This window comes from Pedobacter sp. UYP30, from assembly GCF_040547165.1.
Lineage (GTDB): Bacteria > Bacteroidota > Bacteroidia > Sphingobacteriales > Sphingobacteriaceae > Pedobacter.
On sequence record NZ_JBEPPD010000014.1, the window covers coordinates 1 to 112,635 of the forward strand.

The 112,635-nt window shown below is 37.0% G+C and carries 92 protein-coding genes; 54 read left to right on the plus strand and 38 right to left on the minus strand.

The annotated features are described in order from the left end of the window. From ABIB40_RS14690 to ABIB40_RS14745, 12 genes are all read left to right on the plus strand, one after another. The coding region (locus ABIB40_RS14690) for a transposase (protein ID WP_354360139.1) at window positions 1-300 on the plus strand (300 nt) is incomplete at its 5' end. Between the two features lie 18 nt (window positions 301-318). Then, window positions 319-912: a hypothetical protein gene (locus ABIB40_RS14695; protein ID WP_354360140.1), complete on the plus strand. Its 594-nt coding sequence runs from the start codon at window positions 319-321 to the stop codon at window positions 910-912. Window positions 913-1,165: 253 nt separating this feature from the next. Continuing rightward, complete coding sequence (locus ABIB40_RS14700) at window positions 1,166-1,813, plus strand: toxin-antitoxin system YwqK family antitoxin (protein WP_354360141.1); 648 nt, start codon at window positions 1,166-1,168, stop codon at window positions 1,811-1,813. After that, window positions 1,803-2,306, plus strand: coding sequence for a hypothetical protein (locus ABIB40_RS14705; RefSeq protein WP_354360142.1), 504 nt, complete (start codon window positions 1,803-1,805; stop codon window positions 2,304-2,306). The genes ABIB40_RS14700 and ABIB40_RS14705 overlap by 11 nt, the downstream gene beginning before the upstream one ends. Before the next feature lie 179 nt (window positions 2,307-2,485). Next, window positions 2,486-3,400 (plus strand): hypothetical protein, encoded by a 915-nt coding sequence (locus tag ABIB40_RS14710; protein WP_354360143.1) that lies wholly within the window; start codon window positions 2,486-2,488, stop codon window positions 3,398-3,400. A gap of 6 nt (window positions 3,401-3,406) precedes the next feature. Next, window positions 3,407-3,850: a DUF4280 domain-containing protein gene (locus ABIB40_RS14715; RefSeq protein WP_354360144.1), complete on the plus strand. Its 444-nt coding sequence runs from the start codon at window positions 3,407-3,409 to the stop codon at window positions 3,848-3,850. Window positions 3,851-3,941: 91 nt separating this feature from the next. Beyond that, the gene (locus ABIB40_RS14720) at window positions 3,942-4,943 is read left to right on the plus strand and encodes a DUF2931 family protein (RefSeq protein WP_354360145.1); all 1,002 of its coding nucleotides are present in this window, start codon (window positions 3,942-3,944) and stop codon (window positions 4,941-4,943) included. A 3-nt stretch (window positions 4,944-4,946) separates the two neighbouring features. Then, window positions 4,947-5,072, plus strand: coding sequence for a hypothetical protein (locus tag ABIB40_RS14725; protein ID WP_354360146.1), 126 nt, complete (start codon window positions 4,947-4,949; stop codon window positions 5,070-5,072). A gap of 91 nt (window positions 5,073-5,163) precedes the next feature. Further along, a complete protein-coding gene (locus tag ABIB40_RS14730) occupies window positions 5,164-6,162 on the plus strand; it encodes a DUF2931 family protein (RefSeq protein ID WP_354360147.1) in 999 nt (332 codons plus the stop codon). Window positions 6,163-6,168: 6 nt separating this feature from the next. Then, window positions 6,169-7,821 (plus strand): phospholipase effector Tle1 domain-containing protein, encoded by a 1,653-nt coding sequence (locus ABIB40_RS14735; protein WP_354360148.1) that lies wholly within the window; start codon window positions 6,169-6,171, stop codon window positions 7,819-7,821. A gap of 170 nt (window positions 7,822-7,991) precedes the next feature. Beyond that, the gene (locus ABIB40_RS14740; protein ID WP_354360149.1) at window positions 7,992-8,168 is read left to right on the plus strand and encodes a phage baseplate assembly protein V; all 177 of its coding nucleotides are present in this window, start codon (window positions 7,992-7,994) and stop codon (window positions 8,166-8,168) included. A 173-nt stretch (window positions 8,169-8,341) separates the two neighbouring features. Then, a complete protein-coding gene (locus ABIB40_RS14745) occupies window positions 8,342-8,824 on the plus strand; it encodes a hypothetical protein (protein ID WP_354360150.1) in 483 nt (160 codons plus the stop codon). Window positions 8,825-9,090: 266 nt separating this feature from the next. Here the strand turns inward: ABIB40_RS14745 and eno are convergent, their stop codons facing one another. Both eno and ABIB40_RS14755 read right to left on the minus strand, forming a co-directional pair. After that, window positions 9,091-10,386: a phosphopyruvate hydratase gene (gene eno / locus ABIB40_RS14750; RefSeq protein ID WP_354360151.1), complete on the minus strand. Its 1,296-nt coding sequence runs from the start codon at window positions 10,384-10,386 to the stop codon at window positions 9,091-9,093. A 328-nt stretch (window positions 10,387-10,714) separates the two neighbouring features. After that, entirely contained in the window at window positions 10,715-10,837 is a 123-nt protein-coding gene (locus tag ABIB40_RS14755) for a hypothetical protein (RefSeq protein ID WP_354360152.1), read from the minus strand. A 187-nt stretch (window positions 10,838-11,024) separates the two neighbouring features. Here ABIB40_RS14755 and ABIB40_RS14760 point away from each other — a divergent pair, with 187 nt between their 5' ends. After that, window positions 11,025-13,409 (plus strand): mechanosensitive ion channel family protein, encoded by a 2,385-nt coding sequence (locus tag ABIB40_RS14760; RefSeq protein ID WP_354360153.1) that lies wholly within the window; start codon window positions 11,025-11,027, stop codon window positions 13,407-13,409. 170 nt (window positions 13,410-13,579) lie between these two features. Here the strand turns inward: ABIB40_RS14760 and ABIB40_RS14765 are convergent, their stop codons facing one another. Continuing rightward, window positions 13,580-14,095, minus strand: a complete 516-nt coding sequence (locus tag ABIB40_RS14765) for a GNAT family N-acetyltransferase (protein ID WP_354360154.1) — start codon at window positions 14,093-14,095, stop codon at window positions 13,580-13,582. Between the two features lie 71 nt (window positions 14,096-14,166). Between ABIB40_RS14765 and ABIB40_RS14770 the strand changes: the two genes are divergently transcribed. Beyond that, entirely contained in the window at window positions 14,167-14,799 is a 633-nt protein-coding gene (locus ABIB40_RS14770; RefSeq protein ID WP_354360155.1) for an ABC transporter ATP-binding protein, read from the plus strand. A gap of 1,131 nt (window positions 14,800-15,930) precedes the next feature. Here ABIB40_RS14770 and dacB read toward each other — a convergent pair. From dacB to ABIB40_RS14785, 3 genes are all read right to left on the minus strand, one after another. Beyond that, entirely contained in the window at window positions 15,931-17,337 is a 1,407-nt protein-coding gene (gene dacB / locus ABIB40_RS14775) for a D-alanyl-D-alanine carboxypeptidase/D-alanyl-D-alanine endopeptidase (RefSeq protein ID WP_354360156.1), read from the minus strand. Window positions 17,338-17,473: 136 nt separating this feature from the next. Then, window positions 17,474-18,601, minus strand: coding sequence for an ATP-binding protein (locus ABIB40_RS14780; RefSeq protein ID WP_354360157.1), 1,128 nt, complete (start codon window positions 18,599-18,601; stop codon window positions 17,474-17,476). 213 nt (window positions 18,602-18,814) lie between these two features. Then, on the minus strand, window positions 18,815-19,804 hold the full coding sequence (locus tag ABIB40_RS14785) for an aspartate-semialdehyde dehydrogenase (RefSeq protein ID WP_354360158.1): 990 nt from the start codon (window positions 19,802-19,804) through the stop codon (window positions 18,815-18,817). Window positions 19,805-19,848: 44 nt separating this feature from the next. On the opposite strand from ABIB40_RS14785, the gene ABIB40_RS14790 reads away from it, so the two are divergent. After that, window positions 19,849-22,458 carry a lamin tail domain-containing protein gene (locus ABIB40_RS14790; RefSeq protein WP_354360159.1) on the plus strand — a complete coding sequence of 870 codons (2,610 nt, stop codon included), beginning with the start codon at window positions 19,849-19,851 and terminating at the stop codon, window positions 22,456-22,458. 77 nt (window positions 22,459-22,535) lie between these two features. On the opposite strand, the gene ABIB40_RS14795 is transcribed toward ABIB40_RS14790, so the two are convergent. From ABIB40_RS14795 to ABIB40_RS14830, 8 genes are all read right to left on the minus strand, one after another. Further along, window positions 22,536-23,402 (minus strand): sugar phosphate isomerase/epimerase family protein, encoded by an 867-nt coding sequence (locus ABIB40_RS14795; protein ID WP_354360160.1) that lies wholly within the window; start codon window positions 23,400-23,402, stop codon window positions 22,536-22,538. Between the two features lie 9 nt (window positions 23,403-23,411). Next, window positions 23,412-24,284, minus strand: a complete 873-nt coding sequence (locus ABIB40_RS14800; RefSeq protein WP_354360161.1) for a sugar phosphate isomerase/epimerase family protein — start codon at window positions 24,282-24,284, stop codon at window positions 23,412-23,414. Between the two features lie 37 nt (window positions 24,285-24,321). Then, the gene (locus ABIB40_RS14805) at window positions 24,322-25,566 is read right to left on the minus strand and encodes a nucleoside permease (protein WP_354360162.1); all 1,245 of its coding nucleotides are present in this window, start codon (window positions 25,564-25,566) and stop codon (window positions 24,322-24,324) included. Between the two features lie 86 nt (window positions 25,567-25,652). After that, window positions 25,653-26,327, minus strand: a complete 675-nt coding sequence (locus ABIB40_RS14810; protein ID WP_354360163.1) for a 3-keto-disaccharide hydrolase — start codon at window positions 26,325-26,327, stop codon at window positions 25,653-25,655. Between the two features lie 70 nt (window positions 26,328-26,397). Then, window positions 26,398-27,855, minus strand: a complete 1,458-nt coding sequence (locus tag ABIB40_RS14815) for a Gfo/Idh/MocA family oxidoreductase (protein ID WP_354360164.1) — start codon at window positions 27,853-27,855, stop codon at window positions 26,398-26,400. Window positions 27,856-27,871: 16 nt separating this feature from the next. Beyond that, a complete protein-coding gene (locus ABIB40_RS14820; RefSeq protein ID WP_354360165.1) occupies window positions 27,872-28,399 on the minus strand; it encodes a c-type cytochrome in 528 nt (175 codons plus the stop codon). Between the two features lie 25 nt (window positions 28,400-28,424). Continuing rightward, window positions 28,425-29,477, minus strand: a complete 1,053-nt coding sequence (locus ABIB40_RS14825) for a sugar phosphate isomerase/epimerase family protein (RefSeq protein WP_354360166.1) — start codon at window positions 29,475-29,477, stop codon at window positions 28,425-28,427. A gap of 4 nt (window positions 29,478-29,481) precedes the next feature. Continuing rightward, on the minus strand, window positions 29,482-30,639 hold the full coding sequence (locus ABIB40_RS14830; RefSeq protein ID WP_354360167.1) for a Gfo/Idh/MocA family protein: 1,158 nt from the start codon (window positions 30,637-30,639) through the stop codon (window positions 29,482-29,484). A 445-nt stretch (window positions 30,640-31,084) separates the two neighbouring features. On the opposite strand from ABIB40_RS14830, the gene ABIB40_RS14835 reads away from it, so the two are divergent. Together ABIB40_RS14835 and ABIB40_RS14840 are read left to right on the plus strand one after the other, a co-directional pair. After that, window positions 31,085-32,029: an NAD-dependent epimerase/dehydratase family protein gene (locus ABIB40_RS14835; RefSeq protein ID WP_354360168.1), complete on the plus strand. Its 945-nt coding sequence runs from the start codon at window positions 31,085-31,087 to the stop codon at window positions 32,027-32,029. Window positions 32,030-32,097: 68 nt separating this feature from the next. Continuing rightward, entirely contained in the window at window positions 32,098-32,826 is a 729-nt protein-coding gene (locus ABIB40_RS14840) for a YebC/PmpR family DNA-binding transcriptional regulator (protein ID WP_354360169.1), read from the plus strand. 526 nt (window positions 32,827-33,352) lie between these two features. On the opposite strand, the gene ABIB40_RS14845 is transcribed toward ABIB40_RS14840, so the two are convergent. The 3 genes from ABIB40_RS14845 to ABIB40_RS14855 form a co-directional block, all read right to left on the minus strand. Beyond that, window positions 33,353-33,994 (minus strand): response regulator, encoded by a 642-nt coding sequence (locus ABIB40_RS14845; protein WP_354360170.1) that lies wholly within the window; start codon window positions 33,992-33,994, stop codon window positions 33,353-33,355. Then, on the minus strand, window positions 33,995-34,804 hold the full coding sequence (locus ABIB40_RS14850) for a sensor histidine kinase (RefSeq protein WP_354360171.1): 810 nt from the start codon (window positions 34,802-34,804) through the stop codon (window positions 33,995-33,997). It abuts the gene before it with no gap. Window positions 34,805-35,402: 598 nt separating this feature from the next. Continuing rightward, entirely contained in the window at window positions 35,403-35,792 is a 390-nt protein-coding gene (locus ABIB40_RS14855; RefSeq protein ID WP_354360172.1) for a hypothetical protein, read from the minus strand. Window positions 35,793-36,043: 251 nt separating this feature from the next. Here ABIB40_RS14855 and ABIB40_RS14860 point away from each other — a divergent pair, with 251 nt between their 5' ends. Continuing rightward, window positions 36,044-36,271 carry a response regulator transcription factor gene (locus tag ABIB40_RS14860; protein ID WP_354360173.1) on the plus strand — a complete coding sequence of 76 codons (228 nt, stop codon included), beginning with the start codon at window positions 36,044-36,046 and terminating at the stop codon, window positions 36,269-36,271. Window positions 36,272-36,392: 121 nt separating this feature from the next. Here the strand turns inward: ABIB40_RS14860 and ABIB40_RS14865 are convergent, their stop codons facing one another. Further along, the gene (locus ABIB40_RS14865) at window positions 36,393-36,569 is read right to left on the minus strand and encodes a hypothetical protein (protein ID WP_354360174.1); all 177 of its coding nucleotides are present in this window, start codon (window positions 36,567-36,569) and stop codon (window positions 36,393-36,395) included. Window positions 36,570-36,810: 241 nt separating this feature from the next. Here ABIB40_RS14865 and ABIB40_RS14870 point away from each other — a divergent pair, with 241 nt between their 5' ends. Both ABIB40_RS14870 and ABIB40_RS14875 read left to right on the plus strand, forming a co-directional pair. Beyond that, window positions 36,811-37,842: a sensor histidine kinase gene (locus ABIB40_RS14870; protein ID WP_354360175.1), complete on the plus strand. Its 1,032-nt coding sequence runs from the start codon at window positions 36,811-36,813 to the stop codon at window positions 37,840-37,842. 34 nt (window positions 37,843-37,876) lie between these two features. Further along, the gene (locus tag ABIB40_RS14875; RefSeq protein ID WP_354360176.1) at window positions 37,877-38,626 is read left to right on the plus strand and encodes a LytR/AlgR family response regulator transcription factor; all 750 of its coding nucleotides are present in this window, start codon (window positions 37,877-37,879) and stop codon (window positions 38,624-38,626) included. Window positions 38,627-38,631: 5 nt separating this feature from the next. Here ABIB40_RS14875 and ABIB40_RS14880 read toward each other — a convergent pair whose 3' ends face one another. After that, the gene (locus tag ABIB40_RS14880) at window positions 38,632-39,366 is read right to left on the minus strand and encodes a lysophospholipid acyltransferase family protein (RefSeq protein ID WP_354360177.1); all 735 of its coding nucleotides are present in this window, start codon (window positions 39,364-39,366) and stop codon (window positions 38,632-38,634) included. A gap of 183 nt (window positions 39,367-39,549) precedes the next feature. On the opposite strand from ABIB40_RS14880, the gene ABIB40_RS14885 reads away from it, so the two are divergent. The 11 genes from ABIB40_RS14885 to ABIB40_RS14935 all read left to right on the plus strand — a co-directional run bounded on the left by ABIB40_RS14885 (window position 39,550) and on the right by ABIB40_RS14935 (window position 50,381). Beyond that, entirely contained in the window at window positions 39,550-39,987 is a 438-nt protein-coding gene (locus ABIB40_RS14885; protein ID WP_354360178.1) for an SPOR domain-containing protein, read from the plus strand. Beyond that, window positions 39,980-41,164, plus strand: coding sequence for a M20 metallopeptidase family protein (locus ABIB40_RS14890; RefSeq protein ID WP_354360179.1), 1,185 nt, complete (start codon window positions 39,980-39,982; stop codon window positions 41,162-41,164). The genes ABIB40_RS14885 and ABIB40_RS14890 overlap by 8 nt, the downstream gene beginning before the upstream one ends. 111 nt (window positions 41,165-41,275) lie before the next feature. Continuing rightward, on the plus strand, window positions 41,276-42,223 hold the full coding sequence (locus ABIB40_RS14895; protein ID WP_354360180.1) for a hypothetical protein: 948 nt from the start codon (window positions 41,276-41,278) through the stop codon (window positions 42,221-42,223). 227 nt (window positions 42,224-42,450) lie between these two features. Continuing rightward, the gene (tssD, locus tag ABIB40_RS14900) at window positions 42,451-42,852 is read left to right on the plus strand and encodes a type VI secretion system tube protein TssD (RefSeq protein WP_354360181.1); all 402 of its coding nucleotides are present in this window, start codon (window positions 42,451-42,453) and stop codon (window positions 42,850-42,852) included. Between the two features lie 10 nt (window positions 42,853-42,862). Beyond that, window positions 42,863-43,837, plus strand: coding sequence for a hypothetical protein (locus tag ABIB40_RS14905; protein WP_354360182.1), 975 nt, complete (start codon window positions 42,863-42,865; stop codon window positions 43,835-43,837). Between the two features lie 340 nt (window positions 43,838-44,177). Then, entirely contained in the window at window positions 44,178-44,495 is a 318-nt protein-coding gene (locus ABIB40_RS14910) for a hypothetical protein (RefSeq protein ID WP_354360183.1), read from the plus strand. Between the two features lie 446 nt (window positions 44,496-44,941). Continuing rightward, window positions 44,942-45,286: a hypothetical protein gene (locus ABIB40_RS14915; RefSeq protein ID WP_354360184.1), complete on the plus strand. Its 345-nt coding sequence runs from the start codon at window positions 44,942-44,944 to the stop codon at window positions 45,284-45,286. A gap of 19 nt (window positions 45,287-45,305) precedes the next feature. Further along, window positions 45,306-46,886, plus strand: a complete 1,581-nt coding sequence (locus ABIB40_RS14920) for a serine hydrolase (protein WP_354360185.1) — start codon at window positions 45,306-45,308, stop codon at window positions 46,884-46,886. A gap of 76 nt (window positions 46,887-46,962) precedes the next feature. Further along, window positions 46,963-48,906 (plus strand): DNA primase, encoded by a 1,944-nt coding sequence (gene dnaG / locus ABIB40_RS14925; protein WP_354360186.1) that lies wholly within the window; start codon window positions 46,963-46,965, stop codon window positions 48,904-48,906. 40 nt (window positions 48,907-48,946) lie between these two features. Beyond that, a complete protein-coding gene (locus ABIB40_RS14930; protein ID WP_354360187.1) occupies window positions 48,947-49,327 on the plus strand; it encodes a YraN family protein in 381 nt (126 codons plus the stop codon). Next, the gene (locus ABIB40_RS14935; RefSeq protein ID WP_354360188.1) at window positions 49,305-50,381 is read left to right on the plus strand and encodes a glutaminyl-peptide cyclotransferase; all 1,077 of its coding nucleotides are present in this window, start codon (window positions 49,305-49,307) and stop codon (window positions 50,379-50,381) included. The genes ABIB40_RS14930 and ABIB40_RS14935 overlap by 23 nt, the downstream gene beginning before the upstream one ends. A 689-nt stretch (window positions 50,382-51,070) precedes the next feature. On the opposite strand, the gene ABIB40_RS14940 is transcribed toward ABIB40_RS14935, so the two are convergent. Continuing rightward, on the minus strand, window positions 51,071-53,050 hold the full coding sequence (locus ABIB40_RS14940; protein ID WP_354360189.1) for an FTR1 family protein: 1,980 nt from the start codon (window positions 53,048-53,050) through the stop codon (window positions 51,071-51,073). An 823-nt stretch (window positions 53,051-53,873) separates the two neighbouring features. Here ABIB40_RS14940 and hmpA point away from each other — a divergent pair. Then, window positions 53,874-55,073, plus strand: a complete 1,200-nt coding sequence (gene hmpA, locus ABIB40_RS14945; RefSeq protein ID WP_354360190.1) for an NO-inducible flavohemoprotein — start codon at window positions 53,874-53,876, stop codon at window positions 55,071-55,073. 325 nt (window positions 55,074-55,398) lie between these two features. On the opposite strand, the gene ABIB40_RS14950 is transcribed toward hmpA, so the two are convergent. The 3 genes from ABIB40_RS14950 to ABIB40_RS14960 all read right to left on the minus strand — a co-directional run bounded on the left by ABIB40_RS14950 (window position 55,399) and on the right by ABIB40_RS14960 (window position 57,263). Continuing rightward, window positions 55,399-55,818 (minus strand): Rrf2 family transcriptional regulator, encoded by a 420-nt coding sequence (locus ABIB40_RS14950; protein WP_354360191.1) that lies wholly within the window; start codon window positions 55,816-55,818, stop codon window positions 55,399-55,401. 50 nt (window positions 55,819-55,868) lie between these two features. Then, window positions 55,869-56,108 carry a hexameric tyrosine-coordinated heme protein gene (locus ABIB40_RS14955; protein WP_354360192.1) on the minus strand — a complete coding sequence of 80 codons (240 nt, stop codon included), beginning with the start codon at window positions 56,106-56,108 and terminating at the stop codon, window positions 55,869-55,871. 171 nt (window positions 56,109-56,279) lie between these two features. Continuing rightward, the gene (locus ABIB40_RS14960) at window positions 56,280-57,263 is read right to left on the minus strand and encodes a catalase family peroxidase (RefSeq protein ID WP_354360193.1); all 984 of its coding nucleotides are present in this window, start codon (window positions 57,261-57,263) and stop codon (window positions 56,280-56,282) included. 637 nt (window positions 57,264-57,900) lie between these two features. Between ABIB40_RS14960 and ABIB40_RS14965 the strand changes: the two genes are divergently transcribed. The 6 genes from ABIB40_RS14965 (at window position 57,901) to ABIB40_RS14990 (ending at window position 66,223) form a co-directional block, all read left to right on the plus strand. Then, window positions 57,901-60,114 (plus strand): tetratricopeptide repeat-containing sensor histidine kinase, encoded by a 2,214-nt coding sequence (locus ABIB40_RS14965; protein WP_354360194.1) that lies wholly within the window; start codon window positions 57,901-57,903, stop codon window positions 60,112-60,114. Window positions 60,115-60,263: 149 nt separating this feature from the next. After that, on the plus strand, window positions 60,264-62,228 hold the full coding sequence (locus ABIB40_RS14970) for a sigma 54-interacting transcriptional regulator (protein ID WP_354360195.1): 1,965 nt from the start codon (window positions 60,264-60,266) through the stop codon (window positions 62,226-62,228). Between the two features lie 236 nt (window positions 62,229-62,464). After that, window positions 62,465-63,349, plus strand: coding sequence for a helix-turn-helix domain-containing protein (locus ABIB40_RS14975; RefSeq protein ID WP_354360196.1), 885 nt, complete (start codon window positions 62,465-62,467; stop codon window positions 63,347-63,349). Between the two features lie 81 nt (window positions 63,350-63,430). After that, a complete protein-coding gene (locus tag ABIB40_RS14980; protein WP_354360197.1) occupies window positions 63,431-63,868 on the plus strand; it encodes a carboxymuconolactone decarboxylase family protein in 438 nt (145 codons plus the stop codon). A 988-nt stretch (window positions 63,869-64,856) separates the two neighbouring features. Further along, window positions 64,857-65,408: a Crp/Fnr family transcriptional regulator gene (locus tag ABIB40_RS14985; RefSeq protein WP_354360198.1), complete on the plus strand. Its 552-nt coding sequence runs from the start codon at window positions 64,857-64,859 to the stop codon at window positions 65,406-65,408. 263 nt (window positions 65,409-65,671) lie between these two features. Further along, the gene (locus tag ABIB40_RS14990; protein ID WP_354360199.1) at window positions 65,672-66,223 is read left to right on the plus strand and encodes a DUF1569 domain-containing protein; all 552 of its coding nucleotides are present in this window, start codon (window positions 65,672-65,674) and stop codon (window positions 66,221-66,223) included. A gap of 299 nt (window positions 66,224-66,522) precedes the next feature. Here ABIB40_RS14990 and ggt read toward each other — a convergent pair whose 3' ends face one another. Both ggt and ABIB40_RS15000 read right to left on the minus strand, forming a co-directional pair. Continuing rightward, a complete protein-coding gene (ggt, locus tag ABIB40_RS14995; RefSeq protein WP_354360200.1) occupies window positions 66,523-68,244 on the minus strand; it encodes a gamma-glutamyltransferase in 1,722 nt (573 codons plus the stop codon). After that, window positions 68,216-69,991 (minus strand): AMP-dependent synthetase/ligase, encoded by a 1,776-nt coding sequence (locus tag ABIB40_RS15000; RefSeq protein WP_354360201.1) that lies wholly within the window; start codon window positions 69,989-69,991, stop codon window positions 68,216-68,218. The genes ggt and ABIB40_RS15000 overlap by 29 nt, the downstream gene beginning before the upstream one ends. Window positions 69,992-70,189: 198 nt before the next feature. Here ABIB40_RS15000 and ABIB40_RS15005 point away from each other — a divergent pair, with 198 nt between their 5' ends. Continuing rightward, window positions 70,190-70,666: a hypothetical protein gene (locus ABIB40_RS15005; RefSeq protein ID WP_354360202.1), complete on the plus strand. Its 477-nt coding sequence runs from the start codon at window positions 70,190-70,192 to the stop codon at window positions 70,664-70,666. Between the two features lie 150 nt (window positions 70,667-70,816). On the opposite strand, the gene ABIB40_RS15010 is transcribed toward ABIB40_RS15005, so the two are convergent. Next, window positions 70,817-72,646 carry a M61 family metallopeptidase gene (locus tag ABIB40_RS15010; protein WP_354360203.1) on the minus strand — a complete coding sequence of 610 codons (1,830 nt, stop codon included), beginning with the start codon at window positions 72,644-72,646 and terminating at the stop codon, window positions 70,817-70,819. A 304-nt stretch (window positions 72,647-72,950) separates the two neighbouring features. Between ABIB40_RS15010 and ABIB40_RS15015 the strand changes: the two genes are divergently transcribed. From ABIB40_RS15015 to htpG, 3 genes are all read left to right on the plus strand, one after another. Next, a complete protein-coding gene (locus ABIB40_RS15015) occupies window positions 72,951-73,880 on the plus strand; it encodes an N-acetylglucosamine kinase (RefSeq protein ID WP_354360204.1) in 930 nt (309 codons plus the stop codon). 64 nt (window positions 73,881-73,944) lie between these two features. Beyond that, a complete protein-coding gene (locus ABIB40_RS15020) occupies window positions 73,945-74,337 on the plus strand; it encodes a response regulator transcription factor (RefSeq protein WP_354360205.1) in 393 nt (130 codons plus the stop codon). 68 nt (window positions 74,338-74,405) lie between these two features. Next, entirely contained in the window at window positions 74,406-76,295 is a 1,890-nt protein-coding gene (htpG, locus tag ABIB40_RS15025) for a molecular chaperone HtpG (RefSeq protein WP_354360206.1), read from the plus strand. Window positions 76,296-76,429: 134 nt separating this feature from the next. On the opposite strand, the gene ABIB40_RS15030 is transcribed toward htpG, so the two are convergent. Both ABIB40_RS15030 and ABIB40_RS15035 read right to left on the minus strand, forming a co-directional pair. Beyond that, on the minus strand, window positions 76,430-77,332 hold the full coding sequence (locus ABIB40_RS15030; RefSeq protein ID WP_354360207.1) for a mechanosensitive ion channel family protein: 903 nt from the start codon (window positions 77,330-77,332) through the stop codon (window positions 76,430-76,432). A gap of 116 nt (window positions 77,333-77,448) precedes the next feature. Beyond that, on the minus strand, window positions 77,449-78,780 hold the full coding sequence (locus ABIB40_RS15035; protein ID WP_354360208.1) for a TIGR00341 family protein: 1,332 nt from the start codon (window positions 78,778-78,780) through the stop codon (window positions 77,449-77,451). A gap of 221 nt (window positions 78,781-79,001) precedes the next feature. On the opposite strand from ABIB40_RS15035, the gene ABIB40_RS15040 reads away from it, so the two are divergent. Together ABIB40_RS15040 and ABIB40_RS15045 are read left to right on the plus strand one after the other, a co-directional pair. Beyond that, window positions 79,002-79,910: a UbiA prenyltransferase family protein gene (locus ABIB40_RS15040; RefSeq protein WP_354360209.1), complete on the plus strand. Its 909-nt coding sequence runs from the start codon at window positions 79,002-79,004 to the stop codon at window positions 79,908-79,910. A 50-nt stretch (window positions 79,911-79,960) separates the two neighbouring features. After that, window positions 79,961-80,590 carry a class I SAM-dependent methyltransferase gene (locus ABIB40_RS15045; RefSeq protein ID WP_354360210.1) on the plus strand — a complete coding sequence of 210 codons (630 nt, stop codon included), beginning with the start codon at window positions 79,961-79,963 and terminating at the stop codon, window positions 80,588-80,590. Here the strand turns inward: ABIB40_RS15045 and ABIB40_RS15050 are convergent. Then, window positions 80,587-80,754, minus strand: coding sequence for a hypothetical protein (locus ABIB40_RS15050; protein ID WP_354360211.1), 168 nt, complete (start codon window positions 80,752-80,754; stop codon window positions 80,587-80,589). The two genes, ABIB40_RS15045 and ABIB40_RS15050, sit on opposite strands and share 4 nt — an antisense overlap. A 200-nt stretch (window positions 80,755-80,954) precedes the next feature. Beyond that, the gene (locus ABIB40_RS15055; protein ID WP_354360212.1) at window positions 80,955-81,491 is read right to left on the minus strand and encodes a YciE/YciF ferroxidase family protein; all 537 of its coding nucleotides are present in this window, start codon (window positions 81,489-81,491) and stop codon (window positions 80,955-80,957) included. A gap of 157 nt (window positions 81,492-81,648) precedes the next feature. Here ABIB40_RS15055 and ABIB40_RS15060 point away from each other — a divergent pair, with 157 nt between their 5' ends. The 3 genes from ABIB40_RS15060 to ABIB40_RS15070 all read left to right on the plus strand — a co-directional run bounded on the left by ABIB40_RS15060 (window position 81,649) and on the right by ABIB40_RS15070 (window position 85,457). Continuing rightward, the gene (locus ABIB40_RS15060; protein WP_354360213.1) at window positions 81,649-82,107 is read left to right on the plus strand and encodes a ferritin-like domain-containing protein; all 459 of its coding nucleotides are present in this window, start codon (window positions 81,649-81,651) and stop codon (window positions 82,105-82,107) included. A gap of 258 nt (window positions 82,108-82,365) precedes the next feature. Next, window positions 82,366-84,660 (plus strand): TonB-dependent receptor, encoded by a 2,295-nt coding sequence (locus ABIB40_RS15065; RefSeq protein ID WP_354360214.1) that lies wholly within the window; start codon window positions 82,366-82,368, stop codon window positions 84,658-84,660. Between the two features lie 5 nt (window positions 84,661-84,665). Next, on the plus strand, window positions 84,666-85,457 hold the full coding sequence (locus tag ABIB40_RS15070; protein ID WP_354360215.1) for a DUF4249 domain-containing protein: 792 nt from the start codon (window positions 84,666-84,668) through the stop codon (window positions 85,455-85,457). A gap of 13 nt (window positions 85,458-85,470) precedes the next feature. On the opposite strand, the gene ABIB40_RS15075 is transcribed toward ABIB40_RS15070, so the two are convergent. Next, window positions 85,471-86,520 (minus strand): 2Fe-2S iron-sulfur cluster-binding protein, encoded by a 1,050-nt coding sequence (locus ABIB40_RS15075; RefSeq protein ID WP_354360216.1) that lies wholly within the window; start codon window positions 86,518-86,520, stop codon window positions 85,471-85,473. Between the two features lie 133 nt (window positions 86,521-86,653). After that, window positions 86,654-87,424: a lytic transglycosylase domain-containing protein gene (locus ABIB40_RS15080; protein ID WP_354360217.1), complete on the minus strand. Its 771-nt coding sequence runs from the start codon at window positions 87,422-87,424 to the stop codon at window positions 86,654-86,656. A 468-nt stretch (window positions 87,425-87,892) separates the two neighbouring features. Here ABIB40_RS15080 and ABIB40_RS15085 point away from each other — a divergent pair, with 468 nt between their 5' ends. From ABIB40_RS15085 to ABIB40_RS15105, 5 genes are all read left to right on the plus strand, one after another. Further along, window positions 87,893-88,471 carry a DUF7822 domain-containing protein gene (locus ABIB40_RS15085; protein ID WP_354360218.1) on the plus strand — a complete coding sequence of 193 codons (579 nt, stop codon included), beginning with the start codon at window positions 87,893-87,895 and terminating at the stop codon, window positions 88,469-88,471. A gap of 188 nt (window positions 88,472-88,659) precedes the next feature. Beyond that, complete coding sequence (locus tag ABIB40_RS15090) at window positions 88,660-91,905, plus strand: UvrD-helicase domain-containing protein (RefSeq protein WP_354360219.1); 3,246 nt, start codon at window positions 88,660-88,662, stop codon at window positions 91,903-91,905. A 106-nt stretch (window positions 91,906-92,011) separates the two neighbouring features. Beyond that, complete coding sequence (locus ABIB40_RS15095; protein ID WP_354360220.1) at window positions 92,012-92,776, plus strand: hypothetical protein; 765 nt, start codon at window positions 92,012-92,014, stop codon at window positions 92,774-92,776. Then, window positions 92,777-93,622 (plus strand): agmatine deiminase family protein, encoded by an 846-nt coding sequence (locus ABIB40_RS15100; RefSeq protein WP_354360221.1) that lies wholly within the window; start codon window positions 92,777-92,779, stop codon window positions 93,620-93,622. Between the two features lie 98 nt (window positions 93,623-93,720). Next, window positions 93,721-96,651, plus strand: a complete 2,931-nt coding sequence (locus ABIB40_RS15105) for a PD-(D/E)XK nuclease family protein (RefSeq protein ID WP_354360222.1) — start codon at window positions 93,721-93,723, stop codon at window positions 96,649-96,651. Between the two features lie 13 nt (window positions 96,652-96,664). On the opposite strand, the gene ABIB40_RS15110 is transcribed toward ABIB40_RS15105, so the two are convergent. The 5 genes from ABIB40_RS15110 to ABIB40_RS15130 form a co-directional block, all read right to left on the minus strand. Beyond that, the gene (locus ABIB40_RS15110; RefSeq protein WP_354360223.1) at window positions 96,665-96,841 is read right to left on the minus strand and encodes a hypothetical protein; all 177 of its coding nucleotides are present in this window, start codon (window positions 96,839-96,841) and stop codon (window positions 96,665-96,667) included. 44 nt (window positions 96,842-96,885) lie between these two features. Then, the gene (locus tag ABIB40_RS15115) at window positions 96,886-98,085 is read right to left on the minus strand and encodes a GIY-YIG nuclease family protein (protein ID WP_354360224.1); all 1,200 of its coding nucleotides are present in this window, start codon (window positions 98,083-98,085) and stop codon (window positions 96,886-96,888) included. After that, entirely contained in the window at window positions 98,078-100,522 is a 2,445-nt protein-coding gene (locus tag ABIB40_RS15120; protein ID WP_354360225.1) for a DEAD/DEAH box helicase, read from the minus strand. Before ABIB40_RS15120 ends, ABIB40_RS15115 begins: the two co-directional genes overlap by 8 nt. 316 nt (window positions 100,523-100,838) lie before the next feature. Then, window positions 100,839-102,479 carry an ATP-binding protein gene (locus ABIB40_RS15125; protein WP_354360226.1) on the minus strand — a complete coding sequence of 547 codons (1,641 nt, stop codon included), beginning with the start codon at window positions 102,477-102,479 and terminating at the stop codon, window positions 100,839-100,841. Next, window positions 102,476-105,169, minus strand: coding sequence for a class I SAM-dependent DNA methyltransferase (locus ABIB40_RS15130; protein WP_354360227.1), 2,694 nt, complete (start codon window positions 105,167-105,169; stop codon window positions 102,476-102,478). The genes ABIB40_RS15125 and ABIB40_RS15130 overlap by 4 nt, the downstream gene beginning before the upstream one ends. 228 nt (window positions 105,170-105,397) lie before the next feature. Between ABIB40_RS15130 and ABIB40_RS15135 the strand changes: the two genes are divergently transcribed. Together ABIB40_RS15135 and ABIB40_RS15140 are read left to right on the plus strand one after the other, a co-directional pair. Continuing rightward, window positions 105,398-107,659, plus strand: coding sequence for a helix-turn-helix domain-containing protein (locus ABIB40_RS15135; RefSeq protein WP_354360228.1), 2,262 nt, complete (start codon window positions 105,398-105,400; stop codon window positions 107,657-107,659). 91 nt (window positions 107,660-107,750) lie between these two features. Next, window positions 107,751-110,564: a lantibiotic dehydratase gene (locus ABIB40_RS15140; RefSeq protein ID WP_354360229.1), complete on the plus strand. Its 2,814-nt coding sequence runs from the start codon at window positions 107,751-107,753 to the stop codon at window positions 110,562-110,564. 464 nt (window positions 110,565-111,028) lie between these two features. Here ABIB40_RS15140 and ABIB40_RS15145 read toward each other — a convergent pair whose 3' ends face one another. Continuing rightward, window positions 111,029-111,862, minus strand: a complete 834-nt coding sequence (locus ABIB40_RS15145) for a sensor histidine kinase (RefSeq protein WP_354360230.1) — start codon at window positions 111,860-111,862, stop codon at window positions 111,029-111,031. Window positions 111,863-112,635: the final 773 nt, after the last annotated feature.

Sequence of the window (112,635 nt, forward strand, 5' to 3'; positions counted from 1 at the left end):
AACGTAACAACAGATAAATGGACAGCTTATAAAACGATATCGAAAGACTTTAAAATTACCCAGGAAAAAAGTATTCCCGGCAAAAACTTCAGACAAATACATACCATTATCCATCAAATAAAAACGGCCGTAAGAACCATCCAAACTCATGTGCATAAATATCATCTTCAAAAGTATTTAGACGAATATTTTTATCGCCTAAATAGGTCTATTTTTAAAGAGACAATCTTTGATAATCTATTTAAAAGAATGATAAAACATCAACATATTGGTTGGAAATCTATTGTAGTGCCTAAGTAAGTAACTCGATTAACTTATATGAAACAGCCTTATTATCAACTCGATTTTGCAGCACAACTGTGCAAATTTGTAATTAAAATAAACGATATAAAGATAATGTCGTTAAATGTAGATGGGCAAACTTCGACAGATATTCCAATTAACTCCGCCATATTTGCTAGCGGCAAGCAGAAAGTGGAGGTAATCGGTCATCCATTAGATGGAACGAAAAAAATTCATCCAGAGGCATACATTAGGTATAAAGTTGTAGAGCAAGATGTGGGTTCGGGGGATTTCATATTTATAACAGCATTCGAAAAACACCAAACACCGCCCGTACAAGAAGTTCAACCTGTAATTGGTCATGTTAGCATGTTCGAGGCAGAAGTTCCTTATGTGTTGGGAAATTGGAATTCATTGCAGCAATTGGACAAGTTAAAAACAGATATTACGCCTGTTTTAAAAAATACCTACAACAAAATTATCCAAAAAGCAAAGGGCGGTGATTATAAACCCCTGATTGCGGCAATAAAGACGGTAGAGACCAGAAATGCAAAAACGATGTATCTCGGAGAAAAAGATTTAGAGGCTCGTTTAAAAAGTATTTTGGATGATATTGTCAACGGGTTTTAAATAATGGGATTTACCAGACGGTTGTCGGACTGTCCATGGCAGCAACGGGAAACTTGTTCGGAGAAAAACTGCTTTAGTCCACGAGTTTTTACATGGATTGGGCCTGCAACACTCTTTTGGAAATGATAGCGATTTTACACTTTCTAAAGGAAAAACAGACAATATAATGGACTATCTGGATACCAGAAGGACAATATGGAAATGGCAGTGGGATATTATAAGGAAGAATACTTTGGTTAAACCAGAATAAAATATGAGAAAAATTACACTTATTTGTTTAATGTTTCTTTTTACTATGTATTCCTGTAATGGTCAACATAAGGTAGATGAAGTAAAAAAAACCTCCAGTATAAAAAAAAATATAGTTACAAAAAAAGATACTATTATGGAACGCTTTGACATAGAATATTTTAATAAACATTTAGTTGACGACGAAAGAAACTTCACTGACGAACAAGGAAATAGTATACGTCAGCTCAAAACTGCCGACGGTTTTCAAGAGGAAATTACCAACCCAAATAGTTATTTCGCTACCTCTAAATCTTTTTACAAGAATGGCAGTATAGCCGAAAAAGGAGAAATATTTCATGGCAATGGCTTTTTGAAAGGAAAATGGACAAACTACGATGAAAACGGTAACATTATAAAGGAGGTCGATTACGACTTGCCCTTTAAATATAGTTGGGAAGAAATATTGCTTCGGTTGAAAAAGAACAAAATTGATCCTTTGGACAATTTTACAACAATCAATCGGAACAATAATAATCAGCGTCCGGTATGGCACGTCAGCTGGGACACCAAAGAAGAAACACATGATGGGAAAAAGATCTTAAAAAACGTCTCCATAGATGGGATAACCGGAAAGGAATCTAAAGTAGATACGGTACATTATGACTACTAGCAAAGTTTATGGCAGAGATAGATTCCCGCCAAAGCAAAATTACAACCGCTACCGAAAGAAGCAACTAAAAACTATGAAAAAATATTTTTTGTTATTCCTCCTAGTTTCAGGATTTTATAATTTAAAGGCACAAACGGCCTGTTCTGGTTTAAATGAAATACAGTTTAATGCTCTATATACTGCTAAATCAGATCAGTGTATGGACGATTCGCTGACGTTAAAAGTATCCGCGGTCAAATTGAAACTTTTATGTACTATAGCTAAAAATAAAGGGAAACTGACAGGTTATCTGATAAAAGATAGGCAAAAAGTTAATCATGACATACCTGGTTTATACAGGTTCCATCTTCCTAAACAAACTGTAGCGCTGCTGCTAATTAGTTTTTATAAAGAAGATGGCGAATGTAAAGCCATGATTTATAACCAGGATTATTTAAAAATATTTAAACCCTGTTTTGATCTGAAAGGTATTGAACTCAGATTAGGCCAATAGGACGTTATGCAGATACAGATGATGATATTTTTTACTCTAAACTATCTTAGCAGATGTCTATAAAAGACCAAAAGCTTAAGCGGTCGATAAAACCAAACCAGCATTGATTTTAGTTAATGAAAGCAATTAGATTATAAAAATCAAACCGATGAATTTAAATTAGGTTTTTTACGCGAATTATGATAGAGCTAGTTAACCAGGCCTCAAGCCAGAACAGTACAGATGGTAGTCAAAATAGAGGTCCTGTTGTTGGTTGGAATTATTTTGGAAAAAAAAGAACCTATGCAGTACAAACTTCATGGCAATCTCCTAATGGAGAAAAAAGCATGTATTGTGAAATAGCCATGTACTGTACCAAAATGAGAGATGGCGATGCGGTTTGGGAGATATCAAAATCGAACTATTTCTTCAATAACAAAAAGTCAGAAGAGCCAATAGAACAACTTGCGCTTGCCTGTGCGGCTCCTTTGTATCCGTTCGAATTTACCACAAATATGGATGGGCATATCACTGATTTGTTGAATGGCGACAAAGTAAAGACACGTTTTGCGTCAGCCAAAAGTACACTACAGCGCGATTTTGGAGGCGAGATTGCCTCTGCTTACATTGCCGAAGTAGAATCGGCGCTAAATCAGCCCCAACAACTAAAGAAAATCGTTACAGTCGATTTATGGCTCTCTCTGTTCTTTACCGCTATTAACGGTAAATACAATAAAGACAGGACGAAGCCAATCTCGGTAGATTTTCCATTTTTTGGATTTGAAGAGCCGCTTACATTCAAAGGAATAGCGGCCTTGGGCAAGCCCAACATTGAGCAAATGACCCAAGAGATAAATGTAGAGGCGGACCTTGATTTACTAACAGCTATAGAAGGCGTTGAAATTTTGAATGGCCGTTTAGAGATTGCGTACGATATAGAGATTCCCGGTCATTGGATAAAGAATATTGATGGCCGTGCCACGATAAATACTTTAGACGGGCAACTGGAAGTCCAGATACAAGGTTATTTAATTCCAGAAGGCGAAACAACAAAGACAGCGCAAACGGAAGAAGCTACTAAAAAGGGAAACTGGTGGTCAATATTCGGAAATTAAAAAAATATGAGTGTTAAAACAGGATTTATGATATGCGCCGGTGCTATTTGCCAATGTAAATTTGGCAAAGCTCCAGCCAAGTTTAAAGTGCTTACACAAAAGAAGCATTATATTAACGATGAGGCCGGAACACAAAAATTATTGGCAACACATAAAGAATTGGGGCAGCCCTTTGAACCACCATTTTTTGGCAGTTGTGCTAAAATGAACAATAGTGCCTGCACGGTAAATGTGATCGACTGGGATGGATTTTATGAAAAATCTACGATAGAGAATGGAGGCCATCCGTTAACGGACAGTAGCAGGGCTACCTGCCCGATAGGCGCAAAAGGTTGCATAAGCATTACCTGGCATGGGCAGGTTTCCACTCCTTCTGCACCACAAATAAAAAATGCAGAACCAAATACCTTGGCACAGATAAACCCTTTGGCAAACTCCAAAAAACTTTAGAATGAAAAATAAGTTGACCCTGTTTCTGATCTGTTCCACGGCAATAATTGCATCCTGCCAGAACAAGGAAGAAAAATTAAAAAGCAAACAAATGCAAGAAAAATTTGAATGGAGTCCAGGAGCGGGCGCAGATCCGTTATATCCTATGGAAATTTACAGATGCGGTTTTGTTTATGCCGATGGAGACGGTGTAAGCCCTGCTGCCAAAGCACTATTAGGTGGAGTATGGGGGACTGAAAACGGTTCGTCAGTTGTGGGCGACCGCGAGAAACCAGTTCCCGTAGAGCTACAGATAAGTTGGCTCTCTTATACGGAGAACAAATTTTACAGAGGCCACTTTAAATTGCCTTATGATAAGATGTTAAAGTTGTTTCAACAAGGAATTAAAACTTTTGATTTTGAAGAGGGAAAAGGGATGGTGCCAAATAGATATGAATATGACGACATTGTGGCCGGTTTGGCACCAGGTGGCGTGGTGGTGGTCTGGGTTGAGGGTGCAGGTTCTACCATTGATGTTGGTCGTTTCCAAGTAGACGAAACCAAAATTGATATGATGGATTTTGCTCCTGATGCTTGGACGCATGACCAGAACAAATATGTGGAGGGTATGATGGGATATGAAAAGGCTGCTGTCGCTAACTTGGCGAAAAACCGTATTCCCCTTGGTTTATGGGACAGGTATCGAGAACGTTTCAACCAACGCCCAATTATTAAATTTGACCAATCCCACCCAGTAGAAACTGGGGCGATATATTTAGGATATTTTAACGGTGAGGCCGAAGTGAACTATGATGAAAAATATCAAAAAAATTACTTTAAGCCTCGGGCTCGTGTTAAAATAATGAACCTAGGATGGACAGATACCTATGCGGGCAAATCCCAAGATTACGCATTGCATATTAATTTTGACGAGCGTGAGATGTTCAAAGCATATAAAGAAGCTTATGGAAATAAACCTGAACAAGAGGGGCAACTTGTAGTAGAAATAAATCGGGGTAACGACCGATACAAGGTGTATCTAAAGGTTGGAGATAAAAAAATAGAGATGTTAAAACACCAGGGAGAAATAATGTTTGATAACAGAAATAAATAGGTTATGGGTTTAGCAAAAATAGAGCGCAATGAGGAACAGGTTTCTACTCCTTCTGCACCACAAATAAAAAATGCAGAACCAAATACCTTGGCACAGATAAACCCTTTGGCAAACTCCAAAAAACTTTAGAATGAAAAATAAGTTGACCCTGTTTCTGATCTGTTCCACGGCAATAATTGCATCGTGCCAAAACAAAGAAGAAAAATTAAAAAGCAAACAAATGCAAGCAAAATTTGAATGGACTCCGGGAATAGGCGCAGCGCCCTTATACCCAATGGAAATGTACAGATGTAATTATATCTACGCAGATGGAAATGGTGTAAGCCCCGCACCACCCAATCTTACTTATGGTGTATGGGGAGAGGAAAATGGCACTTCATTAGTAGGCGACCTTGAAAAACCTATTCCGGTATCGCTACAGATCAGTTGGCTTTCATATACAGAGAATAAATTTTACGGAGGACATTTTAAATTACCTTATGATAAAATGTTGAAACTTTTCCAACATGGATATCAAATGTTGGTAAAAGACGATGACGGCACTAAACATTTAATTAAAGACAACTATAATGCTATTACGGCTGGCTTGGCACCTGGTGGTGTTGTTGTGGTTTGGCTTATCGGTGCAGATTTTACAACTGAGGTTGGCCGTTTTCAAGCGGAAGAAACCAAAATAGACATGAAAGATTTCGCTCCAGACGCTTGGACCCATGACCAGAATAAATACGTAAAGGGCATGATAGGATATGAAAAAGCCGCTGTAGATAACCTTGAGAAAAACGGTATTCCCTTTGGACTTTGGGATAGGTACCGAGAACGCTTTAACCAACGACCCATAGTTAAATTTGATCAAACAAAAAATGTAGCGTTGGATAATATGGAAATAAAGTATTATAACGGGGAAAAGGAAATCATCAACTCAGAGAAATGGCAAAAGAATGAATTTAAAGAACGCGCACGAGTTAAAAAAATGGGAATTGGATGGAATGGGATGTTAGGCAACAAACCGCAATATTATATTTTGGATATCAATTTTGATGAGGCCGAGATGTTTAGGGGATATAAAGAAGCTTATGGAGATAACCCAGAACAAGAAGGGCAGCTTGTGGTAGAGATAAATCGAGGCGGTGACCGTTATAAGGTATATTTACAGGTTGGGGATAGAAAAATAGAGTTGATAAAAAAGCAAGGAGAAATTGAGCTGTATAATATTAAATAGATAATCATGGGTTTAGCAAAAATAGAAAACGGTAAAGGAGAATTGCGAGTTAATAGCCACCTACCGCCTAATGTTACTATTGCTGTCTTCTTCGATGGCACGGGAAACAATATGTACAACACCGATGCAAGAGAAGCGGCTGAGAAAGCAAAAATAAAAACAAATTATGCTGCGGATAGTAGTTATTTGAATGCCTATTCTAACGTAACTAGATTATTTAAAAATTATAGTCAGAACGATTTTACTTATAGTTTTTACATTGAAGGAATTGGGACGATTGCTGGGGGTAAAGATGATAAAATGGACGGTACAGGCTTGGGCAGAAAAGAGCACGGCATTCCCAAACGTGTTGCAGATGCATGCAAAATGATTATCGGTCAAATAAAAAATATACGTCGAACGGATGGAGAAAGAATTATTGGCAAGCTTACCGTAGATGTTTTTGGTTTTAGCCGTGGTGCTGCAGCGGCAAGGCATTTTATTTATGAGATTACAAGACCTGCACACAGCGCGCGCAGAAATGAAGTTAGTGGAGGGGGTACGTATGTTGGCACGCAGGCCTACACGTATTATACCGACGATTATCACAATCCCACTTCGTTTGCAGAATTCCCGATACGAGGTTATCTAGGGGCTTACTGCATCGAACCAAAGTTAAAAATAAACCACTTAGATGTTCGATTTGTCGGCCTCTTTGATACCGTTGCCTCCTACTCGGAAAATATTTTGCTTTCTGAAGTGCTCGGTACAAAGCCTCGTGACACTCCAAGGCCGTTTAAACATGACACATTCGAACTTAAGCTAGATGCGATTAGATTGGCCCGCCGAGTAGTACAGTTGTCTGCTAGCGATGAGCATCGGGCAAATTTCCCGCTGACAGATATAAATAGCGCGGGTAATAAAGGAACGAGCTTAAGTCTGCCTGGCGTACATAGTGATGTTGGCGGCTGCTATGAAAATACTGGCCAGCCAGACCATATTGGAAGATTGATGCAAGTGGATGGCGTTAGCACCGATTTGATTGGCAGTACCATAAACAAGGTTAAATCTATGATGCATGATAAAATTGATGAGCAGATTAATTGGCTATCGCAACAGGGTTGGTTTCATAAAACAGAACTCAGCAAGCATACCGGCTACGGCGGCGGGCCGCTATCAACGCAGCATTATTTGTCTGGAAATAGACCCCACATCATCAAGAGCTACAGTTTTATTCCGCTATATATTATGTGCAGATTTGCGATGGAAGTTGATTCTACCAATAAAATTCCTTTTGACTTAAAGAAGCTTTCATCAAACTCCTATCCATTACAAGCCTACAGCCAAGGTGGTTTAGATTTGCTAAAACGAATGGAAGTCAGGCTATTTAATTATGCTTTTAATGGCGGAGAACCAGTTAAATTACACCTTAAAACGCCAAAGTTTGAGGCGCCACAGCAGCAGCACTCGTCATCTGCAGTTAAAGTTGATAACACGTATGTTAAAAAGGCAATGGTTGTCCCTATATTAAATATTACGCCAGAGGACTTAGATTTGCTTGAACTTAGGCACAGCTTTTTACACTTTAGTGCCAAATACGACAGGTCGGCGGGAATTATTATACCCAATTATCCTAGATTGATAGATGGTAAAAGGAAGCGGTTAGTGTTGAATGGATAGAATATTTAGCATGATTTTTTAGTTGTTAGGCAGGACAGCAATAAGCACTTTCGATAGATATGTCGGCTTAACTGAAAAACTTCTATACTTTTAGATATGGTTATTCTAGGCATGCGACAACAATGTCTTATGAAATTTAGAAATTTATAATTATCTTCCAAGTCGCCCTCGTGTCTAACTATACTTTCGAGTTGACGATAAAGTGGCCAAGCGCCGGCACCGGCGATCGCGGAAGCAATAGAGGCTATTTCGCAATCCCAGAAATTGGCGACCAGATTATGGTTGCCTTTGAGGAAGGAAACGTTGCGCGGCCAGTGGTGATTGGCAGCGTTTACCACGAAGCTTAATTTTAAGAACATGCAGATTAATGTGGAAGAGAACATAAGGGGTTAAAAGTGATTAGAAGCCCAAATAACCAAACCGCCTTTAACATTTTAGAAATAACTCCGACTCAAAAACTGTAAAGTATCTAAGAAGCAGTTATCTTTATCGTAAATATTATTTAACCAAATAAAAAGTAATGGAAAATAAAAGTGCTCCCAAAAAAGATTTGTTTGATGAAAACCACGGATTTATTGCGATGGAAAAATGGCCTGCAGTATTGCGTTGGATTCTAGTGTTACCAGTTGCGCTTCTTATTTTTCTGCTCGTAAATGGCTTAAGCAATTGGGCACTTAAAATTACTAGCGCCGATTGGTTTCTCTATACTGTTTCGTTTATTTTTCACACTATTGCTACAGCTTGTTTTATATATTATGGAGCTGCAACAGCGCCGAAATACAGGAAAATAGTGATGATAGTGTTATCGCTAATTATGGTAGCCAGTGCAATTGTCATTTTTACATTGCCTCAAGAAAATTATAACACTTCAGATTTAAGTATGACTTTAAAGACAATCAACATTGTAAGTGTTATTTTGGGTATTGCTATGGTATTTTTTGGATGGATGCAAAAAGCTAAATCAGATTCAAAATCAGGCACTATCGAGTCAGTCGACTTATAAGAATTTGTAAGCGCTTGAAGTGATGAATTTTTTTGATTATTATTACCAAGTAAAGTCCTAGTTAGGCAGTTCTAATTTATATATTTCTGCAACGGTAACTGGTTATTTCTAATTGGTTCAGCCTTATCCTTAAACAAAAAACATCCGAAGGTTTTAACTCTTCGGATGTTTTACGATTTTGCTTTTCAACTTTTGAATTCAATTGTCATGTTGAGCCTGTCGAAACACTCATCAAAAGTTCTTCGACAAGCTCAGAATGACATAGTTTATTTTTTATAATATTTAAAATCTTTACCTATAAAGCGTGCGTTTTCGCCCAATTCTTCTTCAATACGCAAAAGCTGATTGTATTTTGCAATCCTATCAGAACGAGAAGCCGAACCAGTTTTAATTTGTCCACAGTTTAACGCAACCGCTAAATCTGCAATGGTAGTATCTTCGGTTTCACCACTTCTATGGCTCATTACAGTAGTGTAGCCATTTGTTTGGGCCAAAGTAACTGCGTTAATGGTTTCTGTTAACGAACCAATTTGATTTACCTTAACCAAAATAGAATTAGCAATTTTTTCGTCTATACCTCTTTGCAAACGCGTTACATTGGTTACAAATAAATCATCACCAACCAACTGGATTTTATCGCCAATCTTTTCTGTTAATACTTTCCAGCCTTTCCAATCGTCTTCATCCATACCATCTTCTATAGAAATAATTGGATATTTTGCCGCTAAATCTGCAAGGTATTGTGCCTGCTCTTCGCTGCTGCGAATTGCACCTTTAGAACCTTCAAATTTGGTGTAATCATATTTGCCGTGTACGTAAAACTCTGCCGAAGCACAATCTAAAGCCAAACAAATATCTTTACCTGGTTTGTATCCCGCTTTTTCAATTGCTTTAAGTACAGTTTCTATCGCATCTTCTGTGCCATCAAATTTAGGTGCAAAACCACCTTCATCGCCAACTGCAGTAGATAAACCTCTATCGTGTAAAATTTTCTTCAACGTATGGAAAACTTCTGTTCCCCAACGCAATGCTTCAGAAAATGAAGATGCACCAACTGGCATAATCATAAATTCTTGGAAAGCAATCGGCGCATCAGAGTGCGAACCACCGTTAATGATGTTCATCATCGGTATAGGCAACGTATTTGCATTTACACCACCAATATATCTGTAAAGTGGTTGCAAACTTTCTTGTGCAGCAGCTTTTGCAGCGGCCAATGAAACGCCCAAAATGGCATTTGCACCTAGTTTTCCTTTGTTTTCACTGCCATCTAAGGCAATCATAATTTTGTCTATTTCATTTTGCTCAAACACGTCTATGCCTTGCAAAGCCTTGCTAATTTTGGTGTTAACATTTTCAATAGCTTTAAGTACGCCTTTGCCCAAGTAAACTTTTTTGTCGCCATCGCGCAGTTCTACTGCCTCGTGTTTGCCTGTAGATGCGCCACTTGGCACAGCTGCCCGGCCCATGGCACCAGCCTCTGTTACTACTTCTACTTCTACTGTTGGGTTGCCGCGACTATCTAAAATCTGGCGTGCATGCACATTAATTATCGAACTCATTTTTTCTTTCTTTTTTAATTTTTTTACTTAGTGTATAAAGTACAATTACTAAGTTAAAACCAAAGTTAACATATTTTTTAAAATTATTGCATTTCGCAAACTTTATGCATTTTCCTAGACGATTTAAGATTATCGGGCTACATATAAAAGAAAAGTGGTATCCGTTTATGTTAGAGGATATAATTTGGGCGTTCCCCCGGAGAAAAACCGGGGGAACTCTCCTGAATCAAAATCGAGACAGGCAACTTTGAGGCTTCGCTTCTCTGCGGTGCCGAAAAAAGAATCGGCACTGAACCCCTAATGTCCTCAACGGGCTTGGCGTAAAGCCCTAAACTCCACGAATAGGATATAATCCTTTCGCTATATCTACCTTAAACTGGGCTTTAGTAGTAAACGGAAATAGAATTAAGGGAATCATCAGCTTTATCATCATTTGTTTTGGTTTGAGCATATTGTATCAACGTCGTTATGCTCTAACCGGATTAAGTGAACTGACATTTTGTGTTTATAAAATTTGCTAATATTTAGTTGTTAGAAGATATTAAAAAATCAAAGTATAAGTTATAAATTATAATTTTACAATTCGTTATTTCCACGCATCCAAAATTTATATTAATAGTTTAAATTTTATTAAAAACATGTCTTTAGCCGATTTTATCAAAAAAACTTCTGCTGCTTTTTTAACCATTATAACCATATTTTTTGCTCAGCAGGTGTCGGCGCAACAAAAAAGGAAATCGCTAGTAGTTAAAAAAGTTGAGTTACTCGAGGATTCTAAAGTGCCCTTATTAGTTGCAAAAATTGAAACCTATAATTTTAAAATTGATAGGGATAATTTTCTGTTACAACGTAGCTACGATGTTTCTAGCATAGAAAAGGAGGTTCCTGCTATTATAGAAAAAGTGAACCGCTTTAAATTCCGGTTTGAAAAAAGCGGGGGTCACATGAATTTGCAGAGTTTAAACAGCTCTGTAATTATGCTGGGTGAGGTTTCAGATAATTTAGGCAAATATAAGTTTTTGGTTGATGGTTACCGTGAGCAACTTGCAAAAAGTAATGAAGATTTACAAAAGATATTAAGAGATAAAGAATTAAATGTAGATGTAGAGGATTCTATACTTAAAGATCAACTGCAAGATGTTTTAGAGGAGGGAAGGAATTTAGCTGTTTCACAAAAAAATACTCTGGCTAAAATAATGCTTCTAAGTAGTCACATCTCAGTAGCGTTATTGCAGACGAGAGATCTTTCCTCAGACATGGTGTACTTATCTATCTCTAAGAAGGTAAACATGTGGTCGCAAGAGCAAAGACCATTATTTAAGACCAAAGCAAGTGAGTATGAATACTCTTTTTCAGAAACAGCCGCTAACGCATTGCAGCGGTCAAACAGAATTCTGGTTATTTTTTTAAGCAGCAAAATCTCGATATTCGTTCTGGGAATTTTTATTTTCGGTTTACTGACCATTTGGATGATGTCGAACATGCGACGGATCAAAAAATCCGAAAATGCAGAAGCCATTTTGTCGCAGGTTAATTTTTTACGACGAGGGGTTTTTGTCAGTTCACTTTTCGCATTCTTTACCTATATCCCATTCTTTTTTGCAAATCCTACCATGTCGCTTCTGCATACGTTCGAAGTTTTCCGAACGGCCACATTATGCTTCTTACTCGTGCCTTTCTTAACTCGGGAAGCAAGGGTAATGTGGTTTTCTATGGTTCTTTTGTGGGTTTTTTATGCTTTAGATGATATTTTATTAGACTCTTCTTTTGGAGAAAGGTGGGCGCTGTTTATTGCGGGTATTTTTCTTTTTATTCTATGCGTTGAGATTATCCGAAAGAGAACTAGGCTATTTGTTGGTGTAGAATCCTCCGCAGCTATCAAAGCCCTGGCCATCTTTGTAATTTTGCAAGTAGGTTTGTCGTTGCTGTTCAACTTAACAGGGAGATTATCGCTGGCTAAGATTTTTGGGGTAAGTGCTATACAATGTTTAATGTTGGGCATAACTTTAAAGGTGTTTTGCACTATGGTTTTAGAATCAATTTACTTGCAAACAGAGGCCTATCAATCGAGTAGATTTTCAGATTTTATTAATTACAAAGAATTACAGTATCGTCTTCAGCGCTATTTATGGGTGATTGCATCGGTAGTTTTTGCAGTATCTTTTATCAGGAACATTACCTACTATGATTTATTGATAACAGCCAGTTCAAATTTTTTTTACCACATCCGAAGCATAGGGAGTTACAAGTTTACACTTGCGAGCATCGCTATATTTATTTGCGTGATTTGGCTCTCATCAATCATTTCGGGCTTTATTAGCTTTTTCTTTGGTCATGAAAATGCAGGTGCTGGTGGCAAAAGAAATAGTTTAAACTCTATGATGCTATTAATTCGTTTAGCTATTTGGACGGTTGGTTTTTTAATAGCGGTGGCCGCGGCGGGTATACCGATTGATAAACTTTCGATCATGCTTGGCGCTTTAGGGGTTGGTATTGGTTTCGGTTTACAAAACATTGTGAACAACTTGGTTTCGGGCGTTATTATTGCTTTTGAGCGGCCAATACAGGTTGGCGATCAGATTGAAATTGGTAACAAATCTGGCATCGTTAAAGAAATTGGCGTTCGATCTAGTAAAATTCATAGTTCAGAAGGCTCAGACATTATTGTGCCTAATGGAGATTTGTTATCTCAGCACCTAATCAACTGGACCATGCAAGATAGAAGTAAGCGTGTGGAGTTTACTATCGGTGTTCCTTACAGTACGGATATAAACAATGCGCGCAAGTTAATTGCAGATAAATTGGCGAAGAATGAAAACATTCTTCCAATGCCGAAACCTGTAATCATTCTTCAAGATTTTGGCGAATTCGCCATCAGCATTAGAACCTTATTGTGGGTTGCAGATTTATCTATTGCAGGAGAGGTACGGACAGAAGCGATGAACGATGTTAAAACGGTACTAAGCGACGCTGGGATTAACCTCCAGATTAGAGCAGTGAACGACAAAAGTAGCGATATTTAAGGTTGTAGTATCCTGAGGTGCTACCCATTATGTTTTGGCAGCCAAAAAAAAATACATAGAGGTGCAGTGGTATTTGTCGGAGTATATTTTAATTGGTTATACATTTAAATTTGGTAGAAATCATAAATCCTAATGATTTGAATTATCTGTATTAAAAAATGAGTGCATTATCAGTTTTTTTTCAGGGAATCTTTTCTAAATCCAAAAATCAATTCATCAAAGTATTCGTTGTTTTTAAAAATCGTAGCATTTAGTTTTGCTTCCAAAACGAAGCCTGCCTTTTTTAAGGCACTTTGCGATGCCAGGTTAACTTGGGTGGTACGGGCAAAAACCCTATCGATGTCGAACGCCTCAAAACCATAAACTAACATTTCTTCTATGGCTCCGGTGGCAATTCCTTTTCCCCAAAAGGATTCTCCAATCCAATAGCCTAGCTCTGCGCTTTTGGCATAAATGTCTGCTAGCGGATGGATACCAATTGAGCCAATCACATCGCGATCGATTTCTATCGCCATAACTTGCAAGGGGTTGTGGCTCAAGGCCCATGTTATAAAGATCTCGGCATCTTTTTTTGTGTAGGGAAACGGAAACTTATTGGTTAAGTTTTTCGAAATGTTGTAATTGTTGGCGTATTTTGCCAACGCATCAGCATCTCTAGGTTCAAAAGGGCGAAGGGTAATTTGCATCTAGCGAGATTTGGCGATTTTTATTTTAAGTAACATTTTGGAGTTAGGAACGTCTGATTATAAATATTTTTATGTTGCAGATAAGTCACTTTGAAAAATCTTATTTTAACCATCTTGTTTTAAAGATAGACAATATCGAGCTTCCTGAAGGTGTCTTTTGGATAAAAGGGAAAAATGGGTCTGGGAAAAGTACGTTGTTGAAATCTATTGCGGGTATCCAATCTTTTAAAGGAGATATATCGATAGACGATATTTTTTTGAAAAAGAGCGATGTGGCATACAGAAGACTTGTAAATTTCGCTGATGCAGAACCTTTATTTCCAGAATTTTTAACAGGAGTTGAAATGCTAACACTTTTTGTAAAGGCCAAAGGAGCTACTCGAGCCCAAGCTTCGGAACTTGTTAGTGAAATGAAAATGGAGAGTTATATACATAATCCATTAAACTCATATTCTAGTGGCATGTTAAAAAAATTGTCAATACTTCTAGCTTTTATCGGACAGCCAAAACTAATATTGTTGGACGAGCCGCTAAATACACTTGACTTAGATTCTTTACAGTTGTTGTACAAATGGATTACGGAAAAATTTGAAAAGGAAAACATCAGTTTTCTTTTGTCTTCTCACCAGCCGTTGGACAGTGGCGAGCTACCAAACCTTAAGCAAATTGAAGTTATTGATAAACAAATCACATTAAACTTCTAATGTTTTTTAAACTAAACCCTGCTCTAAAAAAAATATTCATTGGTGGATTTTTCCGTACACACGGAGGGATGTTACTCTTTATTTTTATTGTGTTTGTGAGTTATTGCTTGTTAATCAATACATTGGGTGTAGTTTCTGCTGATCAAATTGACTTTTGGCAATTTTTTTTCAGTATAAGTTTGGTTAGCAATCCAATAATCATGACGATTTATCTTGTGGGTAGCTGTTTGTATATTTACAAAAGCCTGAAATACTTATTAGATCAGCTCGCTTTACCTCAGCATGTTTTTTTAAAGTATAGCTTTAATTCATTGAGCAAAGGGCAACAGTTTAGGAGCTGGTTTGCCGTGCAAGCTTATATTTTTCTTCCGCTCTTTTTCTACACGCTCTATGCGGTAACTATAGGAATTGTTTTTAAATACTATTTAATTTCTATTTTGATATTGTTGTTTCAACTACTTCTCGTTTTAATAAGCGCTTATATCTGTCTCAAAGAAAGTAATAATCCAATAGTTAACGATGAATCCAACTGGTTAACTCGGTTGATAAAAAAATGGATTAAACCTGTATTTTTTCTTTATACTTTTCAGGTATTTAATGAGTCTAAGTTAGCTTTCATACTAACGAAACTGTTGTCTTATGTGTTGATTTCTAGCGTGTTTGTTGTTTTTGGAGATTTAAAAGATAATTTTAAACTTTTAATGCTGATCACGTCTTGCATTATTATTGCACATGCAACTCTTATCTATCAGGAGCGACTTTTTAACCGACGATATTTGTCGTTTCTTGCAAATTTTGCCTTTTCTAAAGAAAAGATGTTTTTTGGTTTTTGCTTAAACTTTTTTGTCTTATTATTGCCCGAAATGTGCTGGTTACTTACCGATTTTGATATTTTGATGGCAGTGAATTTAATCTTATTTTCTTTTTCTATAATTCTGTTGTTCCGAAGTTTACTGTTATTAAATGCAATACAGATTAAGGGATTTTTATTATTGATTTTTTGTCTTTTTTTTGCTTTTTACTTCCTCATTCTTTTCGGCTTCGGTTTAGTTCTTATTCCGCTAAATATCATTTTTGCATGGTTGTTGTTTAAGAATAATTATTTGAATGAAGGATTGTTGGTTTAAACCATCACTTCAGTTCATCCAAAACCTTATAGATTTTCTGCCTTATACTGCCTCCGCTATAATTATTGATGTTTATTACCACCACATATTTATTTCCCGTAGCGTCAGTATGGTAACCGGCAAACGCCGATACATCATTTATAGTTCCGCTTTTTAACTTCATTCCATTGTATTCGGGTATCGCTTTATAATAATCAGGAAACCAAGTTTCTTTTTGGATTTGATAAAGTACGCTAGCCATGGCCATGGTTGTAATGCGGTTGCCTGGCGAGAGTCCGCTGCCATCTATAATATTTAAAGCAGATTTGTCTATGCCCTTATTGGCCCAATAATTAATTTCAAAAGCTGCTCCGTTCGACGTGGTTACCTCTTTTCCTTCCTTTTGGGCGATGGTTTTCAGTAGTGTTTCGCCATACAAATTGATGCTCTTTTTTAAAAACCAATACACCATTTCGCTAAGCGTTGGCGAACTAATGGTAGCTAGTTTTTTGGTGGCGTTTGGAATGGACTGATTATCGGCCATCATCAATCTTGCCGTGGTAGCTGATTTATTTGTGGCAATGCCTAAACGTTTTAAAGTATCTTGAAGACGAAAAGCACAATCGAATGCGGGATCTGGTAATGCTGCAGAAATACCAGATTTATTTATGCCCATGCCCCAACTGCCGCGTAGGTAGGCTGTATTTCTGTAAGGTGGAAGAAATGCATAAGCATTATCTCCACTTCCGCGACTACCAGTTTTTAATTCGTTTACCATTTGCAAGTAAGGCATTTCTGGTACAGTTTTTAAAATAGTTACCTCATCATCGGTACTGCTTCCTGGTTTTAATTTTATGTCGAATTGGTTTTCTCTCCATGTTAATCCGCTGGTGCCGGCGCCATAATAGTTTCCTATGTCCTGCCAAATCCAACCTTCGGGTGTTCTTTGTGTACCGAAAACGCTATCATCACCGATAATAGCGCCGTTTATTTTTTTAATTCCAGATGCTTTGATGGCGTTTACCCATATAGTCAATACGGCATTTTCGGTATTGGCATACCTCCAAGAACCCAAGGTGGGGTCGCCACTGCCAACAATAATCAAGTTGCCGTTTAAAGTTCCGTCTGTCAAGATGTTTCCACTATAGCTTAACGTGGTTTGGTATTGAAAGTCTTTCCCCAATACGGTAAATGCTGTTGCTGCGGTAATGGTTTTTAGCGTAGAGGCCGTGGCTAAACCAATTTGTTCATTGTGTGCATACAAAGTTTTTCCAGTATTAGCATCTAATACGCAAAGCGATGCGACTGCATGTTTTGTTTGGTCATCATTTAATAATTTGTCGAAAGCATTAGATATGTTTTCTATCCTGTTTTGAGCTTTGGAACTCAGAGCTGCAAAGAAAAATAGGGAGATTATGGTAATTTTCTTCATTGGTTACATTTTTTAATTGATGCCTCTTCCTAGGTTCGTGTCTCCACGAACCTAGGAAGAGGCATAATTGCATAAATTTTTAATCTTGTTTTTTCCAAGTCTTGTTAACTTGGAAATTAAAATAGCTGTTTTTTGGTTATTTGTAAAAGAAACTGCTATAATTTTTTTTATTAATGATATGTGTCTTTTTTACGGTATAGTTGTGCAAAAAAGTTGATGGAAATTTCACTTTTTTATTTTCGCTCCATTTTATTTCAATGGCATTTAAATCGCCATCAATTTCTTCTATTAAATCAATTTCCTGTTGCTGAAAACTTCGCCAAAAATAATATTTTGCAAATTTTCTGTTATTGTTGCTCGCCTTGATATGTTCGGATATAATGTAGTTTTCGAAAAGTTGGCCAGTATCTTGCCTTAAATTTAGCGGACTAAAATTCTGAATAATTGCGTTTCGCATTCCTGTATCGTAAAAATAAATTTTCTTACTTTTTTTAATCTCATTACGTAGGTTTTTGCTATAAGCACTTAATCTAAATACAACAAAACATTGTTCTAGCAAATCAATATAGCGTTCTACCGTTTGTTTATCGGCGCCAATTATTTGTCCCAGTTCTTGATACGAAATTTCATTTCCAATTTGTAATGCTAAAGCCTGTACCAGTTTTTCTAATTGTAAGGGTTTGCGTATGCCGGCAAGCGATAAAATATCTTTAAATAAATAACTATCGCTTAAATTTAATAACAGTTCTTTTTCTTCTCCGGGATAATTTATTGCATCAGGATAACTGCCATAAATTAATCTTTTTTCTAAAGCCTGCTCTTCGGCAAGTAAATTAGTGTGTTGCACCAGTTCTGCAATAGAAAATGGATAAAGGTTATACTCGAACTTTCTGCCGGTTAAAGATTCTTTCACACCTGTTGCTAAATCTAAAGTGGATGATCCTGTAACCAATAGTTGTATATCGGGCATATTATCAACTATGAGTTTAAGTGTTAAACCAATATTTTTTACCCGCTGAGCTTCATCAATAAGTATAATTTTATTATTGCCGATTATAGATTTTAAACGTTCTGTTCCTGCATTCTCGAGTGTGGCCCGCGCTTCGGCCTCATCGCAATTTAAAGAAAGGTATGGCAACTCTGTTTTTTTGATGAGCTGTTTCAGTAATGTTGATTTACCAACCTGCCTCGCACCTGTAATAATAACCGCTTTTCCTTTAAAAAACTTCGATTCGATATAAGATTGTAGCGTTCTAGTAATCATTTTGCCGATTATTTATACAAATAAAGATAACATTTTATCTTGATAATCTCTAATTTATATATAATATTTCGATTATAATCTCTAATTTACATATAATATTTAGATTTTAATCTCTAATCTATATATGATATTTAGATTATTGCATAAAAAAAGTGATGTGTTTGTTGCACATCACTTTAAACTATAACGTAATACTTATTACTTAAAACTCACTTACACTAGCTCTTTTTGCACCAAATATTCTGCAATTTGTACTGCGTTGGTTGCTGCACCTTTTCTCAAATTATCTGCAACAATCCAAAGATTTAGTGTTTTTGGTTGTGATTCGTCTCTTCTTATTCTTCCTACAAAAACTTCATCCTTTTCGTGTGCATCTTTTGGCATCGGATATTTTAAGTTAGCCACATCATCGATTACGATAATTCCAGGTGCATTTTCTAAGGTGCTACGAACTTCTGCTAAATCAAAATCGTTTTCAAATTCTATGTTAACCGACTCTGAGTGGCCGCCTACTACAGGGATACGAACCGTGGTGGCGGTTATCCTGATGGTATCGTCGCTCATAATCTTGTTCGTTTCTTTGATCATCTTAATCTCTTCTTTGGTGTAACCATTCTCGGTAAACACATCAATATGAGGTAAAACGTTCATGTCAATTTGATACGGATACGCCATAGGCCCATCTATGCCCTTGCGTTCGTTCATCATCTGCTCTACCGCTTTTACCCCTGTTCCGGTAACAGATTGGTAGGTAGATACCACCACGCGTTTAATTTTATATTTATCGTGCAAAGGCTTAAGCACTACCACCATTTGTATGGTAGAGCAATTTGGGTTTGCAATAATCTTACTATCTACAGAAAGCTCGTGTGCATTTACTTCTGGCACAATAAGTTTAATTAGCGGATCCATTCTCCATGCCGAAGAATTATCAATTACGGTAGTGCCTGCTTCTTTAAAACGTGGAGCATGTTCTAAAGAAGTAGAACCGCCTGCAGAAAATAAAGCAATATCTGGCCGCATACTTATGGCAGTATCTATGCTCACTATCGGAAACTTTTTTCCCTTAAAGGTAATTTCCTTGCCTACACTTTTTTCTGAAGCGACCGGAATTAATTCTGTCAGCGGAAAATTTCTTTCTTCCAATACTTTTAACATTACAGTGCCTACCAAACCTGTGGCACCTACAACTGCGACTTTCATTTTAATTAATTATATTTATAAAATACTCTTTAGTAACGCCAAATATGCTAAAAATTACGCTCTTTTTGCTACTTCTGTTTTCTAAAGTTTGTTTTTCGCAGGTTATAGATAATTTTAACGACGGGAATTTTACCCAAAATCCAACTTGGCAAGGCAACCACGATTCTTTTTTGATTAACAACGCTGGGCAATTGCAGAGCAACGGTAAAAAGCTGAAGTCGCAAAGCATTTATCTTTCTACAGCAAACAGCCTCTGCCTAAATGCAAGTTGGGAATTTTTAGTTCAACTCAATTTCGACCCAACTTCCACCAACTTTACTCGAATTTATCTGGTTTCAGATGAAGCAAATTTAACAGGTAGTTTAAAAGGATATTTCGTTCAGGTTGGGGAAAAGGGTGCGATGGATGCTTTTTACCTTTATCGCCAAACGGGTAAGACTACGAAAAAAATAATTATTGGTGCGCCGAAAGCGAGACCAAACGCAGGTATAGTAAAAGCTAAGATTAAGGTAACACGAGATTTAAACGGGAACTGGAGCTTGTTTACAGATGTACTTGGAGGCGCTGGTTATACCTTAGAAGGCTCAATATTGGATAAAACATTTGTGCAAACTTCTTACTTTGGGGTTTTTTGTAAATATGCCACGGCATCAAGATTTAGCCAATATATTTTTGATGATTTTTCTGTCGAAGATTTAACGCCAGACCTTATTCCGCCAGAGTTAAAAAGTGTAACAGTATTGGATTCTCTACACCTTCAAGTCGTTTTTTCCGAACCTTTGGATACTTCGACAGCTTTGCTACCCAATAATTACAGTTTAAATAATCAAGTGGGCCATCCTGTTTCGGTTCAATCTACTGCAAATACAGCTGCTTACGTTTTGAGTTTTTCAAACCCGCTGCCAAGTGGAAAATATGTGCTGGCCGTTAAAAATATAAAAGATAAGAAGGGAAATCAAATTGCAGATGGAGCGTCGAAATCTTTTTTTTACATCAGAAATTATGAAGTGAAAAGGGGAGATGTGGTGATCAACGAAATTTTTGCAAACCCCTCAAATAGCCCTGGTTTACCAACGAAGGAATTTGTAGAGCTATGGAATACCAGCGACGAATATCTGCTTACCGCAGGATGGAAATATAGCGATTTGACTTCAACTTACACCTTTAAGGCAGACACCATTGCGCCTGGTGATTATTTGATTTTATGCGCCAGAGCAGACACGTCTTTATATAAGCCCTTTGGTAAAACAATTGGTTTGTCTCCCTGGCCAAGCTTAAATAATGCTGGCGATATATTAACATTAGTAAATGCCAAAGGCGATGAAATTAACAAAGTTGCCTATAGCGACATTTGGTACAAAGACGAAGCAAAAAGGAGGGGCGGATACAGTTTAGAACTAATCGATCCAAAGAATGTGTGTACAGGAATTCAGAATTGGGCGGCTAGTTCAGATGCATCGGGCGGAACGCCTGGCAGACAAAATTCAATTTATCGCGCCCAAATTAGTAGTGAAATACCGAAGTTGTTGACTGCCAATGTAGTGGATAGTGTGACTGTAGAAATCGCGTTTTCGAAAGCAGTAGATAGTGCTTCGGCTTCAAAATTAATTAACTATCAAATCAACAACGGCGTTGGCAATCCTGTTGAAATTAGGTTTTCTTCGGCGATGTTTGATAAAGCAGTGATTGTTTTTGGTAAACCTTTACTTCGTGGTAAGGAAAACACGCTGAGCTTGAGCAATGTAATGGATTGTGCAGGAAACTTGATTAATCCAAATGCCAATTCAGCGAAACTTTTTATCGCGAAAGCCATCATGCAGAATGATTTGTTAATTTCGGAGCTACTTTTTAACCCGAAATTAAACGGGGTTGATTTTGTAGAGATTTACAACAATACAAACGATGTATTGGATTTAAAGGAATTGCAATTGGCTAATGCTGATGCAAATGGTAATCCTGCAAGCATCAAAAAGGTTTCTTCAATATCGGTTTTAATTGAGCCAGGTAGTTATTGGGTTTTTACCACAAATTCTGAAAACATCACGCAAAGTTATGTGGCAGAAAATCCTACGCATTTTGTGCAGATGGCTACATTGCCTGCTTTTAACAACGATAAAGGTACCGTCATTCTGTTAAGCAACGGAAGGTTAATTGACAGGTTTGATTACACAGAAAAGATGCACAATCCATTAATTAAAAATTCAGATGGTGTTTCTTTAGAGCGGATTTCTTTTGCTGAGCCAACAAACACAGTTGGTAATTTTATTTCTGCGGCTAGCAGCGTAGGTTTCGCGACGCCAACGTATAAAAATTCGGTATCGAAACGTGGCGATGAGGTTTATGTAACCTTGTTATCTAAAACATTTTCTCCAGACGGAGACGGCTTTGAAGACCTGCTCCAACTCGATTATCAGTTTGCCGAAGGCGAAAAATTTGCTACGGTAAATGTGTATTCTGATCGGGGTATTTTGATTAAGCGATTGCTTAAAAACCAAACCATATCAACCAAAGGAAGTTTAACATGGGACGGCCTTGCAGACAGTGGCATAAAAGCAAATGTTGGTATTTACGTGGTACTTTTCGATGTGTTTGATTTAAGTGGGAAGACCAGGCGGTTTAAGAAAACATGCGTATTGGCTACAAAACTCAACTAAACATCGCAAATTAAGATAGCCTCTTTTAGCGAAGCCAGTTTGTATAACCGGCTTCGCACTGTGTAATCAATTCGTTGCTAACTCAACAGATTCTTTTTTATGTAGTCGCAACTTGTTTTAATGGAGGCTATTGGATCTGGATAGTAATTGTTTTCGTGTTCTACAAAAAAGTGTTTCATACCAGATAACTTCGCTTCAGCAAAAATTGATTTAAAATCTATAGAACCGTTGCCAACTTCTGTGTTTTGCTCGGGATGTTGCTTATCCATGTCTTTAACATGCCACATTACAAACCTGCCTGGGTTTTCTTTTATTAAAGTAATAGGATCTTTACCACCACGAACTACCCAATAAATGTCCATTTCGAAATTAACCAAATTCTTATCGCTTTCCTTTAATAAAATTTGATAGCCTGTGGTGTCTCCAACGGCTTTAAATTCAGAATTATGATTGTGATAGGCAAATTTTAACCCTTCGCCCTTGGCAATTTCTGCCACCTTTGTAAAATTCTCTGCCAGCTTTTTATAGCCATCAGCACCCTCTCCAACACTCGCAGAAGCGATGGTAAAATAATCGCTCCCAACGGCCAAAGCTGCCTGCATATCTGCTTTTAAATTATCAGTTTTGCCAGTTTTATCAAACTCCTCCATGCCATAATGGCCGCTCGGAGCGGTTAGCCCGTTATCGGCAAGAAGTTTTTTGAAATCTTTGGGCGCATATCCAAAGAATTTCCCTCCGTTAAGGCCAAATGTCTCTACTTCTTTATAGCCCGCTTTTGCTATTTGTTTAATTACCTCTGCTGGGTTTTTTGGAAGTAAATCTCGCAAGGTATAAAGTTGCAGGCCTACTTTTTTGTTTACTTTATTAAAGGCTAAAGATGGTGCAATGATGGCTGCACCAACAATAAAACTTGCTTGTTTTACAAAAGATCTTCTTGACGTCATGATAATTAATTAAATTAATGCTTTTTTGATGTAATCGCAACTTGTTCTGATTGAATCTAGTTCATTTGGGTAGTAATTGTTTTCTTGTTCGACAAAAAAATGTTCCATACCGGCCAATTTAGCTTGAGCAAATATTGGCTTAAAATCTATTCTGCCGCTGCCCACTTCTGTGTTAAGATTTGGGTTCTTTTTATCCATATCTTTTATATGCCACATTTTAAACCTTCCGGGATGTTCTTTGAATAGTTGCATCGGTATTTTGCCAGCCCTAGCCACCCAATACAAATCCATTTCAAAATCTACCAGATTTTTGTCGGTCTCTTTTAACAAAGTCTCATAACCATTGGTATCGCCCATGGCAATAAACTCAAAATTATGATTGTGATAGGCCAATTTTAATCCGGTCTTTTTGCACATTTCTGCCGCCTTGTTTAATTTATCGGCAATTTTTTTATAATCGTCTATACTTGTTCTTAATGATGGATCTAACCAAGGAAATGTTAAATACTCGCCCTTCAAAATTCCTGCTGCTTCTATTGCAGCAATCAACTCATCTGTGTTTCCATCTACCATATAACTGCCCAACCCATAGTGGCCGCTTGTGGCGGTAAGTCCATTGTCGTCTAATAATTTTTTAAAATCGTTTGGCGAGAGGCCCCAAAACTTATCTTTTATAGAAAAGCCATAAGTTTCTACAAGGCCGTAGCCTGCTTTTGCAACTTGTTCTATAATAAGCTTTACATTGCCGCCAATTGTATCGCGCAGGCTGTAAAGTTGTAATCCTACTTTTTTTGCTTCTGCATTGCAAGCAAAAGAGGGTAGTAACAAAGCTGCAGTAGCAGCCATGCTACTAGAAATGATAAAGTTTCTTCTAGTGATCATTTTAGAGTTGGTGGTTGAGGTTTATTGGATAGACTAATTATTTGAATTCTAATTTGCTTTCTGCGTTCGCAAGATTTACTTGTTCGTTAGGCTTATTTTTATCTTTAAAAAAGACGATAAAAAGGAATGCAATTACGGCCGCGATAGAAGCTGGAATAATCCAAATGCTAAACCAGTTATGTCCTTCTGGTGTTACATATTTGTTTACTATTACTCCAGAAACTAAGGAGCCGATAAGCATCCCTACGCCATACGTTGCTAAAGTTATAAAACCTTGCGCCGCGCTTTTAAAGCGTTCTCCAGCAAGCCTATCGGTATAGATTTGGCCGGTAACAAAGAAAAAGTCATAACAAATGCCGTGAAGCACAATTCCGCCAATAAGCATCCAATAATTGCTACCGATATCTCCATAAGCAAAAAATAAATAGCGAATTACCCAAGCAACCATACCGATGGCCAGCATTTTCTTAACACCCAATCTGACGAAGAACAACGGCATTAAGATCATAAATAAAAGCTCTGACATTTGGCCAAGAGACTGAACTCCAGCTGCACCTTTTACACCTACTTCGTTTAAAAAAGGATTTGTAAAATTGTAGTAAAATGCCAAGGGAATACAGATTAGAATAGAGGCAACAAAAAACAACAAATACGATTTGTTTTTTAAAAGTCCTATAGCATCTAATCCAATAATATCTCCAAAACTGGTTTTTTCTCCTTTTTTTACAGGAGGAGTATTCGGTAACGCGAAACTTAGCAAACCCAAAACAATGGAAGCAACGGCAGCGGTTTTGAAAGTCATAATTAAATTGCCGCTTTGTTCCCAGTTCAACCATCCTATGGCCAGACCTGCAACAATCCACCCCAACGTTCCAAACACCCTAATTGGTGGAAACTCTTTTTCTGGGTTTTTCATCTGCTTAAACGAGATGGAGTTTACGAGTGCCAAGGTTGGCATATACGCAATCATATAGCCTAAAATGAAGGGGAAAAAAGTATCGAAATTTAACGCGGTACTTGCGAACCACAATAAAGCTCCACCACAAAGATGTAGAACGCCCAACACTTTTTGTGCGGAGAAAAACCGATCGGCAATAAGCCCAACAATAAAAGGTGCTATAATAGCGCCCAAAGACTGCGTACTATAGGCAGATCCAATTTGTACATCGTTAGAGGCTAGGCTTTTCCCCAAATAAGTGCCCATTGTTACGAACCATGCTCCCCAGATAAAAAATTCTAGGAACATCATGCTCGACAGTTTAAATCTTGTATTAAAATTCATTTGGTTAGAATGTTGATTTTTGGTTATGATTTAAAATAGGAGGTGTGCTTATAAACCAGAGATAACGAGCACACCTCCAGTAATTATTACAGCTCTTTTATAGAAATGTTTTTAAACCACATTTCGCCACCGTGATCTTGCAAAGCAATTTTACCTTTGTGGAATGTTCCCCAGTTTGGCCAAGTTGCAAACTTGCTGCCTGCAACTAGTTTATTCCAACTATCATCCCACATGGTGGTTTTTACAATTTGTACACCGTTTAGAAAGAAAGTTAAATTTCCGTTATCGCTAATAATTCTAGCTTTATTCCATTCGCCTACTGGTTTAACAGGTTCTGATGAACTGGATAGCATGTCATATAAGTCGCCCGCGCGATGTTTCGGGTTTTTTCCATCTTCATGGCCGTCATTATCAATTACTTGCATTTCTATCCCAGTAGAATAAGTTGCCTGATATTTTGGTTCCTCATGTACATAAAAGATAAGCCCGCTGTTAGAACCCGGCGCTACTTTCCAATCGTAGTTTAAATCGAAGTTGCTATACTCTTTATCGGTTACCAAATCGCCACCACCATCTTTTACGGTAGGATCAAGATGAAATACTCCATCGTTAACAGTCCAAGCGGCACCTACGCCTGTTTTGTTGTACGTATGCCAACCCTTTATGGTCTTGCCTTTAGAGAGTTGTTGGTAACCTTTTTGAGCGCAAGATGATAGCGCAACGGCCGCGCATAAAAGCACGGCATAACTAAATTTTTTCATTTATTTTAAAGTAAGAGCCGAAAGCTTTTTGTGTTCGGCGATTTAATTAGAATTATTTACGGTTTTTTTACTAAACTTTTAAATCGTCCCATCCGTTTCTATAGGTACGTTTTACAAATTGGTTTGCTTCGTCAAAGTTGGTAATTTTCATATTTTTATTATCCCAGAGCATCTTTTTATACCTGCCAGGATAACTTGTGTTATTGCCATTTTTTACCTGAATATCAAAACTTCTGATGGCCAAATTTGCCATAAGTAATGCCTCTGTCAAAGGCCCAGCAATTTCGAAAGGCGAGCTAACGTTTTGCTTTCCATATCCGGCAATAGCCGCCTCTACCCATTGTGCATAATGGCCATCTGCGCCACCTTTAACTCTAGCATATTTTTCTGGAACGTGGATGTCTTTGTTTCTGCTTAAAGGCAATAATTTTGGGTTTGCGCTATAGGTTTCGCACATCATTTTACCTTTTGTGCCGATAAATAATGTTCCATTTCCGCCATCGCCAAAAGTTTCATCTGCCTCTAGTTCTTCAGGGCGTTGCGGTTGTATACCGCCATCCATCCAATGCAATTCTACATCACTGGCATTACGTTCAGTTTTTGGAAATTTTAAAGTTACATGACTAGATGGAGGGCAACTTTCTGGGAAATATCCTCTTTTAAATTCATCTACATAAACAGAGCCAACGCTAGCTTCTACTTCTGTTGCATATTTTAATCCTAGCACGCTGAAAGGGGCTTCAATTAAATGGCAACCCATGTCTCCAAGGGCACCTGTTCCATAATCCCACCATCCGCGCCAATTAAAAGGCACAAGTTTATTTACATAATCTTTTTGCGGAGCAGTGCCCAACCATAAATCCCAATCTAATTCTTTTGGAATTGATTCTGCTTTACTAGGCCAAGGAATGCCTTGCGGCCAAACTGGTCTATCGGTCCAAGCGTAAATAGTGTGCACATCGCCGATTAAGCCAGCTTCTACCCATTCTCTCATTTGCCGAGGCCCGTCATTAGATGCACCTTGATTACCCATTTGGGTAACAACCTTATATTTTGCTGCAGCATTTGTTAATACCCGCGCTTCGTAAAGATCATGTGTTAGCGGCTTTTGCACATACACATGTTTACCTAATTGCATAGCACCTAGGGCTATAATTGCGTGGTTATGATCTGGTGTTGAAACAGAAACGGCATCGAAATTTTTATGTTCCTTATCCATCATCTCGCGCCAATCTTTGTAGTATTTTGCTTTCGGGAAAGCTTTTCTGCTCGGCGCTGATCTGCGGTCGTCTACATCGCATAGAAAAGCTATATCGGCCTTGCCACTTTTTGCGAAGTTTGCGATGTCGCTTTCTCCTTTTCCACCAACGCCAACTCCGGCAACGAGAAGCCTGTCACTAGGTGCTAAGAAACCCGGGCCACCCAATACGTGCCGTGGCACAATCATAAATGCTGCGGCTGCAATGGCGCTTGTTTTTAAAAAGTCGCGTCGGTTACTCGCGTTTTTTATTTCTTTATCTTTTTTCATGTTAGTTAGGGTAATTTTATTTTTTTAACGACAATATATATTGTACCATTAATTTTGCATCTGCTTTAGCAAGACTAGGGTGAGGACTCATTGGAACCTCTCCCCAAACACCAGCGCCACCACTAATAATTTTTGCTACCAAATGGTCTATATTAGCTGCGGTTGGCGCATATTTTTTTGCTACGTCCACGTAGGCTGGTCCAACTATTTTTGTTTGTTCGTTATGGCAGGCCAAACAATCTGATTTGGCTAAAAGCTTTCCCCCCGCAGTTATTTGAGCGGGCGTTCCAGCTTCTGTATTTTCTTTTTTTACAGCAGCCTGCTCTGGTTTTGCATCAGGCTGTGTTGCGCTAGCAGCCTCCATAGATGGTTTTTCGAGATTTACTTTCTGTGTATCTGGTTTTACTTGCTCTGTTGGTTGTGAAGTTACCACATTGTCAACTTTTGTTACAGAATCGGTAGATTGCTCGGGTGTTCTGCTCGAAGTACAATAGGAACCCATCAAAATAATGGCAGCACCTAAGGTTAGAATTGTTTTTTTCATGGCTTATTTTTAATGTGTATGTCTTTTAAATTCCAAGTATTTTATTGTTAAAGTTGGCATCGCTACCTGCTGAGGCAAAATCATCAAAAGCTTTATCTGTTACTTTAATGATGTGGTTTTTGATAAATTCTGCTCCTTCTCTCGCTCCATCTTCTTGATTTTTTATACAGCATTCCCATTCCATAACTGCCCATCCTGGAAAATTATATTGAGCCAATTTACTAAAAATTGTTTTAAAGTCTACTTGTCCATCGCCTGGCGAGCGATATCTGCCAGCTCTATTTAGCCAGCTTTGATACCCGCCAAATGTTCCTTGCTTTCCCGTTGGATTAAATTCTGCATCTTTAACATGAAAGGCTTTGATTCTTTCGTGATAAAAATCAATATATTGTATGTAGTCTAATTGTTGAAGTACAAAGTGAGAAGGATCATACAGCAAACACGCCCTTGGATGGTTGTTTACGGCGGCCAAAAACATCTCATAAGTTTCGCCATCAAATAAATCCTCTCCTGGGTGAATTTCGTAGCAAACGTCTACACCGCAATTATCAAATTCATTTAAAATAGGCATCCATCGTTTTGCAAGCTCTTTAAAACCTTGCTCTACCAAACCCTGTGGGCGCTGTGGCCAGGGATGAAAATATTGCCAAAGAAGTGAACCACTAAAAGTTGCATGTGCTGTTAGTCCCAAATTTTGAGATGCTTTTGCTGCATACTTTAATTGTTGAACAGCCCATTTGGTGCGTTCTGTAGGGTTATTGTGGAATTGTTTAGGCGCAAAGGCGTCAAAAAGATCATTATAAGCTGGGTGGACTGCAACAAGTTGCCCTTGTAAATGGGTAGAAAGTTCGGTAATTTCTAGCCCGTAGCTGGCTATTTTCCCCTTTAGTTCGTCAGCATAGGTTTTGCTCTCTGCAGCTTTCTGCAGGTCTATAAATCTGCTGTCGGTTGTTGGCATTTGTATGCCCTTAAACCCTAATCCTTGTGCCCAAGCGCAAATGTTGTCTAGCGAATTAAAAGGAGGCTCGTCACTTATAAATTGAGCCAAAAAAACCGCTGGCCCTTTAATAGTTGTCATGTTTTTATAATTTATTGTCTGACCATTTTTTATCTGAGTTGCTAGAATTTACCACATTTTCTATAAATGCCATTCCTCTAACGCCATCTTTCGAAGTTGGGAAATCTAGCATTTCTGCTGTAGGTTGTTCGCCGTTAAGTTTTGCATCCAACGTTTGTGCAAAGTTTCTATAGATATTGGCAAAGGCTTCAAGATATCCTTCGGGGTGGCCTCCAGGAGTACGCGCGTTGTGTTTTGCAAAACTACCTAAATAGTTATTTCCTGCACGATAAATTTGTGCAGGTTGATCTGTCCATTTAACAATGAGGGTGTTCGGCTCCATTTGATGCCATTCTAATCCTCCTTTTTCGCCGTACACTTTTATTTTTAAAGCGTTCTCTTCGCCAGCAGCAATTTGTGAGGCAATTAATACGCCATTACTTCCGTTATCGAACTTTAATAAAACATTTCCATCGTCATCTATTGCTCTACCGGGTACAACAATATTTAGATCGGCGCATATTTTCGTTATTTCTAGGCCAGTAATGTATTCGGCCAAATGGGCGGCATGAGTGCCAATATCGCCCATAGAGCCACTTTTTCCAGACTTACTCGGGTCTGTACGCCAAGCAGCCTGTGCATTTCCTTCACGTTCTGAAAGAGAACTTAACCAGCCTTGTGGATATTCTACAATCACTTTTCTTATTTCCCCCAGTTCGCCGGCTTTTACCATTTGTTTGGCTTGTTTAACCATTGGATAGCCAGAATAGGTATGTGTTAAGCAAAGTGTAAGTCCGGTTTCTTCTACTTTTTTATGTAATTGTTTTGCCTCATCTAAGGTAATGGTCATAGGTTTTTCTATCACCACATTAAATCCATGATCTAAAGCCAACATAGCAGGTTCAAAGTGCGCAAAGTTTGGGGTAACTATGGTTACGAAATCTATTCGCTTGTCGGCTGGCATTTTACTCTCTTTATCAAAAAGCTCGTTATAGTTTCCGTAAATTCGGTCATCGCTTAAAAAAAGTGATCTACCAGATTCTAGTCCAATTTCCGGGTCAACACTAAAGGCTCCACAACAAAGCTCAACTAAACCATCCATGTTCGCAGCGATACGATGGACAGCCCCTATAAAGGCATCTTTCCCACCACCGATCATTCCCATTCTTATTTTTCTTTTCATATTTCTACAACGTGTTTTAGCTCTTACATTTTTTTTTCTTCTAAAAAAAAAATAAATTCAAGCGGTAATAGTCATGGATTTACTTCTTTATCGATTAACCTCAGATTTTTCAATTCGAACGTTTTCTTTTTTTTGGTAAAATAGAACCGTTCGGTTAAAGAAAATAATTTTATGTTTAAGAACTGGTACTTGGTTACCTCTATTTGAGACGTAATATTAGATAAAATTTTGCAGATATGCTGTAAACCTAACGGAAATCATTTATTGTAATGTATTTATTACGGATTTTTATTTTTCCAATACCAATCGATTTTATTTTAAAATATGAGTTGCTTGCTAAAATAATCAGTCTATTTAGGTTTTTTCGAAAAACACTACAAAATCAAACTTCCATCATATTGGTTATACCGTGTTTTTTTACCTTTGCCTAAATCTATCGTATATTATGAAAGAGAAAATAGTAGTTTTGGGGTCAAATGGGCAAATTGGTACTGAATTGGTTTCTATGCTTAGAAAAATTTATTCTGTAGACGCAGTGGTGGCGTGTGATATCAGGCGACCAGACTACGACATAAAGAATTCTGGGCCTTTTGAATTTGTGAATGTGTTGGATAAAGAAATGCTTTTAAATATTTTTAATAAGCATAAACCTACCCAAGTGTATTTATTAGCAGCACTATTGTCTGCCACAGGCGAGCAAAATCCTAAGCTTGCTTGGGATTTAAACATGAATGGCTTGCTGAATGTATTAGATTTTGCGTTACAATTTAAAACAGCAAAGTTTTACTGGCCCAGTTCCATAGCGGTGTTTGGCCCTCATTCTCCTAAGGATGTTACGCCGCAGTACTGCATTATGGATCCTAACACCGTTTATGGTACCAGTAAGCTAGCAGGCGAACGGTGGTGCGAGTACTATTACCTTAAATATGGTTTAGACATCCGGAGCATCAGATACCCAGGATTAATTAGTTGGAGGGCTGCGCCTGGTGGCGGTACAACCGATTATGCGATACATATTTTTCACGACGCATTGAAAAAGGCTGGGTATGAGTCGTTTTTATCGGCAGAAACTGAGTTGCCTATGATGTATATGGACGATGCAATTCGAGGTACCATCGAATTGATGGATGCACCTGCTTCGCAAATTTCTGTAAGAAGCAGCTATAATTTTGCTGGGATAAGTTTTACACCTGTAGAATTGGCCACGGAAATTAAAAAGCATATTCCTAATTTTGAACTTACTTTTTCTAAAGGCGACCCCCGACAGCAGATTGCCGGTGGTTGGCCAAAATCTATCGATGATAGCATTGCTAGAGAAGATTGGGGATGGAAACCCGAATTTGATTTAGCTAAAATAACAGCAGATATGCTTAATAATTTGAAAAGGTAAGCATTTATAGGTCTGAAGTAAGGTGCCAGACCTGTTTTGAAGCAAGAATTTATAAAGAATATTTAATTATGGGAAGAGCATTTGAGTTTAGAAAAGAAAGAAAATTTAAACGTTGGGCAAAAATGGCGGTACAATTTACCCGTATAGGTAAAGATATTGTTATGGCTGTTAAAGATGCTGGCCCATCGCCCGATACGAACAGCCGGTTGCGTACCGCTATACAAAACGCAAAGGCCGTTAACATGCCAAAAGATAGGGTAGATGCAGCTATAAAACGCGCATCGGATAAATCGATGGCCAATTATGAAGAGTATGTGTACGAAGGGTATGCCGCTCATGGTGTGGCTGTGTTAATCGAGACGGCAACAGATAATACCAATCGTACCGTTGCAAATGTGCGCAGCTATTTTAACAAAACAAACGGAACTTTGGGAAAAACAGGGTCTTTAGATTTTGTTTTTAACAGGAAATCTGTTTTTAGATTTAACCCAAGTGAAAAAATTGATTTAGAAGAGTTGGAGTTTGAACTTATTGACGCTGGATTGGAGGAGCTTTATGTAGAGGCAGATGAGGATGGGAACGATGTGGTGGTGGCGCAGGGCGCTTTCGAAAATTTTGGCCCTTTGTACAATGCAATCGAAGAGAAAGGCATTGAACTTAAGAGCTCCAAATTAGAACGAATTCCGCTTTCATTTCAAGAAGTTGACGAAGAGCAAGCAGTAGATGTTTTAAAATTGATAGATAAATTAGAAGAAGACGATGATGTGCAAGCGGTTTATCATAACATGGCAGAATAGCTCCAACATTATTCAATTAGCAAATCTTAAAGCCCGGCGTTAACTCGGGCTTTTTAGAGCCTGTTTAAATTTGGATAAATAAAAATTGCTATAGCCAACTCGGTGGGATCGGCCTAGCAACTGTTTGGAGGAAAAAACGCCTAAAGCCGCTTGCAGAGAACTACCGGGTTACTCGTACGAAGAGGATTCGCAGCCGCGTGCGGGGAAAGAGCAAGGGAAAGGCCTCGAATCATCGATATTAAACAGCTCGGCGAATTTTTACCCAAAGAGGTGCCAGGCTTGACTTTTTGCTACTTTTTTGTCAAGAAAAAAGTAGGACTCCCGTCCGGATAGGACAGCGTTGAGTAATGCGGAGGTCGATTTCGGCAAGATTTAAGCCCGAATAGAAAAATGAAATAGGGTGCAATTATCTTCAAAATTAACAACTTGCAAAAAAAAAGTAAGTGATAGCTTTTCTAAGTCTTTTTAGTCAGAAGTCTCAGATAAGCAATAAAACTGTAAAATTTAAACAGGCTCTTATTTGAATCTATATTTTAATCAAGGCGTGCTTAATTCCATAAACAACTAAGCCTGTTCTAGATTTTACGCTTAATTTAGAGAATAGAGATTCACGGTAGTTATCTACCGTTCTTGGGCTCACAAACATCATGTCTGCAATTTCTTTGTAAGTTAATTCAGAGCTGCAATGTTGTAAAAAAGTCAGCTCTTTTTCGGTTAATGTTGGTCTAAAATTTTCGTCTTTTAGGGCCGCGAATAGTCTGCCCGAAACTAATTCGTTAATGAAAAACTTTTTCTCGTGTATGGTTTTTATGGCATGAAACAAATCGTTGGGTGTAGAATGCTTAAGCATATAGCCACCTGCTCCGGCCTTCAACATTTTAATAATGGCTTCCTCGTCTTCGTGCATGCTTAATGCCAATACGCCAATGTTTGGGTAATTGTCTTTAACCCAAGTGGTTGCTGCGTAACCGTCTGTTATTGGCATATTTATATCCATCAAAACCAAATGAACGTCTGTTTGCTTTGGTAATTTTTCCTGCAAATCTTGTCCATTTGTAGCTTGGAAGATAATTTCAATGTCGTCAAACTCATCTAAAAGGGTTGCTAAACCAGATCTAAACAGCGTATGGTCATCTACAATTGCAATTTTTATTTTTTCTTCGCTCATTTATGGATAAGGAATTTCTATCAAAATTTTGGTTCCATTATTTTTTCCCGAATTTATGATAATTTTTCCGGCTATTAGCTCTATCCGTCTTTCAATGGAATTTAAACCCATGCCTGTCTTTTGGGCTTTGGCGGCGCTAATATCAAAACCAATACCGTCTTCTACCACTGCTAAATAAAAAATACCGTTTTCTATGCGAGTGGTAATATCAATGGTTTTTGCGTGGGCGTGTTTGATAATGTTGTTGATGATTTCTTGAAACAACCGCAAGATGATTAAATCTTTTTCTGGTGAGGGAACTTCTATTTCGTCTATGTTGTTTTTTACAACTAAGTTAAATACCCCTGTTTTAGAGAGCAACGCAATTTCTTGGTCGATGATGTTCACCAGCCCCTTTTGTGCAATCTGCTCGCCATGAAGTTGTTTTGCTAAAGACCTAAGATCTTTTATCGTTTTGCTAAGAATGAATAACGAATCTTCTATTTTTTTCTGTGCTTTTTCGCTGTCAGATAGCTTGATGGAGTTAAGCGTTAACGATGTTAGGCTCAATAATTGTCCAATATTATCGTGTAAATCGGAGGCAATATTTTGCATGGTGTTTTCCTGCACCTCTACCATAGCTTTCAGCATCTCAGATTCAAGTTTTTGGGTTAAGACCTCCTTCTCGAAAATATGGTCTTTCTTGTGTTGATTATAAGATCTAATGTATAGAATAAGAAAAAGTGGAACGAGCAAAAAAATCGCTGTAGCTATAAATATTAACTTTGTAATTTCAGTTGCCTGGCTCGGCAAATAAAGGAGTATGTCCAAAGGCTGTATAGAATTAAATTTAATATAGTTATAAGATAATAGTTGATGTAACGATTGAAAAGCTTCACAGTAGTGGCTCCATAAAACAAGTTATAAATAACACTTCCAAAATAAAAAAACAATATGCCCGTTACCCACCAAAATTCTGGATGTGTTGAAATCTGAACATATTTCTTGTCTTTTAAAAATAAGTAAAAGTATAGCAAGCTGTAAATTATAAACAAGATGCCTGAAACATTTTGGGAAACGTTGTTGAATTCCTTACCCGCATATCCTAGGAAAAAATAAAGATTACTTAAAATTAATATTATACTCCCGCAGCCTATTAATAGTTTAGGCTTGATGTAAGGTCTAAAAAAATAATACATGGCGTACGATATAAAACTTTGCTCTACGAGATAGAAATAGTTATAAAGTTTTAAATTATTGTTATATCTATGTGCCAAGTATGAGCCATAGATTTCTGTAACACAAGTGATGAACAGAAAGACAAGCGCTAATCTCCAAAATAAGTTTTTATCTTTCCATAGCAGAACCAGTCCTATGCAAAAACACAGTATTTCAAATATAGTACTAAAGGGGAAATAAAGAGGCATAATTATAATTTAGTACCTCCGCACACATCTGGGCATCTGCTTCCTCCATTGGTTATTTCGTCAATATCATCTACTCGCCGACTTCTTGTTTGCACCGTTGCCGCTGTTGTCTCGGCAGGCTTGGTCGGCACTAATAGCAAAGTATTTTTACCCTGATTGCCAGTTTCACAGTGTGTTTTTTGATCCTGTAGGTAACGGGCGAAATAAATTCTAAGACCGTCGTGTGTTCCGGCTTCTAATAATTTTGCTATTTCTAAGATTTGCTTGGCTGGAAACCAAACGGCTTTAGTAAACGATTTACATTCGCTAAACTCAGGAGATTCATCGAACACTGCAACCATTGCAGTGGCTAAGCTTGCAGGCACTCTTTCAGTTTTATTTCTAGATTTCATATCGGCTTGATTTTGTTTAGTGTAAAAATGCGTATTTCATAGTTGCCTAGCAACAGCTTAACACCTTTTGCGAATACCGTAAAAATACCCTTTCAGTTAGGGCGATTGCAACTGAATTAAAAACTGCTGCATAGATACCTTTGGATATGTTAAAAAACGAAATGAATAGGGGAACAAATTTCGCAGACTAGCATAAAAGAAATAAAATCTAAACCTTAAATTAAAAAGTCTAAACCTAAATTACAAGTACCATGAACACAATGCAACTTACCAACAGTTATGAAACTATTAGCGCCAGAGAAACCGATATTGTGCGTTTACTCGCCTTGGGCTACAGCAGTAAAGAAATAGGAGATATGCTGTTTATCAGTGAACATACCGTTAACACTCATAGAAGAAATATGGTTAGAAAGTTAGATTTAAGAAACACGTATCAGCTTATTGGATGGGCTTTTAAACAACGCGTGCTTTCTTTCTAACTGTGTAAGATACCAATTAAGTAAACCTCTCTCTGTAAATAAGCCTGCCAATGATGATGTCATTTGAGCAGGTTTATTTTTTTTAATGCATTTAGTGCTGTCGTTTATAATTCTATTTTGCTTAATTAAAAAACGAAACTGCGGTTTGCAGGATAGATTTGCTGCTAGTTGTGGTTTTTATAGCAGCGTCATCATTGCGGTTGGTTCGGTTTGCATTTACCGATATGGTTAGTACAATCATCATAAAAACAGGTAATAACAATAATAAGAAAGGCGAGGTGTGTGCTAATTTTTTCATGGTGTTTTTGTTTTACAATTCAAAGAAACGCAACTAGTATGGCCTATTAAAATGTATTATACCAAGTGCCAAACATTGTAGACCAACTCCCAGAAAATCTACATTTTCTAAAAAAATGAGGTAACTGGCGCGTTCGTCTAAAAAAAAAGCCTGTTCGTAGATTGTTCGTCGTTTATGTAGATAAAATATTTAATTTGCATCTTAGATTCTAATAAGAAAAACGCAGCCTAGATTCGGTTAAATGAAGAAAAATAGAGGGGAAATTATCATTAATGTTATTTTTTGGATGTTTCCGTTGTTTTTTGCCGGTGCTGCATTTTTGACCAACACTACCCGAAGCCCAATATATAATTGGATTACCTACATTGGTTTTGGAGTTTTAAATATCTCTCTTTTTTACATCAATTATCTAATTCTAATACCAGAGTTTTTAAAGAAGCGAAAACGGTACGGAATCTATCTGTTTAGTTTTTTCGGATTGCTGATCTTGGCAGTTTCGATTAAGGCCATTGTTGCAGCTTTAAACCCCGATGATATGTTGGTGCATTTTACGGCAGCAGCAGGAAAAAAAGAAATTCCCATTACTAATTATGTTGCCATATCAGGGTTTATTTCAGGCTTTTTCTTAATTTCTAGTGCGTTGGTTTTCTTTACAACAGATTGGTTTACAACGCAGCGGATCACCAGAGAAGCAGAAATGGAGAGTAGAGAAATGGAGTTGCAGTTTCTCAAATCGCAGTTAAATCCGCATTTTTTGTTTAATTCTTTAAATAATATTTACTCGCTAGCATATCAAAAATCAGAAAAGACGGCAGATGCAGTTATGAAATTATCTGAAATAATGCGTTACATGATCTACGAAAGTAATACGCCTACCGTAACATTGAGCAAGGAAGTAGATTATTTAACCAGTTACATCGAGCTGCAAAAAATACGATTTAAAGATGGTGCGTTTGTAGAATTGACCATAAATGGCGAAATTGACGACCAGCGCATTGTGCCGCTTATGCTCATCTCTTTTGTAGAGAATGCATTTAAGCACGGAATTGTAAACGATCCAGCAGATCCTGTAAGAATTAATATAACCGCCAACCAGAAAATTTTGCACTTTAGTGTAATCAATAAAAAAACTAAGCGAAATAAAGATGCGCAGGGTGGCGTTGGCCTTATGAACGTAGAGCGAAGGCTACAATTGGTTTATCCCGATAGGTATAAATTGCATGTGGTAAATGCCGAGGAACATTACACAACCGAATTGTTGATAGATATTTAAACGGCCTTGTTAAGGTTAAAAAGAGAATTATAAAATGAATATAAATTGCATTGTTGTAGATGACGAGCCCTTGGCTTTGGATATTTTGGTAGATTATATTTCTAAAATACCATTTCTAACCTTAACTAAAAGGTGCGAAAATCCACTCGAAGCGCTAGAACTGGTGCAAGCGGGAGGCGTTGACTTGGTTTTTCTTGATATCCAGATGCCCGAATTAACCGGTATCCAATTTTTAAAAATAGCAGGGAATAAGTGCAGCTTTATCTTAACAACCGCTTACCAGGAATATGCGCTAGAAAGTTACGATTTAAATGTTGCCGATTATTTGTTAAAACCTATTGCTTTTGACAGGTTTTATAAGGCGGTAGAAAAAGTGCACAACAAACAAAAAGCAAACAAACAAACTGCCCCACAAAACCAGCAACCTGTACAAGAGGTGCAGCCTACAGCGATATCTAATCCTCTGCAAGATTTTATTTTTGTAAAGACCGAACATAAAATCCAGAAAATTTATTTGAACGACATCTTGTACATCGAAGGTTTAAAAGATTACATTTCTATTTTTACTTCAGAGGAAAGGATAATTACGCTTCAAAGTATGAAAAAGATGGAAGAATCGTTGCCCGATCGGCAATTTATCAGGGTGCATAAATCTTATATTGTTTCTATAGATAAGATAGAAAGTATAGAACGGAGCAGAATAAAAATTGGCGATAAAATAATCCCGATAGGAGATACTTATAGAGATGCTTTTTTTAGAGTAGTTGGGAATAAGAATATTTAGAAAACCTATTGCCCAAGCTTCGCTTTAATTTGTTGCTCTACCTTTAATATGGTTTCACTTGGCGGTTGTTTTGTCGGGTCGATTGGTTCTAAAACAGTCCATTTTATTGCGTTGCCAGTTGTTAGGGGATAGGAGCCGTACCGTACAATTTTCCAAGAATTTTCTATGGCAATTGGCACTATTAACGCGTTCGGCACAGCCTTAAGCAGGGTTGCCAGACCTCCAAATTGAAAAGGTTTTAATTTTCCGTCTTTTGCGCGGGTACCTTCTGGAAAAATTACCGTACTCCAATTGTTTTTTTGCATGCGCCGCCCAAGTTTTACAAGCTCAGCAATGGCCTGCTTATTGTCTTTTCTATCAATGTTAGCGCCACCGCCCACCCGCAGATTTATCGAAATGGAAGGAATGCCTTTTGTAAGTTCTATTTTAGAAATAAATTTTGCGTGGTGTTTTCTTAGAAACCAAATTAACGTTGGAATGTCGAACATGCTCTGATGATTTGCCACAAAAATAATGGGCCTATCGATTGGCAAGGCGTATTTGTTGCTAAAATGTATGGAGTTGCAAAGCCAAAGTTGAGAATAAGTTAAAAAAAAATTTAGCCAATCTACCACCACTTTGTGGGCTTTATAACCCAAAAACCGATGTGAAAACCATTGTAAAGGATGGAATATTAAAAGAGAAAGGCCGAAAGAAAGATAAAATAACGGGCTGAGTAAATAGCCAAAAAATTTTCTCATGTAAAAATAGTAGAATGATTTGTAAGGCAAAGATAATATAAAGCATCTTTTTTCAAGGTAAAAGCCTAAAGTTGAGTGGCACTTATAGTTTTTAAAAACTACTGTTTGCAATGCCCAGCAATAATGCTCAATTTTGCAGAAAGAAATTAACCGTGGCTTTTTACCGCGCGGCCCAAACTTACTATGAAGACAATACTTTCTATTTCCGTGTTGATTTTTGCAACCAGTTTTTGTTTTGCGCAAAAAGGCAAGGTTACTGTTATCAAAGATCCAATGATCGATAGCCTTATCGCAAAGCGGATGGAGGTATATAAAACTGTAGACAGTCCGATTGGCGTTGGGAAACCCATTGTGTCTGCTTACGGCTATCGAGTGCAGATATATTATGGGTCGGATAGGCGAGAAGTTTTTAACCAACAAAACACTTTTAGAGCTGAAAACCCTGGTATAAATACGTACATTATCTATAAAGCGCCAAATTATTATTTACGTGTTGGCGATTTTAGATCGCGCCTAGAAGCACAGCAATTGATGAGCGAAATTAGACCTTCATTCCCTACATTGTTTATTTTTAGAGAAAAGATTAACGCCCCAACCTTAGAAGTTCCAAATAATGATTAAAGATAAAATTACAACGCTTGCCAACACTATTTTTACAGATGTGGTTGGTTATCGCAGACATATACATGCCAATCCAGAGCTCTCTTTTAAAGAATTTGAAACTTCTGCCTACATCAAAGAAAAGTTAACTTCTTGGGGCATTCCATTTACCGACTGCGCAAATACTGGCGTAGTGGGCATTATAAAAGGTAATAAGCCTTCTGATAAAGTGATAGCTTTGCGTGCAGATATGGATGCTCTGCCTATTTTAGAGAGCAACGACAAGGAATATAAATCCAAAAACGAGGGAGTAATGCACGCCTGTGGGCACGATGTGCATAGCTCGTCATTGCTTGGTACCGCCCGAATTTTAAATGAGCTGAAGGCCGATTTTGGAGGAACAATTAAGTTGATTTTTCAACCCGGAGAAGAGTTGCTTCCTGGTGGCGCAAGCATTATGATTAAGGAAGGCGTTTTAGAAAATCCTAAGCCTCAAGCCATTATTGGTCAGCATGTAATGCCTTTTATAGAAGCCGGAAAAGTTGGATTTAGGTCGGGTGTTTACATGGCTTCTACTGATGAGCTTTATGTAACAGTTACCGGGAAAGGCGGCCATGGTGCGCAGCCACAACAAAATATAGATCCGGTGGTGATCGCTTCCCACATCATCATAGCTTTACAACAAATTGTAAGTAGAATTGCCGACCCACGTTTACCGTCTGTTCTTTCTTTTGGAAAAGTGATTGCGAATGGTGCAACAAATATTATCCCGAACGAGGTAAAGATAGAAGGTACTTTTAGAACTTTAGACGAAGATTGGCGGGCAGAAGCCCACAAACGCATGAAGAAAATGGCGGAGGGAATGGCAGAAAGCATGGGCGGCCATTGCGATTTCGAAATTAGAAAGGGATATCCATTTTTGATTAATGAGGAGAAACTAAGCAACAGCGCTAGGCAATATGCAGAGGAGTTTTTAGGAGCCGATAAAGTAGAAGATTTGGATATTTGGATGGCAGCAGAAGACTTTGCATATTTCTCTCAAGCTGCCGATGCCTGTTTTTATAGATTGGGCACGGGCAATAAAGCCAAGAATACCACCAACTCCGTACATACTTCAAATTTTGATATTGATGAAGATGCGCTTAAAATATCTACGGGATTAATGGCTTACATTGCGGTAAAACAATTGGGTAATTAGCAGCAATCATTAACCCTAATAGGACAGAGATTTATGCTCATTCGTTTATCTAGGCCATTTCTTTACCCACCAACATCTTTTCGGGCATTGTTTTTGCCCATATAATTCAGCATGAATAAATTAATTTTATCATTAGGTTTCAGCCTTATAGTCTTTTCAGCCGCCGCCCAAGAGATTCCTCGTTTCAATCCAGATACCATAAAAACCATCACGTTAGATTCTGTGGTAAACATTAAGGCAGAGAAACTTAACGTAGAATTGTTTATACGAAAAATTATAAACGATACTTCCTTTTATCAGTCGTTTAGAGACATGAAGCGTTACAGTTTTGTTGCAGAGAATAGTGTTTATACTTATGATAAGCATGATAAGGTAAACGGCAGCATGTATCGAAAAATTAAGCACGATAATCATGGAAAGTATAAAATGGAATACCTGGCAAAGGTTGATAAGGGGGATATTTACAAGCGCAACGGAAAGTTTCAGCTCTACACGGTAGAAATGTTCGACTACATTTTTATGAACTCCTATAATAGCGACTTCATTAATGATGGATCGGCGAGCGATGGCTCAAATGGAGGAAAAAACGAAAGCTATAAAGACAAGCTGAAAACGCTGGTTTTTAATCCCGGAAGGCCAATTAAGGGAATTCCGTTTATAGGCAACAAAACAGAAATTTTCTCTGCCAACATGAGGCAATATTACGATTATAGCTTTAGCAGCGGTACTTATTTAGATTCTATTCCAGTTTATAGGTTTACGGTAGTGGTAAAACCCGATTTGAGTAGCTTTAGCAAAGATAAAGTGATGATAAAGAAGCTTGTAACTATTTTTGATAAGCGCAATTTTAATATTTTGGGCCGTTATGTCGATATGAAATACAGCAATCTTCTTTTCGATTTTGATGTGCAGATGAACATAGAAATGAGTTATTTTGAAGGAGCTAAGCTTCCAACAAAAATAAGCTACCAAGGCAATTGGAACGTTCCCTTTAAAAAGGAAGAACGTGCAAGCTTTCTTGTGTTGCACAAAGATTATAAACTAGAAAAGAGCAAATAGACTTTTAGTCCATTTAAAAGTTTTAGTACCTTTAGCTGTTGATATTCGATTTTTAGAGAATTTTCAGAGCCTATCTCTACAATTGGGAATGAATTAATAGTTGGATGTAGGACAGAAAAAATGGTAGCAGAGTTGGCGACTACATAATTAATTCATGGCAGGGCAAAGACATAATGTCGAAAAAATAATGCTATATTTATGGTATCGTTTCTTAAATTTTCTAAATTATGTCATCATTTAATGCAAAACTCAGCTTCGCGGATAATCCAACAAAAGGGTTTGAGGTGCTACAATGCAACTATTCTTTTCATCAAGAAACAGATGGAAAAGGGCGTCCAAGTTCTCCGTCGCTTGGTGGGAATATTTTTGTACAACTTACTACCCCGCCAGATGACTTTCTGTTAAAATGGATGGCCGATAGTTTTAAAAGAAGAACAGGGATGATTACCTTCTTTAAGATTGACCAAGAAAGTACCTTTCAAAGAATAACCTTTACCGATGCTTATTGTGTGGAATACCATACCAACTTTAGTGCTATTGGCTCATCTAGCATGGTAACCTCCATTGTTATATCGGCTAAAAGTATTAAGATAAATGGGGTAGATCATAATAATGATTGGCCAGATTGATTTATAAACCATGGTAAATAAAGGAAAGATTATTTTCGTAAATGGCTATTGGCAGGATACATGGATTGGGAGAGAATTTATTGGTTCGAGTAAACCTAATAAAGCATATTGGAATGGAGGAGATTTTAATGGATTTGCCCGAGCTGCGCAGCATTTTTTTGGTTTAAATGGAAATATAAATCAAACATGTATCTGTTTAGATGCATCAAGCTTAATCGTTCTGGATGATAGTGGGGGCAGTAGGGTAGAGCGTGGCTATAATGATTACGCAACCTATGAATGGGCAGGAAAAATGTATAAAAGAATAAGCGATAAATATGGCTATGGCCTGCCGGAAACTTCTGGCCTTCGCAATAAAATATTAGCTGCAGAGATTAATAAAAAAAGACTAGCTAGTTTAACTTTGGGCATGGACAAAGGCAAAGATGCCTTTTATCTTGTAGGCCACAGCGAAGGCTGTGCCTATGCTGCAGGTTTAGCTAAATTGTTAAAAGAAAAGGGTTGGAAAGTTAATTTTATAGTTTATTTATCCTCATTTGACAGTGCATCGTTCGACAGTCCAAAAGGCATCAAAGCCTACCAATTAGGCTATACGGGTAAATATGGAGGAGATTGGGCAACAAACAATAATGCGATCCATAGCGGAATCGAAAGAAGTGCAATTGTTTATAAAAATTGGGGATATACTGAAAAGTATAAATCATTGAAAGAAGAGTGGAATCATTTCAAGGATGACCTAAAATATGCTCACGGCTCTACTAAAGGCGAAGGTGTGTGGACAGATTTAACAGATCTAAAAACTTTAATGCTCAGAACGGGTAAGGATTACGGCTATAGCTGGCAGGAACAGATAGCGGCATCAACACCAAATCATACTGTTTTCGCTTGGTATAACGGTATAAAGTTAAACTATAAGGAATATATGAATGACGAGAATGCCAAGTACAATCAATACAATTATAAAACACAGCATTACTATCGTTAATCTTATGTTTTCAGATAAAACGCTCCGAGAAATAGTATATCCTGTGCTAAAATTTTTATTATTTTTGTTTAGCTCAATTTTTTTGTTTTTTGTATTAAATGCTTCAATAGGCGCTATCTATAGTGAAAAGGGCGGGGTTAAATATTCAGGTAACTTGTTGCCTAAACTTATAATTTCTATCTTTATTAACATTATAACTATATTCCTCTTATTTCTCATCTCTCATTTATGTAAAGTCAAACTAACTACCAAAACTTGCATCTGGATGATTTCTATTCATTTGTTTATTTTGATATTATCTCTTATTTAGTTCTGTTAAAAGCAAAGGCTCATTTAAACAATGTTTTCAGATAAAATGCTTCAAGGAATAATATATCCAGTTTTAAGAACTATAGTGTTTTTTTTAAGTATTTTAGGCTTAAATTTATTTATAACTCCCTTCTTTGGTTTTAGAGAAACTTACCATCAGATGCTTGTCGAAAATGGGCTTTTCCATTTTATAATGTTAGGAATTTTTCTTTTAACAGCTGCTATTTTATTCCTTTTAAGCAAAATTTGTAAAAGAAAGCTAACTATAAAAACTCTCTTTTTATTGTTTGCTATTTTAGCGGTTTTTTCGGTCATGAGAACATGTTCTTTTATTTCTAGTAATTATTAACCCAACTTACTACTATTGTTAAACAATGTTTTCAGACAAAACGCTTAGAGAAATTATTTATCCAACATTAAGATTCTGTCTTTTTATAGTAAGTATTCCGCTATCCTTTGTGTCTAATTTTCTCTAACTAGGTACAGATGGGGAGTTCGATAAATTAATAAATGAAACCCCCTTAAATATTTTTTTCACTAAACAATTACAAACAGAACAAGTAACAAATATTTTAAACAACAGACCAAAGAAACGATTTGGGTTTAAGACACCAAAAGAAGTTTTCGCCGAATAAATAAACAATCTTGCAGATGTTGTATTTATTACTTGGATCTACCTTTATAAATGAAAAGGGAAGAGTTATTTGGAAACAGAAGCCCGAAAAAACCAAGTTTAATACAAAATTCAGTTTGATAAATGGGATAAAGATCGAGTTATAATAAACAGACTAAATCATGAAAAAACCTAACCTAAAGTCAGTATTGTTTATACTGCTCTTTTTATTGTTACTGCTGGTAAGTGGCGTGATAGTATTTGTTTTTTCTTATCCCTTCATGGGGGCTGGGGGGGAACAATACAGAGCAGAATTTAACGAGATGGGTGTTTTTAAATATATGTTAATCAGGCTTTCTGTTATCTTGTTCGTATTTATTTTCTCAGGCTTAATTTTATTATTGCTTAATTTTATATTTAAACCTAAGAAAATTAAAATATTTGTACATATTCTTTTAGTAACTATTTTAGTTGCTTTCATTTTTAGTTCAATTGATTTTTTCAGTAAATTGCCAACGATGAAGTAAGTTCCATTTCAAATTTAAAATGAAGTCAAAAATTCTATTAAAATCTCTATTCTTTTCTCTTTTATTTGTTTGGAGTTTATGCTCTTATGCACAGGTATTAACTTCTACCCAAATAGATAGTGTGGTAGAGAAAACCTTAAAAACATTTGACGTGCCGGGCATTGCGGTGGCAATAGTTAAAGATGGCAAGTTAATTCATGCCAAAGGCTATGGCGTAAGGTCTATCAAAACCAATAAACCTGTCGACGAAAATACCTTGTTTGGGGTTGCGTCTAACACAAAAGCCTTTACAGCTGCGGCCTTAGGCATGTTGGTAGATGAGCATAAAATTACTTGGGATACCAAGGTTACAGACATTATTCCGGAGTTTAAAATGTACGATCCGTATGTAACCAGCGAATTTACGATTAGAGATTTGCTAACGCATAGAAGTGGACTTGGCCTCGGCGCTGGCGATTTAATGATCTGGCCTGATTCATCTACTGTAACAAAAGCCCAATTGATCCACAATTTGCGTTTTTTAAAGCCTGTTTCGTCTTTTCGTACAAAGTTCGATTACGATAACCTGATGTACATTGTTGCTGGAGATATTGTAACTCGGGTAGCCAAAATGCCCTACGAGGATTTTATCGAAACAAGAATTATTCAGCCGCTTGGTATGAGCAAAACCGCCGCCTCTTGGTATAGGTTAAAAGACAGAAGCAACGTAATCGACGGTCATGCGCCTTACAACGGAAAGCTTATCCCGGTAGGATTAAGTTTTGGAGAAGTTGCCAACTCTGCCGGAGGCATTTACTCTAACGTGGTGGATATGAGCAAATGGGTAATGGCCATGATAAATGGAGGCAAATATGGTGATAACCTAAACAAGCGATTGTTTTCTCCTGCCGTGGCGAACGAACTCTGGTCTCCTCAAACAATTATTCGTGGTGGTTCCCCATACAAAACCCACTTTACAGCTTATGGTTTTGGTTGGTTTTTAAGTGATGTTGATGGTTATTTTCAAGCGACACATACCGGCGGTCTGTCTGGCATTGTAACCCAAATTACCATTTTACCCGAGCTTAAATTGGGGATTATCGTATTGACCAACCAGCAATCTGGTGCTGCATTTACGGCGATCACCAACACCATTAAAGACGGCTATTTTGGGATAAAAAATCAAAACAGAATTAAACAGTATAATGATGGCAGGTTGGCGAGAGAGAAAGAAGCAGATGCTGTAGTGAAGAAAATTTGGAATGATATTGCCGTCGAGCAGAAAAACAATAATCAGGCGAAGCCTAAAGAAAACAACTATTACGGAACATATAAAGACAGCTGGTTTGGCGATGTAACCATTAGCAACGTAAACGGGAAAATGCATTTTGCCGCTAAGAATGCTCCGAAATTGAGAGGTGATATGACTTTTTACAAGGGTAACACTTTTATTGTTAAATGGTATGATAGAAGCCTTGATGCCGATGCTTTTGTGAATTTTACATTAGATACCGATGCAAAAGCAGACGGTTTTAAAATGGAGGCGATTTCGCCCTTAACGGATTTTAGCTTCGATTTTCAGGATTTAGATTTTAAAAAGTTTAATAAATCGACCCCATAAATCGCCAAGTAATAAACGCAAAAGCTCAATAAAATATTTCTGTAGTTCTAAACGTTTGTAACATACTTCACCCAAAATGATAAACCGCGAAACCATAGATAAAATTACCGATGCCGCCCGCATAGACGAGGTGGTTGGCGATTTTGTACAGCTAAGAAAACGCGGAACGAGTTTGGTAGGCAATTGCCCATTTCATGGCGAAAAAACTCCTTCTTTTCACGTTTCTATAAGCAAAGGTATTTTTAAATGCTTTGGCTGTGGCATTGGTGGCGATGCAGTTAGCTTTGTGATGGAGCACGAAAAATACTCTTACCCAGAAGCCTTAAAGTTTTTGGCTACCAAGTATAACATTGAAGTAGAAGAAACAGAATTTACGCTAGAAGATACTGAGGCGCAGAATGCAAGAGAGAGTTTGTATATCGTTTCTCAATTTGCTGCAACTTATTTTGTAGAGCAATTGTGGAAAACAGAAGAGGGGCAAGGCATTGGATTAAGCTATTTTAAGGAACGTGGTTTTAGAGAAGACATTCTAAAAAAATTCGAGATCGGTTATTCGCCAGATAGTTGGGATGCCCTAACTACTAGCGCAACAGCCGCTGGACATAAATTAGCCTTTTTAGAACAAACGGGTTTATCCATTAAAAACGATAGCGGCAAAATTTACGATCGTTTTAGAGGCCGAGTTATTTTTCCCATCCACAATTTTACAGGTAGGGTAATTGGTTTTGGTGGCAGAACGTTAAAAACCGATAAGAAAGTTCCGAAATATGTAAACTCTGTTGAGAGCGATATTTATCATAAATCTAATGTGCTGTATGGATTATTCCATGCGAAAAAAGCCATTAGAACAGAAGACAATTGTTATTTGGTAGAGGGTTATGCAGATGTGCTTTCCGTGCATCAGGCGGGTATAGAAAACGTGGTTGCATCGTCTGGTACCTCTTTAACTATAAAACAAATTGGGTTAATTGGGCGCTTTACCAAAAATGTAACCATGTTGTTTGATGGTGATGCCGCGGGTATTAAAGCTTCGTTGCGTGGCCTAGATATGATTTTGGAGGAAGGCCTAAACGTAAAAATCGTGTCTTTTCCAGAGGGTCATGATCCCGATTCTTACATGCACCATGTAGGTGCCTCGGCATTTAAAGCTTACATAGAGCAAAATAGAGATGACTTTATTCTTTTTAAAGCACGCACGTTATTAAAAGAGGCTGGAAAAGATCCTATTAAGCGGGCAGATGTTATTAGAGATATTGTAGAAAGCATCGCCAAAATTCCAGACGAGATTAAAGCTTCTGTTTTTGTGCGTGAGTGTAGCAATCTGCTGGAGATAGAGGAACGTGTGCTGCTCTCTGAGTTAAATAAAATTCGCGCCGTTAACTTAAAGAAAAATTTTAAGGGTAATACGTCCAGTCAGCCGCGGCCAGATGATTATCCTCCAGATTATGATCCCGGAGCTACTTTTCTTCCTCCCCAAGAAACTGAGCCAATTAACGACGATTACCAAGAAAGAGAGGTAGTGCGGTTATTGGTTACTTACGGTAATGAATTTGTAAACTGGGATAATATAGACGATTTATACATCGGTTCCTTTGTTATACAAAATTTAAACGACGTTACATTTAGCAATAAGGTCTGCGCTAAAATTATACAAATTTACGGCAGCGAAGTTGACAACGGACGGTTGCCTAAACTCAATTTTTTCATCAAACACGAGGATGCAGAAATAGCCGATTTGGCCATTACGCTTTCGAGTACACCATATTCGCTGAGCGAAAATTGGGAACATAAACATAATATTTTTGTACGCGATGAAACCATGGATCTTAAAGCTACCATTTTGGGAGGTTTGTACCATCTAAAAAAGCGAAAAGTAGAGAACATGTTACAAGATGTGCTTAAAGAGATAAAAGAAGAGACCGATGGTGATAATCAAGCGATTTTGATGCAGAAGTATAGTATAATTAAAGGTGCTGAAAGGAACATTTCGAAATTTTTAGGTTCTGTAATTGTGAAATAACGTTAAAGAAATAAGAGGCATTATATAAAGCTGTATTTTAGTGCCGAATTTTGTAATGGCGATACACAACGATTTAGGTAGAGAAGGAGAACGATTAGCTAAGGCTTATTTTGAGCGCGAAGGCTATGAAATTTTAGATGAAAACTGGGAGTTTGGTAAAGCTGAAGTAGATTTGATTGTTTACAAAGACAAAATAATGGTTTTTGTTGAGGTAAAGACAAGAAGTTCAAATGGTTTTGGGAATCCTGAGGATTTTGTAGATACAGCGAAACAAAAGCAAATGGAAATTGCTTCTGCAGAATATATTGAGTTGATGGAACACCAAAACGACATTCGATTTGATGTAATTGCCATCTTGTTTAAAAAAGATAAAACGTATAATTTAAAACATATTGAAGATGCTTTTTGGCCTGAAGATTAGAAAACCAATTATTTTTGCAGTTCTGGTTGTTACGATAACCTATGCTTGTAAAGATAAAACTACCACGACCTACCGTAGTTTTATAAATCCAGAAATGGGTTCGAGCATTGCAATTGGCAAGCCTTTAGATGTTAAAATACTTTTTGGTAACGATAAGAAGGTAGATTCTGTTGTGTACCTGTTAGATCACGTACATTATTTAGCGAAAAACGATACCACCGCTACTTCGGTAAAAACAGATGGCTTAAAACTGGGCAATCATTTGCTTACCGCGAAAATATATGCTAGAGGAAACTCAGACGATTTAACGTCAAACTTTATCTTGCTTTCTAACATAGTGCCGCAAGAATATGGTTACGAAATTATTAAAACACTACCGCACGATACTTCTTCATATACAGAAGGGCTTGAATATCACGATGGTTATTTTTATGAAAGTGCTGGCGAGACCGGACATTCGAGCTTACGAAGAGTAGATGTAAATACTGGTAAAGTAGTACAGATAGCAAAATTAGATTCAATTTATTTTGGAGAAGGAATAACGTTGATTGGCAATAAAATTTTACAGCTTACCTATAGATCAAAAGTAGCTTTTGTATACGATAAAGCTACCTTTAAAAAACTTCAAACAATACCTTATACCGTGGGTAAGGAAGGTTGGGGACTGTATTTTGATGGCGCCAAAATTTTAGCTACGGAGGGATCAAATAATATTTTTTTTCTAGATAAAAATACCTACCAGAAAACTGGCGGGATAGAGGTTTACGACAACAACGGGCCAATTGATAACCTCAATGAGTTAGAAATAGTAAACGGCAAGATCTATGTTAACGTTTACACCAAAAATTATTTTCTTATTGTAGATGAGAAAACTGGCGCAGTAGAAGGAAAAGTAGATTTATCTGGCTTGCTGCCCGATGGTTATTTCAAAACTGACTATGCCATAGGCAATAACGTGCTAAATGGAATAGCTTACGATAAGGCTGGAAAAAGATTATTTGTAACTGGCAAAAAATGGCCGTATGTTTTTCAAATTAAGTTGGTTAAGAAGTAGAAAGTTATCTGCTGGTTGCTTTTTTCTAACACCTTGATTTGTTTGGGTATTATTCATTCTAAGGTATTCTTTTAAGGCGAAAGCGGACGCTGCGTGCTAGAGTTTACCGTAATTTGACTTCACTTAGATATAGCGCGTTATGTACTATTTATCAAAAACTCATTATCAAAAATAGAAAAAACGGTTTGATTGATGAATTGGGTTTATGAGAATCTTGAAAAAAAGCAAAGTTTGATCACGAATTCCACAGGCAGTTGTATGATTGCTTAACTGCCCAGACTTATTTGACGAAAGTTTATCAAAAGACAGGGGAATAATGAGATAAGATCGGCATACTACTGTAAAACGGATTTAGCTTATGGCTAACCTTAAGAATAAATATGCATCCTAAGAGTTTTCTCCTTGGAACTACCCAATCTTTCCTGTCAGGCAGCACCTCCAAGCGGCCTCCGACGATGTCCACGAGCGAGGTAAACTTTATTTCCAATATGATCGCTGGATTGATAGCATATTCTTTCTTTCCCAAAAAACCTTCTATTGCATACCAAAAAGTGTATTCAAATTTACATAAGAAAAATTTCACTAACTTCTAATTTTTAGATAATAGATCCTAACCTACCTAAAACCTTAGTTTTTTTGCTATTTGTGCTTCAAAAGATATATTTAAGTTTTTATTTCAAAAAAAAGCATCATTTTTTCGGCATAAAATGAGCCTTGATTACATGTGATTTCTGATAATACCATATCATACCAATTGTTGTCAAAGCAACTGTTTGCGCGGCATAGGTCTCTATGGTGGGATAAATTCCTAATGAAGAAGAATGAAAATTTAACCTCACACTATTTACAGACACCCAACCGCTTTCTTGAAAAGCATGTATTCCCTGCCCTGCCAACACCACGATAAAGATCATGATGATGACTGCAGAATATTGAAAGAGTTTTTTCACGGGGATTCTAATTGAAAAACGTAAGATAAGGTTAGATAGAATGAATATGATAATGATAGAAGTTAACGCGCCCATCCAGATGCCCGGCCTGCTGGTGTTATCTACTTGAAACTGCAGTGAAGAAAGGAAGATCACCGACTCGAATGCCTCACGAAAGACAACAATAAAAGAGATAAAAGCCAGTCCAAACAATTTTTGCTGATCCAGCATTTTTCTAATACGAATCTCTATAAATTCCTTCCATTTTTGTGCTTCTGTTTTGCTATGAAGCCAAAATGCGACGTATAACAGAATTGTGACTGCCAACAATGCTCCAAAGGCTTCTATCAGTTCTCGATTTTGTGCCCCGAAAGAAATCAACCAACCTGTAAAAAACCAACTGGAGAAACCTACACCTACTGCCAATAGCCAACCTCCATGCACCCATTTGACTGCTTGTTTCGCATTGAGAGATTTCAGTAAACTGATAATCGTGATTATAATCAGAACTGCTTCTATCCCTTCCCTGAGCAAGATAGAGTAAGAGACCAAAAAAGTAAACCAAAATGAATAGGTCTGATTGCCCAACAGCACCATCGCCCTATGGATGGATGCTGTTGCCTGTGTAATTTTATCTTCCAGAATTTCAGGTGATTCTTTCGACTTAATCGCGGCGCGAACAGCATTCATTTTGCGTTCCAATTCTGGTACAATTTCAGCGTCTATTGCCGCTAATTGCTGCTCCACCGGTTCAATTCCGTCTAAATATGCATAAAGTGCCTTATTTTCTGCAGCCGAAAAATTGTTGCTTTTGTAGAAGGGTATTATTTCTTTGAGATGTGCTAGGGCGACAATGAATGTGCTGTCTTTATTAAAGACTGATTGATGAAGGCGGATTGCTTCTATATAAGCTTGATTACCTGACTTCAATTTAATTTTCAGTTCATTGTCTGACAAACGAGCTATATCTGAAAGATTAATCCTTACCGGAAGGCTCTCAAAAACTGCTTCTATACTATCGCTATCCGGTACGCTTTTATTCCTAAAAGGAAGGGATTTGACATAAAAAGCAATATCCCAAACTTCCTTATCAGACAGCTCACCAAAAGAACGCATTCCTGTACCCTTAATGCCCAATTTTGTGGTATTGAATATCTGCAGAGGAGAAATCTGTGTCACGAGAGCAGTGTCTTGAAAATCCAATGGTCGCGGCTTGAACCTATCAGAAAGAAGACCATCAGCCTTACCTTCCGCTCCATGGCAAGACTTGCAATTTTCCAAAAAAAGCACCTTTCCTTGTTTCATATCGGGAGATTGCTCGGGAATTACCTCAATCAAATTTAGTGACAGAAACTGTTTTTTAATACTTTGACTTCTGGATGAAATTATTTTACTAGTGTTTTTTTCTTTTACACTTTTCAACAAAAGTGCAAATTCGTGATCAAACCATCTCTTGTCTATTTTTGGTGTATAGACGGCAACAGAGTCGAAAAGATCAATAGACTGGCTGGTAAAATCAATCATCTCACGATATTCGGACGGGTTAATAATTTTACCATCTATTACTGCTTTTTGATAATCCTGAGAAATGTAATCGAGCAGGTTTACTATGGTTCTTGACTGCGTTGGTAATGCTTTTTGTTGGCCACCTTTTTGACCATAGCTAAAGCAAGACAAGATGATTGATGTAAAGAAAACATATAAAAAGATATGTTTGGGTGAAGAGATAATCATTTTCATTGATAAGGATCATAATAGTACTAATTGTTGCATATTCTTTTGCACTATTATAAGAAGCAGTGTTCTAGTGCTAGCTCCTTCGATTAAACACACCAAAGGAACTTACTTGAATTACAATATGAATTTATTGGGGAGGGTGCCAAATACTGTGAGAATCATATTTTATTGTGTTTTCAATGAAAATTACAACTGCAGGAATTTCCAAGCCTTGTATCACAGTCAAATAATGTGATAATTGAATTAAAATTGGTGACACACATATAAAGCACGAAAAAACGGGATGAAAAACTTCAAGTGCATACAATAAAAGATATACTGAGCCGGCGTAATGGTTATTGGAACTTGATATGATTTTTGGCGACAAAGCAAACTTAATTATACTGAGTATCAAAACACAAAGACTAATGAAAAAGCGAAATGCTATCATTCGACAAATCTATTTAGAATTATTCTAAATAACAATTTTGACTGTCATCTTTAAATCAAATCAATTTGAAACGCTCTAAATCGCTAATTCTGGAAACTCTTTGAATTAGCACTTTCAGTTTAAAATTTCTATAAGCTGACAAGGAAATTGAACCGGACTAGTTTCACTTCGATAATCCAGTCAGCCAGTTATTTTCTCTTGCGATAAAAATCTAGTTCGGTAAATAAAGGATGCTCAGCCCAAAGTCAAAGGAGATGTCAATAAAATGTAATCAAAATTAATAGAAGACAAATATATCCTTTATTAATTAACGCTGCATTATCTTTGCCCCGCCTGCTAGAACAACTCTATTTTAGAGTTTCTTAACAGTTTTTTTATATATTTTAATTTAGTATTATGACAAAAGAAGATAGGACTTTGGTAAAGGCCACGGTGCCTTTTTTGAAAACTCAGGGAGCAGTCTTGACCAAGTACTTTTATAAAAGGATGTTCGACCAAAATCCTGAGATGAAAAATATATTCAACATGGGAAATCAACAGACCGGAAAACAACAGACTGCTTTAGCAATGGCTGTACTTGCCTACGCCGAAAATATTGACAATCCAACGGTACTTATGCCAGTTCTTGATGGCATCGGAAACAAGCATGTCAGTCTAGATATTCGTCCAGAACACTATCTAATAATTGGGGAGCATTTGCTCGCCGCGATTGCTGAGGTGGTTGGAGACGGTGCAACCAAAGAATTGCTTGCTGCTTGGGAAACTGCCTACTATGAACTAGCAGATCTTATGTCCGGCCATGAAGCATCGCTTTACCGAAAGAGAGTTTCTCAACCGGGAGGATGGACAGGATGGAAACCATTTTTAGTTAAAAGGAAAGAACAAGAGTCATCAGAAATCTGTTCGTTTTATCTATATCCATCAGATGGGGGAGCTGTCGCTAGTTACCAACCGGGACAATATATTAGTGTCAGATTATTTCTGAGCGAAATCAATCTTTTTCAGCCACGACAGTACAGCATATCTACCGCTCCGAACGGGGAATATTATAGGATATCTGTAAAGCGGGAAACTTCGCTCTCGCCCAGTATCCAAGGCATGATTAGTAATCATTTACACAACCAAATAGTCGTTGGCGACGTTATTGAGGTATCTGCGCCCTCTGGAAATTTTGTTCTTGTTAAAAACGAAAAACCTGTAGTGTTTATAAGCGGAGGCGTAGGTCAAACTCCACTTCTGTCTATGTTAGAGAGCTTAATATTTGAGGGTAGTGTTAGGAAAAAAACATGGATACATGGTTGCAAGTCTTCTAAAGTACACGCATTTGAGGGTTTCTTAAAAAAACTGGAAGATAGCAACGCAATCACTAAACATATTTTTTACGCTGAAATGGATAGCCAAAGCGAGGACGGATCATATAAAGGATGGGTAGATTTGAATCATCAGAAAGTAGAAGTTGACTTAAATGCTGATTATTACTTGTGCGGCCCGAAACCATTTATTGAGAAACACCATCGGGACCTAATACAATTTGGTGTGAATAAATCTTCCGTTTACTTTGAGGAATTTGGTCCCCAAACGCTTCAACTAAATTAATCCATAAACATAGAAATTACCAAAGCCTAGAATAAAAAGTTAGGAAACAAGGATTTTAAAATAATCAAAATGAGCTTTTAGTTGTTCAATCCCCTGCCAATCAACTACCAAAGAATATTCGTATCACCGAAATGTATTGATGATCTATCGCGGTGTAGGGGTACAGCAGTAAACACAGTTGGTGGCGGTTTCGGAAATTTAATTAAAAATATATCACAGATTCGATATCTGTGATATATGTTCAAAATTTTTATTCGATTGATAGCGCTATTGCGATTTTGGAAAAATTTAGTAAAAGTAGACCAGCGACGAAAGTGTGTTTTAATTAACTTCTCAAGTAAAACATTTCTTTGTTTAATTGATGTCCCATGGAATCGAGCTTAGCGTCCTCAAGCATTTTTAGCATCTCATTTCTAATATTTTGCCACTGGTTATCCAACGAAAAAATATGTTCTTGGGATAGGGGTAAAAGTTTAAAATCTCCAATTAGTGAAAATAGATTATGGTCTATTGCCTTTACAACATCAGCTAATGAGGTTTTTAGCGACCGTTCATCTAAATAGTATTCGTGATAATTATCTTTTGAACATTGAAGTAGATTTTTTTTAATCAATACTTTTAGGGTTTTTGATAATTGGACTTTGGGAGAATCTATTGCTTCTGCTATTTCTCTTAAATCTACCTTTTCGCCATTGAGTGTGTTTTGGGCAATATAGAGCATTGCGCGCAATGCACATTCAACCATTTTTGGAAACATGTTTATTCAAATTATGGATACAGCAAAAACTTTAATAGTTACTTCCAGTAATTATTTGCAGCTGCTATAGTTGCAAATTCAATGGCTACACTTTGACCGATTAGGATAAGCATAGTTGCATCAGAAGCGTAAATCGGCCTTAGCTTATCACGCATTTCAGCATCTGGCTGGGTTAACTTTATGATTAGTCTGGACATTTTGACTGCCAGCATTCTTCCCTCTTCTGGGGTAGCGGTTATTAACGAGTTACCGGGAATTAATTGAATTGATTCGTTCATTTTGAGTTGATATATTATAAGTAAAATTAATTTGCCTTTATTTCTCGAATTATGTGTTTATACAAAAGCTAAGATTTTTGTTTAAGAGCATATTTCTTGAAAAATTTACAAGATCAAAATTGAAGGGAAATGCTTTATTTCCCTTCAATTAGACAAAGAGCTTTGGCTCCACTATTGTCTATGAGAAACAGATATCGGATAAGCCTTTGATCGAAAATCTAGCATTGGATCCTGTGTTTCAATTCCAGCAGGTAAGTTATTCGGAATAAAAAATAATTTTTTATCTTCCTCCATTGTGTTCTCGCTAACCTTCTCTATACTAATTGTCCCCAAAAGGATTTTTTTCCTGTTTTTTGGCCAAGCAACTGCCGGATCGTCTACATCATCGCCCGGTTCAGAGAGTTGTGCATACATGTTAAATTTGACTGGTGCCGATGACACTCGAGACTTGATCTCTTCCATTAGATAGTTGGATCCTTTGCTTTTCAATTCAGAAGCCGTTAGATAATGCAGACCAGCTTGGGGTATGAACTGATACCTTACGAATCTGGATTTACCCTCTTTATTGGTAAATTTGAACGCGTTAACCCCAAAATATGTTAATGTGGCAAAACTAGCAGGCGTATGTTGGGAAGTTAGGAACGTTTTGGCAATTGGGTGTGAATCCAGGTATACCTCAATCGGTGTTGGTTTGGGAGCTTGCGGGCCGCTTGCTCCAATTGCAAGCAATAACTTTTGAAATTCATCTGGATTTGAAGCTGGGAAACCGTCAAAACTATGTCCGACAATGTCAGTTGTGCTTCCGTCTGGAAGGAAGAATTTGATGGCGAAGCCCCTAGGATTAGCGTCTGTGATATTATCTGGTATTGTAGGAATACCGGTGAAATCTGAAAATCTGATAGTTACTTTACTAGTCTTTTTTTGCAGATGGGGAGCTTTTGTTATCGATGAAGCAGCGGGATTAGGGATAAAAGTTCCTTGTAGAATAATACCCTTGGCATGAACGGCTCTTGAGTGATTGTCTCCAAATGCAGTGTGAAGTGCATCTACTAAATCTTTTGGGCTCGCTTTAGTCTCAGTTGTTTGAGCGTTTGCATTAAGCATTGCTGCGAAAATTAAGGCAGCTGTAGCTATTGATTGTTTGAGTGATTTCATGTTTAGGAAATTTATTTTATGGATTGATTTATTAAGATCAAAGTTGCATGCCACTTTAGCTTTCTACAATGGATGAATCACAGATTTTGTTGTACATATCGAGTGACCGATAATAATATGAAAAATTCCTACATGGACAAGAAAGTGGATTTGTACAACATATTCGAGGAAATAGGCCTTTTTTAAATTGTTAAAAACCCATTATTTTGAGTGTTAATTTAAATACTAGTTAAATGCTATTAGCGAGCATGCGTTTATGCAAATTATAAAGGTGATGTGCGCTGGAGATTTCTAGAATCATTTTTGATAAATATTATCGACCATAGGGATTTCATAACTCACCTGACTTTCTATGATAAACGCAACCTCACGAAAGGGTGTCAAGAGATCTTGAGAGAAAAATGTTTTGCGCTAAAAATATTGTAATTTTAGAGTAATTACATAAATTTAATATCCGACCCAAAAAAGAAAAATTAAGTAGTAAATTGAAGAGATATTAGAACTTGCGAACTAGAATTTATGGTTTTGAGATCTCATAGTAGAGAATCGGTAGAAACGGAACTCGGACAAAAAAGTAACGAAAACGATGTTGAAGATATTTATAATGTTTACGTGTTTGTTTGCGTGTGTGTCTGCGATGGGTCAATCTTTAATAACCATTCAAAACAAGATTGTCGCTATTCCGTCTGACAGCACCGAATTAATAAGCCAACTAGATCTGGGCGACTATTACCTTCATAAACCAAACCAAAGTTACGCGGAGCTAGATAGTGCGATGAAATATATTTCTCGCGCTTTAAAATTAGCAAGATTGCTTGGAAGTTTAAAGTTTGAAAATAGGGCACTTTTAGCTGCTGGTGAAGCTTATTTTCAAAAAGGGGATGTAGAAAGAGGCGTGTCAAATTTCCAAGAATGCAGACTAAATTGTCGACGAGTAGGAGATTCTCAGTTCGAAGCCGAAATATGGAATAAAGAAGGTGTGCTATTTCCGCAGTCTGATGAAGTGGGAATCGCGCATAAGCTCGTGTGCTATAATAATGCACTAGAAATCTTTAAAGCGTTAAAGCATCCTATACAGGTTAATACAGTAATGCTGAATATTGCCAACTCCCACGTTGATCAAAAAAAATTTAATGTGGCAGAAAAGGAGCTCAAAGATATATTAGGAAGATTTAAAGACTTACAATATAAAAGAACATATTTGGCTTACGATGCATTGGCTAATATGTATGATTTTATTGGAAATAATGCAATGGAAGTTTTTTTTAGGTTAGAAGCGATTAAAGAAGTTGAGTTAACAGGCGATACTGCCACGACATCAGCCTATTATTTTAAATTAGGCGAAATCTACACCGTAATCGGCAAAAGAGAAGATGGTTTGATTTGGCTCGAAAAATCGATTGCCATCGATAAAGAATTTAACTATTATCATTATGCTGAGCTGATAAATTTTCTTATAGCGCTAGGCCATAAAAAAAAGGCGCTGGATGTTATTTCGATGATCATAAAGCACAGTCCTTCTAATAACGTTGGGGCTAACATAGAGATCTACCGCGCTTTCGGAAATGCTTATTTCGAAATGGGCAATCAGACCAAGGCTGAAATGTACTTTTTGAAAATGATGAATCAGGACTTGAGTGAAGCGAAGCGTTTAGATTTGGCCACATATGAACATCTATATTTGGTAACCAATAATGCCATTTCGGCTTTTTACTTGCATAGCCATCAATATGAAAAAGCGAAAAAATATTTAAATAATATGGTTGCTTTTTTTAAAGAATCTTCTGCTCCAGTACCTCCAATTTACCGGAGTAACACATACATTTGTTTGTCTATTGTAGAGGAATCCGAGCACCATTATAAACAATCGCTCGACTACTATAAGCTCCATAAGAATATTATTGATTCTATTTTTAATGTAACTAAAAATAGTCAGATAGAAGAGTTTAAAATAAAATATGAGACTGTCGCTAGGGATAAAGATATTAAGACATTGCAAAGTGACTCCAGAATACAGTCTGAAAACGTTAAAAATGCTGAGCTTCAACGTAATGTGACATTTGTTGGTGCTTCTATGCTTATTGTTATGTTTGGCATGGCCTATAATGGTTATCGAAATAAACGTAGGAGCAATTTCTACTTAAAAGAGATTCAAGCAGAATTAAATACTCAGAATGTAAAGTTATTGGAAGGACTGGATACACAAAAGAAACTTGTCGTCGAGAAGGAGTGGCTTGTAAAAGAAATACATCACAGGGTTAAAAACAACCTACAAATTGTTATTAGTTTGTTAAACACGCAATCAAAATATCTCGACAACGCAAAGGCCAAAGAGGCAATTGGCGAAAGCAAGCATCGAATGCAGGCAATGTCACTCATACATCAGAGGCTATATCAATCAGAAAATTCTACGACTGTAAATTTGAAGCAGTATATCCGGGAACTTATTGATTATTTAGATGCAAGTTTTATTACCGGAACTAAGCTTTTTTTCAATTTTGCCGTTGACAACATCGACTTGGATATTTCGCAGGCCATTCCAATTGGACTTATTTTAAATGAAGCGATTACCAATTCGATCAAATACGCATTTACTGAAACCGATTCTGGAACGATTGGCATTAGTATAACGCAAAATTTAGAAGATGAATTGACGCTCCATATCTATGACGATGGAAAAGGAATGCAGCAAAATTTTGATTCAGGTAACATCAAATCCATGGGGTTAAGGTTAATCAGCGGGTTGGTGAAACAAATTAATGGCAGCTACAAAATTGATAGTAACCCGGGTGTATCCATTAAAATCATATTTAAACGTATAAATGTGCGAAATGTACTTAATTTGGACTGATTGCTAGTTTTAATGACATTGCCGTGCAACTAGAAGATGTCCTGCCAATGTTGCTAGTGATCTTAAATCTAAAACTCTAACTTCTGGCAGTCATTCTTATGAGTTACAATACGTTGATCTAAAGTGGGAAAAACCAAGATTGAAAAAAAATGGAAAAGAAGATCCTAATCGTCGAAGACGAATTTATTGTGGCTGACGACTTGCAGCTTACACTACAGCAGGCAGGTTACCAGGTTTGTGGGATCGCGTCTTCCTTTAAGGAGGCAAAACTATTAATTGAGTCAACAAAACCAAGCCTTGTTCTTTTGGATATCCAACTAATGGGCGAAAAGAACGGAATCGACCTCGCACAAGAACTAAAGGTAAAAAATATTCCTTTCGTATTTCTCTCCGCAAATTCTAATCAGACAATTCTAGAAAAAGCAAAGTTGACCGAACCTTTTGGGTTTTTGGTAAAACCTTTTCGCGAAAAAGACCTATTGGTTGCCCTAGAGATTGCATTTTATAGATATGAACATAGTTTTGAATCTAAATGGAGACGAGAGCATGATATGCGAGTAGATCTTACTGATATCATATCAAGGAAAGAAAATCGGAGGGACAGGCTGGCATTAATGGCAAGGGCATTACAAAAGTACATTCCTTTCGATTGTATTACTGGAATTTTGAAAAATAAAGATAGTGGCGATTTAAGTTTTTTCGCACAACATAGAATTGGGTTTGATGATTATCAATACATCGGTATCAACGAACTTGTGGAAATGTCTGGAGAGAAATTATCACACCTGACAACTTTGTTAGGTACGGGATCTTCATCAGGGGATGTGGCATTTCAAAACGGCGATGAATTTCGAAAAATGCTTAAAAAAAATCCGATAAATGCATTGTTTGCCAAATTGTTCGGCTTTTCGTCAAACCTTGAATTAACTTTTAACGATTCTCACGGTGACATTTTTTCGCTAAATCTATTTCGACGTAAATTCAATGGCTTTGACCAAATCCAATTAGATTTGTTGTTAAGTTTACAGAGTACGTTAACTTTTATATTATCAGATATTTCGAATGAAGAAGTTTCTGCTAAAGTAACCGCTCTAATCCCCTACGGCAAAAATCAACCATCGAAAGAGCTATTCAAAGGAATTATTGGGAAAAGTTCTTCCTTATTGAATGTTATGGACTTAGTATGTCAAGTAGCTTGTCTGGATACTTCTGTCCTTTTACTAGGGGAAAGCGGTACTGGGAAGGAAAGAATTGCAGATTCAATACATCAACTATCTCTTAGAAAGAACAAGCAATTTATAAAGATAAATTGTGCTGCGCTCCCTTCAACATTGTTCGAAAGTGAACTTTTCGGCCATGAAAAAGGTGCTTTTACTGGCGCTATAGATAAAAGAATCGGGAAGTTTGAACTGGCCGAAGGTGGAACCATTTTCTTGGACGAAATTGGGGAAATGCCTCTAGAATTACAGGTAAAATTATTGAGGGTATTGCAAGAGCGGGAAATAGAGCGGATAGGTGGAAGACAACCAATTGAAATTGATGTACGTGTAATTGCAGCAACAAATCGTAACCTGGAATATGAGATGGCAGAGGGCAGGTTCAGGCTCGATCTTTACTACCGATTAAATGTTTTTCCAATTTACCTACCATCGCTGAGGGAACGCAAAGAAGATATTGAAGAATTAGCAGTTTTTTTTGTGAAAAAATTCTGCTCAAAATTCCAGAGACCAGTGCCAATCGTTTCTGAAATAATGCTTTCACAATTGAAAGCATACCATTGGCCTGGCAACATACGGGAGTTAGAAAATGTTATTGAACAAGCACTAGTTGTAAATGTTCCAGGAACAGATCTAGCACTAAGGCAGCCACTGCCAAGAGAACTAGTTAAGGCAGTTGAGAAGACTGAGCCCGAAGAATTTACTGCGGTTAAAACGATAGAAGAGATAAAAAAAATGCAGCGGAAAACGGAAATAGATTATATTACCGCTGTCCTTAAAGAAACGAATGGCCGTATTAGAGGGAAAAACGGAGCTGCAGAAATCCTTCAAGAGAAACCAACTACCTTAGAGTCAAGAATCAGCAAGCTTGGAATAAAGCGCGAAGACTTCTCATAAAGTTATACGATAATTTCGGAGTTGTAAATAAAAACTCCGAATCTTTAGTAGGTTGAATTCAGTTCAATTGATTTCTGAATAATATCATTTTAAATTAATGTGTTATCTATGAGCTAGTTGTGTTTTTTTCAAGCTCAATTATTACATAGTCTTCCTAACTGGTATGTGATTGGAATAAAGTTTTGTGAACCGGTCGTTAGATATTTATTTTCTAAGGCTACTAAATCAAAACTGAGATGAAATCACAGTACAGTCCAATTCAGGTTACTTTTCAAGAACAGCCAAAACAATTTTTATTCAATGTCGATACACTGGAAAGGGCTCGGGAACCTTTTGGCCTGATTAATTCTATGCAGTGTTGCAGCGACTATTTTGAGATTGTTTGGATCACAAAAGGTTGCGGTACCTTTTATGTTGATAGTCAGAATTTTAACTTCAATGAAAATAACGTATTCTGCGTGAAGGGTGGTAAGTCTTACCATTTCAAGTCTCAACAGAACATTTTCGGCTATAAAATCTCTTTTGCAGAGAAATTTCTAAATTTCGGCGAATTTGATCTTGCTTTTCAAAATAACTTATTTCAGATTTTTAGCAAGTTAGATGGCGTTTTGTTAATGTCGAACACCCTTGGTGACATGCGTGAGATCGTGGAAAAAATGATTAACGAGTTTAACAATTCGTACCTATTTAAGAATGAAGTTTTGAACAGATATTTAAAAATATTTTTGATTTATCTCACAAGGCAACTTGGACAACAGCATTTTCCGGTACAGCAGACGAGGAACATTGAGCTCTTTCAGAACTTTAGCAGACTTGTTGAACACAAATTTAGAGAACAAAAGACTGTTGAACGGTATGCACAGGAGCTATATATTTCCCCGAATTATTTAAACGAAATTGTCAAAAAAACGACTGGTAGTTCAGCGAGCAATCATATTAGACGAAGGGTTGTAAATGAGGCAAAAAAACTGGCATTAACCTCTGATCGAAATATGAAAGAGATTGCCTATTATCTGGGATTTGTCGATACTGGTCATTTCAGTAAGTTTTTTAAATCCACATCGGGCAGAAATTTCTCTGAGTTCAAAAAAGAAAGAACTACGATTCTAGTCGCTAGTTAAGGAACTATCGGTAAAAAAAACGAGCATTATTGTTTAATGCAACCTATTATGAATATTTAACAAAACTTAATAAATTTTAAAATGCAAGAAAGAATCAAAATTGGTTCGGTTAATCCCGAGGGTTACCGTTCATTATTAGCTGTAAAAAACTACATCCAAAAATCTGGAATCTCAGTCATTCACCTTAACCTAATTGAGATCCGGGCTTCGCAATTAAATGGGTGTAGCTTTTGCATCGACGTACATACAAAGGCTGCAAGAGCAACAGGCGAAGCAGAAAACCGCATATATCTACTTCAGCAGTGGCGGGAACTAGATCTGTTTAGCGAGGAAGAGAAAGCCATACTTTCGTTGACAGAACAAATTACGCAAATAGCCATGGGTGTTTCAGCCGAGGTTTATTCGAAGGCATTAAATCTATTGGGTGAAGAATATTTAAGTAAGATTATGTTAGCGATAATTTCAATAAATGCATGGAATCGGATTGGAGTTTCCACGCTTCTGAAGCCTGTCTATTGACAAAAGCCGGATATAGGTGGCTGATTTTTTCATTTTCGAATTCAAGGCTTTTCCGATGGTAGGGTAACCTTTCTCAACTGAGAATTTTTATCTCTCGACAATCAATATTATTTGATAAACGTAATTATTAATTCGCTCAAATACGAACATTTAAATAAATGGCAATGTAGAGAAATGGCATTTAGGGTTAACTTTTACCTATTTGAAAGCTCAACATCTATGACAAAAAATGTCGGGTCGATTTAAAAACCTTCCTCAGACTCATATTGTAGACTATGAAAAACATGCAGACCTCCTTGTGTACGTATTCAACTTATCTTATTTTGATATGCATTTTTGCGTTTTTTTCTATCCTACAGCACGATAACCAATTTCCGAAGTTTACGCCACTTATATTGATGATGAATCAGAGTGTCATAGCAGCTAAGACAATTTTATTTACAGCAATCATTTCACCAAAAAAAATATATCTTTTGCGCTTAGTTGTAGGTTACTTTTTATTAGACGCTATTTGGATCTCCGTTTCAATTTCTACGCATTTTTTTTTAGGGTTTTCCTATGAGGTATTCGTTGGTCAGTCGATTGTGGTTCTATTCTATCCGCTTCGAACTTTGGATTGATTCAAAAAATAGTTTTCTATGATTTTTTTATTGTCTGGGCATCATTTATGTTTCTTATGGCGATGCTAGGATTATTCTTGAACAAATAAATCATTATTTCCTTGATGAGGTTGTCAGAATTTTACCTAAAGACAAGTGGGCGTATGGATCAATTTTCTATTTATACATATGAATGCAAAAGAGCTGTAAATAGTAAAGTAAAATGCTGTAATAGAGTTTAGGTAATCGTACCCCGTAGTCATTCAATAGCCCAACGAACAAGTGGTATAAAAATGCAGTAGGTCTGCAAACTGTATCTGGACTGCTCAAATGACTATAGCAATAAAGAAGATGAAGGTACAATTTATAAGCGTTGAAAAGTTGACGTTATGGACGACACAGAAATCTTTAAAAACTTTGCAGAATATCTCCACGTTCAACATTCGCTTGAGTCGGACACCGTAAAATTGATTATAGATCATTCTAAAGTCGTTGTAATTCCTAAGGATAGCTTTCTATTAGGACAGGGGCAAATTTGTAAATATGTTTATTTTATATTCTCCGGAAAGGCGATTTCCTTTTTGACAGGATTGGATGGAAAGGCCAGTACATGGTTTTTTCACTTTAATGGGTGCAATAATTTTATCCAGAACGTATTTGCTGTCGATTATAAAAGTTTCTTATCTGAAGACATATCAGCAATTTCTATAAAGACCCTTTCCACGGTTGTCGCAATTCAGCTTTCAAAAAAAGATGTTAATCTCATGCTATCGCTCTCTGTAGCATTTGATAACTGGATAAGAACAATGGATGAAAAGATATTCATCCTTACTAAACGAAGAACCTTACCTATTTCACATGTTCTCAAGCTACTATATCGCGACTTATCTAGGGATAGCGCCCCAGTCTTTGAGCCGGATCCGAAAATTAACCATGCGTGATTCTTAAGAATGAAACCCTAAACGTCATTATTGTTTTGTTTGCAAAACTGCTAGCAGATATTCAAAGTTTTTTTTCCCTTTTATGGTCGCACTCCCTGTCTTGAATTGATCAAGTCATTCAGCATTTAGGATACTCCATTTGTTTTTTTAGTTATTGGTTAACATATGTGAATGCTTACTGAATGTATCCTCCTTAATTTTGGCGAGTACAAACATGACGACTATATCCATATTTAGTAGGATCCAATAATAAATTTACTACAATGATTCAAAGAAAATCTTTTTTTACCATCGAACTCTGGAATTCGTTTTTGGCCATGATTCGCTACTTTCCAAGGGTTTTCATAGCAAAACGTGTAAGGGGTAGAGATTTTTATTCGACCAATACATACCACAATTTTAAAAGAAGAGTTACAAGTCTTCGGCCATCGGAGCCTGCTTTATGGGGTAAGATGGACGTAGCGCAGATGCTTCTTCACATAAATCTATCCATGGGCAGCGGGCAAGGATATTACTTTTTGCCCGATGAAAGTAACTTTCTTTCTAAAACAATAATTAAGTGGATGATCATAGGTCTTTATTCCGAGCAGCCGAAAGGATTGCAGCTTCCTATAAGTATGGCTATCAAGTCAAATACATATTGTGATTTTGAATTTGAAAAAGAAAGGTTTTTAGAGATTCTGGAAAAAGCTACAATGTCTACTAATTTCGGAAAATGGACGCCTCATTCATATTTTGGAAAACTCTCTGCTAGCGAGTGGGGGAAACTATGTCTTGTCCATATCGACTATCATCTAAAACAGTTTGGCTGTTAAGGCTACTAGTAAACTGAGACATTTTTTCAGCCGTTTTAAAAAACTGATTTGGAGGCTGGTGTTAGGTTCGGATAAGAATATCTACTTGGAAAAATGGTGACCCAAAGAATAAAAAGCGAGCGGTAGTTCTTATAAAATCATTATCAAAAAACGGTCGTTTTTTGAGAATTGCATCGGCCGTCTATAACGGTACAATAACCAAGGATAATTGTAATGAAAACTTTAAGGGGTAATTCTCATCTTTGCTCCTTTCTTTTGGTTCACATCTTATATCTCACATCTCAAATTTAGTCTTTGCGCTAATACCCCGCCACTTTATCGTCACCTCTTGAATCTGCGCCACCCAAATATTTTCCCCGTGGTGTTCTCAAAATGGCGTCAACTCGCCCAATGTTGCCTGATTTGATGATTTTATAACCTTTTTCCTCGAGTTTTTTAACTTTTACACTATCAAGCGCAGTTTTCTCAACATCTACCTCATCCGGTAACCATTGGTGGTGAAACCTTTTAGCGTCTACAGCTTGTTGCATGGTCATATCAAAATCTATCACATTTAAAATGGTTTGAAATACAGAGGTTATAATCGTTGAGCCGCCCGGCGTACCAACCACCATAAAAAGTTTTCCGTCTTTTGCCAAAATGGTTGGTGTCATAGAACTAAGCATTCTTTTGTTAGCTGCTATTTCATTTGCTTTACCACCAATTAAGCCAAACATATTTGGTGCACCTGCTTTTACAGAAAAGTCGTCCATTTCGTCGTTCAGCAAAAATCCTGCACCTTTTACCACAATCAAAGATCCAAAAGAAGCATTTAGGGTTGTGGTAATGGCCACGGCGTTGCCGGCGCGATCTACTATAGAAAAATGTGTCGTCTCCAAATGTTCTGGAATATCAATTTCGCCAGCTTTAATGGAAGCGCTCGTGCTTGCAGAATCGAAACTGAAGCTTGCCATTCTAGCTTTGTTGTACGTTGGTTTCAAGAGTTCTGTTTGTGGAACGTTGTAAAAATCGGCGTCGCCCAAATGCGTTGCCCTATCTGCATAAGCCCTCCGTTCTGCCTCAACCATTACCTGAAAAGTAGAATCAGCGTTATGTCCCCATTTCTTAAACGGATAAGGTTCTACAGATTCTAGAAGCTGCATTAGAGCGATGCCACCGCTTGACGGTGGCGGCATGGTAATTACATCGTATCCTTTAAAAGTACCAGTAACAGGTTTGCGCCAAATTGCTCGATAATTCTTCAAGTCTTCGTGTGTAATGATTCCGTTTCCTGCTTTCATTTCAGCCACAATGGAGTCTGCCACAGCGCCCTCATAAAAACCTGATTTACCCTTTTGTTGAATAAATGTTAGCGTGTTGGCAAGTTGGGTTTGCACCAGCAAATCATTTTCTTGCCACGGGCCTGTAAGCTTAATTAGCGCTGTTCCATCCGGATTAAAGTGCATAAACCGTGGATGATTCGCATTTAATTGTGATGCTTGCCTTTTGGTGATGGGAAAACCGTTTTTGGCCAAATCTATAGCTGGTTGTAATAAGGCCGACCAAGATAATTTTCCGTATTTTTTATGGGCGGCTTCCATCCCCGCTACAGATCCTGGTACTCCAGATGCAATTTGTCCATGTAAACTTTTATCTACAATAGGATTGCCGAGACTGTCGAGGTACATATCTCTAGTTGCCGCCGATGGCGCTTTCTCTCTAAAATCTAAGCTGTTGGTTTCTCCAGAAGCAGCGCGATAAACCATAAAACCGCCGCCGCCAATATTGCCAGCATTAGGATAAACCACCGCTAGAGCAAATTGTACAGCCACAGCAGCATCTACCGCATTACCACCTTTTTTAAGAATGGATATGCCTACTTTTGATGCAATACCATTTGCAGAAACAACCATGCCATTCTTAAATTCGCCGCTATTGTTTTTTCCTAATTGGCCCGCCGCACACCCGGTAAGAATTAATATGAGGTAAAAGTTTATACAATGCCAAACAAACTTAGTGTTGGGGCTTAAAGCTTTCTGCATCGGTGTAGATTTTGTTAATTAAAACTTCGTTCTTTTCGTTGATCACTTTTCTTTTTAGACTCAACTTTGGGGTAAGTTCACCACCATCAATACTCCACTCTGTGGCAAGTAGCGCAAATCGTTTAACTCTTTCCCACTTGCCAAAGTCAGCTCCGAATCTATCTATTTCTTCTTGTATTTTCGTTTCAACGTTTGGGTTTTTAATTAGCTCTAGTTCGCTAGAATAGATTAAATTGTGCTTTGTAGCCCATTTTTTTAATATTCCAAAATTTGGAACAATAAGTGCACTTGGAAATTTTCGGTTTTCTCCAAGTACCATAATCTGTTCTATAAAACTAGACTCTTTGTATTTATTTTCGAGAATTTGCGGGGCAACATATTTTCCTCCGGCCGTTTTAAACATTTCCTTTTTCCGATCGGTTATTTTAAGAAACCTACCGTCTATTAGTTCTCCAATATCTCCGGTATGAAACCAGCCTTCCACATCGATCTCTTTGGCAGTTAAATCAGGTCGGTTGTAGTAACCCTTCATCACGTTATCGCCCCGAACTAGAATTTCGCCGTCTTCAGCAATCTTCAGTTCTGCACCTTTTATCAGTTCGCCCACGGTGCCAAACATAATCCCGGTAAGGTGATTTACGGTAATCACTGGAGAAGTTTCGGTAAGGCCATAGCCTTCGAATACCGACATTCCTGCGGCCCAAAATATTCTTGCTAAGCGTGAATTTAAGGCTGCTCCACCTGATATAATAACGCCAATATTGCCGCCAAGTGCAGCTTGCCATTTTTTAAATACAAGTTTTCTCGCAATGTTAAGTCTAAAGTTATACCAAGCACTTGAATTTAAATCGAAGTTTTCGGCAAGCTTTAAAGCCCAAAAGAAAATTTGCTTTTTCAAGCCTTTAAGTTCTTTCCCCTTTTCTAAAATCTTATCGTAAACTTTTTCTAGCAACCTAGGTACGGTAGAAAAAACCTGTGGTTTTACATGCTGTATATCTGCAACAATGGTTTCCATACTTTCTGCATAGTAAACATCTATTCGCACGTAGATGTACAAATAAATAATCATCCGTTCGAAAATGTGCGAAAGGGGTAAGAAACTCAGTCCCTTCTCAAGGTTTGGGGGAAGGATGATAGCAGAGTTTTTAAAATTAGAAACTAGGTTGTTGTGGGTTAACATCACTCCTTTAGGCGTTCCTGTTGTTCCAGAGGTGTATATAATGGTCAATAAATCGTCGGGGGTTATTGCTGCGTGATATTCTTCCAAATTAATTCCAGAGGACTTTTCTCCCTCCTCCAAAAGCGTGCTCCAGTGGTTTGCGTTTTGGAAACTATCGAAAGTGAATATTTTAATTTCAGGATTTACTTTTGCTACACAAGGTTGCAGCTTGGTGTACAACTCCTCGCTCGAAACAAAAATAATAGAGATTTCTGCATCCCGCAAAATAAACTCAATATCATGGCCAGATAGGGTAGGGTATAACGGAATTTGATAAGCGCCCAGTTGGTTGGCGGCAAAATCTGCAATGTTCCATTCGGGCCTGTTGTGAGACATAACCGCAACTCTGCCACCTTTGCCTATACCCATTTTAACTAATCCGCGTGATAGGTTGTCTACGGTCTTGCAAAAATAATCAGTAGAGTAATTTACCCATTTTCCGGCAACTTTTCCGCTCACAAATTCTGTTTTGGGTTTATCTAAACTGTATTTCAATAGGTCGAAAACCCTCGTTACATTTTTATCCATAATGGTTTTTATTGCGGTGTTAATATAGCGAATTTTGACCACATGTAAATATGTCTAGAATATTTTATGACAGAATATGATGTGGTGAGCTAAAGGATGTTTTTTCAGACAATGTTGACTGGAGAATAATTTATCAGCGTTCATGACAATATTATGGCATAAAAGTTGCTGTTGAGGTCGAAACTTAAATTTAACATTATGAAAAAATTAATTTTTACTATTTTAGGTTGCGTAGCCTTATTTACTGCAAGTACAACACAAGTTAAAGCACAAGATTATCAAAATGCCATCGGCGGTCGTTTTGGCGCTGCAAATGGGGTTAGTTTTAAAACAGCTTTAAACAAAGGTGCAATGTTAGAGCTCATTGGAAATTTTAGAAGCTCTAAAGGTGCAAAATATGTTAACTTAACAGGATTATATGAGGTTTATAATCCAATTAAAGGTGCACAAGGTCTAAACTGGTTTTATGGTGCTGGTGCATCACTTGGGTCTTACAAGATTAAGGGTTATAAAGGAGATGTTTATCTTTCCTTAGATGGTGTTTTAGGTTTAGATTATAAATTTAAAGATGCTCCAATTAATTTATCTTTAGACTGGATTCCTACTCTACAAATAACACCAGATACGGATTTTTATAGCGGAGACGTTGGTTTAGGTGTTCGCTTTACTTTTTAAACAGCCACCGAAAGCAAAAAATAAAGCCCTTGAAAACATGTTTTCAAGGGCTTTATTTTTAAAAAAATTATTTGTTGAGATTTTACAAGTGCAACGTGCATTCTCTCCCATCTCAAATCTCCCATCTCAAATCTCAAAACGTAGAGCGTTTTACTTTTCCGTCCACTTTGCAAAAACAGCTTTCTGTGCCGCAGTTGCTTTTGGATCAATGCCCGCTTTTAATCGCGCCTTTGGATTTTCCTGTAATTTTAGCTCAAAAGTTTTTTCAATCCCATCTCTACTTATGGCGATGGACATTTTGTCGCCTATAGCTTTATTTGCTACAATTGGAATGGTATCTAAATCTATTCTTGGGCTTGATAATTTTACTTTTTCGAATACTTCTTGTAAACTTAAGCCATTAATTTTAGAAATCTCGTCATTTACGTTAAGCCCCGACAACCAAGCAGGCGAATCTCTGTCTACACCGCTAACAGTAATTGCGCTATTGCCTAACGTGGCAGCTATGCCTGTGTAGGGTTTGCCCGGTGCTATATTTTCAGAAGAAATGGTTACGCCAGCATAGCCAAAATATTTATTGTAATCTACCTCGTCTACGCCGTTAACATATTTGGCCCAAAAACCTGTAAAGCTCTCTCCAGATATTTTTTCTACCATGGCCTTAAATTCTGCATCGGTATAGCCACGATTTAATTTCTTGCATTTTAGGTACATGGCTTTCATTACATCATCTAAACTTTTTTTACCCTTTGTTGCATGAATAATCTCTAAATCCATCAAAATGCCAATCACTTCGCCCTTACCATAGTATGAGATTGAATTGTTTTTCGAATTTTCATTTGGTCTGTAACCAATAATCCATGCATCGTAACTTGCAGCTGCGGCCGATTGATATTTTGAGCCTATGGTATTTTTTACGGTGGCGACGCCTCCTATTAATGCATTCAAAAATTCATCATTAGTGGTAAAGCCCGCACGTAGCATGTATTTGTTTTCATAGTAGGATGTAAATCCTTCGGCAATCCATAAATCTGTCGTGTAATTTTCCCTGTCATAATCAAATGGCCCAAGGGCTATCGGACGAAGTCTTTTAACATTCCAAAGGTGATGATATTCGTGCGCTACCAATCCAAGAAAAGATTTGTATCCCTTTTCTGATGCGTAGCCCATTCTACTAGCACCTAAAGTAGTAGAATTTAGGTGTTCTAAACCTCCGCCACCACTGGCGGAATTGTGCACGATAAAAACATAGTGTTCGTTTGGGTTTTCTCCATAAACTGCTGTTTCTTGCTCAACAATTTTGGCCATATCTACTTTTAGTTTTTCCTTGTCGTAGTTGCCGCCGCCATACATGGCAACTTCGTGTCTTACGCCCGCGGCGCTAAACTCAAAAATATCTTGTTTTCCAACCTCTATCGGACTATCGAAAAGAAGATCGAAATTTGGGGCTGTATAAGTGAAGGCTTTCCCCTCAACAGGGCTTAAACCTGTAGAAACTTTAGTCCAGGTTTTATAAGGGACAATGGTTACGGTACTTGGCGATTTAATGAACCCATCAGGATACATAAAAATGCCCGTAGGTGATAGAAATGCATGAGATTCATCTATAAATGGGGTTCTAACCGATATTTCGAAAGCATAAACTCTATAATTTATCCGTATGTCTTTTGCTTTTTCAGAGAAAATTCGCCATATATTTTTTCTTACTTTCTCAACTTTAAGGGCTTTGCCCGATGAAGTTGCGCCAAACGCTTCTACGCTTTTTTCAAATTCCCTAATTAGGTAAGAACCTGGAGTCCAAACAGGCATCTTTACATCTACATAATCCTTAACCAAGCCAGAAATATTCATTTTAACCTCTGCGTAATGTGCCTGAGGTTCTTTAAATGAAACCTCAAAACCTATGTTCACCTGTGCTTTTGTCGTCATAATTCCAAATAAAATAAATACTGCACTTAAAGTTGTCGTTCTTTTTACCATATCTTTTTGATTTACCCACAAATTTATGGTTATTGTCGACTTTTTATTGAAAAATATGGGTTAATGCCTATTTAGATAAAAAAAGGGAATTAACTATGCGCGTTAACGATAGGAACGGCATCTTTTTTTGGCTTTTTTCGAGCCGAAAAAAATATAGTGGAAAGCGTGTTAAAACGCCCAAATATAGTTAAGGAAAATATTAAATTCCCATTAGCCCCGATTTTGATAAAAGTACGGATAGAAAGATTGATTGTTAACACAACCTTGTGTTTGAAGGCCAATCTGCAAAAAAAGAGAATATTAGTTGAATGAAAATAATTACCAAGAATTTATCCATTTAATTTTTATATTTATCGCCATGATTCTTGTGGCAGATAGTGGGTCGTCTAAAACCGATTGGATGGGATATGAAGATGGTAAGACTTTTGAATTTAGTACCATTGGCATAAATCCCTATTTTTTGAATGAGGCAGGGATCAGCATGCATATTTCTCAAAATGCCGAGCTCTTAAACTGGGCGCTATCGGTTAAAGAAATTTATTTTTTTGGTGCGGGTTGTTCTTCGCCAGATAAGCATGAGGTAGTCTCTAACGGCCTGTCGGCTGTTTTTAAAAATGCCTATATTTCTGTAGAGCACGATCTACTTGGTTCTGTGTATGCCACCTGTGGTAAAGAAGAAGGTTTGGTAAGCATATTGGGTACTGGCAGTAATGTCTGCTATTTCGATGGAAAAAAAATTCATGAAGGTGTGCACGGCCTTGGTTATGTGCTGGGCGACGAAGGCTCTGGAACTTTTTTTGGAAAAGCAGTATTGCTTGGTTATTTCTGTAAAAAAATGCCAAAAGACCTAAGAAAAAGCTTTCGTGATGTTTATGGCGCAAAAAAAGAAGAAGTAATTACCCACGTTTACCAACAACCGTTTCCTAACATTTATTTGGCCAATTTTAGTAGATTTATGGCTGAGAATTTGTCCCATCCCTATATCCAAGAGACTTTGAAAGAAGGTTTTCAAGAGTTTGTAGATGTCAATATTAAGGATTATCCAAATTATCAGCACAATCCCTGTCATTTTGTAGGTTCCATTGCGCACTATTATCATGCAGCCTTAAAAGAGGTTCTAGAAACTAATGGCATAACGGTTGGCAAAATATTGCACAAGCCCATACAAGAACTTTTTAGTTTTATACTAAAACAAGAAGGTGTGTTGGACGGTGGTAAAAAGGGATTAAATTAAATAAGAAATCATTTTAAACACAATGCAAAATTGAGTGTTATCACTACACGCAAATAAACATAGTATGAAAAAAATATTAGTTGTAGACGACGATCAAGAGGTTTTGGAAACTCTAGAATTAATTTTGGAACTCGGAGGATTTGAAGTATCCGGTTTAGATAATGGAGAAGAAATTTTTGAAAGAATAGAGTTTTTCGAGCCAGATTTAATTCTGTTGGATATATCTCTAGGCCATATAGATGGGCGTTTGCTATGTGAGCAGTTAAAAGCTTCAGAAGATACCTCGTACATTCCAATTCTTTTAATTTCTGGTTTGTACCAAGCCGATGAGATAGCGTCATTGCAATACGGGCAAGATGATTTTCTTTCTAAGCCCTTCCAAATGGATGTGTTATTGGAAAAATTAGCAGCTATTTTATCAAAGCAAGAAAATGAAAACAGTTTTAAGCTAAACTAGTCTGTCAATTTGGCAAAAAATTGTTTTGGAACAGCCCTTGTTATGCATAGTTTAAAAATTATTAAACTATGAGTATACAAGAAAAGGGGAATATCTCCATCCATACAGAGAATATTTTTCCGATCATAAAGAAGTTTTTATATTCTGATAATGAGATTTTTCTGCGCGAGCTCGTTTCTAATGCAGTAGATGCCGTTCAGAAAATTAAAAGGTTAGGTGCTTTAGGGCAATATAACGGAGAAGTTGGCCAGCTATTAGTAGAGGTTGCTGTAGATAAAGATAAGAAAACCATTACCGTTAGCGACAATGGTTTGGGGATGACTGCCGAAGAAATTAAGAAATACATCAACCAAGTTGCCTTTTCTGGAGCTAGCGAATTTGTAGAGAAATTTAAGGATGCAAAAGACGCTAACGAAATTATCGGTAAATTTGGATTGGGTTTCTATTCTGCCTTTATGGTTGCAGACCTTGTAGAAATAAACACGCTATCTTACCAAGAAGGTGCAGAACCTGCAAAATGGGTGTGTGATGGAAGTACAGAGTTCGAGATTTCTGAGGGAATAAGAACCACCCGCGGAACGGATATTGTGCTTCACATTAACAAAGATTCTGAAGAATTTTTAGAAGAACAGAAACTCCAAGAAATTTTAGATAAGTATGCAAAATTCTTGCCTATTCCTATAAAATTCGGAACCAAAACCAATTCTGAAGAAGATGGAGAAGATGTCGAAGGCAAGAAAAAATACATAGATGTAACTGTTGATAACATCATTAACACGACCAATCCAATCTGGACAAAAGCACCGTCTGAGTTAAAAGATGAAGATTATCTAAGCTTTTACAGAGAGTTATATCCCTTTACAGAGGAACCACTTTTTTGGATCCACCTTAACGTAGATTATCCATTTAACCTTACCGGCGTACTGTATTTTCCGAAGTTGAAAAACGATTTTGAGGTACAGCGCAACAAAATAAAATTGTATTCGCGTCAGGTTTTCATTACTGATGAAGTTAAAGACATCGTTCCTGAATTTTTGATGTTGTTGCATGGCGTAATAGATTCTCCAGATATTCCATTAAATGTTTCTCGTAGTTTTCTTCAAGCAGATGGGAACGTAAAGAAAATTAACAATTACATCACCAAAAAAGTAGCAGATAAACTGCAAGAGTTGTTTAACAAAGACCGTACAGCATTTGAAGACAAATGGAAAGATATTGGCCTTTTTGTTAAATATGGTATGATAAGCGAGGAAAAGTTTTATGACAAGGCAAAAGATTTTGCTTTGTTGGGAAATACGGAAGGCAAGCTTCTTACGCTTCCAGAGTATCATGAAAAAGTTAAAGAGCTACAAACTGATAAAAATGGGAATGTGGTTTACATTTACACCAACGATGCGCAGAAGCAAGATGCTTTTATACAATCGGCACATAAGAAAAACTACGATGTGTTGGTGTTAGATTCGCCAATTGATAACCATTTTATTAACCAATTGGAGCAAAAGCTAGAGAAAACTACCATTAAACGTGTAGATTCTAGCGTAGCTGATAAGTTGATAGAGAAAGACGAAAACAATGAGCATGTGCTTTCTGAGAATCAGGTAAAGGAAGTGACAGAGATTTTTGAGAAAGCCATTACCAAGCCTGGTATGCAGGTAGAAGTGGTTGCATTAAACCCCGAGGAAATGCCAGTAACGGTTACCATGGATGAGTTTATGCGCAGAATGAAAGACATGGCCGCCATGGGTGGTGGTGGAATGGGTTTTTATGGCCAAATGCCAGATAATTACAAGGTAGCCATTAATGGCAATCACCCGTTAATCGGCAAAATTTTAAAGGCCAAACCAGCGGATCAAAGCACTTTGGTAAAGCAAGCGGTAGATTTGGCATTGTTGGCGCAAGGTATGTTAACCGGTGCAGAATTAACTTCGTTTGTAACTAGAAGTGTTTCTTTGATTTAAAAGTGGCGTAAGTCAACTTGTAAAAGAAAGCAGCGCCCAGATTATTTTCTGGGCGCTGTTTCGTTTATAAAGTAAATTTCCGAAGGTTTTTTTAATTTCCATTCGGCCATGCATGGCTGTTAATCAGGAAGCTTTTAGCTCTTCTGTTGCAAATTAACTTCCATTTCGCTCAACGTTTGTCCGCCTTTAATCCCAAAATCTAAGGTGCGTATCGGGTACGGAATCATGATGTCATTGGCATCATAAGCTTTCTTTATCTTAATAATCGCATCGCTGCCAACTTTTAAATATTCTGGCTGTTCTAGCGAATTTACCCAAAATCTTATCGTGTAATTGATTGAGCTATCGGCAAACTCATTAAAGAACATGGTGGTTTTTTCCCCTTTTACCAAGCCCTCAATGTCTTTTACGGCGTCCATTGTAATTTGCATTACACGCTCCAAATCTTCTCCGTAAGATACACCTACCGATAAATCAAAACGTCTTTTGCCCAGCATCGAAAAGTTTTCTATCGGATTTTGGAAGACTTCTTTGTTTGGGATGATAACCATCTGTCCTTGAAAAGTTCTAATGGTGGTATCTCGCAAATTTATAGACTCTATTTTGCCCATAAAATCTTTAATTTTAACAATATTCCCAATTCTGATCGGCCTGCGAAAAGAGATAAAAATGCCAGACATAAAGTTGGCGGCAATGTCTTGAAAAGCGAAGGCAAAAGCTAAGCCAAGCAAACCTGCCCCGCCAAGTATGGTGGTTATTGCCTTGTCTAATTGTAAAATACTCAGCGCAATAAATATAACTATCCCCAAAAAAAAGATATATATAATCGATGAGAAGAGAGAATTGAGGGTGTGATTATTAGAAAGTTTGCCTATCAGTTTGGTTGCAAGTTTATGGATGTACTTTGCTACAAAAAAGCCAATTACGGTGACAACGACAGCCAATAAAATATTTGGTAAAAGTTTAATCAATTCTTTTAACCACAGAGACAATTTGTCGGTTATAAGTTTGGTTGAATCGTTTATGTTAAAATTCATTTGATAAAATATATGGTTTCAGGTTATTGTAAGAGCAACTTATCTGCCAACAAATTAACAAACAAAAATAACATTTACTTGTTCTTTGAAAAAAAACCATGTTATTCTCTTTGGCTCTATTTTCTGCTTCTTGTTACAATTAGCCGAACAGAGTCCACATCCAGCCTATCCTTAAGCCAAGTTCTAAGTTTATTTCTTTCTAATTGATACATTGGGCCAGGTAATGCAACTACTGCCATGGTTATGCTATCTATTTTATTGGTATCTAAGTATTTTATGTAAGCTTGGTTTATGCTAAAATTAACTAAGTCCGGGTATAAAGCTTTCAGCTCTTTTGTAAGATCAGGTATTGGTTCGCTAGCATTTGCAGAGGGGTTTTTGTTAATGTTTAAAGAGTCTCCAGATACAGCCTCGATAATACTGGCTTTTATTTGCGACAGGTCTAAATTATTCTTTGCGTCTAGTCCCTGCCTGATGATTAATTTTGTATGCGCCAAATCATACTTTGGCAGTTTCCTTTTCAGGCTGTCTAATTGATTTTGATCAAGTAGTTTGCCAATGAGGAGTAGGTCTATTTCGTTTGCACCATGATTGTATTTAAAGGTTTTAGAGATAACTTGGCTGTTTGCATAATGAAGCTCCGTTTTGATAAATGCCCGTGCATTGTTCTCGAACAGACTTTTATTAACAATTCTTCCCGCCAAAAAAATGCTGGGAACTATAGTTACCACAACAACAATTAGGATATAGTGTTTTACTTGCCGCTCGTAAGCCTTATCTTCAAAGTGTTTTTTTCGAAACTTCATGAACCTAATAATCAGGTAGGTAGCTACGCAAATAAAAATACTGTTTATAAAATATAGGTATAAAGCGCCGAGTACAAAATATACGTTTCCCATCGCCAGCCCATATCCTGCGGTACAAAGCGGGGGCATTAAAGCGGTGGCTATCGCCACACCGGGTATTACAGTGCTCGTTTTCTCCTTTCGGGTGGCTGCGACAATTCCGGCGAGCCCGCCGAAACTTGCAATAAAAACGTCCCAAATGGAGGGAGAAGTTCTAGAAAGTATTTCTGAAGATGCCTCATGAAGTGGGGTAATGAAAAAATACAGTGCAGAAGCGCCAATTCCTATCGCAGTTGCTAGCGCCAAATTTCTAGCGGCCTTTTTAACCAATTCGAAATCGTTAATTCCAATTCCCAAACCTACGCCCATAATCGGGCCCATTAAGGGCGAAATAAGCATGGCGCCTATTATTACGGCTGTAGAATTTACGTTTAAACCTATCGAGGCAATAAAAATTGCGAAAATTAGCGTCCAAAGATGTGCTCCCCTAAACTCGACATTTTTTACAATCGATTTAATGGTTTCAGACTCGTCTGCGCTATCTTCATGAAGATTAAAGCGATAAGAGATAAACCTTTTTATCGCAATAAATATTTCTCTCATAACTTATGCCCGTAATTAATCAAAAATACAGTTTTAATTATAAACTGCCATGCGATGAATTAACAGCAGCTACAAAGGTTTTTCTCCAATTTTTCGGCGTTAAATTATGATGTAGCAAATACTTGTGCCGTTGGCAGAAAACTATTAAGCCTTTGCTAATTTTAATATTTTTAAAATCGAAGAATATAAACGAAATTGTCCAGCTTCTGCTAAACATTTAAATGGGCAATAAAATTATCAAGCTTATCTTCTTTGGAAACTACTTTGTGGGTTTGCTGGCGGTTGCCCTTACTTTCGAGTGTATTCTACAACTAAACCTGCCTCAACTTAGCTTAAGCTATTATTTCTTGTTGTTTTTGGCGCCCATTGTATATTACACATTTGCCTATCACAAAGCATCATTAGATCCACATGCGGTAAATCCACGCAACAAATGGTATTTTCAGCACAAACGGTTAATTGGTATTAGCCAAATGGTGCTGACTTTGTTGTCCGTCGTGCTTGCCGGAAACATCATCTATCAAGATTATGAAAGAATTTTACGCTTGCCAGCAGACTATTGGCTATCTATCGTTGTAATTTCTGCGGCAGCTATTTTTTATTACGGCCTGCTGCCAAAGTCTTTTGTAAAGTTAGATTTAAGAGTGAGAGGCTGGCTAAAACCCTTTGTTATTGGTTTTGTTTGGGCTTGTTGTGCGAACGTACTGCCTTTAATTATCGTAAAAATAGAAAGTGGAGTAGATTTTTCTGATTCTTGGTTTTGGGCTTTTCTTTTTGTTAAAAATTGGATGTTTTGTACGGTGAACGCAATTATATTCGATATAAAAGATTATCCAACGGATGCAAATCAACACTTGAGAACTTTTGTGGTACGCTATGGTTTGCGTAAAACAATTTTTAATATTTTAATGCCTTTAATTTTTGTTGGGGTTTTTTCGATGCTTATTTTTGCATACATCGAAAGTTTCAGTGCTGTCCATATTTTCTTAAGTATTTTGCCGTTCGGCCTAACCATCTATCTTGCATATTCTATGCATAGGAGACAAAAAATTATGTATTATTTAATGATTATTGATGGACTGATTTTGGTTAAGGCGCTTTGTGGAATTATTGGGATGCAGTTTTATTAATTTGGATGGAGCTTAAAAGCATATTGCTTTAGAAAATTGAAATTTAGGATTTGAGTAACTACAACAGAATAGCATATTATTATGATACCCTTGCCAAGCTCGTTTTCGGCAAATCGCAGATCAATGCACAAAAAGACCAATTAGTTTATATCCAACCTAATAGTAAAATACTAATTGTTGGTGGCGGCACCGGATGGATTTTGGAAGAAATAGCGAAAATATTTCCTGGCGGATTAGTTATAGATTACGTAGAATCCTCTAATAAAATGATTGGTATTGCTAAGAAAAGAAACATCGGAAGAAATACCCTGAACTTTTTAAGTTCTTCGATAGAAAACTTTAGGCCGACTAAAGTATATGATGTGGTGATTACCGCTTTTTTATTCGATAATTTTGTTCAACCACAAGCCGATGTTAATTTTTTAATTGTTCATAATTACTTAAAAGAAAATGGCTATTGGTTGTTTTCTGATTTTGATGTGGAAAGAAAGCGATACGTAAATTGGAGGAATGTGTTGATGAAAGCCATGTACCTGTTTTTTAAAGTGGTGGCTGACGTAAAACCTAAAGGTCTCATAGAGATAAAGCCTTTATTTCGATTTTACAATTATGAGGTTGTATTTGAAAAATGGTATTATAAAAAAGTTATCCGCGCTGCGGTTTATAGAAAGTTAGTTTAGCTAAAAACTAAAGAGCTTACAATGGCAATTAAAACCATTAAAACCATCACTATTTTATCAACTCTTATCCAGTCTGCCTTTGTGAGAGCATTATGTGCTTTTTTCTCAGTTCTGCTTGCAATGTTTTCGAACGTAAAATTTGAAGTGTTTAATTTAATAAGCATGATATAATTTTGTGTTTATATAACGACATAAATATCAATTCAAAAGGTTTGCCAAAATTGAAAATTTTCAAAAAATGTGGATAATTAGTTTCGGCACTAGCAAGTTTCTCGTAAAACAGAACATCTAATAATTATTCCTGAATTGAATTTAAATAAGTCCTGCCTAAATTTTAGACAGGACTTATTTTATCTAATGAGATTTATTCTCCAGAAGCTTCATCGTTAATAGAACCTTCGGCCAATTTGGTAAGCGCTACGTCAGTATCCTTTTCGTTTTGGAGCGTTTTAGAAAGCAGCTCGACCACGTTGGTGTGCCCCATGTTTTCTGCAAATACCCTAAGCGTGCCATAAGTTGCAATCTCGTAATGCTCTACTTTTTGTGCTGCCAAAATTAATCCTGCATCTCTAACCATCGTTCCTTTTTTGGTATCACCAATAATAGATTCCGCCTCTGCCAGTATGCCCGCCATCGCTTCGCATTTTTTTGCTACAGCTTTTTCATCCAACAATTCAAAAACCTGTTCTAAGGTTTTTACATGTTCTTCTGTTTCGCTCGTATGTTTTTTAAATGCGGCTTTCAATTCATCGCTGGTAGCAGCTTTTTCCATTTTTGGTATCGCCTTTACTAAATGGCTCTCTGCCCAATAAATGTCTTTTAATTCGTCGATAAAAAATTCATGAAATTCAGAATTTTTCATTTTTCCGGTATTTCCGGTAGGTTTTTTACTCGTTGTCATGATATATATTTTTAGTTCGTATAAAAATAACCCTGATAAACCGATTATGTTTAGAAAAATTTTGGTTTACGTATTTACCTCAATTATCGAATAAAAACACGTAGTTCAAGAACTTTTTGTATTGAATAAGGTTAATAATGCATAAACATTTATAACTATGGAACACAACAAAGAAATCATTAGCGACTTAAAATCCCTTATCTCTATTTTAAATGATGGCAAGGAGGGATATACCTCAGCTGCAGAAACAACAGATAATGTTGAGCTGAAAGCGGTTTTTTTAGAGTATGCGGCACAGCGTAAAGCTTACGAAGAAGAGTTGAAAGCCCACTTACTTACACACGGCGAAACTTCTGATAATGATAGCGGAGGAGTTCTTGGCGCTTTACACCGAACATGGATAGACATTAAAGATGCTTTGAGCGGTAAAGATGAGGTTTCTATTTTAAAGGCAATTGAGACTGGCGAGCAGGCTGCTGTAGAGAAATATAGCAAGCTGGCTGCAGATTATGCCACACATAGCGACCATATTGCATTGTTAAATAAGCAAAAGGGAGGCGTAACGGAGGCTTTAGCAAAGGTTCAATCGCTTGTAACAAAATATCAGAATACCTAATAAACATGCGATTAGAAGAAGGCCATATCATCAAATGATATGGCCTTTTTTGCTTTAAGCCGATAAAAAATTTTATTAAAACAACACACGGACATCTTTAGCGTTTAAATACTTAACTTCCACCTTTAAATGTATTTTTAAATTAGATAGGGGCTCCAACAGTCTTGGTTGATGTGGAGAAATAGGTTTTTAGCGTTAAATTAGTTTGTGGGTAGTAAGCATTATTTTTTTCTTGTAGGTTTTTTAACCTTAGTCACGTTGTTTTTTTTTAGTGGTTTGCCTTGTTTTGCTCAAAAGGGTGTTACACTTGGTGGTACCATTCGCGATGCGGGAACTGGAGAAAGCCTGATAGGGGCAACTGTAAAATTAACAGACGGCAGTATCGCTACTGTAAAAAGCAATAATTATGGGTACTTTGCCCTTTCTAAACCTGCTGGTAAGTACACCTTAACGGTAAGCTTTGTGGGCTATACTACATATAGCAAATCAATCGAACTTAAAAAAAATGAACAAATTGATGTGCAACTCGTCGCGCTCAATACCCTTTCAGAAGTGTTGGTGAAAGCCACCGATCGCAAAAACGAGCATGTAAAAAGTGCACAAATGGATTTGCAGCAGATCGATATGAAGACCTTAAATACCATCCCGGTTTTATTGGGAGAAAAAGATATTCTAAAAACCATCCAATTGCTGCCCGGAATAAAGGCCGCCGGAGAGGGAAATACAGGTTTTTATGTTAGAGGAGGTGCTGCCGATCAGAATTTAATTTTATTAGATGAAGCTGTTGTTTACAATTCATCGCACCTGCTGGGTTTTTTTTCTACGTTTAATGCCGATGCTATAAAAGATGTAAGCCTTTATAAAGGTGGAATGCCTGCGCAATACGGCGGGCGCTTGTCGTCGGTGCTCGATGTAAAAATGGACGATGGAAATAGTAAAGAATATAAGTTTCAGGGAGGCATTGGCTTAATTGCATCTCGAATAAAAATTGAAGGCCCAATTGTAAAAGACAAAGGTTCTTTTATGGTAAGTTTTAGGCGAACCTATTTAGATTTGTTTTTAAAAGCTTCTAAAGATACTACGATAAGCGGCAGCACGCTTAATTTTTATGACGTTAACGCAAAGTTTAATTACCGCTTGGGCGATAAAACTGTGATTTATCTTTCTGGCTATTTTGGCCGAGACAACATCGGCGTAAAAGACCTTTTTAATAACAATTGGGGAAACGCCACAACAACCCTCAGGCTCAACCATATTTTCAACAGCAAGCTCTTTTCAAATACTTCTTTAATTTACAACAACTATAACTATACCGTTAAATTATTAAACAACGCAAACGATTTTACGGCTAAAAGCTTCATCAGAGATTTTAATTTAAAGCAAGATTTTGAAAGTTTTAACAATAAGCATTTGTTAAAATTCGGAATTAACGCAACTCACCACCGCATTTCACCAATCGGTTTAGAATCGCCGAAGACCTCGCAGATAAATTCGCTAAGTCAGGAGAAAAGATATGGGTTGGAGACAGCAGCCTATATTTCTGATGAATGGAGCGCTGCGAAAAATATTAATGTGATTTACGGATTGCGGTTATCTGGATTTTGGTTATTAGGCCCAGGAAATTTTAAATCTTATGATGCAGCAGGGAATACGGTAAAAACAGATAAAATTGGTAGTGGTAGGATTTATAAAAATTATATTAATTTACAACCAAGATTTTCGATAAGCTACCTGTTAAATGAAGAAAATTCTTTAAAGTTTTCTTACAATAGAAACAGTCAGAACATACACATACTAACCAACTCAAATTCTAGTTCTCCAACTGATCAGTATGTGTTAAGCAGCAATAACATAAAACCAGAAATTGCAGATCAACTGGCTTTTGGATATTTTAAAAACCTTAGCGAAAATAAATACGAGCTTTCTGCGGAGGTTTATTACAAATGGCTACAAAACCAAATAGACTATAAAAATGCTGCGCAACTTATTGCCAATAGCGATGTAGAATCAGAACTGTTGTATGGAAAAGGAAGGGCCTATGGGTTAGAATTGTTTTTTAAGAAAAAATTTGGGAAATTAAATGGTTGGTTTGGTTATACCTTATCGCGTACCGAGCGAAGATTCGCAGCGCTAAATAACGATAGATATTTTCCGGCAAGACAAGATAGAACGCACGATTTATCTTTTGTGGGCATCTATAATTTATCTAAAAGATGGACTTTTTCTTCTAGTTTAATCTATGGCACAGGCAACGCGGTCACTTATCCGGCAGGAAAATATGTGGTAAATAAGCAGTCGTATTTTTATTATACCGAACGAAACGCGGGTAGAATGCCGTACACAATGCGTTTGGATTTAAGTGCTACTTTAGAGGGGAAAAACACAGGCAAGTTTCATTCTAGTTGGAATTTTGGGATATATAATGCCTTGGCTAGAAAGAATCCATATTCCATTGATTTTATAAACGACCCACAAAATCCGAAGAAAATTGTAGCTGAGCAGACATCCCTATTTGGCATTATCCCATCTATTACATGGAACTTTAAATTTTAGAAAGCATGAAGCAATTCAGTTTATACGTTATTTTGCTTTTTAGTCTGGCATCTTGTAAAAAAATAGTTCAAGTTGATACCAGTGCAGCGCCACCTCAAATTGTAATTGAGGGAAAGATAACAGATGGTTTTGAAGATCAGGTAGTTACCATCTCTAAATCCATCAATTATGATGATACCGGAGAATACCCTAGGTTAACTGGTGCAGCTGTGAAAGTTACCGATAACAAAGGTAATGTTTATAAATTTTTGGAAACCAGCGCGGGTAGCTACCACCACAAAATGCAAGGGGTATCTGGTAGAACTTACGCGCTAAGTGTAAATTTGCAAGGTCAAACCTACAGCGCAACTTCTACCATGCCCAACCCTGTTAAGCTAGATTCTATTGGCGTTATAACTAATAATTTTTTTAATAAAGAGCGCATCAATCCTATAATATATTTTACAGACCCAAAAGAGGAAATTAATTTTTACCATTTCAATCTTTTTGTCAATAGTAAAATTTCTAAAAGAACCTATGCAAGTAGCGATAGATTAACCAATGGAAATACCACACAGATTCAGTTTTTTTATGACGATGGTGACAATGAAAAACTCATAGCCGGCGACAAGATTAGCGTAGAGATGGAATGCGTAGATAAGGCCATTTACAATTATTGGTACGCTTTGGTGCAACAAGCAGGGAATGGCCCAAACCAAGGCGCAACACCTTCCAATCCAACATCGAACATAAGTAATGGTGCCTTGGGCTATTTTAGTGCAAATACTTACCAAGAAGTAACTGTAACCATTAAATAGCTGTCGCTGTAGCTTATAACCACTGTAAGGTAGTGCCATTTTCAGTGGGGCGGCCAGTACAAACCAGTACTTTGCCGCTGGCAATTTCGTCGTCAGTAAGTACCTCATTATAATCCATAGCTACGCCACCTTTTGTGCAAAATGCGGTGCATGCGCTGCACATGCCTGCTTGGCAACTATAAGGTAAATTAATGTTGTTTGCCAAGGCTACTTCTAATATCCTTTTTGGGTATGGAATGAGCAATGTATCGGTTTTACCATTAAATTTAATTACCACAGAGTAAGTGTTTTTATCAACTATTTTTTCAGAGGAACCATCATCTTCGTCAGGTTCATCTTCTGGCATTACAAAAGTTTCTCGTTTTACCTGCGATGGATCAAAACCAGCTCCTAATAGTGTTATCCGACACAAATCCATATAAATTATGGGGCCACAACTGTAAAATAGCGCATCACTTCTCTCGAATTTTAAATGTTTTTTTAATAATTTTTCTATATAGAACTTATTTAGCCTAGCTGTAGCCAAATTTTTGCTGTTGCTAAAAAGGTAAACAATCGTTAGCCTATCGGGATTATTTTTTTGCCAAGCATTTAGTTCGTCATAAAACAACACATTTTCTATCGAGCTGTTGCTGTAAATTAAGGTGATGCTAGATTGCTCTTCGGAAATGAGCGCTGTTTTTAAAATAGAAAAAAGCGGCGTTATGCCTACGCCTGCAGCAAACAAAAAAAGGTCTCTTTTCTTGTTTTTAATAGGATGATAACTGAAGATTCCCTGTGGAGATAAAGCATTAAATTCATCGCCTATGGTCGTTTTGTGATGTAAAAATCTAGAAATTTCTCCGTTTTCTACGCGTTTAACTGTTATGGCTAATGGCTCATTTACCACCGGAGAACTGTTAAAGGAGTAGGAGCGCCTGATTTCTCTATCGTTACTTTTAAAAATTAAAGAAAGAAACTGGCCCGCAAGGTAAGTGGGATAGGGCTGGCCACAAGATTCAAATTTGATGGTCATGTTGTCGCCCGGCTGGCTAACAATATCTATAACTTTAAGCTTATACATCTGTTGCAAAGTAAGGCATTTGTTTAAAAACTGAAAAGAATTCCATGCTTTATTCAACCATAAATAAAAAAATACCACACAAAAAAAGTCGAAAGGTAAAAACCTTTCGACCGTTAAATATAATTTGTTTGGTTTAGTTATATGCTAACAACTCTTTTGGTTTATCGTATCCGTACCGAGCTGGGTGTTCTATAATTTGTTTCATAGAAATGAGCTTGTAGACATAAATCCCAGTTTCTCCGTTTAACTTAAGTTTAAAATAGTTGTCTTGATTCTGCTTGTTGATTCTCTTTCTAATTTTTACATCGCCAACATTGTAGGCGGCAGCTACAAGTGTCCAACTTTTCAATGTTCCATGCATTTCTTTCAAATATTCGCACGCTGCAATAGTAGCTTTTTTGAGATTGTAGCGTTCATCTACGCCTTTGCCAACTTTAAGGCCATAATTGCGAGCCGTTCCTGGCATAAATTGCCAAACACCAGCTGCACCTTTTGATGAAACCCCAGATTTATAGCCAGATTCTACCAAAGCCATGTATTTAAAATCGTTTGGGATTTTAAATCTCTTTAGTATCGGTTCTATAATTGGGAACCATTCTCGAGCACGTTTTTGTAGCCTGTAAGTTTGGGTGTTTTTATAATTGTGTGCCTTAAGAGATTTTTTCATCTTAAGTTCAATCTTTTTATCGCCCAAAGGTAACGTTTCATTGGCAAAGCTTAGGCGTGCCATTAAAGTTTCGGGCTGTTTTGCCCGCGGCAAAATTGCTTTCTTAGTCTTAAAAGTGTCTAATTTTTCTGTGCCAGAAAAATTTTTTTTTGCTTGGGGTAACAGGTAAGCGAACACTGTGGCCAAAATTAATAATGAACACATCATTAAAAATGGTGTTTGGTGTTTCGTTAACATTTTCCTCCTTTTTTTGGTGAAATTATTTAAAAACGTTCGCAAAGGTAATAATAATAGTCAGTCTATCAAATAGTTATAACAATTAAGTTAGAAAACGTGGGTTTAAAGCGGTTTAAACTAAGATTTTTTAGTGTCGATATTTATCGAAATAAGGCTGAAAATACCATAAAATCGGGTCAACTAAATTGGAAGTTGCTTGAACAGTTATTATATTCATTGTTTATTTTTCAAACAAATCGAACTGTTGCTTGGCAAAAAGAATAGTTGTTTACTGAGGCAAACTTGGGTTGAATCAATATACATTAAGAAATTAATTTACCGCTTTAGGCTTAATGATTTAGAGAATTTTTATTGATAAAGTGCTTAAAAATATGCATTTTGTGATGATTGGTTTAAGTGCGCATTGCACTTTTCCTGATGTTGTGCGTCACTTTAAAATGACTGAGAAAAAATCTAAAATATAGAGTTATGGCAAATAGAAGTTTTATTTACACTACAAATAGTTATCAAGATAGTACTACTGGAGCTACGGGACTTTCTGAATATCCATATGAAGTACACCCACTGTATTTACTTATCGTATCTTGTGATAGTGAAATGATTTTATCAAAAGTTAATTTAGGAGAAGATAAAACAGCTATTGTGGGTGACTTTGAAAAAGGCAAATCATTAGTTTTACAATTTTTAGACCTCATTCTTAATTATGACGATTCTTTTAAGAATGACACTTTCGAAGCTTTTGTTAAAAAGGGGAATGAAATTTTAAATCAACATAATGAAAAATACGTTATTTTAGAAAACTTTGAAATTGTAGAACTTTCAGGAACTAATTTTGTGCCGGAGACGTTTAAAGATTTAGGAGTCGTAAAACAAGAAGTTGAGGAACTATATTTAAAACATCTTGGAGGCAATCTAACTTTAGAAGATATTCGTGAAACAAGTATTTATAATGACTTTGAAGATGTTTCTATCAAATGGGGACAAGTAGAACTTGAAGATGTAGATTGGTCTGATTTCTGGACGGATTCTATTTACTATTCTTTCTAAAAATTAAAAAAGCGAACGCACACATCAGTTTGGCAATATGGCGGGTTCAGTGCTAAATTCAAGTTCAATTTTTCACTTGACCTTTAGTGCAAAGTTGAAGTTTTATGCTTTGAATTCCGTCACATCGCCAAGCCGAAGACCGATACGGGTAATTATCTCGCACGTGTAAACAGCAAAAAAATCAGTCGATGCAAAAACCAGTAAAAATTCTTCAGGCCTCTGCCGGTTCGGGCAAAACGTTTAGTTTGGCCGCTCATTACCTTACGTTGCTTTTTAGCGGTGAGCTAAAATATCGCGAAATTTTGGCGGTAACCTTTACCAATAAGGCTACCGAAGAAATGAAAAGCAGAATTTTAGAGGTATTGCTTGCATTGGCCAAAGGCGATGACTCTAAAAAAATTGATACTTACAGGCAGATTATTCTTAAACAGTACCCAACGTTAAATGCAGAAGGTTTGCAACAGCAGGCCGATGTCATTTATCGAAGAATTCTACATGATTATAGTCGCTTTTCGGTAAGCACTATTGATGGTTTTGTGCAAAAGGTAATTCGTGGTTTTGCTTTTGAGCTCGGGCTAGATTCTGGCTACAGCCTCGAAATGAACATCGAGAAGGTAAAGCAAGACCTAAGTGGTCGATTAGAAAAACTGTTGGACGAAAAAGATAACCTGTTGCAATGGGTTATTCAGTTGGCGCTGAGCCGCATTGCTAACAACCAATCTTGGAATTATAAAAGAGAGCTTTTGGAGCTTTCTGGCGAGGTTTTTAAAGATAAATTTAAAGATTTCGAACTTGCAATAGGCGATTTTGGCTCGGAGAACGTAGATGATGTATTTAAAAAATACATCGATTTTTCTGAGAATTTCCAGAAAAAATTCGAGGAAGATTTAGCTTTACTGGCCAAGAAAGCTGAGGATATAATCGTAGAAAGTGGTTGCGAGGTCTGTGACTTTAAAGGTAAAAGTCGCTCGCCGCTAACAAAATTCGGCGTTATTGCCAATGGAGGTTTCGAGTACATTCCAAAAGTTGCAAAGCTAATAGACGAGGAGGAAAACTGGTTTCAAAAGGGAAAACAAAATATTCTTTTTGAAAGTTTAAATCCACTTCTAAAGGAAATGGCGTCCATTTATAAAGTCGGAAATGGAGATTATATATTGGCGAAGGCATTTTTAAAGAACGGATATTTTTTAAGGTTGATGCAAGAAATGGCCATGCTTCTTTCGGCTTATAGAGAAGAAAACGAAACGTTATTATTTAGTGATGCCCAAAAGCTTTTAAATGGCATTGCAGAAGATGCAGGTGATAATCCTTCCTTTATTTGGGAAAAGATGGGCAACAGGTATCGCAACTTCTTGTTCGATGAGTTTCAAGATACTTCTGGAAATCAGTGGAACAGTTTTTTAAACCTAGTGCTCAATGCTGTTTCTACGCACAACGGTAAATTACACGACCATTTAATTGTTGGCGATGCCAAGCAGTCTATCTATCGATGGCGAGATGGAGATTATAAACTCTTGCATCAAAAAGCCAAAGCTGATCTTCGGGAGCTAAATGTGTTTGATGATCAGTTGGAAGAGAATTATAGAAGTACAGAGGAAATTATAAAATTTAACAACGAGCTTTATCCAAAACTAGCCAAAGCACTCCAACTGAAAATAAACGAAAATATTCCTGAAGATGACGAGCAATTGAGCGGATTTTGGAACACGCCAGAAAATCAATATGGAACCATAATCGAGAGCATTTATAAAGGAGTGGAGCAAAATAGCCACATCAACACGAAAAAAGGAGGCATTGTAAAAATCCACCGAATAAACTTAGATAAGACAGATGGGAGTGATGCTGACTTGGGAGAGGTGGAAAATAAAAAAGACGCCGCTTTGATCAACATGATATTAGAGATTAAAGTCTTGTTAAATGAGCGAGGTTACCAACAGCGAGAGATTGGTGTGTTGGTTAGGTCTAACGGCGACGCCGCTTTAACTGTAGATGCGCTGATGCAGGCCGGTTTTGATGTCTTATCGGGCGAAGCCTTAAAAATTGCAAGTAACATTGCCATAAAGTTAATTGTAAATGTGCTAAAATTATTGGTGGTTACGCAAAGCAACTCTGCGCTATACAAGGCCAATTGCATTGCACTTTATGCCCAAATACACGGCAAGGAATTAAATGGCGATGATTATTTTTTGTTGAAAAAAACTTCTTTGGCAGCTTTGCACAACGTATTGCCGTCTGCCTTTTGCGAAAATTACAGACAATGGATGCAACTGCCTATACCAGAAATGGTAGAAAAAATAATCAGCGCTTTTAAATTAGACAGTTATAAGAAAGGAGACGTCAACCCGTTTTTGCCCTATCTTTTAGCTTTTAGAGATTTGGCGGGTAAATCCTCAAAACAAGGAGAAAAGGGAATTTCTGCTTTTTTAAATTGGTGGGAGGAAGAAGGCAATTCTAAGACTTTGCCTTCGCCAGATACCGCAAATGCAATACAAGTTACCACCATCCATAAATCTAAAGGATTGGCATTTAGGGCAGTTTTTATTCCATTTTGCGATTGGCCGCTGCAAGGAATGTCTAAAGCTACATTTTGGGTGCCAACGGCAAACACACCATATACCAACCTGCAAACAATACCGCTTTCTTACACCTCTGCGTTGAAGGGTTCTAGTGTTGGGCACCACTATTTGGAAGAAACGTTGTTTAACTATATGGATGCGCTTAACAACTTATACGTGGCTACCACCAGGGCGAAAGACTTTATTTACATTGGTGTGGCGGGCAAAAAAAGCAACACCATAACCAGTATTGGAGATGCATTGCTGGCTATTTATACAGATGAGCTCGAAGAAAATAACGATCAGGTTGAGATTGGGACTTTCTCTACCATAGGCGATGACCTATCGTTTGTTGATGCCATAACGCTAGAGGGTTACCAGACAACCAATCGTTTAGAAAGCATTTATAAGGCAACTGAAGACCGACCTCAAAAATATTTAGACAATGTTGCAAGATCGGCAAGAAGAGGAAGCAACCTGCATTATATTTTAGCCGAAGCTAATAAAGTAGAAGAGGTAGAAAAAGTTGTCGACAAGTTAATGTTGCAAGGACTAATTAACCAAGAGGAGAAAACTAGTTATATAGAAGAGGCTTCGACGGTGCTGAAAAACCCAGATTTAAGCGCTATTTTAACTCAGAATGCCAATCAGATTAACGAAAAATCTATTATTGGAGTTGATGGTAAAACCTACAGACCAGATAAATTAGTGCTAAATGGCAACAAGGTTTCTATTATAGATTATAAGTTTACAGCAGAAGAAAGCGAGCACCATGTGGCACAAATTAAAAATTACCAGAGCTTAATTGAGGCTATGGGCTACGATGACGTGAAACCTTATCTGTTTTATGCTTCGAAAAATAAACTTAAAGCCGTTTAGTCAAGATAATTTGTTATTCTTGGTACGGTCTTCATGTCGACAGGAGTGCCAACAAAATGGAGGATTATGGAGTGCTCTGCGAAGTGAAATCTTTGACTTATATTTATTGCAGGATTTAAAGGTTTCTCCACTACCTTCGAAAGGAAGAATAGTTATTAACCAAGTTTTGGGACAATTCAATCATCAAACAAATTTAGATATGTACTTAGAGATTAATTCTTCGACAGAAGGAACTGTAGTAAATAGCTTTAGAGAAATAGCTCGGAAATTATTTAACGATTATAAACTGCTTGTAAACCACACTCATTATCGCTTGTTAGATTTAGAGTTCTATTTTTATGCTAAAGATAAATTTGAAGATATTTATGCTCACAAGCATGAACGCCAATTAGAGAATGGAAAATGGTACAGCCACGGTTCTGGAATGGATCTTACATTTGGAGATAGCAATAATCACGGAGGAATTTTAATCCGGGCAATAGCAGAAATTAGTAACGACGCTCCAAAAGATAAATTTTTCGTTAAGAATGAGATTCACGGGCCTTTGAATGTGAAAACCGAAATTTTCTCAAAACTAAATGGAGCTTTTGATGAAACACCAAATATCTTTTTCTTGGCAGATATTAGTAGAGATAAGCAAGGAGCATTGATGCCAGAACAAGAATACGTTATTGAAACAAATCGAATTGGTTTAAATGAAGCAAATGATATCTCCGCTGACTCTAAATTTCATAAAGGTAAATTTAGATTTGTAATTTTTCCTCACTTAAAATTGAAGGATAAGACTAAAATTGCAAAAGATATGATAAAGCAATACCCGGAATTATCAACCGACGACGTTAATAAACTTTTCGGCTCAAAGTTTCTTTAGATGATTACAGATAGTCAAGCCAATTTTATTTACCTAGCAGATTCATTGCCTTTAAAATACCCAGCATTTTATGCTGAATTTCAAAAAGTATTGAATAAAGCTAAAATAGCATACGGAGTTTTGCCTCAAACAAAAGATGTATGGGCTGTAGATTATATGCCAATTCAGGTTGATGAAAATGAATTCATTAAATTTAATTACGCCCCTGATTATCTAATGGATTCCATAAAGTGGAAGAAAACAATTTCAGATGTTGATTTGATATGCTCCCAAATCAACATAGAATTGAAGAAATCTTCAATTATTTTAGATGGCGGAAATGTCGTCCGAAGTGAAAAAAAAATCATAATGTGTGATAAAATTTTCTTCGAAAATCCGCTAGTTGCATATAACGATTTGATAGCAGAATTGAAAAATATTTTTCAGATTGATGATATTATTTTTATCCCAACGCACCCCAAAGATAAAATTGGTCACGCCGACGGAATTCTGAGGTTTTATGGCGATAATACTGTTTTGATAAATGAATTTTCAAAAGAGGATAAAAAATTTGAAATAGGATGTAAAACTGCCCTCAGCAATGCTGGAGTTGGCTTTATTGAAATCCCTTATAATCCGTATGGTAATTCGAAAGGTATCGATGCGACAGGAATTTATATAAATTACTTAGAATTGGGACAGACGATTATACTTCCGACTTTCAATATTCTGGAAGACGAAAAAGCAATCAGGCAGTTTGAAACACTCTTCCCAAAACATCAAATTATTTCAGTGCACAGTTCTGATTTAGCTAAAGATGGAGGTGTATTAAATTGTATAACTTGGAATATTTTAAGAGTTAATTAAAGGGAGTTTAAATTACACAAATCGTCACGCTGAAGTTATTTCAGGATTTTGTTCAAAACGATGCTGAAAAGAGTTCAGCATGACGTAAATAATATAAAATGAAACCATTTCTACAAGAAGTTGCAGAAGATTTAGTTGCCAAATTTGGCGTTAATTTGCAAGATTGTGCCATTGTTTTTAACAACAAGCGCCCAGTTGCCTACTTACAAAAGCATCTGGCCGACATTTATAAAAAGCCTTTTTGGAGTCCGACTTTTTTTACTGTGCAAGAGTTTTTTGCAGAGGGCACAAATTTAAAAATCGCCGATTATTATACCCAGTTTTTTGCACTGTACGATTGCTATACACAATTGCTTAAAAACGAGGGCAAAGAGAATATTCCGTCAATCGCAAAATTTCATGCGGTTGCAAACATTATTTTGGGAGATTTTAGCCAGATAGACAATGATTTGGTGCCAGCAGAAAAGTTGTTTTTAGAACTTGAAGACATCGCGGCAATTAACGAGCAGTTTGATTTTTTAACAGAGGATCAAAAGATATTTTTATCTCAATTCTGGCAATCTTATTCAGAAGGGAAGGCCAAAAATCAACAGGTGCAATTTATTAAAATGTGGCACCGGATGCCTTTGTTGTACAAAAATTTTCATCAAAAATTAAAAGACGAAGGCTTTATAACGATGAGCAAATTGTATAGTGCCGTTGCTTCGGGTATAGATGAGGTTGATTTTACACAAAGATATTTAGGGAAAAAGTTGGTTTTTGTAGGTTTTAATGCCTTGAGCAAAGCAGAAGCCAAAGCGTTTAAACGTTGGCAAACTGAAGATAAAGCCATCTTTTATTTTGATGTAGACGCTTATTATCTGGAAGATGAAATGCAGGAGGCCGGTTTGTTTTTGCGAAGAAATTTAGAGAAGATAGGATTGCTTAACCAACTGAATAACAAAGCGAGCTACATAAAATCTTCTAAACGAGATGTAAATGTATTTAAGGTGCAAGGACAAACTGCCCAGGCAAAAATCTTGAATCAGTTGCTAAAAGACGAACAAAGGTTAATTTCTAAAGAAAAGCCAGGGTTTTCTACTGCCATTATTTTAGCCGATGAAAGCTTGTTGATTCCAGTTTTACAAACGATCCCAAGTCGAGATGAGAAAACTGGCGAGCAAATAGAGGTGAACGTTACCATGGGCTTTGGCCTTGGCAATTCATCTGTTTATGGTTTGGCAGATTTATGGCTTAGCATACAAACTGAACTTTCCTATAAAGGAACTGTTTTATATCAAACTTTACAATCGTTCTTGTTTCATCCACTCATCGGGTTAACCGAAAAAATGCAAGAAAAAATTGGAGATAGTTTGATTAACGAGCAGTTATTGGAAGTTCCATCTGAAAGGCTGACGCGCCAAGGTGGCCTTTTTGAGTTGTTTTTCTCGCCCATAACTAAACCTGTAGATGCTGTTAAAGGATTGATAGAATTGTTGGAATACGTATTGCAAAGAGAGCTAGCAACTAAAAATTTAAAGGAAATTGATGCCCTGCTTTTTGCTAAAACCATTCAAGAATTAAATAGACTGCAAGATACTTTAACAGCACATTTGAGGAAATACCAAGACAGACTGGAACTTGGTTTTATCCTCTCGCTTATTCAGAAAACACTTGCCGGTATCTCTGTAGCCTTAGAGGGCAACCCGCTTAGTGGCTTACAGGTTATGGGATTGCTCGAAAGCAGAAATTTAAATTTCGATAGGGTAATTATATTGGGATTAAATGAAGGTGTGGTTCCTCAATCGGCAACCGCTACCACTTTTATTCCAGATAGTTTGCGCCGTGCGTACGGTATGCCTGTCTTGGAGAATCAAGATGCTATTTCGGCCTACATGTTTTACAGGTTGATACAACGCAGCAACAATATAGATTTTGTCTATAATTATCTCACCGACGAAAGCAATAGCGGAGAACCTTCTCGATTTTTGAAGCAATTGGCTTATGAAAGTGGATTTGATTTTCATTATAAAGAATTGCAATTGCCTGTTAGAACGCAACTAAATAGAGAAGAAGAAATTATAAAGACAGAGAAAGTTCAGCAGGCATTAAATCAGTATTTAACCGGAGCAAGAACGCTTTCGGCATCTGCTTTTACCACCTACATCAGCAATCCGATAGATTTTTTTTACAAATATATTGCGTGCATTGAAGAACCAAACGAGGTAGAAGAAACTATCGATGCTAGAAATTTAGGCTCGATTTTGCATTATGTGATGGAACATTTCTATCAGCCGTTGTTAAGAGAGGACGGAGAAATAACGGCAGAGCGCATTACGCAGCAAAGAAAGATAATTCCAACGCTGATTACACAAGGTTTTGCAGATAACGTGTATGGTAGAAAGTACGGAGAACCTAAGGAAATACGATTGGCAAACGTAAAAAAAATCGCAGGTAAACTCACGCTAAATGCCATGCAAAAAATTGTTTTCGCCATTGTAGCCGAATACGTAAATATTATTTTGAAGAAAGATACTGAGGAAGCTCCCTTTACTTTAATTGGTCTTGAACAGAGAGGAACGGCAAATTTTTCTTTTGAAGTTAATGGCACGCAGCAGCAAGTAAAATTTTATGGGATCATAGATCGGGTAGATTTAAAAAACGGAGTTTATAGAATTGTAGATTATAAAACCGGAAGCGATTTGCTAAAGTATAGAACTATAGAAGATTGTTTTGATACCGACTTCGGCAGAATAAACAAAGCCTTAATTCAAACGCTTTTTTATACCTACGTGTACGAGCAAATGTCTAAAAATGAACATGTAGAACCAAATTTGTACATTTTGAAAACCATGGGTAAAGGAGAAACTTTGTTTAATGGCAGCGCTGGTGTGCTCGATGCTGAAGTTCTTGCCAAAGAAAAGGAGCTTTTTATGGCGGAGACCAACAAGAAATTAAGCGAACTTTTTGATGTGAACATTCCTTTTAGAGCGAGTGAAAACCCAAAAAATTATGTGTACTCTATTTATACAACATTGTTTGGGAAATAAGGGGTTTAAATATTTAGCTTAGTGGCGCTTGCCAATGCGCAATCATGTCTAAACATTTGGGACACAATAAATCGCCAATAAAACTGTCTTCACTAAAATCACGGTTGGATAGCTCTTTTCCTTTGCCTGTCCAACCACAACTTTTACAGGTAAAATCCATTAATTCATAAGTATCGTAATTTACTTGCATGATAGAGTTATGTTAATTTTTACTTCTCAGTTATCTATTTTCACTTACCTTAAACGAATTGTCTGAGTATCTAAATCGAACCTATAATTGATAATTGTGCCCTTTATTAAAAGATTAATTGCCTCGTCTATTATTGATAGCGGAACAACAAACCATTCTCTAGGAACCATTCGCGTTCCGTTAGGATTATAAATATCAATATTCAAACAAGTAGAAGCAAAAAATCTATGTATCAAATTCTCGAAGGCATGAACATTTAAATCATAACAGGAATAGTTTGCGACTATTTCTACTTCGTCGTAAAGATAAGTTGCCTCTTTTGATGCATTTTTTATTCTGTCGCTAACCTTAGTAGTGGAAAACCCAATCTTAAACAAATTATTAATACTGGCTATTTCATTTTTATTAGATTTCGACCTCAAAATATAGATCCAACCACTCTTAAGGTTTTCTTCCTCAACTAAACCTGCGTTTTGATTCAATTGATCCTGAACAGCCTCATACGTGTTGGTAATCAGCTTACCATTCTTTTGTATCAATTTTCCCAAAGAACGAAAAAACATATTAGATTTTGTAGCATTTTCAAAAACGGTTGTTGTTCGTCCATCTATTCTTAATCTTCCACCAGATTTTACATCCTTAAACTTAGTTTCTAATTCAGCATCTTCTAAAAGAAGTAAAATTCCATCTAAAAGATAAAAATTTCCTATCTGTAAATTTTTCTCCATGTTGTCAAAAGGCAACAACCTCCGAGCACCCGCTTTTAATTCCCGATGTACCCTCGCAAACATTTCTTCATAAGCGGTAAACTCATCATTCGTAATTGAAGTTCTTTGTGCCACAAAATCTGTTTCGGCACGTTTATCGACTTTGGGAGTATGAATAAATTGGTGAATTGATTGGTCTGAATTACTATCCAGTAAACCTAAATCATCCTCTTCAAAAATCTCATCTAACGTTTGTTTATCCATTTCTACAAAACCTAATAAGTTGAATCGATCAAAAGGCTTCAAAATTTTCTTTTTCTTCTCGTCTGCTTGGAAGCCTTTCAATACTGCCGAAAGATTGTACTCAGACATAGATTGCCTTCCCGGTTCTCTATCATTCTTGGCATAAAAAGTATTAATCTCCTCAAAAGCATCAATCATTCTATCTTCATCAGATTTAACGTTCGAAACCCTTTCTTTTGGATTTAATAAGCCAAAATCATCATCCTCAAATATGTCATCTAAAGTTTTAGCCATTCTCTTGCTGTTTTTTTCTTTTAGCCTCTCTTAAAAATACAACAGCCTGTGCCATTCTTTGTTCTTTCTGATCGTAGGATTGTAAACTCGGCTCGCCATGCTCTTTTGCCCATTCTTTAACTTTTGGCCAAAGCAAAATAGCTTCGGCTTCGGTCATTTCTAATTTAGATACGTTGATGGTATCTTGAATGGCACGCAACACGGAAGTAGTTACAGATTTGGACAAAATCTCAAAAGCTTTTTGAAAAGGATTAATCCTATCAATCAAGTCTATTTCAATATCATCAATATTAACAAAGCTACCTGCCATTCTAATGAACTTCTTATCGCCCTGTTCTTCTATTGTGCTATTTTTTATTACAGAATCTACTACAATGTGTTGTCTTACTGCTTCCAAATCATCGGCACTTAAATCTGGGTAAACCTCTCTAATAATACGTGGAATAATTATGGTGTTTATTACTTCTGGCTCAATATTGCCTGGCATAGCTCTTAACATTACATCATCCTGCAATATCTTAGCTTTTAAATCATTTAAATCGCTTTCTATAATGTCTTTTGCACGTTGTGAGGTTGGCAATTTAAAACCCCTAATTTTTATGATCCTGCCACCTTCTTCTCGACCTTCATCATTTCCACCCTCCTCATCGTCATTCTCATCAATCATTGGTTTAAATTTAAAATTTGGCGCCAACACCTGTTCCATTAACAAAGATGCAGTTATAGCCTTCAACATATTATTCACCGCTAATTTTACATCATCGTCAACAGCATCTGGTTGTGCAATTAAGTTGGTAAACTGGGCGTGAGATTTGTTGCTGTTATCTCTGGTTGCCCTACCTATAATTTGGATAATCTCTGTAAGCGAGCCGCGATATCCTATAGTTAGCGCATGTTGACAAAACGGCCAATCGAATCCTTCCTTTGCCATACCTAATGCAATAATCATATCAATATCGTCTGCTTGGCTAATGCCACGTAAAAACGCAACGACTTTATCTCTTTCTTTTGGGTTATCGTTAACTAAATCGGCAATTTTTAAAATCCTTCCAGTGCGTTTACTCTTTACAAATAAAATTCCTGTTTCGGGATCTTGATATTCTAAGTCTCCAATGCATTCTATTATGTGGCTCACCTCTTCTAATTTTTCTTTTGAAGACTCTGCAGAGTTAACGCTTGGAATGTGAATAATGGTTTTTAAGTCTTCGTCTAAAACCTCTTCTAAAGCAGACATTTGCTTATCTGCGTGTTTTTTATAATAGCGCCCTTGATAGAAATGATAACCAATACCCAAAGATTTTAAATAATCATAGCCATTTAATTGTTGGTAATAATTGTAAGTCACTTTAGTAAATTTAGCTTCTTCTTCGGGCAATAAAACTGGGACACTGTCACCCCTAAAGTAAGAACCCGTCATAGCAACCAAATGTGCAGTTGACTTTTCCATCACTTTTTTAATTACCTCACCCAAACGATTGTCGCCATCAGCAGATACGTGGTGAAACTCATCTATAGCCAATAAACAATCGTTTAAATCAGTTGGTTGTATGCCCTCAAAAGCAAAGCGCAAAGTTGCGTGTGTACAAATTAATACCCGTTCGTCACTTTCTAAAAAGTTAATAAAAGCTTTTACCTTACTACCATCGCCACCTGGTGTACAAAGGTTGTACTTCGGGTTTAAATCCCAATCTGCAAAGAAACCATATTTGCTTAACTGGGTGGGGCTAAATGAGCTACCTATCGAACGTTCTGGCACGGTTACAATTACTTTCTTAATACCTTGGTTTATCAATTTATCTAGCGCAATAAACATTAGGGCCATAGATTTGCCCGAAGCAGGAGGTGCTTTTAACAACAAATATTTTGCAGAACGGGCATCATAAGCTTTTTGTTGCATTTCTCGCATACCTAAAACATTGGTCTTTTTGCTTTCGCCGGTTTGCTCATAGGTAACATTTACCAAGTTTATTGGCTTAATATATTGTGGGTGCGTAATTTCTCGAACCTGTCTTTTAGCTCTTGTTTTCACTGGCACAGAAATATAGGTATCGGCTGTGCCGTTGTCATATTCTATATCGCCAAGTAAACAATTAACGCAATCTTCGTAACATTCAAACCCATTAGTCTCTAAATTAGCGGGATAATCTTGACCATTTACAACAAGGCCTTTTAGCTGCACCAACATACGCGGACTGTTGGCAGCGTAACCACCTTGCAATAGTAAATGCGTAAGCCTCTTCGGCACGGAGTAACTTCCCTTATTATCCTTAATAAAAAATCGTTGCAGGTAAAACTCACTTAAGTCTCTATATTCTACATTTTTTTCGCCTAAGCGTATTTCGTTTAAAAATTCGTTTTTAATGGTCAGGTATAAAATGCCCTCTTTTGAGATATTTTCTTCGGTTAATATTGCTTCTAGGTCTGGGGCGTAATTCATTTTGTTTTGTTGTTTCTATATGTTATTGGATAGTAATTCTTCTAATTTTTAAATCGCCTTTTGGAGCATTGATAATTAGATTGTTATATTTTAACTGCTATGTCTCTAGCTAGAGCTTAAGAATTTTTAAAGCTTAGATGAGTTGCCAATTAGTATTATCAGACACTATGATTCAATTCTTGCTCAAGGTGTGTAAAATGTTTTTTGATACTTATTTATAATACTTGTAACTACAAATAAAAAATAAATGATTAAACGATTGTAATACAGTACTTTGCATTTATTTATTTATTTATTTATTTATTTATTATTTTTTTTATGCCAATTCGTATGTTCTATTTTTCTTACCTCCCATTACCGTTAATTCATTGTTTCTAACCAATTTATAAACTGATGTCTGAATTTCATTTTCTGGAACCCCATTTAATCTGGCTTTTATTTCGCCCATTGAACTTGGGCTGTTATACTTCAAATCTTCTTTAATGAGCGCATCTAATACATAAGGTTCCATAGTTTTTAAAGAGGGCTTAATTTCCAGTTTTGCTTGTTCAAATAATTTTGGATTAAGCAAATATTGGGTTGCTTTCTTTTCTCCATAAGAAATTATAATACCTTTTTCTAATAAAGTGCCTAACCAACTTCTTGTTCTATCATCGCTGCTAAGCTGTAAATATGAGGCTAGTTGGGTTGCAGGTATTTTCTTGTGTGTGGCAATTATACCCAATGTAATATACTCTTTTTGTGTAAGCCTAAAATGCTGTTCTATATAATCTAATATCGATATCACATCCGTGTTAACTATTTTCGAAAAAACAGTAACGCTTACGCTAGAAAAATCGCTTTCTATTTTGGGCAAAGGCTTAGCATCTCGAGCTAATTTTTCATAAACCAAATCATAACCAGAACCTTCGCCTTCCATTAACCTCAAATCGGCCATTAATGTTATTAAATGCGGATTTCGCCTTTGTCTTTGATGTAAAATGTTATTTGTGGTAACGCCTAATGGCAGACTTCCAGGACTGGTTATGCGCAATCTATCCGTATAAACCTCAATAAAAATATCTCCAGATATGGTATATTTTTTATGTGCTATGGCATTTACCAAAAGTTCTCGAATAACTTCTTTTGGATATTGTCTTATATTTTTTCGGAACAAACCATCGGGCAACTCTGTACTGTAAGTTAATTCGACTGCTTCCTTTTCGATTTCGAGCAATATTTCTTTAGGACTGTGTAAATGAAAGTGCCATTCTTTTTTTCGGATTTTTTCTTCCCTATCATCATATACAATGTATTGTACTGTTATTGGATAACTCAATCTAGCTATCTGATTTTGTTTACCCAACCAAAGGATTCCCAAATTTGTTAGTGCAACATCGTCATTTAGCAATTGATAATAGGACAGCATTTCTTCATCTGAGTTTTCTTTAATAAAATCAGAAACTTTACTAGATGACCGTAGATCACCGAGTAGATTTTTTATTTTTAACGAGTCCGCATTTTCAATCAAAACTTTTTGGGCGGTAATTATTTCCCATTGAAAACCTGTTTTTTCTGATGCAAGACGGGTAAGTTCTTCACTGCTAACAGGGAAACAATTATCGCTTATTCTTATAAATACCTTGCCAGCGGTGGTGGTTGCAATAGTGCGTAAAGACGGGAGCACTTTAAGACTGAAATATTGCCCATCATTTGCATGTGTAATTATATCAGAAGGAATTATAGCCACGTTATCAGTTAACGACCTTAACGATTTAAGTAAAGCATTCACATCTTCCTGATTGATTTGCTGGTTTACCGGCGGTTCGTTTTGTTTATCCTCAAAACCAACGACAATTTCGCCTCCCTGCGCATTAGCAAAGCAAACGCATGTTTCTGCCAAATCTCGATGATTTGATTTATCACCCACAGCTTTCTTAAGGCTTTTATACTCCTTATTTTTGTCTTCTATGCTCATTTTTTCTTCCCCTTTTTAACCTTCGCAAACAACGTATCCTTTTTGCACATCTCTTCATACAGCTTAAACAAATAAGCCAAACGCTCGGCATCGTTGTTAAACGGTGCCAAACGGTAAATTTGTTCTATAGCAAAATCTAATGCTTTATGTGCTTTGTTTAGGGCAGCGGGCATGGTATCTGGGTTGTACAACCAAGCCATGGTTTTTTCTGGAAACTTTGCCCGCTCATCTAAAACATCAAACACATATTGGCTAATGGTATCTTTCTGCTTGGTGCTGATGTCTGGAAATGGAAAGGTGTTGTAGCAGAGTGTATTTGAATATTGCATATCTGTTTTCAACCTACCTGCAACAGCTTTAACCCAAACTATATGCATTTTAGAAGATAAAACACCGAATAACCACGGTTGAGATTGATAAATTACTCGGCAACCATTTGAAGGCAAATAAGTATCATTAAAATAACCAATCGGAACATATTCTCTTCGTTCTGAACCCGTTTGCGGGACTAAAAGAAAATCATGATTCTGATATTTATCTTCGTCAAAAAGATGAGGTTTTAAAGCTTTCTTTCGAGTAGCAACTTTTGTACTTTTTTCTCTAAATAATCTAACCTTTTCAAACCTTTCTTTAAGTTGTGTAATACTGAAAGCTTCTTCTTCATCTTTGTCAATATGAATACAATATCTATGATTACCCTTAATAAATTCTTGGGCTCCGATATACTTTTTAATGTATTTTTCAATATTAGGATTCGTGGCGATTAGATTCTGTTTGTCTTGAGGCTCTAAAGTTAAATGGCCATCATCGCTAATTTTACTTCCAATAATCATTTCTGGAAATTTTGAAATTGGCAATAACCTAGCTCTAATAATTAAATTTTCTGAATTACTGAGATAGGGACTTATATTTTTTACAGTCTGAATTGTGTTATCGTTGAAGATTAATTTTTCATTGTTCTCATTGTTACGAATTCCAATTATCACTACGGAAACCCCGGCATTTCCTCTTGCATTATTTGTCCATTTGAAAGACTGGTGTGCAAAGAATATCTCTTGATTTCGGTTAAGAATTAGTGGCCATAGCAATGCTACTTGTTCCCCTTGCGTTATTGAGTTAGTAGTAACAAATGCATATTTTGAATTTAACCCTTTTATGAATTCTGTAGCTAAGAAGAACCAGTTAGCAATAAAGTCTAGCTTTTTATAATTCTTAACGTTATGAAAAGTTAAATCCATATCTGATTTCTGTGAGGAGTTTTGACGACTACTCCCCAAATACGGCGGGTTTCCCAAAATATAAATTTCATCATTTGCCTTACGCGGGCAAACAGCTTCCCAACTAAGTCGGGTAGCGTTCCCACTTACAATATTACCAGCCTCTTTTAGTGGCAAAATGGGTTTACTTTGGCCTACACCCTCAAGTCGGTCATCAAAAACTTTGTTCATTTGGTGCTCTGCCAACCATAAAGAAAGAATGGCCATTTCGTGGGCAAAATCTTTAATTTCTATGCCGTAAAATTGCGAGAGTTTAATGTTGGTAAATTGCAAGGGTACGGTTAGTCCTTTTTGCATGCTCAGCTCTGCAATCCGTTTAATAATTTCTATCTCTAAAAGTCGTATTTCTTTGTAGGTGATAATTAAAAAGTTACCACTACCACAAGCAGGGTCGAAAAATTTAATTTTACCTAAACGGGCAATCAAAATATTTAAGGCATTTAGATTATCCTGTTGTTTATCAAACTCCTCCGTTAACGTGTTTAAAAATAATGGTTCAATTAATTTTTTAATATTTGGTACCGATGTATAATGCATGCCCAAGTCGCTCCGCTCTTCGGGGTCGGCTACGGCCTGTATCATAGAGCCAAAAATATCGGGGTTAATTTCGCTCCAGTCTAAATCGCCACAGTCGAGCAATATTTGCCTAGCCTTGCTAGAGAAATGAGGGGCGGTAATGCTGTCTTTAAACAAGCCTCCGTTTACATACGGAAACTTTTGTAAGTAAGTCGGAAACGCTCCAACATCGGTATTTAGTTTTTTAAACAGCGCGTTTAAAAACTCATCAACATCTACCCCGCTGTTTTGGGTATGCTGCGCCAACGCATCGGTAAAAACCCCAACTGGATTAAAAATATCGGTATCTTCTGCAAAGAAGCAAAACAGTAAGCGAGATAGAAATAGGTTTAATTGATGGCTTTCTTTGGCATATTCGGGGTTATCTTGCACCAAAATATCGTACAAGCGGGCTAATTGGTAAGATGCTTCTCTATCGGCCTTGTTATCGTTTTTAGATTTGTAAACCTCTGCACCGCTTAAAGGCAAAAAGAAATCGTAATTGCTGGGTAAATCTGCAATCGGGATATCTATATTGGCTTTGGTTTTTAAATCTTTAGCAACTAATATTTTGTAATCTGTGCAGATTATAAACCTCGGTTTCTGCTTTAAGATACGCTCTTCTATAGCTAGTTGCTCTACCCTTAAATGTAAATCTGTCGTAGCTGTAGTAAAAAAGAGTTTGCCCTTGTATAAAACTTCTCCGGCTACTTTAGACATATTAAAGTCGCCTTTTTTAAGCCTAACTATAGAGGTTTTAGAAATCCCATAGCTTAAAAGCAAATCGTAGATAAATTCTTCGGTATTAAAATTGGCTATAAGCGTTAAGAGGTTGCTTTCGATTTCTTTAGAGGTCATGGTTCAAAAATAGTAAATTTCAACCGTCTTAAATTCTGCAGAGCAGAATAAGGTTTTTTTAGATGGATTAACAATCATTAAAAGTAGTAAGTTTGAGACTAAGCTTTTGAGCCAATTTGGTGTTTTTATCGGCTTATCTTAATGTTTAAGCGCACGTTTATAGCACTAACAAATCTATTTTGTAACTTTATGGCAAAGCTGGTAAAATTATAAAGCGCTCTTTTAACTATGGAACAATTTTACGAAACCTCTATTCCGTCAGATCTTGCATCTAAATTTGTAAATTATACATCACGACATGTGTTTTTAACCGGTAAAGCAGGGACTGGTAAAACAACCTTTCTCCACAACCTAATTCAATCTACACATAAGAAAGCAATTATTGTTGCGCCTACGGGCATTGCCGCTATAAACGCAAAGGGCATTACCATTCATTCGCTTTTTCAGCTACCATTTGGCACTTTTATTCCAGATGCGGGCGTAAAATACATCGATGCGCATATAAATTTTGGTGTTAACACTGGTAAAACCCTTGTAAAACACCTAAACATGCGTGCCAACAAAAAGCGCATGATCCAAGAGATGGAACTGTTGGTTATAGATGAGGTAAGTATGCTGCGGGCAGATTTGCTCGACGCCATAGACTTTGCTCTTCGTTACATTAGGCGTGTTAGAAATGTACCTTTTGGAGGCGTCCAGATGCTGTTCATCGGCGATCTGCACCAATTGCCTCCGGTTGTTAAACAAAACGAAGCACAGTTAATGGGCAAGTTTTATAAAAGCGTTTATTTTTTTGATGCGCTTGCTTTAGCAGATAATCCGCCAGTGTACATAGAACTAGATAAGATTTATCGCCAACAAGATCATGTTTTTATCGACTTGTTAAATAATTTGCGTAACAACAAAATAAACGCTGCCGACACCGCTCTACTTAAAAGCCATTATAAAGAAAATTTTAAGCCAAAGGCCGATGAAAATTACATTACACTCACCACACACAACAATAAGGCTGATGCCATTAATAGAGAACGACTTGCGTTGTTAAAAGGAGATTCGATGTTTTTTGATTCGAAAGTAGAGGGTGAGTTTAGCGAATACGCCTATCCTGCAGAGCAGCATTTAGAGTTAAAAGTTGGCGCGCAGATTATGTTTGTCAAAAATGATGCAAGCGGCGAACGGCGTTATTTTAATGGAAAAATTGGGGTGGTTCATCGTTTGGAGGAAGACCTGATAGAAATTGAACTGCCAGAAGACCACGGCATTATTGCCATTTCGCCATTTACCTGGGAAAACGTAAAATATTCTTTAGACGAGGCCACTAACGAAATCCAAGAAAATAGCGTTGGATCTTTTATCCAATATCCGATAAAATTGGCCTGGGCAATTACGGTGCACAAAAGCCAAGGCTTAACTTTTGATAAGGCAATTATAGATATTGGCGATGCTTTTGCACCTGGTCAAGCCTACGTTGCCTTGTCAAGGCTAAGGTCGTTGGATGGCCTTGTGCTTACCTCTAATCTGCGAGAGGGCGGTTTGAGACAAGATGAGAACATCTATTACTTTTCTAATACAAAGAAAACTACAGAAGAGTTAGATAATACCATTGATAAGGAAAGCTTTGTTTTTATTAAAGACTATTTGTTTGGCGCATTTAGTTTCGACACGATGTTGTTTTACTTTAAAGAACATTATCAGAGCTATGATAAAACAGAAGGCAAATCTGCTAAGCAGCAGTATGAAAGCTGGGCAAAAGATGTGTACGAGGAGTTTAAGAAAATAGCCGAAACTGGGAACAGCTTTGTAAAGCAGCTTCAAAGTATTTTTGTTTCGCACGATAAATTTACCTTAAGCAACGCTGCAAAGAGAACGAAAGCAGCGCTCGGCTATTTCGAGCCCTTGTTCTTGCAACTATCAAAACAATTTTTAGCGCACATAGAAAAAGTTAAAGAAGAAAAGCAGGTTAAAGCCTATTTGGGCGAGTTGCTCGAATTAGAAATTGGCATTTATGAGCAACGGAAAAGAATGCTAAAAGCCAATGCCTTGCTCGATGCTTTTATAGACGGGCGTACATTTAACAAAATGGATTTAGATAAACTCTTAGATCCAGAGGTTAGAAAAAACCAAATGCAAGATGTTATTATTGCAAAGGAAAGTATGCCTAAAGTAAAATCGGCGAGAAGCAAAGAGCCAAAAGTTGATACAAAATTGCTTTCTTTCGAACTCAATAAGCAAGGTAAAAGCATTGCAGAGATTGCAGACGAACGTAAACTTACAGCAAACACCATAGAAGGGCATCTTGCACATTATATCGCTAAGAACGAACTGTCGGTTACCGATTTTGTAGAGGAGGAAAAGGTTAAGAAAGTCTTGTCTGCGGCGAAAAAACTCGACACTAAAAATTTTGGGGAGCTTAAGGCTTTACTGGGTGATGAAGTTAGCTATGGCGAGATAAAAATGGCTTTGGCTTCTATCTCTACAAACGAAATTTAGTGTTGAAGTATCTTTTTTTTAATCGCTTAATTGTTAAATTTAGCAGAATCATCGCCTATTAACCACAGGCCGTAAATTTGAAACTCATTTTATGAAACCCAACATTCATCCCAATATAATTTTCCGAACACCCAGGTTTTCTTACATGGCAGATTTAGTGTCTGTTTGGGAGGAATTAAAAGACGCCATATCTATTTCTTCGGCATCATTTTATGAAATTATTAAGGATGTTTCTAAGGACGATTTGAATGACCTGCCGCCAAAAGTAAAGTTTACCATTTGGAAATATTTTAATAGGGCAAAATTTAGGGCTACGCCTTATGGCACATTTGCCAGCGTAGGGGTTTTAGAAAATTGCATAGCCGCTGGAGAAAGCAGTATTGTCATTCAAGCAGCACAAAAAATTAGCAGTTTTATAGATTGGCCTTATAAAAGTAGCGTGCCGCGCGATGTAGAAAACGAAATTTTAGCCGATACGCTTGTTTTTAGCAACAGCACCTACTACAAAACAAAAGAAGGTTTGCGTTATGTTTCTTTTGCAAACAATGTTTTCGAGCTTTCTGAAATTGGCGATAACCGATTGGTTGAAAGTGTTTTGGATGCTTGCTTAACACCAATTAAAGTCAGTAAGTTAATAGCGTTCTTAAAAGTTGCAGAAAATGAAATTGAGGATTTGAAAGGACTGTTGGCACAGATGCACGAACTTCAACTTATTTTTTTAGAAAAAGACCCTAATAGCATTGGCGAAGATTATTTTGAGCGAATTGGTGTTGAATCTTCTCCTGAAACACCCAAATATATTATTGCGCAAAGAGAGGTAATTAGTGCAAACATAGACCCAAAGTTGCTGCAACACTTGCCAAATTTGATTGGCTTTGTAAACCAATTATTGCCATTGGAAGAAAGGCCTCCATTAGCAAATTTTATTAATAGGTTTAAGAGAAAATTCGATCAGCAAGAGGTTCCTTTGGTTGTAGCTTTAGATCCAGAAATGGGCGTGGGCTATGAAGACTTGGAACAAGGCGGAAGCGGCGAAGATTTTGTGACCCAATTTACAGGTCGAGAGGAAAAAAAGCCTGAAGTTCTTAATGTTTTAAAGGAAGAAATTGAAATTAAGCTTTCAGAAAAATCTTTTAAAAATGGCGAAACCGTTTTTCTTAATAAAATGCAATTAGGTCAACCGGGTTTGGGTTCAAAACTTCCGAACACAATTAGCGTACTTTTAACCGTTGCCGATGATCTTGTTATTGCAGAGACAATAGGCGGCGCTACTGCAAACGCGCTTGCCGGAAGGTTTACATTAGCAAATGAAAAGATTGAAAACCATTGTGTAGAAACGGCACAGTTGGAGCAGAAAGCAAACCCCGATGTGTTCTTTTTTGATGTATCCTATCTTGCAGAAAATAACGTAGACAACATAAATAGAAGAAAGCAGATTTACGATTACCAACTTTCCATTCTTAATTTTGATACCAGTAAAGAACCGCTCAGCCTGAATGATTTCATGGTATCTGTAGTAGATTCTGAGGTTATCATAAGATCTAAAAGATTAAACAAGCGTTTGGTGCCTCGCATGGCGAGCGCTTATAACTATTCGCGTTCAGATTTGTCTGCATTTAGATTGCTGTGCGATCTGCAACACCACAAGGTCCAAACTAGCCTGTCTTTTTCGCTTTCAAGCGTTTTTCCAGAGTTAAATTATTATCCCCGTCTGCAATATCACAACTTGGTGTTGAGTGTTGCAAAATGGAAAATTAAAAAGGAAGAATATTTGAGTAAAGCAAAAGAAAATCCTACCACAGAAGTTTTAAGAAGTTATTTAGAAGACAAAGGAATATCAGCCTATTTTAAAGCTGGTTTGAGCGATCAGACCTTGTGTTTTAATATGCAAAATAAGGAAGACCTCGAGGCATTTATGCAGTTTATGGAGAAAAAAGACGAGGTGTATGTAGAGGAAGTTTTAGTTCCTAACAAAAGCACGGTGTTCGATGAAACCGGCAATCCGTATTTTGCGCAGTTTAATTTAAACCTGTATCACCAAGAAAAGGTATTTAATGGTATAAACGCTCTTGACCTGGAAAACACACCTGCTGTACAACAGTACTTTCCATTAGGTGGAGCTTGGCTGTATTTGGAAATTTATTGCCACCAACAAAGAATAGACGAAATTCTATTAGATGTGATTGGTGGTTTTATTACTGAGCACCGGCCTGAGATAGAACGTTGGTTTTTTATTCGCTATAATGAAAATGGTGAGCATATTAGGCTTAGAATGTTATTAAGGAAGCCCAAAAATTCTCATGAACTGACCGCTGTTCTTACTGAAAAATTGTTTCCGTATCTGGAATTAGGGATCGTGTCAGATGTGCAATCTAAAATGTATAGACGAGAATTAGAAAGGTACGGAGCAGAAAACATCGAAAAAATAGAGGAGCATTTCTCTTTGGATAGCGAATTTGTACTCGCACTTTTAGCAATCCAGCCAAGCGATTTTGATAAGTACAAATCTTGCAGTCGGGTACTTGAATTCATTGCTGATGCGGATATTTTTGAGCCTAAATTTTTTATGATACTAGTGCGGCAGATTTCTGATTCGTTTAATAAAGAACATCATTTAGAGGCTGCAGACTTTAAAAAATTAAACGAACAGTATCAAAGCTATCGTACATACGAAGCTGCGGAAATAAATGAAGAACAATTAGAGAAATTTAATCAATTCTCACAAAGTTTAATTTCGGTGTTGCAAAAAGCCGAGATTAAGAAAAGACCAGCGCTGTTAAGTAGTTTGCTGCACATGCACGTTAATCGGCTTTTCGGCAGCCATCAACGAAGCCATGAAATGGTTGTTTATTATTTCTTTTTTAAAGATATACAACGAAATCAGGCGCTAAAAAAAGCTAAATAAAGGTTTAACTGTTGCCAAATAGCCCTAGACATTAGCCTCAGAGCCTGTTTAAATTTTACAATTTTATTTCTCTAGTCAGGCTTCAACCTTACCCAAAACGCCCTCTACTTTACCCAACGCTGTCCTATCCGGACGGGAGTTCTACTTTTTTCTTGACAAAAAAGTAGCAAAACCGAGCATTTCTGCGAGCTCATGAATGCAGAAAAAAAAATACGCACTAATGAATAAACTCAAGGCTGGCACTTCTTTGGGTAAAAATTCGACAAGCCGCTTAATATCGATTATTCGAGGCCTTTCCCCTAGCTTTTCCCTGCGCGCGGCTGCGAATCCTCTTCGCACCAGTAACACGATAGGTCTCTGCAAGCAGCTTTAGGCGTTTTTTCCTCCAAACAGTTGCTAGGCCGATCCCACCGAGCTGGCTATAGCAATCTTTTTTATCAAAATTTAAACAGGCTCTCAAACCATTATTTTTTTGGGGTAAAATTTAGGTCGACAGATATTTCTGTGGTGTAGGTGTTTTTTACCTCATTTATGTAGCAATTAAAAGTACAGTTACCCTTATATATGTTTTCTAACCTAGTTTTTGTGTTTGTTACACCAACTTTATGACTACGGTCATTATTCTGTTGAGTTGGGCCTATCACGTTGCAGATTTTTATTTCTAAAATATTCTGTTGTCGCTTCAGACTAATTAGAGCTGGCTGCGTTGGGTGCAAAATGTTGCCGTGCTTAAACAAATTTTCCACCAGAGTTAATAATACCAAAGGCGGAAAACGCACCCCCATTAGATTGCCCTCCACCAAAAAATCTAAATTGACTGCATTTTTCGTGCGTAGTTTATGTAATTCTATCAAATGCTCAATTTGTTCGATCTCTTCTGTAATAGGTACAACCTCTAATGCTTCACTTCTTTTTAAGGCATATCGCATCATTTCCGAGAGGTTCATAATGGCATCTGCAGCAACAGGAGCTTTCTTTCTGGCGTCGTTGTAGATAAAATTGAGCGTGTTGAACAAAAAGTGTGGATTGATTTGACTACGTAAATAATTATTTTGGCTTTGAATGAGCGAGTTTTCCAAGCTGTGTCTTTCTATCTGGTCCAACAAGCTTTTGCGCCTAAGTTCTTCAACAACTTCCCTGTTTTCAGCAAACTTTTTGATGTAGAAGTACCCTGTGCCAAAGCCAATGAAATACAGCCCTCTCCAAACATTTGTTAGAATAAAGTTTTTATTAATGGTTGTTGGGTCTCTAACAACTATTAAAGAAATCATGGCAAAAAAATATCTCAATACTGCCACAATCACTATGTTAAATATTAACCCGAAAACTATCACAAGAACAACTGCCAAAAATCGGACTGTAATTTTTTTTATTGAAAGCGCAACCTTAAGCAGAAAAGCGTACGTATAAAATACGGTAATTGCGGAAATATATGATATTACATAGATTCCTGGTTGGCCAAAGCCACCGTTTATGAAGCCCGTAATAAATACTTCATAGATAATAAAACAACTCCAAACAACAAGATGAGTTTTGTTTTTAAGGCAAAAGCCAGAAAAGTTGGCAAAAAGGTTCGTCAATGTCATAAATCTACCGGACTAGAGTTTTCTTCCTCTATATTAGATGCTTGATGTAAAAATTTATATCTTTCTGTTTTTAACTTGCACTTTTGTTTCAACAAATCATTACACATTTACAAGTATTTTAACATAAAGATTATGAAAGCCATTTACACAGCAAACTTAACCAAAAAAACAGTATTTCTTTATAAGAACATCAAGGCGGCGAACAGCTTCCGGACCGTTCCAATAGATCAAGATCCTGCCACAGTTACCGTTCGCACCGTTCTTACCTCTATGGAGGTTATGTTCCAGAAATAACCCCAATATTTTTAACTACCAACAATCCAAGTCATGAAAATCAACAATAGTTCCCTGACCAAAAAGACAGTATTTGTTTATAAGAACATCAAGGCTGCGAACAGCTTCAGGACCGTTCCAATAGATCAAGATCCTGCTACAGTTACCGTTCGCACCGTTCTTACCTCTATGGAGATCATGTTCCAGAAATA

What these genes read in the sequence shown, in the direction of transcription:
- ABIB40_RS14695 (WP_354360140.1), top strand. Translation starts at nt 319, where the DNA reads ATGAAACAGCCTTATTATCAACTCGATTTTGCAGCACAACTGTGCAAA.
- ABIB40_RS14700 (WP_354360141.1), top strand. Translation starts at nt 1,166, where the DNA reads ATGAGAAAAATTACACTTATTTGTTTAATGTTTCTTTTTACTATGTAT.
- ABIB40_RS14705 (WP_354360142.1), top strand. Translation starts at nt 1,803, where the DNA reads ATGACTACTAGCAAAGTTTATGGCAGAGATAGATTCCCGCCAAAGCAA.
- ABIB40_RS14710 (WP_354360143.1), top strand. Translation starts at nt 2,486, where the DNA reads ATGATAGAGCTAGTTAACCAGGCCTCAAGCCAGAACAGTACAGATGGT.
- ABIB40_RS14715 (WP_354360144.1), top strand. Translation starts at nt 3,407, where the DNA reads ATGAGTGTTAAAACAGGATTTATGATATGCGCCGGTGCTATTTGCCAA.
- ABIB40_RS14720 (WP_354360145.1), top strand. Translation starts at nt 3,942, where the DNA reads ATGCAAGAAAAATTTGAATGGAGTCCAGGAGCGGGCGCAGATCCGTTA.
- ABIB40_RS14725 (WP_354360146.1), top strand. Translation starts at nt 4,947, where the DNA reads ATGGGTTTAGCAAAAATAGAGCGCAATGAGGAACAGGTTTCTACTCCT.
- ABIB40_RS14730 (WP_354360147.1), top strand. Translation starts at nt 5,164, where the DNA reads ATGCAAGCAAAATTTGAATGGACTCCGGGAATAGGCGCAGCGCCCTTA.
- ABIB40_RS14735 (WP_354360148.1), top strand. Translation starts at nt 6,169, where the DNA reads ATGGGTTTAGCAAAAATAGAAAACGGTAAAGGAGAATTGCGAGTTAAT.
- ABIB40_RS14745 (WP_354360150.1), top strand. Translation starts at nt 8,342, where the DNA reads ATGGAAAATAAAAGTGCTCCCAAAAAAGATTTGTTTGATGAAAACCAC.
- eno (WP_354360151.1), bottom strand. Translation starts at nt 10,386, where the DNA reads ATGAGTTCGATAATTAATGTGCATGCACGCCAGATTTTAGATAGTCGC.
- ABIB40_RS14755 (WP_354360152.1), bottom strand. Translation starts at nt 10,837, where the DNA reads ATGCTCAAACCAAAACAAATGATGATAAAGCTGATGATTCCCTTAATT.
- ABIB40_RS14760 (WP_354360153.1), top strand. Translation starts at nt 11,025, where the DNA reads ATGTCTTTAGCCGATTTTATCAAAAAAACTTCTGCTGCTTTTTTAACC.
- ABIB40_RS14765 (WP_354360154.1), bottom strand. Translation starts at nt 14,095, where the DNA reads ATGCAAATTACCCTTCGCCCTTTTGAACCTAGAGATGCTGATGCGTTG.
- ABIB40_RS14770 (WP_354360155.1), top strand. Translation starts at nt 14,167, where the DNA reads ATGTTGCAGATAAGTCACTTTGAAAAATCTTATTTTAACCATCTTGTT.
- dacB (WP_354360156.1), bottom strand. Translation starts at nt 17,337, where the DNA reads ATGAAGAAAATTACCATAATCTCCCTATTTTTCTTTGCAGCTCTGAGT.
- ABIB40_RS14780 (WP_354360157.1), bottom strand. Translation starts at nt 18,601, where the DNA reads ATGATTACTAGAACGCTACAATCTTATATCGAATCGAAGTTTTTTAAA.
- ABIB40_RS14785 (WP_354360158.1), bottom strand. Translation starts at nt 19,804, where the DNA reads ATGAAAGTCGCAGTTGTAGGTGCCACAGGTTTGGTAGGCACTGTAATG.
- ABIB40_RS14790 (WP_354360159.1), top strand. Translation starts at nt 19,849, where the DNA reads ATGCTAAAAATTACGCTCTTTTTGCTACTTCTGTTTTCTAAAGTTTGT.
- ABIB40_RS14795 (WP_354360160.1), bottom strand. Translation starts at nt 23,402, where the DNA reads ATGACGTCAAGAAGATCTTTTGTAAAACAAGCAAGTTTTATTGTTGGT.
- ABIB40_RS14800 (WP_354360161.1), bottom strand. Translation starts at nt 24,284, where the DNA reads ATGATCACTAGAAGAAACTTTATCATTTCTAGTAGCATGGCTGCTACT.
- ABIB40_RS14805 (WP_354360162.1), bottom strand. Translation starts at nt 25,566, where the DNA reads ATGAATTTTAATACAAGATTTAAACTGTCGAGCATGATGTTCCTAGAA.
- ABIB40_RS14810 (WP_354360163.1), bottom strand. Translation starts at nt 26,327, where the DNA reads ATGAAAAAATTTAGTTATGCCGTGCTTTTATGCGCGGCCGTTGCGCTA.
- ABIB40_RS14815 (WP_354360164.1), bottom strand. Translation starts at nt 27,855, where the DNA reads ATGAAAAAAGATAAAGAAATAAAAAACGCGAGTAACCGACGCGACTTT.
- ABIB40_RS14820 (WP_354360165.1), bottom strand. Translation starts at nt 28,399, where the DNA reads ATGAAAAAAACAATTCTAACCTTAGGTGCTGCCATTATTTTGATGGGT.
- ABIB40_RS14825 (WP_354360166.1), bottom strand. Translation starts at nt 29,477, where the DNA reads ATGACAACTATTAAAGGGCCAGCGGTTTTTTTGGCTCAATTTATAAGT.
- ABIB40_RS14830 (WP_354360167.1), bottom strand. Translation starts at nt 30,639, where the DNA reads ATGAAAAGAAAAATAAGAATGGGAATGATCGGTGGTGGGAAAGATGCC.
- ABIB40_RS14835 (WP_354360168.1), top strand. Translation starts at nt 31,085, where the DNA reads ATGAAAGAGAAAATAGTAGTTTTGGGGTCAAATGGGCAAATTGGTACT.
- ABIB40_RS14840 (WP_354360169.1), top strand. Translation starts at nt 32,098, where the DNA reads ATGGGAAGAGCATTTGAGTTTAGAAAAGAAAGAAAATTTAAACGTTGG.
- ABIB40_RS14845 (WP_354360170.1), bottom strand. Translation starts at nt 33,994, where the DNA reads ATGAGCGAAGAAAAAATAAAAATTGCAATTGTAGATGACCATACGCTG.
- ABIB40_RS14855 (WP_354360172.1), bottom strand. Translation starts at nt 35,792, where the DNA reads ATGAAATCTAGAAATAAAACTGAAAGAGTGCCTGCAAGCTTAGCCACT.
- ABIB40_RS14860 (WP_354360173.1), top strand. Translation starts at nt 36,044, where the DNA reads ATGAACACAATGCAACTTACCAACAGTTATGAAACTATTAGCGCCAGA.
- ABIB40_RS14865 (WP_354360174.1), bottom strand. Translation starts at nt 36,569, where the DNA reads ATGAAAAAATTAGCACACACCTCGCCTTTCTTATTATTGTTATTACCT.
- ABIB40_RS14870 (WP_354360175.1), top strand. Translation starts at nt 36,811, where the DNA reads ATGAAGAAAAATAGAGGGGAAATTATCATTAATGTTATTTTTTGGATG.
- ABIB40_RS14875 (WP_354360176.1), top strand. Translation starts at nt 37,877, where the DNA reads ATGAATATAAATTGCATTGTTGTAGATGACGAGCCCTTGGCTTTGGAT.
- ABIB40_RS14880 (WP_354360177.1), bottom strand. Translation starts at nt 39,366, where the DNA reads ATGAGAAAATTTTTTGGCTATTTACTCAGCCCGTTATTTTATCTTTCT.
- ABIB40_RS14885 (WP_354360178.1), top strand. Translation starts at nt 39,550, where the DNA reads ATGAAGACAATACTTTCTATTTCCGTGTTGATTTTTGCAACCAGTTTT.
- ABIB40_RS14890 (WP_354360179.1), top strand. Translation starts at nt 39,980, where the DNA reads ATGATTAAAGATAAAATTACAACGCTTGCCAACACTATTTTTACAGAT.
- ABIB40_RS14895 (WP_354360180.1), top strand. Translation starts at nt 41,276, where the DNA reads ATGAATAAATTAATTTTATCATTAGGTTTCAGCCTTATAGTCTTTTCA.
- tssD (WP_354360181.1), top strand. Translation starts at nt 42,451, where the DNA reads ATGTCATCATTTAATGCAAAACTCAGCTTCGCGGATAATCCAACAAAA.
- ABIB40_RS14905 (WP_354360182.1), top strand. Translation starts at nt 42,863, where the DNA reads ATGGTAAATAAAGGAAAGATTATTTTCGTAAATGGCTATTGGCAGGAT.
- ABIB40_RS14910 (WP_354360183.1), top strand. Translation starts at nt 44,178, where the DNA reads ATGTTTTCAGATAAAATGCTTCAAGGAATAATATATCCAGTTTTAAGA.
- ABIB40_RS14915 (WP_354360184.1), top strand. Translation starts at nt 44,942, where the DNA reads ATGAAAAAACCTAACCTAAAGTCAGTATTGTTTATACTGCTCTTTTTA.
- ABIB40_RS14920 (WP_354360185.1), top strand. Translation starts at nt 45,306, where the DNA reads ATGAAGTCAAAAATTCTATTAAAATCTCTATTCTTTTCTCTTTTATTT.
- dnaG (WP_354360186.1), top strand. Translation starts at nt 46,963, where the DNA reads ATGATAAACCGCGAAACCATAGATAAAATTACCGATGCCGCCCGCATA.
- ABIB40_RS14935 (WP_354360188.1), top strand. Translation starts at nt 49,305, where the DNA reads ATGCTTTTTGGCCTGAAGATTAGAAAACCAATTATTTTTGCAGTTCTG.
- ABIB40_RS14940 (WP_354360189.1), bottom strand. Translation starts at nt 53,050, where the DNA reads ATGAAAATGATTATCTCTTCACCCAAACATATCTTTTTATATGTTTTC.
- hmpA (WP_354360190.1), top strand. Translation starts at nt 53,874, where the DNA reads ATGACAAAAGAAGATAGGACTTTGGTAAAGGCCACGGTGCCTTTTTTG.
- ABIB40_RS14950 (WP_354360191.1), bottom strand. Translation starts at nt 55,818, where the DNA reads ATGGTTGAATGTGCATTGCGCGCAATGCTCTATATTGCCCAAAACACA.
- ABIB40_RS14955 (WP_354360192.1), bottom strand. Translation starts at nt 56,108, where the DNA reads ATGAACGAATCAATTCAATTAATTCCCGGTAACTCGTTAATAACCGCT.
- ABIB40_RS14960 (WP_354360193.1), bottom strand. Translation starts at nt 57,263, where the DNA reads ATGAAATCACTCAAACAATCAATAGCTACAGCTGCCTTAATTTTCGCA.
- ABIB40_RS14965 (WP_354360194.1), top strand. Translation starts at nt 57,901, where the DNA reads ATGGGTCAATCTTTAATAACCATTCAAAACAAGATTGTCGCTATTCCG.
- ABIB40_RS14970 (WP_354360195.1), top strand. Translation starts at nt 60,264, where the DNA reads ATGGAAAAGAAGATCCTAATCGTCGAAGACGAATTTATTGTGGCTGAC.
- ABIB40_RS14975 (WP_354360196.1), top strand. Translation starts at nt 62,465, where the DNA reads ATGAAATCACAGTACAGTCCAATTCAGGTTACTTTTCAAGAACAGCCA.
- ABIB40_RS14980 (WP_354360197.1), top strand. Translation starts at nt 63,431, where the DNA reads ATGCAAGAAAGAATCAAAATTGGTTCGGTTAATCCCGAGGGTTACCGT.
- ABIB40_RS14985 (WP_354360198.1), top strand. Translation starts at nt 64,857, where the DNA reads ATGGACGACACAGAAATCTTTAAAAACTTTGCAGAATATCTCCACGTT.
- ABIB40_RS14990 (WP_354360199.1), top strand. Translation starts at nt 65,672, where the DNA reads ATGATTCAAAGAAAATCTTTTTTTACCATCGAACTCTGGAATTCGTTT.
- ggt (WP_354360200.1), bottom strand. Translation starts at nt 68,244, where the DNA reads ATGCAGAAAGCTTTAAGCCCCAACACTAAGTTTGTTTGGCATTGTATA.
- ABIB40_RS15000 (WP_354360201.1), bottom strand. Translation starts at nt 69,991, where the DNA reads ATGGATAAAAATGTAACGAGGGTTTTCGACCTATTGAAATACAGTTTA.
- ABIB40_RS15005 (WP_354360202.1), top strand. Translation starts at nt 70,190, where the DNA reads ATGAAAAAATTAATTTTTACTATTTTAGGTTGCGTAGCCTTATTTACT.
- ABIB40_RS15010 (WP_354360203.1), bottom strand. Translation starts at nt 72,646, where the DNA reads ATGGTAAAAAGAACGACAACTTTAAGTGCAGTATTTATTTTATTTGGA.
- ABIB40_RS15020 (WP_354360205.1), top strand. Translation starts at nt 73,945, where the DNA reads ATGAAAAAAATATTAGTTGTAGACGACGATCAAGAGGTTTTGGAAACT.
- htpG (WP_354360206.1), top strand. Translation starts at nt 74,406, where the DNA reads ATGAGTATACAAGAAAAGGGGAATATCTCCATCCATACAGAGAATATT.
- ABIB40_RS15030 (WP_354360207.1), bottom strand. Translation starts at nt 77,332, where the DNA reads ATGAATTTTAACATAAACGATTCAACCAAACTTATAACCGACAAATTG.
- ABIB40_RS15035 (WP_354360208.1), bottom strand. Translation starts at nt 78,780, where the DNA reads ATGAGAGAAATATTTATTGCGATAAAAAGGTTTATCTCTTATCGCTTT.
- ABIB40_RS15040 (WP_354360209.1), top strand. Translation starts at nt 79,002, where the DNA reads ATGGGCAATAAAATTATCAAGCTTATCTTCTTTGGAAACTACTTTGTG.
- ABIB40_RS15050 (WP_354360211.1), bottom strand. Translation starts at nt 80,754, where the DNA reads ATGCTTATTAAATTAAACACTTCAAATTTTACGTTCGAAAACATTGCA.
- ABIB40_RS15055 (WP_354360212.1), bottom strand. Translation starts at nt 81,491, where the DNA reads ATGACAACGAGTAAAAAACCTACCGGAAATACCGGAAAAATGAAAAAT.
- ABIB40_RS15060 (WP_354360213.1), top strand. Translation starts at nt 81,649, where the DNA reads ATGGAACACAACAAAGAAATCATTAGCGACTTAAAATCCCTTATCTCT.
- ABIB40_RS15070 (WP_354360215.1), top strand. Translation starts at nt 84,666, where the DNA reads ATGAAGCAATTCAGTTTATACGTTATTTTGCTTTTTAGTCTGGCATCT.
- ABIB40_RS15075 (WP_354360216.1), bottom strand. Translation starts at nt 86,520, where the DNA reads ATGTATAAGCTTAAAGTTATAGATATTGTTAGCCAGCCGGGCGACAAC.
- ABIB40_RS15080 (WP_354360217.1), bottom strand. Translation starts at nt 87,424, where the DNA reads ATGTTAACGAAACACCAAACACCATTTTTAATGATGTGTTCATTATTA.
- ABIB40_RS15085 (WP_354360218.1), top strand. Translation starts at nt 87,893, where the DNA reads ATGGCAAATAGAAGTTTTATTTACACTACAAATAGTTATCAAGATAGT.
- ABIB40_RS15090 (WP_354360219.1), top strand. Translation starts at nt 88,660, where the DNA reads ATGCAAAAACCAGTAAAAATTCTTCAGGCCTCTGCCGGTTCGGGCAAA.
- ABIB40_RS15100 (WP_354360221.1), top strand. Translation starts at nt 92,777, where the DNA reads ATGATTACAGATAGTCAAGCCAATTTTATTTACCTAGCAGATTCATTG.
- ABIB40_RS15105 (WP_354360222.1), top strand. Translation starts at nt 93,721, where the DNA reads ATGAAACCATTTCTACAAGAAGTTGCAGAAGATTTAGTTGCCAAATTT.
- ABIB40_RS15110 (WP_354360223.1), bottom strand. Translation starts at nt 96,841, where the DNA reads ATGCAAGTAAATTACGATACTTATGAATTAATGGATTTTACCTGTAAA.
- ABIB40_RS15115 (WP_354360224.1), bottom strand. Translation starts at nt 98,085, where the DNA reads ATGGCTAAAACTTTAGATGACATATTTGAGGATGATGATTTTGGCTTA.
- ABIB40_RS15120 (WP_354360225.1), bottom strand. Translation starts at nt 100,522, where the DNA reads ATGAATTACGCCCCAGACCTAGAAGCAATATTAACCGAAGAAAATATC.
- ABIB40_RS15125 (WP_354360226.1), bottom strand. Translation starts at nt 102,479, where the DNA reads ATGAGCATAGAAGACAAAAATAAGGAGTATAAAAGCCTTAAGAAAGCT.
- ABIB40_RS15130 (WP_354360227.1), bottom strand. Translation starts at nt 105,169, where the DNA reads ATGACCTCTAAAGAAATCGAAAGCAACCTCTTAACGCTTATAGCCAAT.
- ABIB40_RS15135 (WP_354360228.1), top strand. Translation starts at nt 105,398, where the DNA reads ATGGAACAATTTTACGAAACCTCTATTCCGTCAGATCTTGCATCTAAA.
- ABIB40_RS15140 (WP_354360229.1), top strand. Translation starts at nt 107,751, where the DNA reads ATGAAACCCAACATTCATCCCAATATAATTTTCCGAACACCCAGGTTT.